The 114,679-nt window shown below is 63.3% G+C and carries 98 protein-coding genes and 1 pseudogene; 72 read left to right on the top strand and 27 right to left on the bottom strand.

The genetic code is table 11. From position 1 onward, the window contains the following. Nucleotides 1-21: 21 nt before the first annotated feature. Nucleotides 22-468, bottom strand: a complete 447-nt coding sequence (locus PQQ51_RS09635) for a hypothetical protein (protein ID WP_408496555.1) — start codon at nucleotides 466-468, stop codon at nucleotides 22-24. A 245-nt stretch (nucleotides 469-713) separates the two neighbouring features. Between PQQ51_RS09635 and PQQ51_RS09630 the strand changes: the two genes are divergently transcribed. The 6 genes from PQQ51_RS09630 to ggt all read left to right on the top strand — a co-directional run bounded on the left by PQQ51_RS09630 (nucleotide 714) and on the right by ggt (nucleotide 7,697). Then, complete coding sequence (locus PQQ51_RS09630; RefSeq protein ID WP_408496554.1) at nucleotides 714-1,424, top strand: CDP-alcohol phosphatidyltransferase family protein; 711 nt, start codon at nucleotides 714-716, stop codon at nucleotides 1,422-1,424. Continuing rightward, nucleotides 1,421-2,260, top strand: coding sequence for a HalD/BesD family halogenase (locus tag PQQ51_RS09625; RefSeq protein ID WP_408496540.1), 840 nt, complete (start codon nucleotides 1,421-1,423; stop codon nucleotides 2,258-2,260). Before PQQ51_RS09630 ends, PQQ51_RS09625 begins: the two co-directional genes overlap by 4 nt. After that, nucleotides 2,257-3,276 (top strand): flippase-like domain-containing protein, encoded by a 1,020-nt coding sequence (locus PQQ51_RS09620; RefSeq protein WP_408496539.1) that lies wholly within the window; start codon nucleotides 2,257-2,259, stop codon nucleotides 3,274-3,276. The genes PQQ51_RS09625 and PQQ51_RS09620 overlap by 4 nt, the downstream gene beginning before the upstream one ends. 24 nt (nucleotides 3,277-3,300) lie before the next feature. Then, a complete protein-coding gene (locus PQQ51_RS09615; protein ID WP_408496538.1) occupies nucleotides 3,301-4,065 on the top strand; it encodes a phosphocholine cytidylyltransferase family protein in 765 nt (254 codons plus the stop codon). Between the two features lie 262 nt (nucleotides 4,066-4,327). After that, nucleotides 4,328-5,731: an MFS transporter gene (locus PQQ51_RS09610; protein WP_408496537.1), complete on the top strand. Its 1,404-nt coding sequence runs from the start codon at nucleotides 4,328-4,330 to the stop codon at nucleotides 5,729-5,731. A 232-nt stretch (nucleotides 5,732-5,963) separates the two neighbouring features. After that, the gene (gene ggt / locus PQQ51_RS09605) at nucleotides 5,964-7,697 is read left to right on the top strand and encodes a gamma-glutamyltransferase (protein ID WP_408496536.1); all 1,734 of its coding nucleotides are present in this window, start codon (nucleotides 5,964-5,966) and stop codon (nucleotides 7,695-7,697) included. 147 nt (nucleotides 7,698-7,844) lie between these two features. On the opposite strand, the gene PQQ51_RS09600 is transcribed toward ggt, so the two are convergent. Continuing rightward, on the bottom strand, nucleotides 7,845-8,888 hold the full coding sequence (locus PQQ51_RS09600; protein WP_408496535.1) for a S1C family serine protease: 1,044 nt from the start codon (nucleotides 8,886-8,888) through the stop codon (nucleotides 7,845-7,847). A gap of 180 nt (nucleotides 8,889-9,068) precedes the next feature. Here PQQ51_RS09600 and PQQ51_RS09595 point away from each other — a divergent pair, with 180 nt between their 5' ends. Both PQQ51_RS09595 and ppk2 read left to right on the top strand, forming a co-directional pair. Then, nucleotides 9,069-9,509 (top strand): VOC family protein, encoded by a 441-nt coding sequence (locus PQQ51_RS09595; protein WP_408496534.1) that lies wholly within the window; start codon nucleotides 9,069-9,071, stop codon nucleotides 9,507-9,509. 145 nt (nucleotides 9,510-9,654) lie between these two features. Next, on the top strand, nucleotides 9,655-10,581 hold the full coding sequence (ppk2, locus tag PQQ51_RS09590; RefSeq protein ID WP_408496533.1) for a polyphosphate kinase 2: 927 nt from the start codon (nucleotides 9,655-9,657) through the stop codon (nucleotides 10,579-10,581). 88 nt (nucleotides 10,582-10,669) lie between these two features. On the opposite strand, the gene PQQ51_RS09585 is transcribed toward ppk2, so the two are convergent. Further along, entirely contained in the window at nucleotides 10,670-12,256 is a 1,587-nt protein-coding gene (locus tag PQQ51_RS09585; RefSeq protein WP_408496532.1) for an inorganic phosphate transporter, read from the bottom strand. A gap of 334 nt (nucleotides 12,257-12,590) precedes the next feature. Here PQQ51_RS09585 and PQQ51_RS09580 point away from each other — a divergent pair, with 334 nt between their 5' ends. After that, on the top strand, nucleotides 12,591-13,457 hold the full coding sequence (locus PQQ51_RS09580) for a CHAD domain-containing protein (RefSeq protein ID WP_408496531.1): 867 nt from the start codon (nucleotides 12,591-12,593) through the stop codon (nucleotides 13,455-13,457). 51 nt (nucleotides 13,458-13,508) lie between these two features. Further along, complete coding sequence (locus PQQ51_RS09575; RefSeq protein ID WP_408496530.1) at nucleotides 13,509-15,083, top strand: GGDEF domain-containing protein; 1,575 nt, start codon at nucleotides 13,509-13,511, stop codon at nucleotides 15,081-15,083. Between the two features lie 49 nt (nucleotides 15,084-15,132). Here the strand turns inward: PQQ51_RS09575 and PQQ51_RS09570 are convergent, their stop codons facing one another. The 3 genes from PQQ51_RS09570 to PQQ51_RS09560 form a co-directional block, all read right to left on the bottom strand. Next, nucleotides 15,133-16,194: a VTT domain-containing protein gene (locus tag PQQ51_RS09570; RefSeq protein ID WP_408496529.1), complete on the bottom strand. Its 1,062-nt coding sequence runs from the start codon at nucleotides 16,192-16,194 to the stop codon at nucleotides 15,133-15,135. Nucleotides 16,195-16,531: 337 nt separating this feature from the next. Beyond that, the gene (gene folE / locus PQQ51_RS09565) at nucleotides 16,532-17,182 is read right to left on the bottom strand and encodes a GTP cyclohydrolase I FolE (protein WP_408496528.1); all 651 of its coding nucleotides are present in this window, start codon (nucleotides 17,180-17,182) and stop codon (nucleotides 16,532-16,534) included. A 160-nt stretch (nucleotides 17,183-17,342) separates the two neighbouring features. Further along, complete coding sequence (locus PQQ51_RS09560) at nucleotides 17,343-18,272, bottom strand: LysR family transcriptional regulator (RefSeq protein WP_408496527.1); 930 nt, start codon at nucleotides 18,270-18,272, stop codon at nucleotides 17,343-17,345. Between the two features lie 355 nt (nucleotides 18,273-18,627). On the opposite strand from PQQ51_RS09560, the gene PQQ51_RS09555 reads away from it, so the two are divergent. From PQQ51_RS09555 to pcaC, 5 genes are all read left to right on the top strand, one after another. After that, on the top strand, nucleotides 18,628-19,332 hold the full coding sequence (locus tag PQQ51_RS09555; protein WP_408496526.1) for a 3-oxoacid CoA-transferase subunit A: 705 nt from the start codon (nucleotides 18,628-18,630) through the stop codon (nucleotides 19,330-19,332). A 10-nt stretch (nucleotides 19,333-19,342) separates the two neighbouring features. Continuing rightward, complete coding sequence (locus tag PQQ51_RS09550; RefSeq protein WP_408496525.1) at nucleotides 19,343-19,990, top strand: 3-oxoacid CoA-transferase subunit B; 648 nt, start codon at nucleotides 19,343-19,345, stop codon at nucleotides 19,988-19,990. Between the two features lie 219 nt (nucleotides 19,991-20,209). Further along, nucleotides 20,210-21,589, top strand: coding sequence for a 3-carboxy-cis,cis-muconate cycloisomerase (locus tag PQQ51_RS09545; RefSeq protein WP_408496524.1), 1,380 nt, complete (start codon nucleotides 20,210-20,212; stop codon nucleotides 21,587-21,589). Between the two features lie 5 nt (nucleotides 21,590-21,594). Further along, the gene (gene pcaD / locus PQQ51_RS09540; RefSeq protein ID WP_408496523.1) at nucleotides 21,595-22,386 is read left to right on the top strand and encodes a 3-oxoadipate enol-lactonase; all 792 of its coding nucleotides are present in this window, start codon (nucleotides 21,595-21,597) and stop codon (nucleotides 22,384-22,386) included. Continuing rightward, on the top strand, nucleotides 22,383-22,781 hold the full coding sequence (gene pcaC / locus PQQ51_RS09535; RefSeq protein ID WP_408496522.1) for a 4-carboxymuconolactone decarboxylase: 399 nt from the start codon (nucleotides 22,383-22,385) through the stop codon (nucleotides 22,779-22,781). Before pcaD ends, pcaC begins: the two co-directional genes overlap by 4 nt. Nucleotides 22,782-22,841: 60 nt before the next feature. Here the strand turns inward: pcaC and PQQ51_RS09530 are convergent, their stop codons facing one another. Next, complete coding sequence (locus tag PQQ51_RS09530; protein ID WP_408496521.1) at nucleotides 22,842-23,555, bottom strand: TetR/AcrR family transcriptional regulator; 714 nt, start codon at nucleotides 23,553-23,555, stop codon at nucleotides 22,842-22,844. 306 nt (nucleotides 23,556-23,861) lie between these two features. Between PQQ51_RS09530 and PQQ51_RS09525 the strand changes: the two genes are divergently transcribed. The 11 genes from PQQ51_RS09525 (at nucleotide 23,862) to PQQ51_RS09475 (ending at nucleotide 37,886) form a co-directional block, all read left to right on the top strand. Then, nucleotides 23,862-25,469: a 6-hydroxynicotinate reductase gene (locus PQQ51_RS09525; protein WP_408496520.1), complete on the top strand. Its 1,608-nt coding sequence runs from the start codon at nucleotides 23,862-23,864 to the stop codon at nucleotides 25,467-25,469. Between the two features lie 55 nt (nucleotides 25,470-25,524). After that, nucleotides 25,525-26,463 (top strand): UPF0280 family protein, encoded by a 939-nt coding sequence (locus PQQ51_RS09520; RefSeq protein WP_408496519.1) that lies wholly within the window; start codon nucleotides 25,525-25,527, stop codon nucleotides 26,461-26,463. Then, entirely contained in the window at nucleotides 26,439-27,029 is a 591-nt protein-coding gene (locus PQQ51_RS09515) for an amino acid synthesis family protein (protein ID WP_408496518.1), read from the top strand. Before PQQ51_RS09520 ends, PQQ51_RS09515 begins: the two co-directional genes overlap by 25 nt. 40 nt (nucleotides 27,030-27,069) lie before the next feature. Further along, a complete protein-coding gene (locus tag PQQ51_RS09510; protein ID WP_408496517.1) occupies nucleotides 27,070-27,654 on the top strand; it encodes an amino acid synthesis family protein in 585 nt (194 codons plus the stop codon). 17 nt (nucleotides 27,655-27,671) lie between these two features. Then, on the top strand, nucleotides 27,672-29,615 hold the full coding sequence (locus PQQ51_RS09505) for an ABC transporter permease (protein WP_408496516.1): 1,944 nt from the start codon (nucleotides 27,672-27,674) through the stop codon (nucleotides 29,613-29,615). Continuing rightward, complete coding sequence (locus tag PQQ51_RS09500; RefSeq protein ID WP_408496515.1) at nucleotides 29,612-30,409, top strand: ABC transporter ATP-binding protein; 798 nt, start codon at nucleotides 29,612-29,614, stop codon at nucleotides 30,407-30,409. The genes PQQ51_RS09505 and PQQ51_RS09500 overlap by 4 nt, the downstream gene beginning before the upstream one ends. Then, the gene (locus PQQ51_RS09495) at nucleotides 30,406-31,119 is read left to right on the top strand and encodes an ABC transporter ATP-binding protein (protein ID WP_408496514.1); all 714 of its coding nucleotides are present in this window, start codon (nucleotides 30,406-30,408) and stop codon (nucleotides 31,117-31,119) included. Before PQQ51_RS09500 ends, PQQ51_RS09495 begins: the two co-directional genes overlap by 4 nt. Nucleotides 31,120-31,195: 76 nt before the next feature. Next, entirely contained in the window at nucleotides 31,196-32,395 is a 1,200-nt protein-coding gene (locus PQQ51_RS09490) for an amidohydrolase family protein (protein WP_408496513.1), read from the top strand. Between the two features lie 37 nt (nucleotides 32,396-32,432). After that, the gene (locus PQQ51_RS09485; protein WP_408496512.1) at nucleotides 32,433-32,939 is read left to right on the top strand and encodes a (2Fe-2S)-binding protein; all 507 of its coding nucleotides are present in this window, start codon (nucleotides 32,433-32,435) and stop codon (nucleotides 32,937-32,939) included. Continuing rightward, nucleotides 32,936-36,580: a molybdopterin cofactor-binding domain-containing protein gene (locus tag PQQ51_RS09480; protein WP_408496511.1), complete on the top strand. Its 3,645-nt coding sequence runs from the start codon at nucleotides 32,936-32,938 to the stop codon at nucleotides 36,578-36,580. The genes PQQ51_RS09485 and PQQ51_RS09480 overlap by 4 nt, the downstream gene beginning before the upstream one ends. A 97-nt stretch (nucleotides 36,581-36,677) precedes the next feature. Next, nucleotides 36,678-37,886 carry an ABC transporter substrate-binding protein gene (locus PQQ51_RS09475; RefSeq protein ID WP_408496510.1) on the top strand — a complete coding sequence of 403 codons (1,209 nt, stop codon included), beginning with the start codon at nucleotides 36,678-36,680 and terminating at the stop codon, nucleotides 37,884-37,886. A 678-nt stretch (nucleotides 37,887-38,564) separates the two neighbouring features. On the opposite strand, the gene PQQ51_RS09470 is transcribed toward PQQ51_RS09475, so the two are convergent. Further along, nucleotides 38,565-38,816, bottom strand: coding sequence for a hypothetical protein (locus PQQ51_RS09470; RefSeq protein WP_408496509.1), 252 nt, complete (start codon nucleotides 38,814-38,816; stop codon nucleotides 38,565-38,567). Nucleotides 38,817-38,979: 163 nt separating this feature from the next. On the opposite strand from PQQ51_RS09470, the gene PQQ51_RS09465 reads away from it, so the two are divergent. Next, nucleotides 38,980-39,498, top strand: coding sequence for a DUF6496 domain-containing protein (locus PQQ51_RS09465; protein ID WP_408496508.1), 519 nt, complete (start codon nucleotides 38,980-38,982; stop codon nucleotides 39,496-39,498). Between the two features lie 134 nt (nucleotides 39,499-39,632). Here PQQ51_RS09465 and aptA read toward each other — a convergent pair whose 3' ends face one another. After that, entirely contained in the window at nucleotides 39,633-40,961 is a 1,329-nt protein-coding gene (gene aptA / locus PQQ51_RS09460; protein ID WP_408496507.1) for an omega-aminotransferase AptA, read from the bottom strand. 194 nt (nucleotides 40,962-41,155) lie between these two features. On the opposite strand from aptA, the gene PQQ51_RS09455 reads away from it, so the two are divergent. Next, the gene (locus PQQ51_RS09455) at nucleotides 41,156-42,571 is read left to right on the top strand and encodes an aminotransferase-like domain-containing protein (protein ID WP_408496506.1); all 1,416 of its coding nucleotides are present in this window, start codon (nucleotides 41,156-41,158) and stop codon (nucleotides 42,569-42,571) included. Between the two features lie 31 nt (nucleotides 42,572-42,602). Here PQQ51_RS09455 and PQQ51_RS09450 read toward each other — a convergent pair whose 3' ends face one another. Next, nucleotides 42,603-43,223, bottom strand: coding sequence for a LysE family translocator (locus PQQ51_RS09450; RefSeq protein ID WP_408496505.1), 621 nt, complete (start codon nucleotides 43,221-43,223; stop codon nucleotides 42,603-42,605). A gap of 366 nt (nucleotides 43,224-43,589) precedes the next feature. On the opposite strand from PQQ51_RS09450, the gene PQQ51_RS09445 reads away from it, so the two are divergent. Then, on the top strand, nucleotides 43,590-43,814 hold the full coding sequence (locus PQQ51_RS09445; RefSeq protein WP_408496504.1) for a hypothetical protein: 225 nt from the start codon (nucleotides 43,590-43,592) through the stop codon (nucleotides 43,812-43,814). A gap of 62 nt (nucleotides 43,815-43,876) precedes the next feature. Here PQQ51_RS09445 and PQQ51_RS09440 read toward each other — a convergent pair whose 3' ends face one another. Together PQQ51_RS09440 and PQQ51_RS09435 are read right to left on the bottom strand one after the other, a co-directional pair. Continuing rightward, nucleotides 43,877-45,229, bottom strand: coding sequence for an ATP-binding protein (locus PQQ51_RS09440; protein WP_408496503.1), 1,353 nt, complete (start codon nucleotides 45,227-45,229; stop codon nucleotides 43,877-43,879). A 73-nt stretch (nucleotides 45,230-45,302) separates the two neighbouring features. Then, nucleotides 45,303-46,019, bottom strand: a complete 717-nt coding sequence (locus tag PQQ51_RS09435) for a response regulator (protein WP_408496502.1) — start codon at nucleotides 46,017-46,019, stop codon at nucleotides 45,303-45,305. A 227-nt stretch (nucleotides 46,020-46,246) separates the two neighbouring features. Here PQQ51_RS09435 and PQQ51_RS09430 point away from each other — a divergent pair, with 227 nt between their 5' ends. The 7 genes from PQQ51_RS09430 to PQQ51_RS09400 all read left to right on the top strand — a co-directional run bounded on the left by PQQ51_RS09430 (nucleotide 46,247) and on the right by PQQ51_RS09400 (nucleotide 53,159). Continuing rightward, nucleotides 46,247-47,488, top strand: a complete 1,242-nt coding sequence (locus PQQ51_RS09430; protein WP_408496501.1) for an ABC transporter substrate-binding protein — start codon at nucleotides 46,247-46,249, stop codon at nucleotides 47,486-47,488. A gap of 10 nt (nucleotides 47,489-47,498) precedes the next feature. Continuing rightward, on the top strand, nucleotides 47,499-48,569 hold the full coding sequence (locus PQQ51_RS09425) for a FecCD family ABC transporter permease (protein WP_408496500.1): 1,071 nt from the start codon (nucleotides 47,499-47,501) through the stop codon (nucleotides 48,567-48,569). Continuing rightward, entirely contained in the window at nucleotides 48,566-49,438 is an 873-nt protein-coding gene (locus tag PQQ51_RS09420; RefSeq protein WP_408496499.1) for an ABC transporter ATP-binding protein, read from the top strand. Before PQQ51_RS09425 ends, PQQ51_RS09420 begins: the two co-directional genes overlap by 4 nt. 122 nt (nucleotides 49,439-49,560) lie before the next feature. Further along, on the top strand, nucleotides 49,561-50,712 hold the full coding sequence (locus PQQ51_RS09415; RefSeq protein ID WP_408496498.1) for a porin: 1,152 nt from the start codon (nucleotides 49,561-49,563) through the stop codon (nucleotides 50,710-50,712). 82 nt (nucleotides 50,713-50,794) lie between these two features. Continuing rightward, the gene (locus tag PQQ51_RS09410) at nucleotides 50,795-51,091 is read left to right on the top strand and encodes a hypothetical protein (protein WP_408496497.1); all 297 of its coding nucleotides are present in this window, start codon (nucleotides 50,795-50,797) and stop codon (nucleotides 51,089-51,091) included. Then, nucleotides 51,088-51,402: a hypothetical protein gene (locus tag PQQ51_RS09405; protein WP_408496496.1), complete on the top strand. Its 315-nt coding sequence runs from the start codon at nucleotides 51,088-51,090 to the stop codon at nucleotides 51,400-51,402. Before PQQ51_RS09410 ends, PQQ51_RS09405 begins: the two co-directional genes overlap by 4 nt. 71 nt (nucleotides 51,403-51,473) lie before the next feature. After that, entirely contained in the window at nucleotides 51,474-53,159 is a 1,686-nt protein-coding gene (locus PQQ51_RS09400) for a PepSY-associated TM helix domain-containing protein (RefSeq protein WP_408496495.1), read from the top strand. Nucleotides 53,160-53,279: 120 nt separating this feature from the next. Here the strand turns inward: PQQ51_RS09400 and PQQ51_RS09395 are convergent, their stop codons facing one another. Next, entirely contained in the window at nucleotides 53,280-55,493 is a 2,214-nt protein-coding gene (locus PQQ51_RS09395) for a TonB-dependent receptor (protein ID WP_408496494.1), read from the bottom strand. Between the two features lie 342 nt (nucleotides 55,494-55,835). Here PQQ51_RS09395 and PQQ51_RS09390 point away from each other — a divergent pair, with 342 nt between their 5' ends. The 5 genes from PQQ51_RS09390 (at nucleotide 55,836) to PQQ51_RS09370 (ending at nucleotide 60,290) form a co-directional block, all read left to right on the top strand. Further along, a complete protein-coding gene (locus PQQ51_RS09390; protein WP_408496493.1) occupies nucleotides 55,836-57,098 on the top strand; it encodes an MFS transporter in 1,263 nt (420 codons plus the stop codon). A 68-nt stretch (nucleotides 57,099-57,166) separates the two neighbouring features. Then, a complete protein-coding gene (locus tag PQQ51_RS09385) occupies nucleotides 57,167-57,598 on the top strand; it encodes a response regulator (protein WP_408496492.1) in 432 nt (143 codons plus the stop codon). A gap of 215 nt (nucleotides 57,599-57,813) precedes the next feature. Then, entirely contained in the window at nucleotides 57,814-58,857 is a 1,044-nt protein-coding gene (locus tag PQQ51_RS09380; RefSeq protein WP_408496491.1) for a MerR family transcriptional regulator, read from the top strand. 30 nt (nucleotides 58,858-58,887) lie between these two features. After that, nucleotides 58,888-59,544: an RNA polymerase sigma factor gene (locus PQQ51_RS09375; protein ID WP_408496490.1), complete on the top strand. Its 657-nt coding sequence runs from the start codon at nucleotides 58,888-58,890 to the stop codon at nucleotides 59,542-59,544. 134 nt (nucleotides 59,545-59,678) lie between these two features. Next, complete coding sequence (locus PQQ51_RS09370) at nucleotides 59,679-60,290, top strand: DUF2878 domain-containing protein (protein WP_408496489.1); 612 nt, start codon at nucleotides 59,679-59,681, stop codon at nucleotides 60,288-60,290. A 593-nt stretch (nucleotides 60,291-60,883) separates the two neighbouring features. Here PQQ51_RS09370 and PQQ51_RS09365 read toward each other — a convergent pair. Then, entirely contained in the window at nucleotides 60,884-61,327 is a 444-nt protein-coding gene (locus PQQ51_RS09365) for a hypothetical protein (protein WP_408496488.1), read from the bottom strand. Between the two features lie 351 nt (nucleotides 61,328-61,678). Between PQQ51_RS09365 and phaP the strand changes: the two genes are divergently transcribed. The 3 genes from phaP to PQQ51_RS09350 all read left to right on the top strand — a co-directional run bounded on the left by phaP (nucleotide 61,679) and on the right by PQQ51_RS09350 (nucleotide 64,423). Continuing rightward, a complete protein-coding gene (gene phaP, locus PQQ51_RS09360; protein ID WP_408496487.1) occupies nucleotides 61,679-62,104 on the top strand; it encodes a TIGR01841 family phasin in 426 nt (141 codons plus the stop codon). Nucleotides 62,105-62,716: 612 nt separating this feature from the next. Then, complete coding sequence (locus PQQ51_RS09355; protein ID WP_408496553.1) at nucleotides 62,717-63,166, top strand: DUF2844 domain-containing protein; 450 nt, start codon at nucleotides 62,717-62,719, stop codon at nucleotides 63,164-63,166. A 12-nt stretch (nucleotides 63,167-63,178) separates the two neighbouring features. After that, on the top strand, nucleotides 63,179-64,423 hold the full coding sequence (locus tag PQQ51_RS09350; protein WP_408496486.1) for a DUF3443 domain-containing protein: 1,245 nt from the start codon (nucleotides 63,179-63,181) through the stop codon (nucleotides 64,421-64,423). Nucleotides 64,424-64,480: 57 nt separating this feature from the next. Here PQQ51_RS09350 and PQQ51_RS09345 read toward each other — a convergent pair whose 3' ends face one another. Then, nucleotides 64,481-65,692: a zinc-binding metallopeptidase family protein gene (locus tag PQQ51_RS09345; RefSeq protein ID WP_408496485.1), complete on the bottom strand. Its 1,212-nt coding sequence runs from the start codon at nucleotides 65,690-65,692 to the stop codon at nucleotides 64,481-64,483. Between the two features lie 310 nt (nucleotides 65,693-66,002). Between PQQ51_RS09345 and PQQ51_RS09340 the strand changes: the two genes are divergently transcribed. From PQQ51_RS09340 to PQQ51_RS09330, 3 genes are read left to right on the top strand one after another with little or no spacing between them, the layout of a single operon-like run. Next, nucleotides 66,003-69,476, top strand: a complete 3,474-nt coding sequence (locus PQQ51_RS09340; RefSeq protein ID WP_408496484.1) for a transglutaminase family protein — start codon at nucleotides 66,003-66,005, stop codon at nucleotides 69,474-69,476. A 29-nt stretch (nucleotides 69,477-69,505) separates the two neighbouring features. Beyond that, nucleotides 69,506-72,166 (top strand): circularly permuted type 2 ATP-grasp protein, encoded by a 2,661-nt coding sequence (locus PQQ51_RS09335; protein ID WP_408496483.1) that lies wholly within the window; start codon nucleotides 69,506-69,508, stop codon nucleotides 72,164-72,166. Further along, nucleotides 72,163-73,053, top strand: coding sequence for a transglutaminase family protein (locus tag PQQ51_RS09330; RefSeq protein WP_408496482.1), 891 nt, complete (start codon nucleotides 72,163-72,165; stop codon nucleotides 73,051-73,053). The genes PQQ51_RS09335 and PQQ51_RS09330 overlap by 4 nt, the downstream gene beginning before the upstream one ends. A gap of 65 nt (nucleotides 73,054-73,118) precedes the next feature. Here PQQ51_RS09330 and PQQ51_RS09325 read toward each other — a convergent pair. The 5 genes and pseudogenes from PQQ51_RS09325 to PQQ51_RS09305 all read right to left on the bottom strand — a co-directional run bounded on the left by PQQ51_RS09325 (nucleotide 73,119) and on the right by PQQ51_RS09305 (nucleotide 80,754). After that, nucleotides 73,119-74,545, bottom strand: a pseudogene (locus tag PQQ51_RS09325) (TolC family protein). 88 nt (nucleotides 74,546-74,633) lie between these two features. Next, nucleotides 74,634-76,067, bottom strand: a complete 1,434-nt coding sequence (locus tag PQQ51_RS09320) for an HlyD family type I secretion periplasmic adaptor subunit (RefSeq protein ID WP_408496481.1) — start codon at nucleotides 76,065-76,067, stop codon at nucleotides 74,634-74,636. After that, nucleotides 76,067-78,193, bottom strand: a complete 2,127-nt coding sequence (locus PQQ51_RS09315) for a type I secretion system permease/ATPase (protein ID WP_408496480.1) — start codon at nucleotides 78,191-78,193, stop codon at nucleotides 76,067-76,069. The genes PQQ51_RS09320 and PQQ51_RS09315 overlap by 1 nt, the downstream gene beginning before the upstream one ends. Before the next feature lie 91 nt (nucleotides 78,194-78,284). Beyond that, nucleotides 78,285-80,081, bottom strand: a complete 1,797-nt coding sequence (locus tag PQQ51_RS09310; protein WP_408496479.1) for a DUF3060 domain-containing protein — start codon at nucleotides 80,079-80,081, stop codon at nucleotides 78,285-78,287. An 88-nt stretch (nucleotides 80,082-80,169) separates the two neighbouring features. Then, the gene (locus PQQ51_RS09305) at nucleotides 80,170-80,754 is read right to left on the bottom strand and encodes a hypothetical protein (protein WP_408496478.1); all 585 of its coding nucleotides are present in this window, start codon (nucleotides 80,752-80,754) and stop codon (nucleotides 80,170-80,172) included. Between the two features lie 472 nt (nucleotides 80,755-81,226). On the opposite strand from PQQ51_RS09305, the gene PQQ51_RS09300 reads away from it, so the two are divergent. The 16 genes from PQQ51_RS09300 to PQQ51_RS09225 all read left to right on the top strand — a co-directional run bounded on the left by PQQ51_RS09300 (nucleotide 81,227) and on the right by PQQ51_RS09225 (nucleotide 96,131). Then, entirely contained in the window at nucleotides 81,227-81,976 is a 750-nt protein-coding gene (locus tag PQQ51_RS09300; RefSeq protein ID WP_408496477.1) for an IclR family transcriptional regulator, read from the top strand. A gap of 71 nt (nucleotides 81,977-82,047) precedes the next feature. Further along, nucleotides 82,048-82,800 (top strand): transporter substrate-binding domain-containing protein, encoded by a 753-nt coding sequence (locus PQQ51_RS09295; protein ID WP_408496476.1) that lies wholly within the window; start codon nucleotides 82,048-82,050, stop codon nucleotides 82,798-82,800. Nucleotides 82,801-82,816: 16 nt separating this feature from the next. Next, complete coding sequence (locus PQQ51_RS09290) at nucleotides 82,817-83,485, top strand: amino acid ABC transporter permease (RefSeq protein ID WP_408496475.1); 669 nt, start codon at nucleotides 82,817-82,819, stop codon at nucleotides 83,483-83,485. After that, the gene (locus tag PQQ51_RS09285; protein ID WP_408496474.1) at nucleotides 83,482-84,258 is read left to right on the top strand and encodes an amino acid ABC transporter ATP-binding protein; all 777 of its coding nucleotides are present in this window, start codon (nucleotides 83,482-83,484) and stop codon (nucleotides 84,256-84,258) included. The genes PQQ51_RS09290 and PQQ51_RS09285 overlap by 4 nt, the downstream gene beginning before the upstream one ends. After that, nucleotides 84,255-85,211, top strand: a complete 957-nt coding sequence (hutG, locus tag PQQ51_RS09280; RefSeq protein ID WP_408496473.1) for a formimidoylglutamase — start codon at nucleotides 84,255-84,257, stop codon at nucleotides 85,209-85,211. Before PQQ51_RS09285 ends, hutG begins: the two co-directional genes overlap by 4 nt. A gap of 220 nt (nucleotides 85,212-85,431) precedes the next feature. Continuing rightward, nucleotides 85,432-85,854: a MarR family winged helix-turn-helix transcriptional regulator gene (locus PQQ51_RS09275; RefSeq protein WP_408496472.1), complete on the top strand. Its 423-nt coding sequence runs from the start codon at nucleotides 85,432-85,434 to the stop codon at nucleotides 85,852-85,854. Nucleotides 85,855-85,934: 80 nt separating this feature from the next. Beyond that, nucleotides 85,935-86,357, top strand: coding sequence for a MarR family winged helix-turn-helix transcriptional regulator (locus PQQ51_RS09270; RefSeq protein WP_408496471.1), 423 nt, complete (start codon nucleotides 85,935-85,937; stop codon nucleotides 86,355-86,357). A gap of 88 nt (nucleotides 86,358-86,445) precedes the next feature. After that, the gene (locus PQQ51_RS09265) at nucleotides 86,446-87,570 is read left to right on the top strand and encodes an HlyD family secretion protein (protein ID WP_408496470.1); all 1,125 of its coding nucleotides are present in this window, start codon (nucleotides 86,446-86,448) and stop codon (nucleotides 87,568-87,570) included. A gap of 12 nt (nucleotides 87,571-87,582) precedes the next feature. Continuing rightward, nucleotides 87,583-89,154 carry a DHA2 family efflux MFS transporter permease subunit gene (locus PQQ51_RS09260; RefSeq protein ID WP_408496469.1) on the top strand — a complete coding sequence of 524 codons (1,572 nt, stop codon included), beginning with the start codon at nucleotides 87,583-87,585 and terminating at the stop codon, nucleotides 89,152-89,154. 10 nt (nucleotides 89,155-89,164) lie between these two features. Beyond that, complete coding sequence (locus tag PQQ51_RS09255; RefSeq protein WP_408496468.1) at nucleotides 89,165-90,595, top strand: efflux transporter outer membrane subunit; 1,431 nt, start codon at nucleotides 89,165-89,167, stop codon at nucleotides 90,593-90,595. 49 nt (nucleotides 90,596-90,644) lie between these two features. Next, nucleotides 90,645-91,829, top strand: a complete 1,185-nt coding sequence (locus PQQ51_RS09250; RefSeq protein ID WP_408496467.1) for a thiolase family protein — start codon at nucleotides 90,645-90,647, stop codon at nucleotides 91,827-91,829. 179 nt (nucleotides 91,830-92,008) lie between these two features. After that, complete coding sequence (locus tag PQQ51_RS09245; protein WP_408496466.1) at nucleotides 92,009-93,286, top strand: NupC/NupG family nucleoside CNT transporter; 1,278 nt, start codon at nucleotides 92,009-92,011, stop codon at nucleotides 93,284-93,286. A 13-nt stretch (nucleotides 93,287-93,299) separates the two neighbouring features. Further along, complete coding sequence (locus tag PQQ51_RS09240) at nucleotides 93,300-93,689, top strand: cytidine deaminase (RefSeq protein ID WP_408496465.1); 390 nt, start codon at nucleotides 93,300-93,302, stop codon at nucleotides 93,687-93,689. Next, nucleotides 93,686-94,657, top strand: coding sequence for a nucleoside hydrolase (locus tag PQQ51_RS09235; RefSeq protein WP_408496464.1), 972 nt, complete (start codon nucleotides 93,686-93,688; stop codon nucleotides 94,655-94,657). Before PQQ51_RS09240 ends, PQQ51_RS09235 begins: the two co-directional genes overlap by 4 nt. Nucleotides 94,658-94,812: 155 nt before the next feature. Continuing rightward, entirely contained in the window at nucleotides 94,813-95,748 is a 936-nt protein-coding gene (panE, locus tag PQQ51_RS09230) for a 2-dehydropantoate 2-reductase (protein WP_408496463.1), read from the top strand. Between the two features lie 83 nt (nucleotides 95,749-95,831). Next, nucleotides 95,832-96,131: a hypothetical protein gene (locus tag PQQ51_RS09225; RefSeq protein ID WP_408496462.1), complete on the top strand. Its 300-nt coding sequence runs from the start codon at nucleotides 95,832-95,834 to the stop codon at nucleotides 96,129-96,131. Nucleotides 96,132-96,167: 36 nt separating this feature from the next. Here PQQ51_RS09225 and PQQ51_RS09220 read toward each other — a convergent pair whose 3' ends face one another. The 7 genes from PQQ51_RS09220 to PQQ51_RS09190 all read right to left on the bottom strand — a co-directional run bounded on the left by PQQ51_RS09220 (nucleotide 96,168) and on the right by PQQ51_RS09190 (nucleotide 103,014). After that, on the bottom strand, nucleotides 96,168-97,214 hold the full coding sequence (locus PQQ51_RS09220) for an ABC transporter substrate-binding protein (RefSeq protein ID WP_408496461.1): 1,047 nt from the start codon (nucleotides 97,212-97,214) through the stop codon (nucleotides 96,168-96,170). A gap of 80 nt (nucleotides 97,215-97,294) precedes the next feature. Beyond that, nucleotides 97,295-98,422 carry an NAD(P)/FAD-dependent oxidoreductase gene (locus PQQ51_RS09215; RefSeq protein WP_408496460.1) on the bottom strand — a complete coding sequence of 376 codons (1,128 nt, stop codon included), beginning with the start codon at nucleotides 98,420-98,422 and terminating at the stop codon, nucleotides 97,295-97,297. Beyond that, nucleotides 98,415-99,854, bottom strand: a complete 1,440-nt coding sequence (locus PQQ51_RS09210; protein WP_408496459.1) for an FAD/NAD(P)-dependent oxidoreductase — start codon at nucleotides 99,852-99,854, stop codon at nucleotides 98,415-98,417. Before PQQ51_RS09210 ends, PQQ51_RS09215 begins: the two co-directional genes overlap by 8 nt. Beyond that, nucleotides 99,851-100,180, bottom strand: coding sequence for a (2Fe-2S)-binding protein (locus PQQ51_RS09205; RefSeq protein ID WP_408496458.1), 330 nt, complete (start codon nucleotides 100,178-100,180; stop codon nucleotides 99,851-99,853). The genes PQQ51_RS09210 and PQQ51_RS09205 overlap by 4 nt, the downstream gene beginning before the upstream one ends. A 23-nt stretch (nucleotides 100,181-100,203) precedes the next feature. Continuing rightward, nucleotides 100,204-100,998, bottom strand: a complete 795-nt coding sequence (locus tag PQQ51_RS09200) for an ABC transporter permease (protein ID WP_408496457.1) — start codon at nucleotides 100,996-100,998, stop codon at nucleotides 100,204-100,206. A 17-nt stretch (nucleotides 100,999-101,015) separates the two neighbouring features. Then, nucleotides 101,016-101,930 carry an ABC transporter permease gene (locus PQQ51_RS09195; protein ID WP_408496456.1) on the bottom strand — a complete coding sequence of 305 codons (915 nt, stop codon included), beginning with the start codon at nucleotides 101,928-101,930 and terminating at the stop codon, nucleotides 101,016-101,018. Continuing rightward, nucleotides 101,923-103,014: an ABC transporter ATP-binding protein gene (locus PQQ51_RS09190; protein WP_408496455.1), complete on the bottom strand. Its 1,092-nt coding sequence runs from the start codon at nucleotides 103,012-103,014 to the stop codon at nucleotides 101,923-101,925. Before PQQ51_RS09190 ends, PQQ51_RS09195 begins: the two co-directional genes overlap by 8 nt. 304 nt (nucleotides 103,015-103,318) lie before the next feature. Here PQQ51_RS09190 and PQQ51_RS09185 point away from each other — a divergent pair, with 304 nt between their 5' ends. The 9 genes from PQQ51_RS09185 to PQQ51_RS09145 all read left to right on the top strand — a co-directional run bounded on the left by PQQ51_RS09185 (nucleotide 103,319) and on the right by PQQ51_RS09145 (nucleotide 114,536). Then, nucleotides 103,319-104,200, top strand: coding sequence for an IclR family transcriptional regulator (locus PQQ51_RS09185; RefSeq protein ID WP_408496454.1), 882 nt, complete (start codon nucleotides 103,319-103,321; stop codon nucleotides 104,198-104,200). A gap of 162 nt (nucleotides 104,201-104,362) precedes the next feature. Continuing rightward, on the top strand, nucleotides 104,363-105,433 hold the full coding sequence (locus PQQ51_RS09180; protein ID WP_408496453.1) for an SGNH/GDSL hydrolase family protein: 1,071 nt from the start codon (nucleotides 104,363-104,365) through the stop codon (nucleotides 105,431-105,433). A gap of 95 nt (nucleotides 105,434-105,528) precedes the next feature. Then, complete coding sequence (gene pdxR, locus PQQ51_RS09175; protein ID WP_408496452.1) at nucleotides 105,529-107,001, top strand: MocR-like pyridoxine biosynthesis transcription factor PdxR; 1,473 nt, start codon at nucleotides 105,529-105,531, stop codon at nucleotides 106,999-107,001. Between the two features lie 181 nt (nucleotides 107,002-107,182). After that, a complete protein-coding gene (locus tag PQQ51_RS09170) occupies nucleotides 107,183-109,255 on the top strand; it encodes a bifunctional 2',3'-cyclic-nucleotide 2'-phosphodiesterase/3'-nucleotidase (RefSeq protein WP_408496451.1) in 2,073 nt (690 codons plus the stop codon). Further along, nucleotides 109,252-109,989, top strand: a complete 738-nt coding sequence (locus PQQ51_RS09165; protein ID WP_408496450.1) for a tetratricopeptide repeat protein — start codon at nucleotides 109,252-109,254, stop codon at nucleotides 109,987-109,989. Before PQQ51_RS09170 ends, PQQ51_RS09165 begins: the two co-directional genes overlap by 4 nt. Nucleotides 109,990-110,418: 429 nt before the next feature. Further along, entirely contained in the window at nucleotides 110,419-110,871 is a 453-nt protein-coding gene (locus tag PQQ51_RS09160; RefSeq protein ID WP_035559188.1) for an HU family DNA-binding protein, read from the top strand. Between the two features lie 328 nt (nucleotides 110,872-111,199). Then, on the top strand, nucleotides 111,200-112,609 hold the full coding sequence (locus tag PQQ51_RS09155) for a circularly permuted type 2 ATP-grasp protein (RefSeq protein ID WP_408496449.1): 1,410 nt from the start codon (nucleotides 111,200-111,202) through the stop codon (nucleotides 112,607-112,609). Between the two features lie 163 nt (nucleotides 112,610-112,772). Then, a complete protein-coding gene (locus PQQ51_RS09150; RefSeq protein ID WP_408496448.1) occupies nucleotides 112,773-113,723 on the top strand; it encodes an alpha-E domain-containing protein in 951 nt (316 codons plus the stop codon). 12 nt (nucleotides 113,724-113,735) lie between these two features. Then, nucleotides 113,736-114,536 carry a transglutaminase family protein gene (locus PQQ51_RS09145; RefSeq protein WP_408496447.1) on the top strand — a complete coding sequence of 267 codons (801 nt, stop codon included), beginning with the start codon at nucleotides 113,736-113,738 and terminating at the stop codon, nucleotides 114,534-114,536. The last annotated feature ends 143 nt before the right edge of the window (nucleotides 114,537-114,679 follow it).

Below are 114,679 nucleotides of genomic sequence, written 5' to 3'. Positions count from 1 at the left end.
CGCCGCGCCGGCAACCGGCGCTCAACTCCGTTTGCAGAAAATCGCCGTGACGAGCGGCGCCACGCGATGCACGATCGCCGTGCTGCCGGCGTCTACGATCGCGTTGCGCACTTTGGTCTCGCCGCCGAACACCACCACCCCGTAGGCCGAACTGGCGACCGGTTCGCCGTCGCCGACGCGAAACATCGGGTCGTCCTTCTCATAGCCGACCACCGCGAACACGTGGAAGCCGTAAGCGGTCAACCCGGCGCCCTGGGTCGGCGAAAAAGCGTTGACCGAATTGCTTTCGACCCGCATCGGTTTGGGGTCGATCAACTGTTGCTGCACGAGGTCGGCAATGAACTGATGGCCACTCTGATTGCAGACGAGCGGCGCGTCGAGCGAAACAGCGTGGCTGGAGAGCGGTAAGCCCATGAAGACAAGGCCGGCCAATACCAACGAAAAATCCAACGAAAAGAAGCGTTTCATATGCATGAACGGCGACCGGTATCCGATCGCTGTAGTGTGTTCGCAACGGCAGGCGGCGCGAGACGCGGGCGGGAAAGCCGTTGCGCGGCAAAGCGAGCCCGGCGTGGCAGGCGCAACTGGCTTTGTACTTTATCCTGATTCGGCAAATCTTGCTTCGCTGCTTCTACGGAAAAGTGAGTATCGAGCGTGACGGAAACGTACAGGAAGAAAGCAATATTTTTCGATCCCGTATATATTTCCGGGTTATGAATTCGCGACCGCAAACTCCAATCAACGTTCCGCCGCCCAGAACATGGGACGCGCGGCTCGCCCGCCGACTCGTTACTCCGCTTGTCAACACGTGGGTGTCACCGAATCACCTGACCACCCTGCGTCTGTTGATCGGGCTCGCAGGCGCTTTGTGTCTGGCTCACGGCGGATTCGCGTGGGTCAACGCCGGCGCTTTTCTGATCGTGCTATCCAATTTCGTCGACCACACGGACGGCGAACTCGCGCGTATCGGCGGCAAGTCGAGTCGTATCGGTCATTTTTACGATCTCGCGTGCGATGCACTCGTGACCGTGATGTTGTTCATCGGCATGGGAATGGGCGCCGGCACGGCACACCTGGGCGAACTCACGGTCGCGCCGGGTTGGCTCGGCGCGCTGGCCGGCATCGCGGTCGCGCTGATTTTCTTCCTGCGCATGCGCATCGAAGAGATGGCGGGCAAAGCGGGTACGAAGCAGGCGTCGGTCGGCGGCTTCGAAACCGAAGACGTGCTGTACCTGCTACCTATTGTCACGCTGACCGGCGTCGTGCTGCCGTTCGTGGTGGTCGCGTCGATCGGCGCGCCGCTGTTCGCCCTCTGGGTCGTGGTCGATTACTGGCGCGCCGCGCGCCGCGCCGCGCGCCGCGCCGCGCGTCCAGTGGTTGCCGCCAGCACTTCCGAAACCAGTCAAATGTGGGCAAGTGAATGAGTACACACGCCGATAACGACGTGATCTCGCCCGTTTCCACCACGCATTCGCCGGCCGCGTCGGCGTCCGGCACGGCTTCCGGCTCGGGCGTCGCGCCGAACGCCGATCAGGCGGTTGCAAGCCGCACCCGTGCGTTCGACACGCCGCGTCTGCGCAAGGATTTCGCGTCGCAAGATGCCTTCCTCTACATGGAAGATTTCCTCGCGCCCGAGGTCACCGCACAACTCGTGCAGAGCGCCCGCGGGCTGCTCGACGAAGTGAACCGCAACTATTTGCCGGGTCACAAGCAGGGTGGCAGCGTGAGCCGTCATACGATCGACCGTCTCGCGCCGTTCATCGCCGAGTTGTATCGCTCGAAGGAACTGATCGGCTGGCTCGAACAACTGAGCGGCGACAAGCTGCAGGTGTCGCCGGCCGACGATCCGCATGCGTACGCGCTGTATTACTACACGCGGCCGGGCGATCACATCGGCTGGCACTACGATACTTCGTACTATGACGGCCGCCGCTACACGCTGCTGCTCGGCGTGATCGACGAATCGTCGTGCCGGCTCGATTACGAACTCCATACGCGCAACCCGGACGTACCCGATCAGCCGGGTTCGGTGCAGATCCCGCCGGGCGGCCTCGTGTTTTTCGACGGCGACAAGCTGCGCCATCGCATCAGCGCGGCCGGCGAGAACGAAATGCGCGTATCGCTCACGTTCGAATACGTGACCGATCCGAACATGCGTCCGTGGCGCCGCTTTATCTCGAACATGAAAGACGCGATCGCGTACTTCGGTTTCCGCCAGGTGTTCCGTCAGATGACGAAGCGCGGCAAGGACCACGCATGAGTCGCGCTGCCCTGATTCTGCTGTCGATCGGGACGGCGCTGTTTGTCGGCCTGCTCGCGTGGCAGGGTTTCGGTTCGGTCGCCTCGACGCTGCTCGCGGCCGGCTGGGGGCTCGTGATCGTCGCAGCGTTTCACGTCGTGCCGCTCGTGCTGGATGCGGGCGCGATCTCCGTGCTGTTCGAGCGTAAGCGCGACGGCGCATATCACACGCTGTCGTGGCGCGACGCGCTGTTTGCACGCTGGATCGGCGAATCGGTGAATAGTCTGTTGCCGGCCGGCCAGATCGGTGGACCGGTCGTGATGGTGCGGCAACTGTCGCAGCGCGGCATGCGCATGCGCGATGCGGCCGCGGCGATCACCGTGAGCACCACCGCACAGGCGCTCGCGCAAATCATCTTCGCGCTGACCGGGCTGCTGCTGTTCGGCGCGTATGCGGCGCACGGCGCGCTGCAGGATCTGCAAACCGCGACCTTCATCGCCACCGGCGTGCTGGGCGCGATGATCGTCGGTTTCTACTATGCGCAGCGGCGTGGCCTGTTCGGCAAGCTGCTCGGCGTGGTCTCGAAGGTTTTCGGCAAGCGCGACTGGTCGTCGCTGATGACCCGCGCGGAAGCCGTCGATGCGGCCGTGCAGGCGATGTATCGCGAACGCGGCCGTGTTGCGGTGAGCTTCCTGTTGAGTCTGCTGGGCTGGATCGTCGGCACGGTCGAGGTGTGGCTCGCGCTGCGCTTTCTCGGTCATCCGGTCGACTGGGTCGACGCGCTGCTGCTCGAGAGTCTCGGCCAGGCGATTCGCGGCGCGGCGTTTATGATTCCGGGTTCGCTCGGCGTGCAGGAGGGCGGTTATCTATTGCTCGCACCGCTCGTCGGATTGCCGCCGGACGCGGCGCTGGCGCTGTCGCTCGCCAAGCGCGCCCGCGAAATCCTGCTAGGCTTGCCGGGTCTGCTGGTTTTGCACTTCAGCGAACGAAGCTGGCAACGGCGGCGCGCCACCGCGCCCGTGTCGGTTGCCGATTAACCTGTTTCTTTTAAAGGACCGCGCATGCGTGCCATCATCCTCGCAGCGGGCCTCGGCCTGCGTCTCCAGCAACCGCCGCAGGCACAGTTCCCGAAGTGTCTGTTGCAGTTCGACGGCATGAGCCTGCTCGAACGGCATCTGCAGATGCTCGAAACGGCCGGCGTGACGGATGTCGTGCTGGCGCTGGGCTTTCAACCGGAATCGGTGCAAGCTGAGCTCGAACGGATCAACTGGCCGCACAAGGTGGAGACGGTGATCAACACGCGCTTCGATCTGGGCAGCGTGTTGACGGTGCACACGGTGGCCGACGCGTTGACGCGTGGCGGCGACGTGCTGCTGATGGACGCCGACGTGCTCTACGACGAGCGCATTCTGAACGCGCTGGTGGCGGGCGAAACGGTCAACCGTCTGTTGATCGACCGTGATTTCGAAGCGGGCGACGAGCCCGTCAAACTGTGCCTGAAAGACGGCGTGCCGGTCGAACTGCGTAAGCAACTCGCGGTGAATCTCGAGTACGACACCATCGGCGAATCGGTCGGCTTCTTCCGCTTCCGTCAGGAAACCGCGCAGCGTTTTGCGGAGATCGTGGCGGGCTATGTCGACAGCGGCCGGGCCAACATGCCGCACGAAGAAGCGGTGCGCGACCTGCTGCTGGAGCGCAGCCAGGTGTTCGATACCGCCGACGTGACCGGTGCGCCGTGGATCGAAATCGACTTCCCGAACGACGTGGCGCGCGCCGCTACCGAAATCCTGCCGCAACTGCAACCGCTCGTCAGCGCGTCGCGTTAAACGTTTTGCTGTATTGCTGAAGGAAAGCCGGGCTCACGCCCGGCTTTCCCTTTTGTGCCTCCCGCTTTTCTGTTCCCGTTTCCCGTCGTGCGATCCGCATCGTTGCGCGCTCAACCATCGCGCGCCGACGCACGAACGCGCGTGCACGCACACGCACATCGCATAACTGTGCAAAAAGCCCCGCACGCCGCAACATCTGTTGCCGCTGCGATGCGATAATTGCCGCTTTACGCCGACGGTATTCCCAACCGTCGCCATGCCAATGCCTCTCGCTTTAGGCGCTTTCATTGTTCCGCTGATCGTCGCGTGCGCGATGTTCATGGAAAACGTGGACGGCACAGTCATCGTGACGTCGCTGCCCGTTCTGGCGCGCGATCTCGGCCAGGATCCCATCACCCTCAAGCTTGCCGTCACGTCGTATGTGATCGGCCTCGGCGTGTTCATTCCGATCTGCGGCTGGGTTGCCGACCGCTTCGGCTCGCGCACCGTGTTCCGCACGGCCATCGGCATTTTCATGGCGGGCTCGCTGATGTGCGCGGCCTCCACGTCGCTCGGCACGTTCGTGGTTGCCCGCTTTGTCCAGGGGATCGGCGGCGCGATGATGGTGCCGGTGGGGCGCATCATCATCTTCCGCTCGGTGCCGAAGTCGGACTTCATTCGCGCGGTCAACTATCTGACCGTGCCCGCATTGCTGGGTCCGGTGGTCGGGCCGCCGCTCGGCGGCTTCATCACCACGTATCTGCACTGGCGGCTGATCTTCTTCATCAACATTCCGATCGGACTGCTGGGTATCTGGCTCGCGAACAAACACATCGCGAACGTGCGCGAAGCGCATCCGGGCCGGCTCGACTGGACCGGCTTCGTGTTGTCGGCGAGCGGCGCGTCGCTGTTCATGCTGGGGCTCTCGCTGGTCGGCGGCGAACTGGTGTCGAATGCGGTGTCGGTCAGCATGTGCGCGATCGGCGTGGTGCTGCTGGTGGTCTACGTGCTCTATGCGAATCGCGTCGAGTTGCCGGTGCTCGATCTGCGCTTGCTGCGTATTCCGAGTTTTCATGCGAGCGTGGTCGGCGGTTCGCTGTTCCGTATCGGTCTCGGCGCGGTGCCTTTTCTGCTGCCACTCGCGTTGCAGGAGGGCTTGGGGATGACCGCGTTCAAGTCCGGCTCGATCACCTGCGCGTCGGCATTCGGATCGATCTTCATGAAGGCGGCAGCGTCGCGCATTCTCGGCCGTTTCGGATTCCGCACGGTGCTGATGTTCAACGCCGGTTGCGCGGGTCTCGCGATTGCTGTCTACGGTCTGTTCTTTCCGGGCACGCCGCATTGGCTGATCTGGTGTGTCGTGCTGTTCGGCGGCTTTTTCCCGTCGCTGCAATTCACCTCGCTGAACACGCTCGCGTACGCGGATATTCCGAGCCGCGACGTGGGGCGCGCAACCAGCGTGGCCAGCGTGATCCAGCAGATCTCGTTGGGCCTCGGCGTGACGATCGCGGGCATCGTGCTGCAGATTTCGCATAACGTGCAAGGTCATTCGAGCATCGTGTTCTCCGATTTCTGGCCCGCGTTCCTCGTGGTCGGACTGTTCTCGTTCCTGTCGATTCCGGTCACCGCGCGCTTGCCGCAGGGCGCCGGCGACGAGATCGCGCGAGGCAGCCGCGGCCGCGCGTGAAGCGGTTTTTGTGACGCACTGCACTGCGCGGCACTACGCATGATTCGCGACATACCGGCGGCGGTTTGGAGCAGTTGCGTGCGGTATTCGAGCTGCCGGATATCAGCGAATTGGTGTGCCGCAACATGCTCCGCATGCGTGCAACGGCTTCGCAAATAAAAGGAGTGCATGTTATAAGCGCAACACCGCGGTTGTTCTCGTCGGATAAAAAAATCGTCTTGGAGGATGTTCAATGAAGTTGTTTCCGAACGCCAAAACATCGGTCAGCGGGCTCGCGCTCGTCGCACTCGTATCGGTCTCGACCGGCTTTCTCGAAGCCACTCCGGCTTTCGCCAAACCGCCCGCGAAGGCTCAACCCGCGGTGCTGTCCGCGTCCGCCATCGCGGTCGCCGACAAATACAGCGCCGACGCGGCCGAGCAGATCTTCAAGGAAGGCGGCAATGCCGTGGACGCAGCGGTCGCCATCGCCTTCACGCTTGCCGTGACGTATCCGGAAGCAGGCAACATCGGCGGCGGCGGTTTCATGACGCTGTACGTGGACGGCAAGCCGTACTTCCTCGACTATCGCGAGCGCGCGCCGCTCGCCGCGACCCGCAACATGTATCTCGACGACAAGGGCGAGGTCATCAAGGGGATGAGTCTGTTCGGCTATCGCGCGGTCGGCGTGCCGGGCACCGTCGACGGAATGTGGCAGGCGCAACGCCGCTTCGGCAAGCTGAAGTGGAAGCAGGTGCTGGCGCCGGCGGTCCACTATGCGCGTGACGGCTTTATCGTCGATGCGCAATTGCAGAAGCGCCGCGACGACGCGGCAAAAGACTTCGACGGCAAGACCAACTTCGACACCTACTTCGGCAACCTGAAGGAAGGCGTGAACTTCAAGCAGCCCGATCTCGCCGCAGTGCTGCAACGCATTTCGGATCAGGGCGCGAAAGACTTCTATCAGGGCAAGACGGCGGACCTGATCGCGGCATCCATGCGCGGCCACGGTCTGATCACGAAGGCCGATCTGCAACAGTACAAAGCCGTGTGGCGCGATCCGATCCAGGCCGACTGGAACGGCTATCACGTGATTACCGCACCGCCGCCGAGCTCGGGCGGTATCGGTCTCGTGCAATTGCTGAAGATGAAGGCCGACATCGCGCCCGACTTCAAGGACGTCACGCTTAATTCCGCGCAATATGTGCATCTGATCGCGGAAATCGAGAAACGCGTGTTCGCCGATCGCGCGCAGTATCTCGGCGACCCGGACTTCTACAAGGTGCCGATCGCACAACTGACCGACGACGCGTATATCGCCAAACGCGCGGCCGAAGTCAATCCGAATACGCCTTCGGATACGAAGAGCGTGGTGCCGGGACTCGGCACGTCGATGCCGGAAAAGGCGGAGACCACGCACTTCTCGGTGATCGACAAGTGGGGTAACGCGGTGTCGAACACTTATACGATCAACGGCTATTTCGGCTCGGGCGTGGTGGCGGATCGCACCGGCATCGTGCTGAACGACGAGATGGACGACTTCTCCGCGAAGCCGGGCGTCGCGAACATGTTCGGCGTGGTGGGCAGCGATGCGAACGCAATCGAACCGAAGAAGCGTCCGTTGTCGTCGATGAGTCCGACCATTCTCACGAAGGACGGCAAGGTGTCGCTGGTGATCGGCACGCCGGGCGGCTCGCGCATCTTCACGTCGATCTTCCAGGTGATCAACAACATCTACGACTTCAACATGCCGTTGGCGGATGCGGTCGGCGCAATGCGCTTCCATCATCAATTGTTGCCGCCGAACACGATTTTCTGGGAGCCGTACAAGCCGATCGACGGCGAGCTCGCGAAGCAGATCGAGGCCAAGGGTTACACGCTGAAGGGGCAGGATTTCAGCGGCGACATTCAGGCGATCAAGGTCAACGGCGACACGCCGGAAGCGGCAGCCGATCCGCGTGGCCGGGGCGTGACGCGGGTGATCCAGTAAGCGTTTTCGTTTGAGCCGCGATGTTTGGAGTGATGCGGGGCGGCGCGTGTTTCGACGCGCCGCATACATCGCACGCGGATGAAGCACGGCAAAAAGCCTCGTGCGTGAGTCAGGCGACTCACGCACGAGGCTTTTTTACGCCCGTACTCAACTCGTCTGCTCGACCGGCGTCAGCGTCAGTTCGAGCCGTTGCGTGCCGCGCAGCACCGTCACGTTGACGGGTGTGTCGATACGCGACGCATCGAGCGTGCGTTGCAGGCTGTCAACATCGTGCACCGCGAGCGTATCGATCGCGATGATCGTGTCGTCGGTGCGCAAACCGCCGAGCGCGGCCGGGCTGCCTTTGACGATTTCCATCACATGTACGCCGCTTTCCGAACTCAAGCCGAAGTAGCGCTGCACGCGGCGCGACAACGGCGTCGTGGTGCCGGCCACGCCGATATATGCGCGCCGCACGCGACCATGCGCGAAGATCTGCATGATCACCCACTTCGCGGTATCGATCGCGGTGGCGAAACAGATTGCCTGTGCGCCCGGAATGATCGCGGTATTCACGCCGATCACCTGACCCGCCGAATTGATCAGCGGACCGCCTGAATTGCCGGGATTCAACGCGGCGTCGGTCTGGATCACGTCGTAGATCATGCGGCCCGAATTCGAGCGCAGCGAACGGCCGAGCGCCGAGACCACGCCGGTCGTGACGGTTTGCGCGAGGCCGAGCGGATTGCCGACCGCGATCGCGATCTGCCCGACCTGCAGCTTCGACGATTCGCCGAGTTCGACATGCGGCAGCGGCTCGGGCGAGCCGATACGCAGCACGGCCAGATCGCTGCCGGGATCGTCGCCGACCAGATCGGCGTCGAATTTCGCGCCGTCGGCGAGCGTCACCTGAATGTGCGTGGCGCCATGCACGACGTGGCTGTTGGTGAGCAGATAGCCGTCGGGCGTGAACAGGAAGCCGGAGCCGGTGCCGCCGCGCGCGCGGCCGTCTCGGCCAGGCGGACTGCCGGGCAGGCGGCGCTCGACGGAAATGAAGGCGACCGCCTGCTGGACGCGTTCGAGCGCGCCGATCACGGTGCGGGAATAGGCGTCGAGTAGCGCGTCGTCGGATGAGGCGGTGAGTAGATCGGGCCCGGGGGCGTCGGATGCGGCGCGCGACAGGTCATCGATGAAGCGTGGGCGGCTTCCCATGGCGATGCTCCGGATAAGCGGAACCGCAGATGCAGGGCGTCGCAGGGGTTTTCAAGAGCCGCAGGCCGGGCTGGCGAGGTGCTTGCTGCTGCTGTAGATGAGACACTTCCCAATGATGACCTGCGTGGGCGCCGCCGCTGCGGCGCTCGAGCGGTTCGCCATACCAAGGAGCCAGCCATCATGAATTCGCCCGCCACTCCGGCATCCTCAGTCACCTCGGACGCGCCGGCCGAGCCGCGCATCGAATCGCTCAGTGCGATCACGCTCGCCACCCGCGACATGCCGCGCGCCGTGCTGTTTTACGAAACACTTGGTTTTGCGCGTCAGTTCGGCGGTCCGCAGGAAGCGTTTACCTCGTACGCGTTCGGCGGCTCGTTTCTGAACCTGATCGTCGACGCGCGCGCACCGGTCGCCTGGTGGGGCCGCGTGATCGTCTACGTGTCCGACGTCGACGCGTTGTACCGCAAGGCGCTGACGGCCGGTTTAAAGCCGTCCAGCGAGCCCGCCGATGCACCGTGGGGCGAGCGCTATTTCCACATCTCCGATCCGGACGGTCACGAACTCAGCTTTGCGAAGCCGCTTCGTCAGCAAAGGAAGGACGGTTCGCAAAACTCGTTATGATGATCGTCACCCACGCATGCAGGCGTCGCGTGAACACGCGGTGGCCGCGCCGGTAACATGGCTGACATTTCGCGCTTCGATAATCGAATGCGATCGCGGCGCGTGCGTCGCGTGCCTATCTATTTCCGTTGCCAGGAGAACCGCAATGAAAGAGCAGGATCCGAGACCTGAAGCCGAATCTCTGGCCGAACGGCAACGCCGCTTCGAGGAAGACCTCATCGACGCCTATGACGAGGAACTCGAAATGGAGGTCGACGACCGCATCATCGACGGCGCCGAAGGCTTCACGCCCGAGCATCGCGAGGCGCGCAAGATGTATTTCCGCGAACTGTTCCGTTTGCAGGGCGAACTCGTCAAACTGCAGGACTGGATCGTGCAGACCGGTCACCGGCTCGTGGTGATTTTCGAGGGACGCGACGCGGCGGGTAAGGGCGGTGCGATCAAACGCATCACGCAGCGTCTCAATCCGCGCGTGTGCCGCGTGGCGGCGCTGCCGGCGCCGAACAATCGCGAACGCACGCAATGGTATTTCCAGCGCTACGTATCGCATTTGCCGGCCGGCGGTGAAATGGTGCTGTTCGACCGTAGCTGGTACAACCGCGCGGGCGTCGAACGCGTGATGAATTTCTGCAGCGACCAGGAATACGAAGAGTTTTTCCGCTCGGTGCCGGAGTTCGAAAAGATGCTCGCGCGTAGCGGCGTGCAGATTCTCAAGTACTGGTTTTCGATCACCGACGAAGAGCAGGAAATCCGCTTCCAGAACCGCATCCACGATCCGCTGAAGCAATGGAAGCTGAGTCCGATGGACCTGGAAAGCCGCCGCCGTTGGGAGGCTTATACGCAGGCGAAGGAAGTCATGTTGCAGCGCTCGCATATTCCCGAGGCGCCGTGGTGGGTCGTGCAGGCAGTCGACAAGAAGCGCGCGCGCCTGAACTGCATTCATCATCTGCTGAGCCAGGTGCCGTATCACGAGATCCAGCATTCGCAGATCGAATTGCCGGCGCGCGTTTATCACGACGAATACAGCCGTCAGCCGGTGCCGGCGTCGATGATCGTGCCCGAAGTGTATTGAACGACCTGTCCGCTCGAAACGGAGCGGCGATAAAAAAAGCGCGAGCCAAAAACTCGCGCTTTTTTGTTTCCTCAGAAGTAGGCGTTGCTCAGAACACCATCCGGAACAGCCAGTACAGGCCCGCAGCGAGCGCGATCGAGACCGGCAGCGTCAGCACCCACGCGAGGATCAGGCTGCGCACCGTGCCCCATTGCAGGCCCGAGCCGTTGGCCGCCATCGTGCCGGCCACGCCGGAGGACAGCACGTGCGTCGTCGAAACCGGCAAGCCGTACGCATCGGCGGCGCCGATCGTCAGCATCGCCACCAGTTCCGCCGAAGCACCCTGCCCGTAGGTCAGATGCTGCTTGCCGATCTTCTCGCCGACTGTCACGACGATGCGCTTCCAGCCCACCATCGTGCCCAGACCGAGCGCGATCGCGACGGCCACCTTCACCCAGGTCGGAATGAACTTGGTGGCGTGATCGGTTTGCGCCTTGAAGTTGTCGATGATCTTGCGGTCTTCCGCGGAGAAGGCCGGTTGCTTTGCCTTATCCATCAGACGGATCGCTTCGGACGTCACGTACATGTTGTTACGCACGTTGTCGACGATGCTTTGCGGCACGTTGGCGAGCGAGCCCGACGCGGACACCTGCTTGCCGATCACGTCGGTGAGTTGCTGCAACGCCGGCAGCGTGGCGGGCGTCAACTGACGCGTGCGTACGTAGGCTTCGACGTCGGCGCGCGGATTGACCGACGGCGCGGCGCCCTGGGTGTACTTCGCGAGCGTCGCCGACGTTTGTTGCGCGACCGCGAGGAAGGTTTGCGTTTCGGTCGGCGTGACCGCCTTGTTCAATGCATACGCGGTCGGCACCGTGCCGATCAGGATCAGCATGATCAGGCCCATGCCTTTCTGTCCGTCGTTCGAACCGTGCGCGAACGAAACGCCGGTACACGTCAGAATCAGCAGGCAGCGAATCCAGAACGGCGGCGGCTCTTTGCCCTTCGGCTCGGCATACAGCGCCGGCACGCGCACCACGGCTTTCAGGATCAGCAGCAGCAGGCCGGCGAGCAGAAAGCCGACCAGCGGCGAAAACAGCAGCGACTTGCCGACGCCGAGCGCCTGCGTCCAGTCGACCCCGCTCGTGCCGTTCGAGCCGTGCAGCAGTTGATTCATCAGACCTACGCCGATGATCGAGCCGATCAGCGTATGCGAGCTCGACGACGGCAATCCGAAATACCAGGTGCCGAGATTCCAGATGATCGCGGCGATCAGCAGCGCGAAGACCATCGCGAAGCCGGCGCTGCTGCCGACCTGAAGAATCAGTTCGACGGGCAGCAATTGCAGAATGCCGAACGCGACCGCGCCGCTCGAAGTCAGCACGCCGAGAAAATTCCAGCCGCCTGACCACACCACCGCGATATTCGGCGCAAGCGAATGCGTATAGATCACGGTGGCGACCGCATTGGCCGTGTCGTGAAAGCCGTTGACAAACTCGAAGCCGAGCGCGATCAGGAGCGCGACGCCGAGCAGAAGATAGGGGAGAACTGAACCTTCGCGGACCGGTTGTAAGTCGTCCATAAGATGCATGGCGCAGTACACCGCGCCAATTACGATCACAACCAGAAAAACGATCAGGCCGATATTGCGGCCCTTTCCATTTGTGGAGCTTGATTGCGGGTACGAAAGTTCCGGCATGACGGGCCCCAAAAGTTGGTCGCGGAACTATCGATCCTGCTGGCGCCGTGTGTCGTAATGATGACAGCGGTATGACGCATCGGCGGGAAGGCCGCTGGCAAGGGGCGTGCACTATGCATCGCGATTTTTTTGTGCGTCGCAGTAAGGTGCGATGGCGATTTCAGATCATTGTTTGGCCGATAGAAACTGGACTACTTTGTTCTTCATACGGATCGTATTGTTCAGTTGTTTTAATTCACGCGCGTTCTCTCCGTGTTACAGCGGTGATGGAATGCGGATATTCGCCAGGTCCTTTTTTTGCTACGCTGGCAGAAGGTATCGGCGAGGACCTTCGATGAAACGAAACACCCATGGGACCGAGCGGCACGCGGCGGATGGCGGGCCTGTCGACGTACAAATGGCGGAACCGGCCTTCGCGTCGTACGCTGCGCCGCTTGTCGACGAAGCGATCGAACAGGCCGCCGCGGTGCGCGAAGATGCGTCGCCCGAGGCGCTGCACAAGCTGCGGGTCTCGCTGCGGCGCTTGCGCTCGCTGTGGTGGGCGTTTTCACCGCTGCTCGAGAAGGGCGAGAACACTCGCCAGCGTGCGCTCTACAAATATCTGGCAAGCGCAGCAGGGAAAACGCGAGATTGGGACATTCTGATCGAGCTGATCACGCGGGAAGACGAAAGCGCGCCCGAGATGCGCGCGAAGCTCGAAGAGGTGCGCGGCGGCGCGCTCGCGACGAGCCGCGAAACGCTGTCGAATGCGGACGTCAAACATCTGTTGCGCGACGCGTTGACGAGCGCAACGAAAGAACTCAACACGGCGCACGAGCGCGTACCGCTGCGCAAATTCGCGGACAAACGCGTGGCCGCTTCCGAACGGTCGCTGAAAAAGCGCATGAAACGTGCGTCTCATGCGAAACGCGCGAACTATGCGGCATTCCACGACGTCAGGAAGGCGGGTAAGAAATTGCGCTATCTGCTGGAGTTTTTCGGCCCTGTTTTGCAGGGCGGCCACAAGCGCACGTTGAAGCGTTTGAAGCAGATTCAGAAACGTTTCGGAAAGCTGAACGATATCGTCGCCAGCGAAATGCTGTTGCGTGACAACGCGAGCCTGCTGGCCGGCGCAGGCGATACCGGCGGCGCGCAGGATTGGCTCGCGAAGGAGCGCAAGCGGCGGATGCGTTCGGCAGCGGGCTTGTTGCGCAAGGGCTAAGCGAACTCAGTGCGAGGCACGCGAACGATCGGCAAAGGAGGCGGTGCGCACGTGGCACATCGATCGCTCACATGGCGTTGGCGGTGGCGCAAGCGCTCGCGCGCGTGGACCAACGCCGTGTCGCGTTACGTCGGCAACCATCCTTTTTTCGCGGGTCTTGTGGGCACGCTGATCGCGGTGTCGATGGCGGGGCTGACGTTGTTGACTGTCGACAGCGGGCGCGCGGACGCGCTCGATCATTCGCGCGAAACCGCGCAAAATCTTGTGTCGATCATCTCCAGCGACCTCGAGCGCAACGTCGAAATCTACGACCTGTCGTTGCAGGCAATGGTCGACGGCGCGCGTCACCCGGTCACGTGGACGCTGCCGCCGAACGTGCGGCAGGCCGTGCTGTTCGATCGCGCGATCGCGGCGGCTTATGTGGGCGGCGCATACGTGATCGGGCCGGATGCGCAGGTGATCGCGACGCAGCAAGGCGAAGTCAATACGTCGGTGCGCTTTGCGGACCGCGATTATTTTCTCGTGCATCAGCACAGCCCGAATGTCGGACTGTATTTCTCGCATCCGTTCCGCTCGCGCCTGCGCGACGGCAAATTGTCGATCGGTCTCACACGCCGTATCGACACGCCCGATCACGCATTCGCGGGCGTCGCGCTGCTGGCGATCCGCATCGAGTACTTCCAGCATCTGCTGGACCGCGTCAATACCGGCGATAAGGGCTCGGTGTCCATCCTGATGGACGACGGCACCGTGCTCGCGCGCAAACCTTTTATCACCCGCGATATCGGTACGACTATCGCCAGGTCGCCGACCTTCCAGACGATGGTGACGCATGCTTCGGGTTCTTACGTCGGGGTATCGCCCGTGGACGGCGTGCGCCGGATCTTCACCTATGCGCATGTGCCGGGCACGCCGCTGATCACGGTGGTCGCGCCGAGCGTGGACGATGTGCTCGCGCCGTGGCGGCATCGCAGCCTGATTGTCGGCATGCTCACGGTCACGTTCGGCGCGGTTTTCATCATAGTGTCGTGGCTGCTGGCGTTCGCGTTGCGCGACAAGCTCAGTGCACAAGCCGCGCTGGTGCGTCTCGCTGCGACGGACCCGCTAACGGGACTCAGCAATCGCCGTGTGCTCGACAACCGGCTCGACGAGGAATGGCGGCGCGCGCGGCGCAACGGCACGCCGCTCACCGCGCTGTTCATCGATATCGACCACTTCAAGCAATTCAACGACACGTATGGTCACGCGAGCGGCGATGAGGCGCTGGTCGCCGTAGCGGAATGCATTTCGGCGACGGTGCGACGCTCGATCGATCTGGTTGCGCGTTACGGCGGCGAGGAGTTTGCCGTGTTGTTGCCGGACACGAGCGCCGAAGGCGCGCTCGTCGTCGCGGAAAAGATTCGGCGCAACGTGCAGGGTCTCGCGATCATTCGCAGCGACGGCGAAACGAGCCGGGTTACGGTAAGCGTAGGCTGTGCGACCTTCGTGCCGGCGGACGGAACGACTGCATTGGATCTGCTCGCCGCGGCTGACCGGCAGCTTTATGCAGCGAAAGCGGCGGGCCGCAACCGTGTGCAGGCGTCGACGCAAACTGCGAGTTCGATGGCCGCGCAGAACCCGCCGTGACTGACCACGGCAGTCGTCGCGCAGCGCGGTCGAGCGCGATTTGTGCCGCTCACACGCGTTGACCGCGCCTCGGCGCGAGACCGCGTAGTGTGATCGCGTCGCGCGCATCGCTTGAAGACGCCCACGCGCGCTGGCCTGCCGCGAGTTCATCCGCGGGCGACAGCGATGCCACCGGAAAGCCGCGTCTTTGCCACGCGTCGAGGCCGCCTCGCAGCGCGCGAATCCGCGTGTAGCCGTTGCGGCGCATTCGCTGCGTGATCTCGACGGCCGTCGCGCTGTCCGGACAGATGCAATAAATCACCCTGTCATACGCGAGCAACGCGCCGTCGATCTGTTCGGGCGAGTGCGGATCGAGCGCCAGCGCGCCCGGTATGCCGCGGCGCGCTGCGTGTTCGTTCGATGCCGGCGGCCGCGCGTCGAGTACTCGCGGCGTTGCGAGGCGGCGCCATCCACCGGCCGCCTGAGCGTCGGCGTCGACGTCGGTCGGGGCCTTCGCATTGGCGGCGAAGCGCTGCCGTTCGCGGCGCCGCTGCAGCATACGAAACACGAAATACAGTAGCGCCACGCCCAGCAAAATATCGATGACGGTGCCCCCGCGCGCCCTGACGAACGCGAGCAGCATATGCAGTTCCCGTTCGGCCGCCGCGCCGCCGAGCAGCCAGAAGGTCGCCCATGCAAGCGCGCCGGCGAAGTCCCAGGCTGCGTAGATGCGTACGTCGACGGCGGTCGTGCCCATCAGCGGCGGAGTGATCAGACCGAGTCCGGGGACGAACTTCGAGATCGCGACGAGCGGCACGCCGAAGCGCTCGAACAGCGAACGCGCTTTGTCGAGTTTCGCATCGGCTGCGGGAGAGAATCGCGCGAGCGCGGCCATCAGCTTGCGGCCGTAGATGCGGCCGGCGGCGAACCAGGCGCCGTCGCCGAGCAGTGCGCCGAGCACGGCCGCGCACAACACCGGCCAGAACGACAGTGTGCCGGCCGCGATCGCCGAACCGGCGAACAGCAACACGGGGACGGCGGGCACCGGTACGCCGAGGCGGGTCAGCAGAACGTTGAGAAAGACCACTGCGCCGCCCCAGGTGGTGATCGCCGATGGCGGGAGCTCTAGCACGTGGATCTCCTGGAAGCGTGGTTATGCCGGCCGGCAGTGGATGCCCGTTGCGCTGAGACGCAAGGTTTGTTCCCGCTGCCGGACCGTTCTATGCCACTGAGGATACCCGATCGATTCGCGGGCGAAATCCATCCCGCAGGCCATGAGTATTTTCTTTGCGCTGCAAGTTCGTTCAAGACCTCACGGGAGTGCCGGTCCTAATCTGCGTGCTCGTCATCAATCGCAAGCTGTGCACGCCTGTTGCACAGCTGCCGCTGTCGGCGGCGATGTGCGGGATCGGCTTTGTCGTGGCGATCGTGCCGGCCTGCTTCGAAGCGCGCCCCCTGCTTTCCACCGCTTACGTATTGGCAATCGCGACCACGCCGGGGTTGCCCACGATCGACAGAAACTCGCGCCGCGTCGACGGATCGGTGCGGAACGTGCCGAGCATCCGCGACGTGACCATCGTGACGCCGGCCTTGTGCACGCCGCGCGTCGACATGCATTGATGCGCGGCTTCGAGAATCACGCCGACGCCCGCCGGTTGCAGCACGTCGTTCAACGTGTCGGCGATCTGCACGGTCATCTTCTCCTGGATCTGCAGACGCTTCGCGAATGCATCGACGAGACGCGCCAGTTTCGAAATGCCGACCACCCGATGCTGCGGCAGATAGGCGACGTGCGCGCGGCCGATGATCGGCACCATGTGATGCTCGCAATAGCTTTCGAAGCGGATATCTTTCAGCACGATCATTTCGTCGTAGCCGTCCACTTCGGAGAAGGTGCGCGACAGGATCTCGCTCGGGTCGACCTGATAGCCCGCGAAGAACTCTTCATAGGAGCGCACCACGCGCGCTGGCGTATCGAGCAGGCCTTCGCGCTGCGGATCGTCGCCGGCCCAACGCAATAGCACGCGGACTGCTGCTTCAGCTTCGTCGCGGCTCGGACGCTGCGCGTCGCTCGTGGTCGTAGCCCTGGATCGGGTTTTTTTCTCTTTGCTGCTGGCCATCCGTCGCTCCTCTGGGATCGCGCGTCGACGCTTGACGGAGCGCGCGGGTTCAATGAGTGCGGCCATTGTTCCATGTTTTGCGGTGGCTCGTATCGATGCCGCTTTGCCGTCGGGCCTTTTTGCGGCGGCCGCGCGTATTCTTCTGCGACCGCGCGTGGCCTTATTTCGGCCACTCGTCCTTGTCGTCGTTGAAGAGTTCGGCGACCACGCCGCGCAGCCAGCTACCCCGCGGATCGTTATGGAACTTGCGATGCCAGTGCTGCCGCAGATCGAAGCGCGGCAACGGCAGCGGCGGCTCGACCAGCGTGATCGACGCATGCTCGGACACGTACGCGAAGCCGATCGCGTGCGGCACGGTGGCGAGCAGATCGGTGCGCGCGAGGATGAAGGGCAGGCTCATGAAGTGCGGCGTTTCGAGCACGGCGCGCCGCTTGATGCGCTTCTTCTCAAGGTAGTGTTCGAGGACTTCCTGGCTGCGTCCTTCGGCACGCACCACGGCGTGCCCCGACGCGACGTATTGAGGCAGCGTGAGCGGCGCCTTCGAAAGCGGGTGGCCGGTGCGCATCAGGCAAATGAAGCGGTGCGTGAAGAGCCGTTGCTGAAAGAAGTTGTTGCCGCCGAGATCGGGAAAGTAGCCGACCGCGAGATCGACGTCGCCCGATTCGAGACCGCGTTCCACATGCGACGGTTTCAGCGACACCGAGCGCAGATTCGCATGCGGTGCGAGTTCGGCGAAACGTTGCAGCAGGCGCGGCAGAAACACGATTTCGCCGACATCCGACAGCGCGATGGAGAACGTGTGCGTGCTCGTGTTCGGATCGAAGTCTTGTGCTTCGAGCATGCCCTTCTCGATGCGCAGCAGCGCGTCGCGTGCGGCGGGCAGGATCGCGAGCGCGCGCGGCGTCGGCTCCATGCCTTTCGACGTGCGCACGAACAGTGGATCGTCGAAATAGTCGCGCAGGCGGCCCAGCGCGGTACTGACGCGGGGTTGGCTGACGCCGAGCTGTTCGGCCGCGCGGCTGACGTTGCGGGTGTCTTCCATCGCGACCAGATAGGGGATCAGGTTGAGATCCAGGCTTGTCTCGGACATGGTTTTCTAGTGGCGGTGCTTAAGGACGGTCTATGTGGTTTATATATAAAGGGTAGCCGAATAATCTGCTTTCCGGATAGCGGTTCATCCGTGGAAACGACCGTAAGGGTCGGCGTTAAGGGAAATCCCTTGCCTTGACAAGGTAGCCTCAGCACAACCATAATCTGCCGGAACGTTCGCTAAACGAATCACTGTTCACATAACGAACAAATTTAACGCGAGCAAACCGAAGGCGCCAGCTTGCATCTTTGACCCGGCGAGCCGCCGCCCGCATCAGGCCCGGAGACCGTTCGTCAGGCGCCTGTCCGCACGGCAGGCAAGCGGCGGCACGCAGCGCCCCAAAAGGAAATTCGACATGATCAACAAGATTTTCGAGTCACTTCAATCGGCGGTGGCCGACGTGCACGACGGCGCGACCGTCATGATCGGCGGCTTCGGTACGGCCGGCATGCCGTCCGAATTGATCGACGCGCTGATCGAACAGGGCGCGCGCGAGCTCACCATCGTCAACAACAATGCCGGTAACGGCGACATCGGCCTCGCGGCGCTGCTCAAAGCCAAACGCGTGCGCAAGATCATCTGTTCATTCCCGCGCCAGAGCGATTCGTATGTGTTCGACGCGCTCTATCGCGCCGGCGAAATCGAACTGGAACTGGTGCCGCAAGGCAATCTCGCGGAGCGGATCCGCGCGGCAGGTGCGGGCATCGGCGGTTTCTTCACGCCCACCGCGTATGGCACGCTGCTCGCCGAAGGCAAGGAAACCCGTCTGATCGACGGCCGGCATTACGTGCTGGAAGCGCCGTTGCATGCGGACTTCGCGCTGATCAAGGCGTACAAGGGCGACCGCTGGGGCAATCTCGTGTATCGCAAGACCGCGCGCAACTTCGGTCCGATCATGGCGAGTGCGGCGAAAACCGCAGTCGTGCAGGTATCGAAAGTGGTGGAGCTCGGCGAGCTCGATCCGGAGAACATCGTCACGCCGGGCATCTTCGTGCAACGCGTGATCGAAGTGCCGCAAGCGACGCATCAAGCCGAACTGGCATCCGCGACCGCAGCCTGAGGAGACCGACATGAAAAAACTGACCCGAGACGAAATGGCCAAGCGCGTTGCCCAGGACATTCCTGAAGGCGCTTTTGTGAACCTCGGTATCGGCGTGCCCACGCTGGTGGCGAACCACCTCGCCGCCGACAAGGAAATCTTCCTGCACAGCGAAAACGGTTTGCTGGGCATGGGCCCGGCGCCCGCGAAAGGCGAGGAAGACGACGAGCTGATCAACGCCGGCAAACAGCACGTCACGTTGCTGACGGGCGGCGCGTTTTTCCATCACGCCGACTCGTTCGCGATGATGCGCGGCGGCCATCTGGACTTCTGCGTGCTCGGCGCGTTTCAGGTGTCGGCGAAGGGCGATCTGGCGAACTGGCATACCGGCGCGCCCGACGCGATTCCGGCGGTGGGCGGCGCGATGGATCTCGCGATCGGCGCGAAGCAGGTGTACGTGATGATGGAACACCTGACCAAACAGGGTGAAAGCAAGATCGCCGCCGAATGCACATACCCGGTGACGGGCGTGGGGTGTGTCGATCGCATCTATACGGACCTCGCGATGATCGACGTCACGGAGCAGGGGCTCGTGGTGCGTGAGATCTTCTCGGACATCGGCTTCGACGCGCTGCACGAGTTGACCGGCGTGCCGTTGATCGACGGGACTCAGGCTTGATTAGCGCGGGGCCTTGCGCTGGCGCGCTGCCTGCGTTGAGCGTAGCGGCGGCGCGCGTTGGCGCGGCACGAAAGACCCGAAAGACCCTTCGCGCAAGTCGGATGCCGCCGGCGTCAACGACGCCACGCCGCGTTTAGCGCACAATACGCCGCAACGCCTGCTGCGATCGCGGTAGGCGGCGAACTCTTCCTTTCGATTCTCCCGATCATCGAAGCCATCATGCTCGACTCCAGCGCACGTTTGACCGGCCTTCTTTGCGGCACGCAGCCGATGAACGACATCTGGGCGCCGCGCGCCACGCTGCAACGGATGCTCGACGTGGAGGCGGCGCTCGCGCGCGCTTCGGCCGCGCATCAGGTAATTCCGCAGTCCGCCGTGTCCGCGATCGAAGCTGCGTGTCAGGCGGACCAACTCGACGCCGATGCACTCGCGCGTGACGCCGCGCTTGGCGGCAATCTCGCGATCCCGCTCGTCAAGCAACTCACCGCGCGCGTGAAGTCGGCCGACGCCGAAGCGTCGAAGTACGTGCACTGGGGCGCGACGAGCCAGGACATCATCGATACCGCGACGGTGCTGCAATTGCGCGACAGCTTCGATCTGCTCGACAGCGGTCTGCAAGCCACCTGCGCCGCACTCGCGAAGCTCGCGGAAGCTCACCGCGCGACGCCGATGATCGGCCGCACCTGGTTGCAACAGGCGTTGCCGATCACGCTCGGTCTGAAATTCGCGCAATGGCTCGATACGTTGCTGCGTCATCGCGACCGGCTCGATGCATTGCGCGAGCGCGTGCTGGTGCTGCAGTTCGGCGGCGCGGCCGGTACGCTCGCAAGTTTGCGCGACGCGGCGCCACAAGTCACGCAATCGCTTGCTGAAGAACTCGCGCTCGCTGTGCCTGCTTTGCCGTGGCACACGCAGCGCGATCGCATCGCCGAAACGGCGGCGTGGTTCGGCATGCTGATCGGCACGCTCGGCAAAATCGCGCGCGACATCTCGCTGCAAATGCAAACCGAGATCGACGAACTCGCCGAACCCGCGGTTGCGGGCAAAGGCGGTTCGTCAACGATGCCGCACAAGCGCAACCCGGTGGGCTGCGCCGCGGTGCTGACCGCGGCGACACGCGCGCCGGGTCTCGTCGCTACCGTTTTCGCCGGCATGGTGCAGGAGCACGAGCGCGCGCTCGGCGGCTGGCAGGCCGAATGGGACGCGCTGCCGGATCTCGCGCGACTCGCGGGCGGCGCGCTCGCCAATATCGAACAGATCGCCGCGGGCCTGAACGTCAACGTGCCGCGGCTCGCGAAAAATCTCGACATCACGCACGGTTTGATTCTCGGCGAAGCCGTGATGCTCGCGCTCGGCGACAGCATCGGCCGGCTCGATGCGCATCATCTGGTCGAGCGCGCATCGAAAGCGGCGATTGCCGGCGGCAAGACGCTGTTCGATGTGTTGTCCGCCGATGCCGCCGTCACCGAACATCTTCCGCTCGAGCGCTTGCGACAACTGCTCGATCCCGCACAATACGTCGGCCAGGCGCACGCTTACGTGGACGCCGCGCTGGCCCTTCATCACGCGCGCGTGACTCGCGCGACCTCAAAGGAGTAACCGGTATGCCCTACGCCGCAGTTAACGGCACCGAGCTTCATTATCGAATCGACGGCGACCGTCACGGCAACGCACCGTGGATCGTGTTGTCGAATTCGCTCGGCAGCGATCTGTCGATGTGGACGCCGCAAGTCGCGGCGCTGTCGAAGCAGTTTCGCGTGCTGCGATACGACACACGCGGCCACGGCCATTCGGAAGCGCCGAAAGGGCCGTATTCGATCGAGCAATTGAGCGGCGACGTGATCGGCTTGATGGACACGCTGAAGATAGCGCGCGCGAATTTCTGTGGGCTGTCGATGGGCGGTTTGACGGGCGCCGCGCTGGCGGCGCGTCACGGCAATCGTTTCGATCGCGTGGTGCTGTGCAACACGGCGGCGCGGATCGGTTCGCCTGAAGTGTGGGTGCCGCGCGCCGCGAAGGCCCGCACCGAAGGCATGAGCGCATTGGCCGACGCAGTGTTGCCGCGCTGGTTCACGGCCGAGTACATCGAACGCGAGCCGGTCGTGCTGGCGCTGATCCGCGATGTGTTCGTCCACACCGACAAGGAAGGCTACGCGTTGAATTGCGAAGCGATCGACGCAACCGATCTGCGTCCCGAAGCGCCCGGCATCAAGTTGCCGACGCTGGTGATCAGCGGCACGCACGATCTGGCCGCGACGCCCGCGCAAGGCCGCGAACTGGCGCAGTCGATTCCGGGCGCGCGTTATGTGGAACTGGACTCATCGCATATCTCCAACATCGAGCAGGCGGACGCGTTCACGAAGACCGTGCTCGACTTCCTGACGGAGCAGCCATGAACGACGAAGATCGCTACGAAGCCGGACTCGGCGTACGTCGTGCTGTGCTGGGCGAAGCACATGTGGAGCGCTCGCTCGCAAACCGCACCGAGTTGACCGAAGAATTCCAGAACCTGATCACCCGCTACGCGTGGGGCGAAATCTGGACGCGCGAAGGTTTGCCGCGTCATACGCGCAGTTTGATCACCATCGCGATGATGGTTGCTTTGAACCGGAGCGAAGAACTGGCGTTGCATTTGCGCGCCGCGAAGAACAACGGCGTGACGCGCGAGCAGATCAAGGAAGTGCTGATGCAAACCGCGATCTATTGCGGCGTGCCGGCGGCGAATTCGGCGTTTCATCTGGCCGACAAGCTGTTTCGTGAAGATGACGCTGCGTCCGCCGGGAAACCTTGATGTAAGCGATCCGCAGGCTTCTGTTGAAAAGCGCGCGCTGATAAAACAGCGCGCGTTTTTTTATGCGGCTCCACGTTCGCGCGGACGTTCAGTCGACACAGCCGCATCAGCCGGCAATTGCAAACGCACCGCGCGCAACACAGTGTCTTTGATGACCTCGCGCCAATGCGCGAGTGCGGCCTTGTCCATCAGCGGTTCGCCGAGAAACGCGCCCAACGTGTACTGGTTGGCATTATAAAAATAGCCGAGCGACGCGATCATCAAATACACGTCGCGCGCTTTGACGTCGGCACGAAATACGCGCTGCGCGTGGCCCGCATCCAATAACTGCTGCACGACGGAAATCGCGTAGCCGGAAATCTCCTTCAGCTTCGACGATTTCTTCGCATGCTTGCCCTGATGCAAGTTCTCGCTCGACAGCAGCGTGACGAACTCGGGATGATCGAGGTAGTACTGCCACACGAACTCGACCATCTGTTCGAGCCCGTGAATGGGATCGTCGAGATCGAGATTCAGCTTGCTTTCGGCTTCGTTGAATTGCGTGTAGATGGTTTCCAGTACTTCGACGAACAACTGTTCCTTGCTGCCGAAGTAGTAGTAGATCATGCGGTCGTGCGAATGCGCCGCTTTGGAAATGCTCTCGACCCGGCCGCTTGCGTAGCCTTGCTTCGCGAATACCTTGATCGCGGCTTTCAGAATTTTGGCGCGGGTGTCCTGCGCCTGTTTCGCACGGATGCCGGTAGCGCCCGGCTTGCGGGCCGCAGTGGGACTCATGGCGGTCTCGGATCTCTTCGTTAGAGTCAGGTTAGCGACTGTACCGCGACATGCACCGCGCGTGATGATGCCGCGCCGCACCATTCGTCTACTCGCATCGACCCGTCGGAAAACTCGTTGCGCAGTCTATTTTGATCGAGTAGATTTCATTCAGGTTTGGTGTGGCAGATACTACACGAACGGTGAGTGACCGCAACATGGAAAATAGACGGATCGCGAGAAAGTACCTGTAAACAAGGGTTATTCGTGAGCCGGGCAGCACCGCTTGTCATGTCGTGCTTGTAATGTCGTATGGGAACCCCAACCATGACAGAACATACGAAGGTCGATTTCGGTGCGGAGCGTGTCGACGGCGAAACCGCGTCGACGCCGGGACCGACCGTGCTCGAAAAAGCGGCGCCGCGCAGCGAGCGCATGGCGTCGAACAAGATCGAGTGCAATGCGTGTCCGGTGTTGTGTCAGATATCCGCAGGCCGCACGGGCGCCTGCGATCGCTATGCGAATGCGGACGGCCGGTTGATTCGCGTCGATCCGGTGTTGTTTCTGTCGCGGACGGCTTCGTCTTCCGAAGTGGACGCAAGCACGGCGAATGCCACGGTCACATTTGGTGCATCTTCCGAAGCGCATGATCCCGCAGCCGAACAGGCGTTGTTTGTGACTGGAGTGGGCGCTTCGTCCACGTATCCCGACTACAAGCCCGCGCCCTTTATCGTGGCGTCGAAGCGCGACGACGTCGACATGATCACCGTCGTCACCGAGGGCATTTTCAGCTATTGCAGTTTCAAGGTGAAAATCGATACCGACCGCTTTCTCGGGCCGGAGCAATCGAACGTGCGCTGTCAGGGCGAAATCGTCGGCCACGTGACCACCGCGGAATACGGCTCGCAGATGCTGAGCGTGGGCGGCGTCCATCATCTGACCGGCGGCAGCAAGAAAGAAGGTCGCGTAACCTGCGACATGATGCTCGCGCTCGGCAATAAGGAGGCGGTTGAACTGAGCATCGACGGCGGCGCGAGCCTCGTGATTCGCGCGGGCGCGGCGCCGGTCGTCGACGGCGTGGAAGAGCAGCGCATGCGCGTGGGCTGCGGCTCGGCGACCATCGGCATCTTCGCGAAGCAATGGTTCGGTCACGTGGACGAAGTCGTGGTGGTCGACGATCACATTACCGGCGTGCTCACCGAACATCAGGCCGGCCGCTGTCTCGGCATGACGCGTTCAGGTCTGAAGATTCGCGGCAGGAAGTCGACGCCGGGGCGTTATTTTCAGGTGGCGAATCCGGGCACCGGTTGGGGCGGCACGGATATTCAGGACCCGCTCGCGATCGTCGAAGGTTTCGATCCGGCGCTTGCGAAACCCGGCATGCGCGTGCTGATGGTGTCGACGACCGGCGAACACGCGCAGTGGTACGAACTCGATCAGCACCTCGTGCCGCGCATGGCGGCGATGCCCGAGACCGTACGCCGCACGGTCGAGCGGATCGGCGAGAACTGCGAGCCGTCGCTGGCTACGGTGCTGTTTCTCGGCGGTGCGGGCGGCAGTTTGCGCGCGGGCGCTACCGAAAACCCGGTATTGCTGACGCGCGCGATCAAACGGAAACTGGTGAACGTGACATGCGGCGGCGCGCCGGCTTATGTGTGGCCGGGTGGCGGCATCACGGTGATGGTGGACGTGTCGCGCATGCCGGATCGTTCGTTCGGCACGGTGCCTACGCCGGCGATCGTCGCGCCGATCGAATTCACGATGACGTACGACGCGTATCGCGATCTGGGCGGTCATCTCGATGCGGTGCGTTCGCTGCAAAGCGTGCTGGCCGACGGGCCGGAGCATACGGAAGGCGCGCCGCTCGCGCGGCGCACGCTGGCGCGCAATGCTGAGAATCCGTGGCCGCTTGTCGTACCGTCTTTGTCTGGTTAACAACCGCCACGAGCGAACCGCCACGAGCCGTCACCCAAAATCTCCGTCACACACGATGAACGCAACCCGCAACCGGCTCGACGCGACACGCTGGCACTGGCAGCATGGTCCGATCGATCTGATCCTCAGCGCCGATGGCGAAACCGCAGCAGTGGACGCCGCGTATCACGCGTGCTGGTCGCGTTTCGTCGATGTGCTGCCGGAACTGGTGAGTGAATTGAAGCTGCTGCGGCAGGCCGTTTCTGAAGATGCGGCATTGAGCGATTGCCCGCTGAAAGGCGCGGTCGCTCGACGGATGTGGAACGCGAGCCACGCGCACCGTGCGCGCTTCATCACACCGATGGCCGCGGTGGCCGGCAGCGTCGCCGATGAACTGATCGCGGTGTTCGCGCGGCAAGGCGTCGCGCGCGCGTTCATCAACAACGGTGGCGACATCGCGCTGTATTTGTCGGAAGGACAGCGGTATCGGATCGGCGTGTTCGCCGATCTCGCGCAATACTCGGCTCGTACAGCAGCGGAAGAGCAGCCGCTCGATGCGAACCTGACGCTCGACGCAAGCACGCCGGTGCGCGGCATCGCGACGAGCGGCTGGCGTGGCCGCAGTTTCAGTCTCGGCATCGCCGATAGCGTGACCGTGCTTGCCCGCGACGCAGCAACCGCCGACGCAGCCGCGACAATGATCGCGAACGCGGTCGATCTGGATCATGCGGGCATCGTGCGCCGGCCGGCTTCGTCGTTGAAAGACGATAGCGATCTGGGCGAATTGCGAGTGACGGTCGACGTCCCGGTTTTGCCGCTACCGCTGATCGATTTCGCGCTGGCCCGTGGCGTGGAAATCGCGTGGCGCCTGGTCGAACAAGGTGTGATCGAAGGCGCTGCGCTGTTTCTGCAAGGGCGCACGCGCGTGGTCGGTATTCATCGGACCCGCGGGCTGCTCGCACCGCGCGCCGCAACAACAACGGAGGCTCCGTGTTCGACATACGCCGCGTGCTGACGCACGTAGAAGACATCTTCCACGAATTCGGTCCTGCGCCCGCGCAACCATTGCGGCGCGGTGCAATCGCGGCCGTCATGACGAACCCGTTCGCCGGCCGCTACGAAGCGAAAATCGAGCACGCGATGGAAGCGCTGAAACCAATCGGCTTCGATATGGCGCAGCGGTTGCTCGCGGCGATGGCCGTGCCGCACGCGTCGATCGAAAGCTACGGCAAGGGCGCGATCATCGGCTCGCGCGGCGAACTCGAACACGGCGCGTTGTGGCATGTGCCTGGCGGCTATGCGATGCGCGAACTGCTCGAGAAAAACGGCGTGCCGACCAACGCGATCGTGCCGTCGACGAAAAAAGTCGGCGCGCCGTCCACCGCGCTCGACGTGCCGCTCACGCATGTCAACGCGAGCTATGTGCGCAGCCACTTCGACGCGATCGAAGTACGCGTGCCCGCCGCGCCCGCCGCCGACGAACTGGTCTATATCCTCGTGATGAGCACCGGGCAGCGTGTGCATGCGCGAGTCGGCGGACTCGCGAAAGACGCGATCGTCGGCAAGGACGGCTTGCGCTGAGCGCAGCGCGGTTTTACCCCATCGAAACTCGGAGAGCGAAATGGCAATCAGGCTTCGCAAGCTGATCGTGCAGGTAGATGAAGTGCGGATCGAAATGGGCCAGACCGTCGAGCCGCCCGCGCGCCGTGCGGTGGCGATCGCGGTGATCGACAATCCATACGCGGGCCGCTACGAAGCGAAGCTCGACGCGCTGATCGAAGCCGGCGAGGAACTGGGCGGCCTGCTCGGCGCGCGCTGCGTCGAAGCACTCGGCATCGAACCCGGCGACGCGCAAAGTTACGGCAAGGCGGCGATCGTCGGCGAGGCAGGCGAACTGGAACACGCGGCGGCGATCCTGCATCCGAAGCTTGGCGCGCCGTTGCGGGCAGCGGTCGAAAAAGGCGCGGCGCTCGTGCCGTCGGCGAAAAAAATGGGTACGCTTGGCACCGCAATCGACGTGCCGCTCGGCCACAAAGACGCCGCTTTCGTGCGCAGTCACTTCGACGCGATCGAAGCGCGCGTGTCGGACGCGCCGCGCGCGAATGAAATCGTCGTGGCGGTGGCGGTTACCGCGTCGGGCCGGCCGCTGCCGCGCATCGGCGGCTTGCAGGTGAGCGAGATCAAAGGCGAAGACGGTTTGCGCTAAGTCATTCAAGGGTTGCGATGCTTTCGAATTTGCTGGTACAGCTAGTCAACGGACTCGCCGACGCGTCGACGCTGTTTCTCGTCGCCGCCGGGCTGTCGTTGATTTTCGGCGTGACGCGCATCGTCAACTTTGCGCACGGCTCGTTCTATATGTTCGGCATCTACGTCGCGTATAGCGTCGCGAGCCGTTTCGGGCATACGTCCGGCGGTTTCTGGTTGTCCGTGCTGGCCGCCGCGCTGGTGGTGGCAGTGCTCGGCGCGCTGGTCGAGATGATCGTGTTGCGTCGTATCTACCAGGCGCCTGAGTTGTTCCACTTGTTGGCTACGTTCGCACTGGTACTGATCTTTCGCGATGCCGCGCTGTGGCTGTGGGGACCGGAAGACCTGTTCGGGCCACGCGCGCCGCACCTGGCCGGCGCGGTCGATTTTCTCGGCCATCCGTTGCCGACCTACGATATCGCGTTGATCGTGATCGGGCCGGTGGTGTTGCTGCTGCTCTGGTATGCGTTGACGCGCACGCGCTGGGGCACGCTGGTGCGCGCGGCCACACAGGACCGCGAGATGCTCGGCGCGCTCGGCATCAATCAGGCATGGTTGTTTACCGGCGTGTTCTTTGTCGGCGCGTTTCTCGCGGGACTCGGCGGTGCGCTGCAAGGGCCGCGCATGTCGGCGAATCTGTCGCTCGATCTGGAGACGATCGGCAATGCGTTCGTTGTCGTGGTGGTCGGCGGCATGGGCTCGATTCCCGGCGCGTTCGTCGCCGCGCTGATCATCGCGGAGATCAAGGCGCTGTGCATCGGCATCGGGCATGTGACGATCTTCGGCATCGGCTTGTCGCTGTCGCGCTTCACGCTGGTTGCCGAATTCGTCGTGATGGCGGTGGTGCTGGTCGTACGGCCGTGGGGTCTGCTCGGCAAGGCGAGCGCCGCGGTGCGCGGCATGGCCGCGCCCGAAACGCCGTTGCGTCCCGCGGGCCAGCGGCTCAAATGGCTGGCCGCGATCGCGTTGCTCGTGCTGCTGCTCGCGCCGCTCGCGGCCAACGTGTTTCCGTATATGCCGGTGTTGCTCGTCGAAATTCTGATCGCGGTGCTGTTCGCGACGAGTCTGCATTTCATCATGGGCCCCGGCGGCATGCATTCGTTCGGACACGCCGCTTACTTCGGCCTCGGCGCGTATGGTGCCGCGCTGTTCCTGAAGGTGCTGAACCTGCCGATGGAAGCCGCGTTGCTGCTCGGCCCGCTGCTCGCGGTAGCCGGCGCGCTGCTGTTCGGCTGGTTCTGCGTGCGGCTCTCCGGCGTCTACCTCGCGATGCTGACGCTCGCGTTCGCGCAGATCGTCTGGTCGGTCGTATTCCAGTGGGACGACGTGACCGGCGGCAGCAACGGCATTCTCGGACTGTGGCCGTCGAACTGGCTGTCTTCGCCGGTGGCTTTCTACTATGTGACGCTGGTGTGCGCGGTAATCGGCGTGGTGCTGCTGCGCAAGATGCTGTTCTCGCCGCTCGGCTATGCGATGCGGGCGTCGCGCGATTCGGTGCTGCGCGCGGAGGCAATCGGTATCGACGTAAAGCGCGTGCAATGGGCCGCGTTTGTGATCGCGTCGCTGTTTTGCGGGCTCGCCGGATCGCTGTATGCGTTCTCCAAGGGCACGATTTCGCCGGAAGTGATTAGCGTGAGCCGTTCCGTCGACGGCCTCGTGATGGTGTTGCTCGGCGGTTTGCAGACATTGACCGGGCCGATTGTCGGTGCGGCGGTTTTCACGTGGCTGCAGGACACCGTCGCGCGGCAGACCGATTACTGGCAGGCGTTGCTCGGATTCGCGATCCTGCTGCTGGTGATCGCGTTTCCGCAGGGTATTGTCGGTTTCATTCGCGAGCGTTTCGGCGACGAAACGGCTGCCGACAACATCGCGAAGAATACGGCGTCGCCCTCTCAAACCGCCGCGATCGAGGAGGGGCTATGAGCTTGCTGCGCGTGGCCGGCCTCTCCAAATCGTTCGGCGGCCTGAAGGCTGTCGACGATGTGTCGTTCGATCTCGAAGCCGGACAACTCCTCGCATTGCTCGGCCCGAACGGCGCGGGCAAGTCCACCTGCTTCAACATGGTCAACGGCCAGTTGCAGCCTTCGGCCGGTTCGATCCGGCTCGACGGACAGGAGCTCGTCGGCATGCGTCCGCGGGATATCTGGCGTCTGGGAGTCGGCCGCACGTTTCAGATCGCCGCGACCTTCAACTCGATGACCGTGCTCGAAAACGTGCAGATGGCTTTGGTCTCTCGCGAGCGCAAGACTTTCGGCCTGTGGAAATCGGCGGGCTCGCGTTACGCGGACGAAGCGCTCGCGCTTCTCGACCAGGTGGGCATGGCGGCCGACGCACAGCGAGCATGCGGCGTGCTCGCGTATGGCGACGTCAAACGCGTGGAGCTCGCTATCGCGCTCGCCAACCGTCCGAAGCTGCTGCTGATGGACGAACCGACCGCCGGCATGGCGCCGAAGGAGCGCAACGAATTGATGGCGCTGACCAAACGTCTCGTCACCGGGCACCAGATCGGCGTGCTCTTCACCGAACACAGCATGGATGTCGTGTTCGCGTACGCCGACCGGATGATCGTGCTCGCGCGCGGCAAGCTGATTGCCGAAGGCGATGCCGACACGATCCGCAACGACGTGCGCGTGCAGGAGGTGTACTTCGGCACCGGCAAGACGTTTCAGCCGCGTGCGCCGTTGCATGGCGATGCGAGCGGGGGAGCGTTGCAATGAGCGAGCCGATGCTGAAAGTCTCCGGCCTCAACGCGTTCTATGGCCGCGCGCATATCCTGTTCGACGTCGGTCTCGAAGTCGGCCGCGGCGAAGTGGTGGCGCTGATGGGCCGCAACGGCGCCGGCAAATCGACGACGATGAAAGCCGTGATGGGCTTGCTGCCGCGCAAGCACGGCGAAGTGCGTTTTCGCGGCGAGAACATCGCGGCGCTGCCGCCGTACAAGATCGCGCGGATGGGCATGGGCTTCGTGCCCGAAGACCGTCGTGTGTTCGCCGATCTGACCGTGATGGAAAACCTCGACACCGGACGTCAGCCGCCGCGCGAAGGTGCGCCGCAATGGACGCCCGAGAAACTGTTTCGTCTGTTCCCCAATCTCGGCGAAATGCCGAAGCGTCCCGGCGCGCAAATGAGCGGCGGCGAGCAGCAGATGCTGACCGTGTCGCGCACGCTGATGGGCAATCCGTATCTGGTATTGCTCGACGAACCGTCCGAGGGCGTCGCGCCCGTGATCGTCGAGCAGATGGCCGACATGATTCTCGAACTCAAGCGCGAAGGGCTGTCTATTCTGTTATCCGAACAGAATCTGCACTTCGCCGAGCTGGTCAGCGACCGCGCGTATGTGCTCGAAAAAGGGCAGATCCGCTTTAGCGGCACGATCGGCGAACTCGCCAGGAACGAAACCGTCAGACGCGCTTATCTGAGCGTGTGATTCCATCGGTGCGTCACGTGTGCGGCGTTGTCGACACGCGCGCGGCGCCGGGCAGTCGTTGCGAAAGGAGAGGCAGATGGCAGCAGAGACGTTGACAGGCTTGTCGGGCAAGGTCGCGGTAACTCACATCGGGCTTCTGTTATCTGGCGACATCGATCAGCCGATTCTCGACGCGAACACGCTGGTGATCGACGACGGCGTGATCGTTGCCGTCGGTCGCGAGAAAGACTGCGACCTCGAAGGCGCGCGCACCACGATCGATTGCAAAGGCACCGCGGTCGCGCCGGGCCTGATCGACTCGCATGTGCATCCGGTGTTCGGCGACTGGACGCCACGTCAGAATCAGATGGGCTGGATCGAATCGAATCTGAACGGCGGTGTGACCACGATGATCTCCGCAGGCGAAGTGCATCTGCCGGGGCGCCCGAAAGACGTGCTCGGTGTGAAGGCGCTCGCGATCACCGCGCAACGCTCGTTCGAAGGGATGCGCGGCGCCGGCGTGGGCGGCGGCGTGAAGGTGATGGCCGGTGCGCCGGTGATCGAGAAGGGGATGGTCGAGCAGGATTTCAAGGAGTTGTCCGAAGCCGGCGTGAAGCTGCTCGGCGAAGTCGGCCTCGGCAGCGTGAAAGGCGGCGAAGAAGCGGCGCAGATGGTCGCGTGGGCGCGCAAGTACGGGATTCAAAGCACGATCCACACGGGCGGTCCGTCGATTCCGGGCTCCGGTCTGATCGACCGCGACGTGGTGCTCGCCGCCGACGCGGACGTGATCGGCCACATCAACGGCGGCCATACGTCGCTGTCGTACAGGCATGTGTGCGATCTGTGCGAGCAATCGAGCCGCGCGCTCGAGATCGTGCACAACGGCAACGAGCGGATCGCGTTGCTGACCGCGCGTCATGCGATCGAACTCAAGTGTCCGCATCGGATCATTCTCGGCACCGATAGTCCGGCGGGTTCCGGCGTGCAACCGCTCGGCATTCTGCGGATGATCGCGTTGATTTCGAGCCTTGCCGACGTCCCCGCTGAAATCGCGTTCTGTTTCGCGACCGGCAATACCGCGCGGCAACGCAACTTGCGGCAAGGGCTGATCGAAGTGGGCCGTCCCGCCGATCTCGTGTTCATGGACCGCGCGCAGCACACGGCGGCCGACACGTTGCTGGAGAGCGTGCAACTCGGCGATATTCCCGGCGTCGGCATGGTGATGATCGATGGCCTGATCCGTTGCCGGCGCAGCCGCAATACGCCGCCGGCTACTGAAGTGCCGGTGGTGCTGTGAATCCGCGCGGCGGCAGCGACATAGGGCGAGCGCTTCGATGAGCCGCGTGCAGACCCTCACGCTCAACGTGAACGGCGCGACGCATAAGGTCAGCGCCGACGCCGACGCGCCGCTGCTTTATCTGCTGCGTAACGACCTCGCGCTGAACGGTCCGAAATTCGGCTGTGGTCTCGGCGAATGCGGCGCCTGCACGGTATTGCTCGACGGGATGCCGACGCGCTCCTGCGTGACCACCGCGAAGGTCGCGTTGGGCCGCGAGATCACCACGCTCGAAGGACTCGGCTCGCGTGCCGCGCTGCATCCGGTGCAGCAGGCGTTTATCGAAGAACAGGCCGCGCAGTGCGGCTATTGTCTGAACGGCATGATCATGACCGCCAAGGCGTTGCTCGATCGCGATCCGCATCCGGGTGACGAGACGATCCGGCGCGAACTGTCGCGCAATCTGTGCCGCTGCGGCACGCATGTCGAGATCGTGCGGGCGGTGCAGCGCGCCGCGCAATTGCTCGCCGAGCAAGCGTCGCGGGAGCGGGGAGCGCGCGTATGACCGGGCCGGATCTCAGCGTCGATCGCCGGGCCGCGCCGCCGTCGCGGCAGCAACTCTACGACGCGCGCAACGTGCTGATCGTCACGCGGCCGCCGCAGGCGCCGGTGCGCGCCGCGATTGGTCAGCCGGGTTCGCGCTCTTCGTTCGTGCCGACCGAAGCGGACATGTTTCTCGTCGTGCGCGACGACGGCAGTGTGGTTGCGTTCAACGGACACGTCGATCTCGGCACGGGCATCGGCACCGCGCTCGCGCAGATCGTCGCGGAAGAACTCGACGTGCCGTTGACGCGCGTGTCGCTCGTGCTGGGACACACGAACGAAGCGCCGAATCAGGGGCCGACGATCGCGAGCGCAACCATCCAGATTTCGGCCGTGCCGTTGCGGCAGGCGGCGGCGCAGGCGCGGCAGTTTCTGCTGGCGGAGGCGGCGCGTCGTCTCGAGGTGAGTGCCGACGAACTCGACGTGCGCGACGGTGTGGTGTTTCGGCGCGGTGCGGATTCTGGTTCTGCGTCTGCTTTTGCTGCCGCTTTGGCAAACGGCATCGGCATCGGCTACGGCGAACTGGTGAGCGGACGACGCATCGAATTACAACTCACTACCGATGCGCCGCTCAAGTCACCGGACCAATACAGGATCGTCGGCAAAAGTTCGCCGCGCGTCGATATCCCCGCGAAGGCCACCGGCGAATTGAGTTTCGTGCACGACTTGCGCCTGCCGGGCATGCTGCATGGGCGCGTGGTGCGTCCGCCGTATGCGGGTGTCGCGCAGGGCGAGTTCATCGGCCATAGTTTGCTGCACGTCGACGAGACATCGATCGGCGATCTTCCCGGCATCGTCAAGGTGGTGGTGATCCGCGATTTCGTCGGCATCGTGGCCGAGCGCGAGGAGATCGCGCAGCAGGCGGTCAAGCGGCTCGACGCGCGCTGGAAGACAGTGGAAGGTTTGCCGTCGCTCGAAACCAGCGAGGAAGTGGAGGCCGCGCTCAGGGCGAATCCGGCGCAACGGCGCGATCTGCTGATCGAAGGCGATGTCGACGCCGCGCTGAAACAGCAAGGTGCTCGCGTGCTCGAACGCACCTACGTATGGCCGTTTCAGATGCACGCATCGATCGGACCTTCGTGCGCGGTTGCCGATTATCGCGACGGCACACTGAAGGTCTGGTCCGGCACGCAGAATCCGCATTCGTTGCGCGCCGACCTGGCTTTGCTGCTGGCACTAGACGAAGCGCACATCGAGATCGTGCGGATGGAAGCTGCGGGCTGCTACGGCCGCAATTGCGCGGACGACGTCGCCGCCGACGCCGCGTTGCTGTCGCGCGAGTGCGGCGCGCCGGTGCGCGTGCAGTTGTCTCGCGAAGACGAACACGCGTGGGAGCCGAAGGGCGCCGCGCAATTGATGGACGTGCGCGGTGCGCTGAACGCCGACGGTGAACTCGCGGCGTACGACTTCGCGACGCGTTATCCATCGAACGACGCACCCACGCTCGCGCTGCTGCTGACCGGCACGATTGCCGCGCAGCCGCAGGTGTTCGAAATGGGCGACCGCACGGCAGTGCCGCCCTACGACTACCGCACGATGCGCATCGTGTGCGACGACACGCCGCCGATCGTGCGGGCGTCCTGGTTGCGGGGCGTATCCGCGTTGCCGAATACCTTCGCGCACGAATCGTTTGTCGACGAACTCGCGGCCGAGGCCGGCGTCGATCCCGTCGAGTTCCGGCTGCGGCATCTGACCGATCCTCGTGCGATCGATCTGGTGAAGGCGGTCGCGGACAAGGCCGGCTGGGCACCGCGTGAGGTTGCATCCAAAGCGGAAGACGAGGGCGACATCGCGCGCGGCAGAGGCTTCGCTTACGCGCGTTATGTGCACAGCAAGTTTCCAGGCTTCGGCGCGGCGTGGTCCGCGTGGGTCGCCGATGTCGAGGTCAATCGCAAGAGCGGCGAACTGGCGGTGACGCGCGTGGTGGTCGGACAGGACACCGGCACGATGGTGAATCCGGACGGCGTGCGTCATCAGATACACGGCAACGTGATTCAGGCGACGAGCCGCGCGTTGAAAGAGCGCGTGACGTTCGGCAAGCATGCGGTGACGAGCCAGGAGTGGGGCGCGTATCCGATCCTGACGTTTCGCGAAGTGCCGGTGATCGACGTCGTGATGATGCCGCGTCACGGCGAGCCGCCGATGGGCGCGGGCGAATCCGCTTCGTTGCCGGGCGCCGCGGCGATTGCGAATGCGCTGTTTGACGCGACAGGTGTGCGTTTTCGTCGGCCGCCGTTCACGCCGGAGACGATTCGTGCAGCACTAGCCGACGCGCAGGCCGAAGAAGCGGCGGCGCGCAAAAAGAAACGCTGGCGTTGGGGCGTGCTGGGCGCGTTTGCCGCGGGCGCGGCGGGCTGGCTCGGTGCGCTCGCGCTGACGCCTCACAGCATCGCGCCGATCACGCCGCCGCTCGCGAGTGCTTTTGCGCCCGAGTTGATCGAGCGCGGCAGGCTGCTCGCTTCGCTCGGCAACTGCGCCGTGTGCCATACGGCGCACAACGGTGTGCCGAACGCGGGCGGCAAAGCGCTCGATACGCCGTTCGGCACGGTCTATAGCACGAACCTCACACCGGACGGGCTGACGGGAATCGGCACGTGGTCGCTCGATGCTTTCGTGCGGGCGATGCGGCAAGGCATCAGCCGAGACGGTCATCGTCTGTATCCCGCGTTTCCGTACACGTCGTTCAAGAACACGTCCGACGACGATCTGGAAGCGCTCTACGCGTACTTGATGGCGCAAACGCCGGTGCGTTCGCGTCCGCCGGAAACGCAACTCAGATTTCCGTTCAGCGTGCGTCCGTTGATGGCCGCGTGGAACGGCCTCTTTTTGGGCCGTAACACGTTCACGGCCGACGCCATGCAGAGCGCGCAATGGAATCGCGGCGCGTATCTGGTGAACGGCCTTGGCCATTGCAGCGCATGCCACACGCCGCGCAACGCGTTCGGCGCGGAGAAAACCGGCGCGGCGTTCATGGGCGGCGGCTTCGCGGACGGCTGGGAGGCGCCCGCGCTGTCGACGCTTTCGAACGCGCCGGTGCCGTGGAGCGAGGACGAACTGTTCAGCTATTTGCGTCATGGTCATGCGCCGCTGCACGGCGTGGCGGCGGGGCCGATGGCGCCGGTGGTCGGCGATCTGGCCGCGTTGCCCGACAGCGACATTCGCGCGATGGCGACGTATCTCGCTTCGTTGAATCCGCTCGAGCCCAACGCGGATCCCGGGAAGATGGCGCGCGAGTATGAACAGGCCAGCACGATTACCGGAACGGCGACGGGCCTCGGCGCGCGGCTGTTCGACGGCGCGTGCGCCGCGTGTCATCACACCGGCAACGGACCGCAACTGTTCGGCGCGCATCCTTCGCTGGCGCTCAATACGAATCTGCACAGCGCCACGCCGGATAATCTGATTCGTGTGATTCTGGACGGGATCGGCTCGCCTGCTCGACCCGAACTCGGTACGATGCCCGCTTACCGCGACAGTTTCAACGACGCCCAGGTGGCCGAACTCGTGTCGTACCTGCGTGGGCAGTTCGCGGGCGGCAAGCCCGCATGGCGGGATGTCACGGCGAGCGTTGCGCGGATTCGCGCGACGGCGCCTGCTGAGTAAACCGTCATCCGTTGCTGCTGTTGAGTTTCTGGGTCGCTCGATCGCTTGATAAAAACTACCGGCAATTCCGCAATCCTTTTTGATATCGGAGAAACGCATGACCACGCGCGCAGGATGGATCTCTCGCCTTACGGTTGCCACTGTCTTCTCGTTCGCGGCTTGGGGGGCGAGCGCCCAGCAGACGATCAAGATCGGCGAAATCAACAGCTACAAGGCGCAGCCCGCCTTTCTCGGGCCTTACAAAAACGGTTGGAATCTGGCGCTCGAACAGGTGAACGCGTCGGGCGGCGTGCTTGGCAAGCAGCTTGAAGTCGTATCGCGCGACGACAACGGCAATCCGGGCGACACGATCCGCGTCGCGCAGGAGTTGATTGCACGCGAGCAGGTGCAGTTGCTGTTCGGCGGCTTTCTGTCGAACACCGGTCTCGCGTTGACTGACTTTGCGAAGCAGAAGAAGATTTTCTTCCTTGCCGCCGAGCCGCTGACCGACAAGATCGTTTGGGCTGACGGCAACAAATACACGTACCGTTTGCGTCCGTCGACGTATATGCAGGTCGCGATGCTGGTGCCGGAAGCGCTGAAGCTGAAGAAGAAGCGTTGGGCGCTGGTGTATCCGAATTACGAGTATGGGCAGTCCGCGATTGCGACGTTCAAGAAGCTGATGACGGCCGCGCAGCCGGACGTGCAGTTCGTGGCCGAGCAGGCGACGCCGCTGGGTAACGTGGATGCGGGTGCGGTGTCGCAAGCGATCGCCGATGCGAAGCCGGACGCGATTTTCAATGTGCTGTTTGGTGCGGATCTTGGCAAGTTCGTGCGGGAGGGGAATACGCGGGGGCTGTTCAAGGATCGTAGCGTGGTGTCGTTGTTGACTGGCGAGCCTGATTATCTCGACCCGTTGGGGGCGGAGGCGCCTACCGGGTGGATTGTGACGGGTTATCCGTGGTATTCGATCGATACGGCGGCGAATAAGAAGTTTGTCGATGTGTATCAGGCGAAGTATCACGATTACCCGCGGTTGGGGTCGGTGGTTGGATATTCGGCTTTGATGTCGATTGCCGATGGATTGAAGAAGGCCGGCTCCGCCGATCCGGATAAGTTGGCTGCTGCTTTTAAAGGGTTGAGTGTTGATACGCCGTTTGGGCCTATTAATTATCGGTCGCAGGATAATCAGTCGACTATGGGGGCTTATGTTGGAGTGACTGGCCTTAAAGATGGGAAGGGGGTGATGACTTCTTATCGGTATGTGGATGGGGCTAGTGTGCAACCTTCGGATGCGGAGGTTAAGAGGTTGCGGGTTGGTGAGTGAGATTTTTTGGTTATTTCATTTGTTTGTTGTCTGGTTTTTTATTTCTGTTTGGTTTTCATTTCTTTGTGGTTTATTAGTGTTGCCCCTGTGCGGGGCGGCACTTACTTTCTTTGCCGCGGCAAAGAAAGATAAGCAAAGAAAGCCGCTCACACCGCTAGTGCTATGCGTTATCAGCGGCAGGTCACCGGTAGTGGCCCCGGAGCATCCGGGGCGTCGCACACTCCGCGTGAGTGACAAGGCGCTCATCAGTTCCGGCGGCGCTGCGCGCGCCGGAGCGGTACTTCATCAACCACTCTCTTCGTTTCGCGTTAGCGGGGGCCGTCGCTTCGCTCGGCGCGACGCCCCATGCAAACCTTCGGTTTGCGCGGACCGTTCCGGCGAGCACGCAGTGCGAGACGGGATGTGACATGGCCTTGTCACTCACGCGGAATGCGCGACGACCCGGATGCTCCGGGGCCACCGTGGGTAACCAGACGCTGATAACTCATAGCACTGGCGGTGTGAGCGGCTTTCTTTGCTTATCTTTCTTTGCCGCGGCAAAGAAAGTAAGTGCCGCCCCGCACAGGGGCAACACTAATAAACCAATAAGAAATGAAAAGCAGAAAAAATAAAACCAGACAGAAAATAAAAACCAGAAAAAATGAAAAACCCCCAACGCCGTAGGCAAAAAATAAAACCCTACTCCTCCGCATCATGCTCATTAACAAACCGCCTCAAATAAGCCAACACCGCTGCCTCCGCCCCCCGATGATCCGCCGTGCTTTTCGACCCGGCATTTTCTTCATCGCCAAATAACGCGGACGGTGCATCATGCACATCCACCTCCTGGCCCTCACGGAATATCCGGATCTCGTGAACGTCTTCAGCGTACTCGGCAACCCAATGCACGCCTTCAATATGCGCGCCTGCACGAACGGTCGGTATCTTCATGAGCATCTCCCGGCAGGTCGGTCCACGGCGCCGACCGTCGCCATTACCATACGCCGTCCACGTGAGCCGCGCGAGCATCGTCGGTAATTTCAGAACGCACAGCAAAACCGTTGGCACATCCGTTGCTGCGTGAACAGGGTCAACAGTCAACCGGAGGACCGTCATGCCCGAACAGAAAACCATCAAGCGTGCCCAAGCCGACAAACGCGCCGGCAAAGCATCGAGCACCCAGGCCGGTGAGTTCGTCAAGGAGCAGGTCGATAAGGTCCGTGCAGGCAAGCACGGCGTCAGATCGGCGAAACAGGCGATCGCAATCGGCCTGTCGGAAGCGCGCCGCGCAGGCGTCGCCGTGAAGTCGCCAAAGAAAGGAACCGCGAGCGAAGCGACCCGCAAGAAAGCAGACAAGGACAATGCCGCCGGCAGCCACAAATCCGCCGCGAAAAAGAGCAGTGAATCGACCGCGAAGCGTTCACGCGCGTCCACGAATGCATTGAAGCGTGAAAGCACAGCCGGCGCATCGCGCACGGCCCTGTCGAAGCAGACGAAGTCGGCAGCTGCCAAACGTCCGGCAGCCAGCCGTTCCGCAGCGGCAAAGAAAGCCGCCGCGACTAAAGGCGCGGCAGGCCGCTCGGCAGCCGCCAAAAAGGCCGCGCAGACGAGAGCGTCACGCACGCATCATTGAGTGTTCGCGCGCAGTTTGGAGGCGGGTAACGCGGGACCTTACCCGTTCTCCGCAAAACAGCGAGCGCGTCGCTCACCTATGTCGCCGGCAAACACTCGCTCGTGCCGTCAGGTCGCCGTACTGCCCGCCTGACTTTACTGCACCGTATTCAGCACGTCCCCGACGGTCTTGAAGATGTGCGCGATCTGCTCTTCATTGATGATCAACGGCGGCGAGAACGCGAGGATGTCGCCGGTAAACCGCACCAGTACACCCGCCTCGAAGCATTTCACGAACGCTTCGTAAGCCCGCGCGCCCGGCGCGCCGTCGCGCGGCTCGAGTTCGACGCCGGCAATCATGCCGAGGTTGCGAACGTCCTTCACGTGCTTCGTGCCGCGCAGCGAGTGCGCGGCGGCTTCGAACGTCGGCGCGAGCGTTGCAGCGCGCTCGAACAAGCTCTCGCGACGATACAGATCCAGTGTCGCCACCGCCGCGGCTGCGGCGGCCGGGTGCGCCGAGTACGTGTAGCCGTGGAACAGTTCGATCGCGCCTTGCGCGCCGGCATTGACGATCGTGTCGTGAATCGTGCGGCTCGCGGCCACCGCGCCCATCGGGATCGCGGCGTTGTTGATCGCCTTCGCCATCGTGATCAGGTCCGGCGTGACGCCGAAGTATTCGCTCGCCGTCGCCTTGCCGACGCGCCCGAAACCGGTAATCACTTCGTCGAAAATCAGCAGGATGCCGTGCTTCGTGCAGATCTCGCGCAGCTTCTGCAGGTAGCCTTGCGGCGGAATCAGCACGCCGGTCGAACCCGCGACCGGTTCGACGATCACCGCGGCAATCGTCGACGCATCGTGCAGCGTGACGATGCGTTCGAGTTCTTCGGCGAGATGCGCGCCCCAGGCCGGCTGGCCCTTCGAGAACGCGTTGTGTTCGAGGTTGTGCGTGTGCGGCAGGTGATCGATGGCGGGCAGCAGCGCGCCCGAGAAAGTCTTGCGGTTCGGCGCGATCCCGCCGACCGAAATGCCGCCGAAGCCCACACCGTGATAGCCGCGTTCACGGCCGATCAGACGCGTGCGCTGCCCTTCGCCGCGCGCACGGTGATACGCGAGCGCGATCTTCAGCGCGGTGTCGACGGATTCCGAACCGGAGTTCGTGAAGAAAATCCGGTCGAGCCCTTCCGGCATCAACTCGGCGACCCGGGTGGCGGCTTCGAACGCGAGCGGGTGGCCCATCTGGAAAGTCGGCGCGAAATCGAGCGTGGAAAGCTGCTGCGTGATCGCGGCGACGATTTCGTCGCGGCTGTGACCGGCATTCACGCACCACAGGCCCGCGCAGCCGTCGAGCACTTCACGCCCGTCGCTGCTGCGGTAGTACATGCCCTTGGCCGATTCCAGCAGGCGCGGCGCAGCCTTGAACTGGCGGTTGGCGGTGAAAGGCATCCAGAAAGACGACAGGTCGTCGATGACGGGGCGCGAAGTCATGGTGTTCTCCTCGAAGTGTTCCCCCAAGGAGACTTCCTTCGGGGCGTAGCCAAAACTGTAGCGTTCGCGGTTTAATGGCGGCATAAACAGTTGACGCGGTGTGGCGCTAACTGTGTTGGTGAAAGCGCGCTAACTGTGCCGATCGCTTCGGTTCGAGCCGCACGACATCCGAAAGATCCTACTCCGTCCCGACCATGATCGAACTACAACTCGAGCGCGACCGGCGCGCCGCGCCCACGCTCGTGGAGCAGGTGGTGCAAGGCTTCGCGAGCGCCATCGAAGCGCAATCGCTGCGCGCCGGCGCGCTGCTGCCGTCGGTGCGTCAACTGGCGCAAAGCCACGAATTGAGCACGTTTACGGTGACCGAAGCCTACAACCGTCTTGTTTCGATGGGGCTGGTCGTCGCGCGGCGCGGCTCCGGCTACCGCGTGGCCGCGCGCTCGCAATCCGTGCGCGTGGCCGCCACCGACTGGCAGCCGCCGAGCTTGACGGCCACGTGGCTGCTGTCGGACGTATTCGCCGATCATTCGGTGCCGATCAAGGCCGGCGGCGGCTGGCTGCCGAACGAATGGATCAACGAAAGCGGTTTGCAGCACGCGCTGCGCGCAGTGAGCCGGGTGCCGGCCGCGCGCCTCGGCGACTACGGTCATCCGTACGGTTTTGCGCCGTTGCGCGAGCGGATCGCCGAGCAGCTGGACCGGCGCGGCTTGCCGGTCGACGTGTCGAACGTGCTGCTGACCCAGGGCGCGACGCAAGGGCTCGACCTGATCGTGCGCACGTTGCTGCGCGCGGGCGATGCGGTGATCGTCGAAGATCCGGGTTATTGCAATCTGCTGCAGATTCTCAAGCTCGCCGGGCTCGTCGTGCACGGCGTGCCGCGCACGCCGGCCGGTGTGGATACGGACGTGCTGGAGGCACTCGTCGCCGAGCACAAGCCGAAGGCGATTTTCGTCAACACGACGCTGCAGAATCCGACCGGCGCGACCTTCGGCATGTCGGCGGCGTTCCGGCTGTTGCAGATCGCCGAGCGTCAGCGCATGTGGGTGATCGAGGACGACGTGAGCCGTGAACTCGCGCCGACCGGCGCGCCGCTGTTCGCCGCGATGGAGGGCTTGCAGCGCGTGCTCTACGTGGGCGGCTTTTCGAAGACGGTCACGCCAGGGCTGCGCTGCGGCTACGTGGTCGCCGAGCGCGCGGTGCTGCGCGAACTGGCGCGCACGAAAATGGCGGTGGGTCTCACGTCGTCGGAGGCGATCGAGCGGATCGTCGACAAGGTGTTGCTGGAAGGGCGCTATGCGCGCCATGTGGAAGCGGTGAACGAGCGGCTCAAGGCCGCGCACACGACGGTCGAGGAGCGCATCGATTCGCTGGGCCTCGAGCTGTTTCACCGGCCGCGCGCGGGGCTGTTCCTGTGGGCGCGCTTGCCTATCGAAGCGGAGCGAGCTGGCGAAGTAGCGACGGCCGCGCTCGCGCACGGCATCTGGCTCGCGCCCGGCTCTTACTTCCGTCCAGACGACGCGCCGAGCGCCTGGTTCCGCTTCAACGCGCCGTACTCGACCGACGACGCATTGTGGCGTTTCATCGAACGGGTCGGGCAGGGCTCAATCTAGCGGCGCAGCCGGCGTGGCGACGGTTCGCCCTTCAGCTAACCAGCTTCAGCGCGATCGGATACAGCGAGGCCACCAGCAACAACGCCATCGCGATATTGAAGACGCGCAGCCGCTTCGGGTCGGACAGCACGCGCCGCATCGCAGTGCCGAAACCGGCCCACAGGCAGATGCACGGAAAGCCGATCACGTAGAACACCGCCGCCATCGCCAGTGCGTTGATGCTGTAGCTCTCGCTGAGGTGAATCGTGGTAGCAGCGGTCAGCACCATCATCCACGCCTTCGGGTTCACCCATTGAAACGCGAGGGCCTCGTAGAATTTCATCGGCCGGCTGTCGCCGGTTTTGACCTTGAGCTGGCCGGAGGTGCCGATTTTCCACGCCAGATAAAGCAGATAGGCGATGCTCGCGATTTCGAGCACGGTGTACAGCACCGGAAAATGCACGAAGGCTTCACCCAGCCCGATCCCGACCGACAGCATCAACAGCACGACACCGGCGCTGATACCCGACAGATGCGGCAGTGTGCGGCGAAAGCCGAAGTTGACGCCCGAGGCCAGCAGCATCGTGTTGTTCGGGCCGGGCGTAACCGAGGTGACGAGCGCGAACAGAATGCCCGCGGGCAGCGCGCTGAAACTGAGGCTGAGGAAAGACATGGAAGGCTCCGGGATCGGTAGAACTTGGAGGACATTCTATCGATGCGGTCCAGTACAGTACCGGTACGATTTTGAGGATGCTGTCCGGTACGGACGTTTGATGTGCAGCAAAGGTGCAGCAAAGATGCGACGACGCGATGCGACGACGGCACGGCATCGCCCGGGTACTATGCGAGGTTGGCGGCGGTCGTCGACCGGAGGAGACAGAAATTCGAAGGCCTGAGACAGCGAGCGCAGGAAGTGCGCGGCGAACCAGGCCTGTCTGCTCGCCGCGCACCGTCGGCGAATCGGAACGCTACAAGAACAGTATGCCCACCTGGCGAGTCGCGGGCCGTTTTGAGCACTCGTCACAACTTAAGAACACGCATGGACCTGTGGATTCAACCTTGCGCCGCTTGCGCCGACCTCTACGGAAAGTCGGCCGACGAGCCGCCGCACAAAGACCTCACCCTGAACGGCGTCGGTACCGTGAAAGACGCGCGGGTGGAGCAGCACTTCACCTGTGTTCGATGCCGCGGCGTATTTGCGCGGATTCAGGCGGGACCGCCGACGCAGCGCATCTGGATGCTGCTCAACGCTGGGCAGCATTGAGTCGGGCGTAGCGGGTCGACGATTTCAGCCGCGCATTCCCGCTTTGCGGGCCGCAGCCGAACTCAAGCATCCCGCTGCAACACCAGCACCGCGTCCAGCCCCTTATCCGCGCGATTGCGCAGCGTCAGCGTGCCGCCGTGCGCGGCCGCGATGCTGCGCGCGATCGTCAGTCCGAGGCCGGTGCCGCGCGTCTTCGGCGAGCCCGGCGCGTCGATCCGGAAATACGGTTCGAACACGCGCTCGAGCAACGCTGGATCGGCGATCCCCGGCCCGCGATCGCCGACGACGATCTCCATCGCGTGCCCCATTTCGCGGACCCGGATATCGGCCTCGCCGCCGTAGCGGATCGCGTTGTCGACGAGATTCTGCAAACAGCGTTTCAGATTGCGCGGATAACCTGGCATCGGCCGTGTCGCGCGGCCTTCGATCGCCACCCGATGGCCCGCGTCGCGCGCATCTTCGGCGATCCCTTCGAGCATCGAATCGAGATCGATGTCGTGCCGCGCCTCGGTGATTTCCACGCCCTGCACGGCATCGAGCGTCGTGCGCACCATCGCTTCCATGTCGTCGAGATCGCCGCGCAGGCGCTCGCGCCAGGTCGCGTCGGGCAGCATCTCGGCGCGCAGCCGCAAGCGCGTGAGCGGCGAGCGCAGATCGTGCGAAACCGCGGTGAGAAAGCGCGTGCGCGCGGCGATGCTGTCGGCCAATTGCTTCTGCATCGTATTGAACGATTGCGCGGCGCTGCGCACTTCACGCGGACCGCGCACCGGCAATGGCGGGCGGTACATGTTGCGGCCGAGCGCTTCGGCGGCGCTCGCGAGTTCCTTCAACGGCCGCACCGCGAAGCGCACGGCGATCAGCGCGAGCAACAGCACCGCGGTGAAACGCACCAGATAGATCCGCACCAGATAATCGACGACCAGTTCGCGCGGCTCTGTTTGCATGCCCGCCTGGCCTTCGTTCGCCTGCACGTCGAGCCACGCGCCGTCGGCGACTTGCAACTGCACGTGGAAATCGCCCGACGGCATGCGCGAGTTGAACAGGCTCAGCACGCCGTGACGGCCGGTATCGTCGCGTAACTCGGCGTCGAGCAGATGCACGTCGACGGGTTCGTGCAGCCGTCGCGCGATCACCCCGGACAACAGATCGCCGACGCTTTTCTTCGCGACCGAAAGCGGCGGCAGCGCGGCGGGCGCCGCGACCCATTGCAGCCGGTAACGCGCGTCGCCGAGCGTGGCGACGATCGCCTCGCGCGCCTCGCGGTCGGGCGCGCGTTGCAGCAGGCGCACCGTATCGGCGAGGCGGCTCGCGAATAAACGCGCGGGAATTTCGAGTGTGCGATTGTCGTGCGTCTCGAACCAGATCGTGCTGGTGAACAACTGCCCCGCGAACATGCCGACCACCAGAATCAGCACGAGCCGTCCGTACAGGGAGTCGGGCCAAAGGCGGGGCCAAAAGCGCACGGCCCACGCGCGGCGCGCGCTTGCGTCAGGCTTCGTAGGCGACATCGGCGACCAGCATATAACCCTCGTTGCGCACGGTGCGAATCAGCGCGCTGCCGCGCCGCGCCTCGTCTTTCAGATGCTGGCGCAGACGGCTGACGCAGACATCGATCGAGCGGTCGAGCGGCGTGCGTTCCTTGCCGAACACGCGGTCGAGCAGAAACTCCCGTGACAGCGGCCGGTTCGGATGGTCGAGCAGCGTGCGCAGCGTGCGGAAATCGGAGCCGCCGAGCGACACGACCACGCCGTCGGGCGACAGCATCTGCTTCATCCGCGTATCGAGCCGCCAGCCGGCGAAGCTGACGAACGCGGACGCATCGGCGCGCGGTGCTTCCGGCATCGCGCGCGTGCGCCTCAGCACGACCTTGATCTTGGCGACCAGTTCGCGCGGATCGAAGGGCTTGGGCAGGTAGTCGTCGGCGCCCATTTCGAGGCCGAGGATACGGTCGAGCAGCCCGCCGCGCGCGCTCAGGATGATGATCGGCACGCTGTGGCCGCGGCGCAGTTCGCGCGTGATGTCGAGACCGTCCTCGCCGTCGAGCATCAGATCCAGCACGACGAGATCCACCTGCGAGGTCTTGATGATCCGCTCCATCTGCGCGCTGTTTTCGGCGGTGCTCGCGTCGTAGCCCATCTCGCGCAGATAGTCGCGCAACAGCGTGCGGATGTTGGGATCGTCGTCGACGATCAGTATGTGGTCCATCGTCAAATTCTTCTTTTTGCCGGATTGCCCGGTGCGGATGGTAGCCGCTTCACGCGCGCTCAGGTGGGTTCCGGGCGCGTTCCTAAGTGGATTCGACGCACGCCGGATGCGTGCGACGCCGCGCCAACACATTCCATTACAAAACAGCCTGTTTCCAACACATCGCCATTACATTGCGTCGCTAAAGTGACGCCAAATCGCAATCATTCTCATTCACCAACTATATCATGTCGATTTTCGGAATCACTTCAGGCACTCGTGGCCTGGCGCCGGTCGCGCGTGCGATGGCGGCGTGCACGCTGTTCGCATGCGGCGCGCTGGCTGTGGCGGCGGATGCGGTGCCGACGTCGGCTGCGGCCTCAACCGCGGCAACCGTTGCAACCGCAGTCGCCCAGGCACAAACCGTCACCGACCTCGCCGGCCGCACGGTCCGGATTCCGGCCGAGCCGCACCGCATTCTGCTCGGCGAAAGCCGTCTGCTGATGGCGGTTGCGCTGCTCGAAGGGCAGCATCCGCTGGCGCGCGTGGTCGGCTGGCAAGGCGATCTGCCGACGATGGACCCGCAAACCTTCGACGCATACGCGGAAAAATTCCCCGCGATCCGCCAGGTGCCGCTGATCGGCAAGGCGACCGAAGACAGCATCAGCGACGAAAAAGCGCTGAGCCTGAAGCCCGATCTGGCGATCTTCAGCATTGCCGGTCACGGTCCGAGCCGCTACAACGCGCTCGTCAAACAACTGGAAGCGACCGGCACGACGGTCGTGTTCGTCGACTTCCGTCTTCATCCGATGCAGAACACGTTGCCGAGCATCAAACTGCTCGGCGCGGTGATGCATCGCGAGAAGGAAGCCGACGCGTACGCGCAGTTCTATCAGCAGCATCTGGCACGCGTGCAAAACGTGGTGAACCGGATTCCACAGGCGCAACGGCCAAAAGTATTCGTCGATCTGCTCGCGGGCGTGTGGGATGCGGGCTGCTGCCACACGGCCGGCAACGGCAACTTCGGCGAGTTCGTGACGGCGGCGGGTGGCCGCAACATCGCGGCCGGCCTCGTGCCCGGCGTGCTCGGCGACATCAGCATGGAACAGGTGATCGCGGCGCGCCCCGACGTGTACGTCGCGACCGGCAGTCGCACCAAGCCGGGTCTCGCGTCGTTGCGGGTCGGCGCGCTGACGAGCGACGCGGACGCGCGCGCGAGCCTCGCGGCACTGGTCGCGCGGCCGGGCTTCGAGACGATCAAGGCGATTCACGACGGCCGCGTGCACGGCATCTCGCACAACTACTACGACTCGCCGTACAACATCGTCGCGATCGAGGCGTTCGCGAAGTGGTTCTATCCGCAGCAATTCAAGGATCTCGACGTGCGCGCGACCCAGGCGGAGTTGTATCGCCGTTTCCTCGCGGTGCCGCCCGATGGCGCGTACTGGGTCGATGCGCCCGCTACCGCCGCGCCGCTTGCTGCGCACTGAGATTCGTCCGATGTCCACGCTTCAGACTCCCGCGGCCGTGCCGCGCGCCAGCGTGCAACGCTACCGGCGTCTCACGCAGCGGCGCATGCTGTGGCTCGTCGCGGTCGGCTTGCTGATCGTCGGCTCGTTGCTGTTCGATCTGCGCTCGGGGCCGTCGGGCCTGCCGATCTCGACGCTGCTGCGCACGGTGTTCGACCGCGCGTCGGCGGACCCGGCGACCAGCGTGATCGTCTGGCAGATCCGCTTGCCGTACGCGGTGATGGCGCTGATCGTCGGCGCTTCGCTTGGGCTTTCCGGCGCGGAGATGCAGACCATCCTCAACAATCCGCTCGCGAGCCCGTACACGCTCGGCGTCTCGGCGGCTGCGGCGTTCGGCGCGTCGCTCGCGATCGTGCTCGACCTCGCGATCCCCGGCGTCTCGCAGACCTGGATCGTGTCGGCCAACGCGTTCGTGTTCGCGCTGCTGTCGGCGCTGGTGCTCGACGGCGTCGCGCGCTGGCGCGGCATGAGTACGGCGGGCGTGGTGCTGATGGGCATCGCGCTGGTGTTCGCGTTCCACGCGCTGGTTTCGCTGATGCAGTTCATCGCGTCCGCGGACGCGCTACAAGGTCTCGTGTTCTGGACACTCGGTTCGCTTGCGCGCGCCGACTGGACCAAGATCGGCGTGCTGTGCGTCGCGCTCGCAATCGCGTTGCCGCTCTCGATGCGCAACGCGTGGACGCTCACCGCGCTGCGTCTCGGCGAAGACCGCGCGGCGAGCTTCGGTATCGACGTGCGGCGGCTGCGGCTCGGCACGCTGCTACGTGTGTCGGTGCTGTCGGCGCTGGCGGTGTCGTTCGTCGGCACGATCGGCTTTGTCGGGCTGATCGCGCCGCATATCGCGCGCACGCTGTTCGGCGAGGATCATCGGTTCTATCTGCCGGGCAGCACGCTGATCGGTGCGCTGATGCTGTCGCTGGCGTCGATTGCGTCGAAGCTGATCATTCCGGGCGTGCTGATTCCGGTGGGCATCGTCACCGCGCTGGTCGGCATTCCGCTGTTTCTCGGCATCGTGGTGCGCTCGCAGGGAGAGCTCGGATGAGCGGGCTCCATATTCACGATCTGAGCGTCAGTTATGCGAAGCGTCGGGTGCTCGTGTCGCTCGAAGCGGGACCGTTGCCGCGCGGACAGATCACCGCGCTGCTCGGGCCGAACGGCAGCGGCAAGTCGACGCTGCTGCGCACGCTCGCCGGCCTCACGCACGCGCAACACGGCGCGTTGTCGCTCGACGGCGAAACGCTCGCGTTATCCGCGGCGAACGCGCGCTCGCATAGCGTCGTCTATTTGCCGCAGGCGCTGCCGGCAGGCGTGCGCTTGCAGGTGCTCGAATCGGTGCTGGTCGCGTGCCGCGCGACGCGGCGGGCGTCGTTGCGGCCGCGCCATATGAACGATGTGAGCCATGTCAGCCACGCGAGCCCCACGAGCCCCACGAGCCCCGCGCGCCATCCGAACGATGTCGAGCAGGCGCACGCGGTCTTGCAGCGTCTCGGCATCGACACGCTCGCGTCCCGTTCGCTCGACGAATTGTCGGGCGGCCAGCGTCAACTGGTCGGCATTGCGCAGGCGCTGGTGCGCGACCCGCAAGTGCTGCTGCTCGACGAGCCGCTGTCGGCGCTCGATCTGAACCACCAGTTTCACGTGATGCAGGTGCTGCGCGACGTCACGCGCGAGCGCGGCATCGTGACGGTCGTCGTGATGCACGACATCAACACGGCGATGCGCACCTGCGAGCGCGCGATGCTGTTGCACGGCGGCCGCATCGTGCATTTCGGTGCGCCGGAGCAGGTCGTCACACCGGCGAGTCTTGCGGAAGTTTTCGGGGTCGTCGCGCGCATCGAGCCGTGCTCGCGCGGCCAGCATCAGGTGCTGATCGACGGTCTCGCCGATCGCACGGGCATCGCCAGCCACTAGACGTACGGCCCAGCCAGCCCTCCAACATCTATTCGACGTGCTGCGAACGGCGCCCTCGCGGAGGGCGCCGTGTCGTCGCGCGCGACAGCGCGGTTTCGTTCAACAACATGGTCGGGGAAAAAATGAAGAAGACTCTTGCGATTGCCGCGTGCGCGGCGGGGTACGTGGTGGGTTATGCGCCGCTCGCGCACGCGCAGTCGAGCGTGGCGCTGTCGGGCATCATCGACGCGGGTTTGTCGTACACGAACAATCAGAACGGCCATAGCAACGTGCAGGCCGGCAGCGGCAATGTGACCGGCAGCCATTGGAGCATTCGCGGCTACGAAGATCTCGGCGCGGGCACCGCGGCGCTGTTTCAACTGGAGAGCGGCTTCAGCGTGATGAACGGCTCGTTGCGGCAGGGCGGTCGCGAGTTCGGTTATCAGGCGTTCACGGGCCTGACCAATAACCGCCTCGGCACCGTGACGCTCGGGCGTCAATACGACTCGGTGGTGGATTACCTCGCGCCGCTCAGCTTCACCGGCCACCATCCCGGCGGCAACAATCTGTCGGCACACCCGTACGACAACGACAACCTGAACAACTCGTTTCGCGTGAACAACGCGGTGAAGTTCGCGAGCGTCGATTATGCGGGTCTGAAATTCGGCACGCTGTACGGCTTCTCGAATGAGGCAGGCGGCTTCGACGACAACCGCCTGTACAGCTTCGGCGCTTCGTACGACAACGGTCCGCTGAGTCTCGGTGCGGGCTATCTGCAGGCGAACAATGGCGGCAGCGCGAACACGAACGGCGCGCTTACGCTCACCGATCGCACCTTCATCGCGGCGCTTCAACGCACCTACGGCGCGGGCGCGAACTACGCGATCGGCGCGGCGAAGCTCGGTTTCGTGTGGACCCGCACGCAACTCGGCGGCCTCGCGACGATCAACGGCGCGAACAGCCTTGGTCTGGTGCAGAACGGGCAGGGCGCGAGCTTCAGCAACTATGAAGTCAACGCGAGCTACGCGTTGACGCCCGCGTTGAGCCTGAATGGCGAGTACACCTATACAGCCGGCGCGACGTCGAACGCGACGGGCTCGCATCATCCGAAGTGGCAGGAGGTGTCGGTGCAGGCCGACTATGCGCTGTCCAAACGCACCGACGTCTATCTGCAAAGCAGCTATCAACACCTCGCCGCCGACGGTTCGGGCTTGACCGCGGACGTGAGCGGACAGACGGCTTCGTCGACGAATCAGCAGATCGTGGTGGCCGCGGGCTTGCGCCACAAGTTCTGATCCGGGCGAAATCGTGGCGAGCCGTGTATGATAATGATTCTCATTAAAGAATCATCGACTTCGTACGGCGTCTCGTCACACCATGGGGAATGTTTTGATCGTCGCGCCGGCTTTTGCCGGCGCTTTGCTGTTCTATCTCGCTAGCGACGGCCAGCGCTGGTTGCGCCGCCCGTGGCCCGCCCGGCCGGCGCGCGTCGCGGCGGCCGTTTGTATCGCGCTGTCGCTCGTGTGCGCGGCGCGGACCTTGCATCCGGCCGCGTCGGTTTCCGTGGTCGTCACCGTGCTGATGGCGAGCCTGAGCGTGTTGCCGTTTGTCGGCGCGCTCGTCGAGCGCTCCCGCATGAAACGCGCGAACCACGCGGCGCGCGGCGCATCATGACGCGCAAGTCCAGCGGCCCACGCGCGGGCGCTTCGATCGAGCGCGGTCTCTTTTTGAAATTCGTCGCAGGCGTGAGCGGCGGCTTCGGTCTTGCACTGGCGGCGAGCGCATTGTTCGTGCGGCTGTCGCCGGGCGGGCTCGAGGCCGCGAGCAAGTTCCATGTCGCGATGTGGCTCGTGCCGCCGGTCTGGATCACGGTTGCTTCGGCATCCTTCATGTTTCGCAGCACCGCTCGCGCTTTTGCCGGACTCGCGGTGGCCAACGCGGCCGCGTTCGCGCTGGTGCTTTTCTGTCAGCGTATGCCGTTCTGAGCGGGCGCGTCAGCTCATTGATTCCGCGAGCGGCGTGCCGCCTGTTCCGCTCGCTTTCCTTCGTATCCAGCATGCGCAGCGATATTCTTCGCGTCTACAAAACCGTTCATACGTGGACCGGCATTGTCGCCGGCCTGCTGCTTTTCATCGCCTTCTACGCGGGCGCGGTCACGATGTTCAAGGACTCGCTGTCCGAATGGACCACGCCGCCGACGGTGAAGGCGATGCCGTCCGTGCCGATCGGACAGGCCGACGTGCTGGTCGAGCGCACGCTCGGCACGTATCCGGCGGCGCGCAAGTTCCTTCGTCTCGCGCTGGTCGACGAAGACCGCGTGCGGCTCTCGTGGCAAGCCGCGCCGGGCCAGCGCTGGTATGCGTGGCTCGACGGCACCGGCCGCCTGCACACGGCGCACAGCCAGCCGTCGGACGCGGCGCGCCTGATCGACGGGTTGCATATGACGGGCGGCGTGCCGGGCGGTTATGACGTCGGCGTGGGTGTGATGGGCGTGGTGTCGTTCCTGTATGGGCTCGCGCTGGTGTCCGGCGTGATCGTGCTGCTGCCGACGCTGGTGAAGGATCTGTTCGCGTTGCGCATCGGCAAGAATCTGAAACGGATGTGGCTCGACGCGCACAACGTGGTCGGCCTGTTGAGCCTGCCGTTTCATCTGGTGATGGCGCTGTCGGTGGTCGCGTTCGGTCTGGGCGATTACATCTTCGACGTGCAGGACAAGCTGATTTACGAAGGCACGCTCAAGCCGATGATGAGCGCGCAGAATCCGTACTTCGCGAAGGCGCCTCACGCCTTGGGCAAGCTCAATGGCGAGGGCGACGGCAACCGCGCGGCACCGGTTCCCGCGATGCTGCCGCCGGCCGCGCTGCTCGCGAAAGTGCGCGAGCGCGCGCCGCATTTCGTGCCGACGGCGCTGCTATACCGCGGCGCGGGCGAGCCGGGCGCGACCGTGTTCGTCGCCGGCGACGACGAGCGTTACCTCGCGCGCGACGGCGGCTTCGCGTTGCTGGACCCGGCAACCGGCGCGTTTCTGAACACGCAGTTCCTGCCGGACGGCGGCAACGGCAGCAACTGGTCTGCGTCGACGAGCGCGTTTTACGCGCTGCACTTCGGCAGCTATGGCGGCGCGCCGGTGCGGTGGGGCTACTTCGTGCTCGGTCTCGCCGGCGCGTTCCTGTTCTACTCGGGCAATCTGCTGTGGATCGAAAGCCGGCGCAAGGCGATGCGGCGCGATGGCGCATCGGTCACGCAGCGCCGTTCGACCTTCGTGATGGCGTCGTTGACGGTCGGCGTGACGCTCGGCTGCATCTGCGGCGTTTCGCTGACGCTCGCGGCGGGCAAGCTGCTGGCCGGGCGCGTCGGCGATCTGCATACGTGGCATATCGCGATCTACTACACGGTGTTCGTCGCTTCGATTGCGTGGGCGATGCTGCGCGGCGCCGCGCGGGCTGCGGTCGACTTGCTGATGCTCGCGACCTGCTCGACCGCGGCGCTGCCGTTGGCGAGTCTGGCCGGTTGGCTCGTGCCGGCGAGCGGCTTGTGGTTTTCCGCCGATGCCGGGCCGCTCGGCGTCGATATCGGTGCGGCGCTCGGCGCGGCGTGCTTTGCGTGGATGTGGCGCAAGACGCGGCAGCGAGTTGCGTCGGAGGAGCGGACCGATAGCGTGTGGTCGTTGCGAGCCCGGTCGGCGCAGCGGGAGACGACGACCCACGCGATGGATGAGGTGGACGCGCAGCCCAAGCACTAATCCACGCGCTAACGGCTGCACAAACAAAACCGCCGCCGGGCATCACACCCGGCGGCGGTTTTTTCTATCCGGCGCGATAAGCGTACACAACGGGCCGCGCCCCAGCACGACGTCAGGCGATCAGAAGTCCGTCGTCATCGAAAGCAGGAACGTGCGCGGCGCGCCCTGGAACAGATAACCGCCGTTCGTCGACGCCCAGTACGACTTGTTGGCGACGTTCAGCACGCTGGCGCGGAACGTGGTCTGTCTGCCGAACAGTACAGTCGCGTAACGCGCGCCGAGATCGACGGTGTCCCACGCATGGATGGCCAGCGTGTTGGTCGCGTTCAGATACTGCGGACCGGTATGCGTCCAGCGCGCGGTCAGCGTCAGGCCGTTGAGCAGCGGCACGTCGTACTCGCCGCCCACGTTGAAGATGAAGCTCGGCACGCCGATCGGGCGCAGGCCGTCGGTTGCGCCGCTGGCCGTGTCGAGCTGCCGCGCGTCGATGTAGGTCGCGCCGGCGATCAGGCGCACGCCCTTCAGCGGCTCGCCGGTGATCGACGCTTCGACGCCGCGGTGACGCTCGTTGCCGTCCGCGACGAAGACGTTGGCACTGTTCGTATACGTGGACGGCTTCTCGATCTGGAACGCCGCCAGCGACGCGCCGTACTGCCCGTTGTCGTACTTCACGCCCACTTCATACTGTTTCGAGCGCTCGGGCGGCAACAACTGGCCGAAGTTGCTCGCGGTGCTCGGCGCCTGCTGGCCGATGGTCAACGCCTCGCTATGATTCGCGAAGAACGCGACGTTCTGCCAGGGCTTCACGACGAGGCCGAACAGCGGCGTGGTGACCGAGTCGTTATAGGCTTCGTTCTGCACGCCGGTGTAGCTGAAGCCGTTCGAATTGATCTCCTGATGACGCGCGCCGATCGTGAACAGCACGCGGTCGTTCAGGAATCCCAGGGTATCGGAGATCGCGACGCTGCGCATCAACGTGAGGGCGACGGTTTGCGGATCGGCGAGATTGCCGCCCGTATAAGGCATGGCTGGCAACGCGACTTGCGGCGTGTTGTAAATATCGGTATTGAACGACTTGCTCAGCGAATAGGCCGATTGCGAATCCACCCGCACGATCGACGCGCCCGCCGTCACGAAATGCGTGACCGGTCCGGTCCTGAAGTTGCCGCGCACCCCGACTTCTGCGGACGTGCCGTCTTCCTTGTGCGGCACGTACATGGCCGAAGCCGTCGTACCGGCATTCCCGACGGACGGATTCGAATAGATCCCGTGCTCGTCGGTGTGACGCGCGCCGCCGGCGATGTAGGCCGTCCAGCCCGGCAGGAAGTCGTATTCGGCGCGCAGAATGCCGACCGTGTCTTCGATCGACGAATAGCTAAACGTCTGCGCATAGTTGTAGCTCGCCGACGGCGTGGCCGGCACGAAATTGCCGGTGGCGAACACGTCGGGCCGGCCGTCGTTGACCCGCTGGCGCTGATACAGGAAATCGGCGTACAGGCGCAGCTTCTCGCCGCGCCAGTCGAGCGCAACGGCCGTGGTGTTGTCGCGCCGATGTTCGCCGTCGACCGACGTTTCGCCGTCGCTATTCGCCTGATTCACGCGGATGCCGAACTGGTCCTGGCTGCCGAAACGGCGGCCCACGTCGATATGTTCGCCGAACCCGCCCGAGCCTGTGCCTTCCAGTGTGACGCGCGTGAGCGGTTTGTCGTCGGCGCGCTTCAGTTGCAGGTTGATGCCGCCGCCCACCGCCGAGCCGGCCGGCGACGCGCCGCTCAGAAACGCGTTCGCGCCTTTGAAGACATCCACGCGTTCGAGCGCGTCCGTCGCCACCAGTTGACGCGGTGTGATCCCATACAGGCCGTTCAGCGAGATGTCGTCGCCTGCCAGCAGAAAGCCGCGGATCACGAACGCCTGCGCGAAGTTGGCGTAGCCGGAGGTCGAGCGGACCGCCGGGTCGTTGGCCAGCACGTCCGCGAGCGTGCGGGCCTGCTGGTCCTCCATCAGTTTCGACGTGTAGGTGGTCATGCTGAACGGCACGTCGATGTTCTTTTTCTGGCCCAGCACGCCGAAATCGGTGCCGCGGGCGACCTGGCCGCCGCCGAAGGTCGGCGCGAGATCGCCGGGCAGCGCGTCTTTGTTAGCCTGAACCTTGACGGCCGGCAGTGTCGTGTCGCTGGTGGATGGCGGCTCGGCGGATTGGATTGCCTGGGCCGCCTGGGCCGACGCGATGGCGGGGAGACTGAAGGCCACCGCGATGGCGGCGAGGATGGCTGCGCGATGGACCGGAGTCTTGGCAGGCCGTGCCTGCGGGAACTGGCGAAGTGAAACGGACATGGGATAGGTTGAAAGCGTGGTCGTTGATTTCCGTCCCGAGGCGCGTTTGGAATCCGGGCGGCATTTTTCTGTACATCCCGGCGTGACGTGCGACCGGGGTGGTTACCCATCGCGCGATCTATCCGGCATATGTGTTGTGTTCGCGGATTCTACAGTAAATGCGAATCGTTATCATTTCATAAAAACAAAGACAGGCACGGTTGTGCGTATGGCACAACGGTTGCGGGGGAGTGGCTCCATCCCTGGCGTTTTTGTTAGCGAGGTCATGATGGTCGAGCCGATTCGTCCGGGCCGTTTGCGAAGTTGCGTGCGTCGACGCGGCAACGCGCGTGGACGGGTGTCGTGAAGCCGGGTCGGGCGCTCGAAGCGCTGAGTTTCTTCGTCGCCGATGTGCAGGCGGGGATCGGCCCGTTCCTCGGCGTGTTCCTGCAGGCGCGCGGTTGGGGCGCCGACCAGATCGGCACGGTGATGACCATCGGCGGAATTGCCGGGATGCTCGCGACCTCGCCGGCCGGCGCGCTGGTCGACGCGACCCGTCACAAGCGCGCGCTGGTCGTGATTGCGGGCGTCATGACCGTGCTGGCTTCCGGCTTGCTCTGGATTTCGCACGCCTACTGGACGGTCGCCGCGTCGCAGGTGGTCACCGCGATCACCGGCGCGGCGCTCGGGCCCGCGCTAGCTGGCATCACGCTGGGCATGGTGCGGCGCGACGGTTTCGACCGGCAGTTCGGACGCAATCAGGTGGCCAATCATGCGGGCAATGTGGTCGCGGCGGCGCTGTCGGGCTGGTTGGGCTGGCGCTACGGCTTCGGTGCGGTGTTCGCGTTGAGCGCGGTGTTCGGCCTGCTGTCGCTTGTCGCGGTGTCGCTGATACCGGCCGGCGCGATCGATCACGATGCCGCGCGCGGCGCGGGAACGGATGCGGGCGCTGACGCTTGCGCCGATTCCGCTGCCCCGACGACCGGTTTTCGTGTCCTGCTGCAATGCCGTCCATTGCTGCTGCTGGCCGCCGCGTTGGGCTTGTTCCACCTCGGCAACGCGGCGATGCTGCCGCTCTACGGCCTCGCGATCGTGGCCGCGCATCAGGGCGAGCCGAGCGCGTTCACCGCGGAAACGATCGTGATCGCGCAACTGGTGATGGTCGTCGCGGCGATGTCGGCGAACCGGCTGATCCGTTGGCGCGGCTACTGGTGGGTGATCCTGCTGACCTTTCTTGCGCTGCCGGCGCGCGGCCTGATCGCGGCGTCGGTGATTCATGCGTGGGGCGTATGGCCGGTGCAGGCGCTGGACGGCATCGGCGCGGGTTTGCAAAGCGTCGCGGTGCCGGCGCTGGTGGTCCGGCTGCTGGAAGGCACCGGCCGCGTGAATGTCGGGCAAGGCGTGGTGATGACCGTGCAGGGCGCCGGCGCGGCGCTGAGCCCTGCGTTGGGCGGGATTCTCGCGCAGCGCTTCGGCTATCCGGTCGCTTTTATCGCGCTCGGCGCGGTGTCGACGGGGTCATTGATTGTGTGGCTGGGTTTCGGCGCGTCGCTGCGCCATGCGTGCACGAGCACCGCAAATGTGCCCCGCGAACCGGTGGACGAGGCCGCGCCGTCGGCGTCCTGACGCACGCCACGCCGAACCGTGGTACGCGGTTTGCTGACTGCTGACGGTTTTTATTGCCCGTGTCCTACATGTCTCGAACACCATCGACCTGCCAAAGATGGAGCGCTCGCGAAGTCCGCGTGCTGCACGAACTGCCGCGCGTACTCGTCGTCGACGACAACGCCGGCGCCGCCGAAGCGCTCGCCACCTATCTGTCCTACGAGGGCGTGGAAGCCAGAACCGCGAGCGGCTGCGCCGACGCGCTGCGCTGTGTGAAAGACTGGGTGCCGGACGTGGTCGTGCTCGACATCATGATGCCGGAGCGCGACGGCTACGAAACCGCGAGCGCGCTGCGCAACTATCTGCCGACACATAGTTTGGGGATCGTCGCGTTCACGTCGCTCGATCAGGATCACGTGAAGGAAACCGGTAAAGCGCGCCACAATTTCGACGGGTATTGTCAGAAAGGCACGGCGCCCGGCGTGTTGCTCGAGCTGATGAGGAAGCTTTGGCGGGGGTGAGATCGTGGGCTAACGCGCGTTCTGGATGCTGCTCCGGGCACCAGGATCAATGGAAACAACAGCGTTAATCCAAAGCCATATGGGCATCGCGATATGCCGGTCGTGGTGCGTCAATGCTAGCGTTTCGCTATGCACGGCGAGTCGTAAAATCGTTTCATATGGTCGCTGCATCAGTTATGATTGAAACGAAATAACTCATTCTTGAGCGTTTCATCATGACTCCGGAAAACGATCAAATCACTCCTCGTCAAGGCTACAAAAGCGGTGAGGCAGCACGTCTTGCCAAAATGCCGGTCACGACGCTGCGCATCTGGGAGCGCCGTTACGGCGTCGTCGCGCCGCCGAAAACCGCGTCAGGCCAGCGCTTGTATTCGGAGGACGACGTCCGCCGACTCACTTTGATCAAGATCCTCGTCAGTCGCGGTCATGCGATCGGCGCGATCGCGCGGATGGACCGCGAACAGTTGCAGTTTCTCGCCTCCCGCACCGGGCGCGACAGCAGCGCAGCGGCGGAGTTTGGCGCGAGTGAAGCGGCGCATCTCCGGCTGGCGCTGGTCGGCGGCAATCTGGCGCAGCGTCTCGAAGCGTCCGGTGTCGATTGGCGGCCTTATGGCGTGGCGGCGCTGGTCCACTTCGCCAACCTGGACGAAGCGGCCGGGCGTGCGGCAACGGAGCGCTTCGACGCGTTGCTGGTGAGCGTCGATTCGTTGCAGGAAGATTCGGCCGCACACGTCATCGAGCTTGGCGAGGCGATGCGCGCGAACGCGATTGCCGTCGTCTACAGCTTCGGCACCGGGCCTGCTGCGGAAATCTTGCGCGTGGCCGGCGTGCGGCTGTATCGCGAGCCCGACAGCAGAACGGAAATCCGCCAGATGCTCGGCGATCTGTGCGAGCACGCGCGGCTCCAGGAGCGCATCGGCGACGACGCGGTGTGGTCGCGCGCGCGCCGCCGCTACGAAGACAGCGAACTGGAAGCGATCGCGAACCGCTCGTCGACGATTGCCTGCGAGTGTCCGCGGCATCTCGCCGAACTGATCATGAAGTTGTCTTCGTTCGAGCGTTATAGCGACGCGTGCATGTCGCGCTCCGCGCAGGACGCCGCGTTGCATCGCTATCTGGGCGACGTCAGCAATCGGGCCTGCGCGATGATCGAGGCCGCGCTCGAACGGGTCGCGCGGGAAGAGGGCTGGTTTGCTGCCTCGTCCGCGCCCACGTCACCGACGCCACCCACGCCATCTGCACCGCTGGCCGCCGAGTAATACAACGCCCACTGTCGCGGAGAGTGCCGGATGCAACACGATGCTTCGACCGATGCGACCGATGCGACCGATGCTGCGGCTGCTCATGTGAGCGTCCGTGCGCCCGTGCTGGATGAGCGGGGCCTGCATCTCGCGGAACTCATCGAGCGCATTGCGAACCACGACGCGGCCGCCTTCGAGACGCTGTATCGCGGTACGGCGCCCGCGCTGTTCGCGCTGGCGCTGCGTGTGACTCGCACCAGCGAGGCCGCTGAAGACGTGGTACAGGACGGCTTCATCAAGATCTGGCGTTTTGCGGGCTCGTATGAGCGGGCGCGGTCGTCGCCGTTCACGTGGATGTCGTCGATCGTGAAGAATCAGGCGCTCGATTATCTGCGGCGCAATGCGTCCGCCGGTGTCTACGTCGAAGAACTGGACGAGCGTTTTGCAAGCGGCGACGGCGGCAGCGAATTCTCCCAGCCGACGGCGCTCGATGCTGAGCGCTTGTCGATCTATCTCGGCCGGCTGACGCCGGTTCAGCGGCAGGCTATAGCGCTCGCGTATTTCAGGGGCCAGTCGCAGTCGGAAATCGCCCGCACGCTCGACGCGCCGCTCGGCACGGTGAAAAGCTGGATCGGCCGCGGAATGGAATCGTTGCGCGCGATGGTCGACGGTCGGCATGCGCCGCCTCACGGCGGTGTGTACTGACACGCCGGTTGGCGGCGCGCATCCAGTCGGGTTTATCTCGCGTAAGCGTTTGATGAGACCTGGCGCGTGGCGCTTCACGGCCAGGTGCGTTAGCGCGGACACCGCGTGCGTCAATCCATCGCGGGACGAATCGAATGCGGACCACCCAACACTCTTTCGCCGGACGCCCCGCGCGCCACGATAAGCGCGCGCCGCCAGCCTGGCTTTACTTTGCCGTTTGCCAGCTCGGCTGGTTCGTCTGCGTGTTGAGCGCGGCACGCGGCGCGGGATGGCTCGGCATGCTGTTCGCGGTCGCTGCCGTGCTATGGCATCTGTGGCGGGTTGCCGGGCCGATTCGCGAAGCGCGCCTGCTGGCGTTGACCGTAGCCGTCGGCATGATGTGGGAAAGTGCGCTGGTTTATTCAGGATTGCTTTCTTATCCGAGTGGAACGTTTATCGTGGGGCTCGCACCGTACTGGTTGAGCGCGCTATGGGCGCTCTTCGCGATCCAGTTCAACACGGTGTATGTGTGGTTGCGCGAAAAGACCTGGCTGGCCGCGTTGCTCGGCGCATTGGCGGGGCCGCTTTCCTTTCGAGCCGGCGCGGCGCTCGGCGCCGTGCATTTCGACCGGCCGCTCGCGGCGTGGGTCGTGTTGTCGTTTGGTTGGGCCGTGCTGTTGCCCGCGCTGCTGAAACTCGCGCGACGTTGGGATGGCGTGCATTACGCTGGTCAGGCTGAAACGGCTACGCGGAACGGCACTTGCTGAGGTCGGGTTATCGCTCTCGAACCCTTCGACCCTACACGGAGTGCTTTCGCATGAAACCTTTCGTCGTCGCTCACATGATGTGGAGGGCGGCTCGCACGTGAGCATCCTTCGTCGTTTGAAGTCGCGATGGAGAAGTGGTATGCGCCCGCGTATCTGAAAGTGTCGTCCGTTGAAAAAACGGAGCATGACGCGGTGTGGCTGCGATACAGGAAGAAATGAGCCGCGGGTAAACAGCCCGCGTGGCGTCGGCCGTCAGTTGAGCGCGAGCTTGATGATGCAGCATATGACGAAGACGAGCAGCACGGCGGCAATCGCCAGATTGAGCGGGTAGCGCATTCTGCACCGGACACAGTCGTTGAGTGGTTCTTATCCTAATCATCTGACGGACGATGAAAAGTGGGCAGTGACGTGGCAGTGTGGGAAAGCTAACGTTTTGCGAAGAATGGCGGAGGCGAGTTGCGCAGGGAGCGCTTCCAGTGGTTCGCTTAGGGTATGCATTGCTGCATCCTCGTTTCGCGGACGGGAATGGCCGGTTGACGAGAGACATGAAATGCGCGCGCGCGACAGCACGCGCGCATACGTCGATGTGCGCTTTACTGCGGCGGTTGCATGCCCGCCGGCGCACCGTGCGGCTTGCTCGCGGCGACGAGATCTTCCGCGAGACTGGTGCGCAGGGTGGCGATCGCCTGGTCGGGGTTGGCCGGTTTCAATTGCTCGCGCGCCAACGCGTCGTACACGAAATGACGCAGCATCGGATCCTGGGTTTTGGTCAGCACGTCGTGATAGACGGCGATGATCGCCTCTTCGTGGCCGCTCATCGCATAGAGGCGGCGCAACTGTTCCAGATCGTTGATGACGGCAAAACCCGGACCCATTGGACCTCTCGCGTCATGCGGCGGCCGGCCTTCGCCGTGCCGCGGCTCGCCGTGCGCATCGGCCGCGCCGGGCGGCGGAGGCGGCGCTTCCTGCGCGTGCGCGGCGGCGGCTGCGATGGTCAGAACGGCGGCGGCTGCCGCACTCCACAATTTTTTATTCATGAGCTCGCTCCCTGGAAGACCGCGCCGACGCGACAGTACGCCGGCACAGACACAAACGATAGACGAGACAGCGGTTCTCAGAGTTACCGCAGCCGCGCGGTAACTTACCAAGTCTTGCGCGTCGCGCTTACAGTACAGGCCGCGCGAAAGCCGCGCCTTCGACGCCAGGGTGCGCCCGCTGGCGCAATAGAGCGGGATAGCGCATGATTGATCGATGTGCCGTCCGACCCCAGAACCAGCCGGTCTTTGCGGGCCGCGTCGCGCACAGGACGCCAACGGTGGCGAGCGTCGCAAAACTGGGCGGCGAGCAAGGCACACCAGGCGAGTACCTAAACGTTAAGGAGATTGCGCATGAACCGACCCGACGCCGCCAATCCGTTTGGCGATTTCACCAGAATGCTCGAGCAGTTCAAGCTCCCAGGCTTCGACGTACCCGCCATCATGGAAGCGCGACGCAAGGACGTCGAGGCGCTGGTCCAGGCCAATCAGACCGCATTCCAGGGCATGCAGTCGCTCGCGCAGAAGCAGGCGGACATGCTGCGCGCGACGCTCGGCGAATTGCAGTCGCTGACCGGGCAATTGTCGGCGGGCGGCGCCGCGCCGCCGGCAAAGGCCGCCGAGCTGATCCAGCAGAGTCTCCACAAGTCGCTTGCCGACATGCAGCAACTCGCGCAAGCCGCGTATCAGACGCAGGCCGAGTCGTATGCGGTGATCGCGAAGCGCGTCGAAGAGAACGTGCAGGAGCTCAAGGCGCTTCTGGAGCAGCAGAAGAAGTAAGTCGGAGTAACGGGCCGGCAGACTCGCGCATCGCAACGGCCCGCAAGGGGCCGCCGCAAGTCTGTCGCAAGTCTGCCGGAGTCGCCATGCCGCGAATGACGCCAGGTCATCCGCGGTATTTTTTTGCGCCTTCAAACAACGCGTTTTCTCCTCATACGGATGGCGGCTCGCCGCGCCCTCTATCTTCCGATGAAAACGCGTGTTTACCGCAGTTTATTCAGCGCACGCTTACAAGTGCAACGCGATGCAACACGCATCGCCATTTTTCTGTTGCGTCTTCGCCCGTCCACGTAATTGTTCGCTTTAAACGCAGGGTTTCGCGGAAAACCTGGGCTGACCGCCGTCCCTTGGCGATCCGTCACTAGCAGGTCAAACAGATTCGTACGGCGGCTCAAATTGATAATGTTTAAATCGTCCCGCAAACGATTGCCACGCTCCGCCGTCCTGCCTAAAGTTTCGCTTAGTCACTCCGTAGACGCATTCACGCAGCCTCACTGACGTCGATGCAGCACCGGTAACACGGGTCAGGAGTGCACCTCCAGTTTTCCGTTCGTGATCGGCTCTCCCGCAGACCACGAACGTTTTCACCTCGAAGGATTTCACTTGAAACCGATGCTTTCTACAGGCATTGCTCGCGCAATGCTCGGGGCGGGCTGCGCGCTGTCGTTTGCCGCGCACGCCACGCTCGGCCAGAACGTCAGCACCATCGACGCCGATCAGACCCGGATGCACGCCGTGGCGTACACGGCCACCACGCAACGCGCGTATTCGGTGCACCTGATTACGATGCCGTCCGGCACGCTGGTGCGTGAATACGTGGCGCCCAACGGCGTCGTGTTCGGCGTCGCGTGGGAAGGCCCGACACTGCCCGATCTGAAGACGACACTGGGTGCTGCATTCGACCAGTATGTGGCCGCGACCAGCACACGCTCGGGCACGCCGCTCGCGGTTTCCAGCAGCGACCTCGTGGTCTATTCCGGCGGTCATCTGCGCTCGTTTGCCGGTCACGCGTATTTGCCGCAAGCGGTGCCCGCGGGCGTCGATGTCGGCGTCATTCAATAAGCGGAGCGAATCATGCGATATACGTCTTCGTTCGTTACCTTGCTCGGCGCGGTGCTGCTCGCGTTGCTGGTCAGCGCTTGCGGTGGTGGCGGCGGCGGTTCGTCGGCCGGCTCGAATGGCGGATCGACCGTCACCAATACCTCGCCTTCGCCGCAAGTGCTGGCGGCCAATGCTGTGCAGGTGAGTGTCGATGCCGGCGTGAGCGGCGTGCCCAACATGCCGTTCGTCAGCGTGACGATTTGCGCGCCGGGTACGAGCCAATGCCAGACCATCGATCACGTGCTGGTGGATACCGGTTCGTGGGGCTTGCGGGTGTTCGCTTCGCAATTGCCCGCTTCGATGAACCTGCCGCAGCAGAAGGACGGCTCGGGCAACCAGATCGCCGAATGCATGCAGTTTTTCGACGGCTATACGTGGGGTCCGGTGAAACTTGCCGATCTGCAGATCGCCGCTGAAAAAGCGCCTTCGCTGCCGATCCAGGTGATCGACCCCGGTTACGCGTCGCTGCCGTCCGATTGCGCGGCCGTGGGTGCTTCGCGCAATACGCCGGCCGCGTTGCAGGCCAACGGCGTGCTGGGGATCGGCGTGTTCAAGCACGACTGCGGCGCGAACTGCGTGCAGACAGCGGTGCCGGCCACGTATTACGGCTGCACCGGCACCTCGTGTAAGTCGATTCCGCTGGCCGAGCAGTACCAGGTCGCCAATCCGATTCCGTACTTCGCCACCGACAACAACGGCTCTATCCTCAATCTGCCGATGGTCTCCGGCGGCGCGCAATCGGTGACCGGGCAACTGGTGTTCGGCATCGGTACGCAGAGCAACAATGGCCTCGGTTCGGCGCAGGTGATCGGCGTGAGTCCGCAGAACGGGACCTTCACGACCGTGCAGAACGGCACCACGTATTCGCGCAGTATTCTCGATAGCGGCTCGACCGGATTGTTCTTCCAGAGCAGCGCATTGCCGGTTTGTGCGAGCCCGAATAGTTCGTATTACTGCCCATCGTCGACGCAATCGTTGAGCGCGATGATTCAGGGCGTGAACGGCACGACAAGCGCGGTGAACTTCAGCGTCGGCAATGCGGCTGCGATCGCGCAGACTTACTCCGGCAGCTCGGCGCTTCCGCTACTGGCGGGGCCGGCGTTCGTGACGTCGTCGATTTTCGATTGGGGGCTCCCGTTCTTCTACGGACGCAGCGTGTACGCCGCCGTCGAGCAGCAGGCGACGCCGGGCGGGATCGGGCCGTACGTCGCGTATTGAGTTGGGAGGTTTGCCGCGCGGCGTAGCGATCAACGGGATTAACGGGATCAACCGGGATTAACGGCGCCGCGCGGCGCGTTTGCGTGCCGCCGGTTGGGCCTCGGCGGGCGCTGGCGGCGTGGTCAGTGCTAGCGGCATCGCCGCAGGCTCAGCCGACACGTCCACCCCCGTTCCACCAGGCTGCGTCGCCGCCGCACGCGGTTGCGACTTATCGCCAGCCGCCGCAATCACCCGATGCACAAAACGCAGTTTGTCCACCACCGGCCCGGCCAGTGTGAACGGATACCCATCCGCCATCCCAAGACTGCGGTTCAAGCTGTTCAACGCATACGTGAGCGGAAACCAGCGCTTCATCAGATTATCGAAGCTCGCGTCTTCCACCGGCGTGCGGTCGGTCAGCGTCGGCTCGCTGGGGTCGTCCGGCAGCAGCGCGACGCCGTACGAGGTCGACGTATCCAGCACGTCGACGATCAGCATGTAGTGCGCCCACGTCTCCGCCCAGTCTTCCCAAGGATGCGTGGTCGCATACGCGCTGATATACGACGCCTGCCAGTCGGCCGGCGCGCCGTCGCGATAGTGAGCGGCGAGCGCTTCGCCGTAGTCCGCGCGTTCGTCGCCGAACAGCTTGCGGAACGGCTCGATCCAGCGCGGATTGTTGTCGACCAACTGGCTGAAATAGTAATGCCCGGTTTCGTGACGGAAGTGGCCGAGCAGCGTGCGGTATGGCTCGCCCATCGCGGTGCGGACTTTTTCGCGGTAGGCATCGTCGGCTTCGGCGATGTTCAGCGTGATCAGCCCGTTGTCGTGGCCTGTCATCACGCGCGAGCCGTCGCCGCCGTCTTCGAGAAATTCGAATGCGAGGCCGTGTTCGGTGTCGGTCTGGCGCGACGGCACGTCGAGCCCCAGCGCCGCCAGCGTATACAGCAGGCGCCGTTTCGCCATCTCCAAGCGGTACCAGTAGAGGCGGTTGTCCTGCGCGCCCAGATTCGGGATCGTGCGGGTCAACTGGCACGCGCGGCACAGCGTATCGGGCGACTCGGCCGGAATCATCCAGTTGCAGACGTTTTCCACCGCGTAGTTGTGGCACTGACGGAATAGCGCGCCTTCGGCGCCGGGATGGAGGCTGCGCCACTGGCCGTCGCCGGCGTCCTCGAACGCGCTGATCTCGGACAGTTCAGGCACGTAGCCGAGCAACGCGTCGCAACGTTCGCAACGAACGTTTTCGTAAAACACGAGGTGCGAGCAGCGATTGCAGTGGAAGGTTTTCATCGATCGGGCCCGGATGGTGGAGTGCAACAGTGGACCGGATGCCGCAAGCTTCATGCCGCATTTGCCAGAAGTCACCGGTTTAACGCACATTACGTGCATGATCGTGCACTGGCTCTGCGCCGCTTTGGTGCGCGGGGCGGGAAAAGCCGATGCAAAGGCGCGCCGGGCGCTCGACCGGACGGTCCACCGACGCCGCGAACTTCGCATCAGGCAGTATTGCGGGCAGTACAGGCAGTTCACGCGGTTTTTCACTCAACGGCATGAAGCTTGCTTTTTGGGCGGGCTGCCATCCCTTGTCCAGGAGTCCGGTGTGTCCATTCGCGTCGCGTTGAATCATGTCACACATTACCGTTACGACAGGCTGGTTTCGCTGTCGCCCCAGGTCGTGCGTCTGAGGCCTGCGCCGCATTGCCGGACCCCGATCCTCGCGTATTCGATGCGGATCGAGCCGGCCGAACACTTCATCAACTGGCAGCAGGACGCGTTCGCGAACTATCAGGCGCGTCTCGTATTCCCGCAGAAGACGCGCGAGTTCAAGGTGACGGTGGATCTCGTCGCCGAAATGGCCGTCTATAACCCGTTCGATTTTTTCCTCGAGCCTTCGGCGGAGAAGTTTCCGTTCGACTACGCGCCGGGGCTCGCCGAGGAACTCGCGCCGTACCGCGTCAAACGGCCGATGACGCCGCGCTTCGCCGAGTTCGTCGCGAGCATCGATACGACGCCGACGGCCACCGCCGACTTTCTGGTTGCGCTGAATCAGCGGTTGCAGCGCGAGATCCGCTATCTGATCCGGATGGAGCCCGGCGTGCAGACGCCGGAGGAAACGCTCGCAAGCGCGGCCGGCTCGTGCCGCGATTCGGGCTGGCTGCTGGTCGAGACGCTCAGGCAGCTTGGGCTCGCGGCGCGCTTCGTGTCCGGCTATCTATTGCAACTCGCGCCCGACACCCGATCGATCGACGGTCCGAGCGGCACCGAAGTCGACTTCACCGACCTGCACGCATGGTGCGAGGTGTATCTGCCGGGCGCGGGCTGGATCGGCCTTGATCCGACGTCCGGGCTGCTGGCCGGCGAAGGGCACATTCCGGTCGCCTGCACGCCGGAGCCGGGCAGCGCCGCGCCGATCTCCGGCGCGGTGGACGAATCGGAAGTCGAGTTCGAGCACACGATGTCGATCGAGCGGGTGCTGGAAACGCCGCGCGTCACGAGGCCGTTCACTGAGGAAGTGTGGCGCGACGTGCTGAAGATGGGCGAACAGGTCGACCGGCAACTCGCGGACATGGACGTGCGCCTGACGATGGGCGGCGAGCCGACCTTCGTGTCGGTGCGCGACCGCGACGCCGCCGAATGGAATACCGACGCGCTCGGCCCGACCAAACGCGGCTACGCGGTCGCGCTGATGGACAAGCTGCGCTCGCGTTACGGCGCGAACGGCTTCCTGCATATCGGCCAGGGCAAGTGGTATCCGGGCGAGCAGTTGCCGCGCTGGGCGATGTCGCTGTATTGGCGCGCGGACGGCGAGCCGTGCTGGCAAGACCCGACGCTGTTCGCCGACGAACGCGAGCCGGGCAACTACACGGCCGCCGACGCCGAGCGTTTCCTCGCCCATCTGGCGACCAGACTGTCGCTCGATAAAGACTGCATCCAGCCCGGTTTCGAAGACGTCTGGTACTACCTGTGGCGCGAGCGCCGTCTGCCGGTGAACGTCGATCCGCTCGACGCGCGCCTCGACGACGAACTCGAACGCGTGCGCTTGCGCCGCGTCTTCGATGCGGGCCTTGGCGGCGCGACCGGCTATGTGCTGCCGCTCGCGCGTGAACGCGACGTGCCGCATGAAGCGCCGAAATGGGTCAGCGGCCGCTGGTTTTTCCGCGACGAGCGAATGTTCCTGATCCCCGGCGATTCGCCGATGGGTTATCGCCTGCCGCTCGATTCGCTGCCGTGGGTGTCGAAGACCGACTATCCGTATCAGCACGCGCACGATCCGTTTGCGCCGCCGCTGCCGTTGCGCTCCGCCGCCCAACTGCGCATGCAGTACGACGGCGAATCGCGCACGATGAATGCGCTCGAAGCGCGGCGCGCGGCGGCGCTGTCGTCGTCCGCAACGGATCTGCTGAGCGGCGTGCCAGGCGGCGGCCCGCTCGCTTTCGCGCCGCAACCCGGGGCCGGGCAGCCGCCGCCGCGCGGACGTTCGTCGAGGGAAACCTTGCGCACGGCGATCTGCGTCGAAGCGCGCGACCCGAAACGCGCGGCCGGCCCGAAGGCCGAAACCGAAGCGTTCGGCAGCGGCCGCACGCTGCTGCATGTGTTCATGCCGCCGCTCACCGAACTCGACGACTATCTCGACCTGCTCGCCGCGCTCGAAGCGACCGCAGCGGAATTGCAGATGAAGATCGTGCTGGAAGGCTATCCGCCGCCGCGCGACGCGCGCCTGAAAATCTTGCAGGTCACGCCGGACCCCGGCGTGATCGAGGTGAACATCCACCCGGCTTCGAATTGGGAGCAACTGGTCGACAACACCGAGTACCTGTACAAGTCCGCGGCCGAGAGCTATCTGAGCAGCGAGAAGTTCATGACCGACGGCCGCCATACCGGAACCGGCGGCGGCAATCACTTCGTGCTCGGCGGCGCGACACCCGCCGACAGTCCGTTCCTGCGCCGGCCCGATCTGCTCGCCAGCCTGATCGCGTACTGGCACAACCATCCTTCGCTGTCATACCTGTTCTCCGGGCTGTTCATCGGACCGACCAGCCAGGCGCCGCGCGTCGACGAAGCGCGTAACGACCAGGTGTACGAGCTCGAAGTGGCGTTGCGCGAATTGCAGCGGCAGATCGACCTGCTCGGCGGACGCGACAGCGCGAACCTGCCCGCGTGGATGATCGACCGCTCGTTGCGCAACATCCTGATCGACGTGACCGGCAACACGCACCGCGCCGAGTTCTGCATCGACAAACTCTATTCGCCCGACGGCCCGACCGGCCGCCTCGGCCTGCTCGAATTGCGCGGTTTCGAAATGCCGCCGCACGCGCGCATGAGCCTCGTGCAGCAACTGCTGCTGCGCGCGCTGGTGGCGCGCTTCTGGCAGACGCCGTACACGCAGCGGCTTACGCGCTGGGGCACGGAACTGCACGACCGCTTCCTGCTCGGCACCTTCGTGAAGATGGATTTCGACGACGTGCTCGGCGAACTGAAACAGGCCGGCTTCGCGTTCGACAGCAGCTGGTTCGCGCCGCACTTCGAATTCCGCTTCCCGCTGGTCGGCGCGACGACGGTGGACGGCGTCTCGCTGACCATCCGTAACGGGCTCGAACCGTGGCATGTGATGGGCGAAGAGGGCTCGACGGGCGGCACGGTGCGTTACGTGGATTCGTCGGTGGAGCGGCTCGAAGTGCATGCGCTCGGTCTGAACGGCAATCGTCATGTGCTGACGGTCAACGGCGTGCCGGTGCCGCTTCAGCCGACCGGCCGCGTCAGCGAATATGTGGCCGGCGTGCGTTTTCGCGCGTGGTCGCAGCCGTCGGCGCTGCATCCGACGATCGGCGTGGACGCGCCGATCACTTTCGACCTGGTGGACACATGGACTGGCCGCTCGGTCGGCGGATGCCAGTATCATGTCGCACATCCGGGCGGGCGCAACTATGAGACCTTCCCGGTCAACGCCTACGAGGCGGAAAGCCGGCGGCGCGCGCGCTTCTTCGCGTCGGGTCATACGCCGGGGCCGCTCAAGGTGGACGCACCGCAGCGCAGCCTCGAGTTTCCGTTCACGCTCGATCTGCGCTACTGGTAAGCCTGGCACACTCTTAAAACGACACGATCTTGGCCTTTCAATCGACTTTTCCCTTCGAGACGTCCGCGGCGCGCGCGGACGCTTCGTCCTTGTTGCGGCTGTTGCCGGCGTATGAAGGACATTGGGACGAGTTACGCGACGCCACCGGTGCGTTGCGCGAACCGTGGCGGCAATTCTTCGAACGGCTCGGCGAAGACGGGATCGCGCGGCTCGAAGACAACCGTGCCTCGGTCGCGCAGCAGATCCGCGACAACGACATCAGCTACAACGTGTACGCGGATAACGGCGAGTCGCGGCCGTGGGCGCTCGATCTGCTGCCGTTCCTGATCAGCGAGAGCGAGTGGGCGCATATCGAGCGCGGCGTGACGCAGCGCGCGCATCTGCTGAACGCGATCGTCGCCGATATCTATGGGCCGCAGACCCTGCTCGAACGTGGGCAATTGCCGCCCGCGCTGGTGTTCGGGCATCCCGGCTATCTGCGTTCGGTGAAGGGCTTCACGCCGCCGGGCGGTCAGTATCTGCAGGTGGTGGCGGTCGATCTCGCCCGCGCGCCGAACGGCGACTGGACCGTGATGGCGCATCGCACCGAGGCGCCGTCCGGTCTTGGCTACGCGCTGGAAAACCGGCTGATCGTGTCGACGCTGTTCGCCGATCCGTTTCGCGCGCTGCGCGTGAGCCGTCTCGCGCCCACTTACTCGCAACTGATCGCGACGCTCGTGCAGGCCGCCCAGGCCACGATGCGGCACGACGGCGAGGGGGCCGACGGTTCGCCGCATATTGCGCTGCTCACGCCTGGGCCGTTCAGCGAAACTTACTTCGAGCATGTTTTTCTCGCGCGCTATCTCGGCGTCACGCTGGTCGAGGGCAAGGACCTGACCGTGCGCGACGACATGCTGTATCTGAAGACGCTCGCCGGTTTGGAGCGTGTGCACGTGGTGCTGCGCCGTCTGGACGATGCGTTCTGCGATCCGGTCGAACTGCGCGCGGATTCGAGCATCGGCGTGCCCGGCCTGCTGCAGGTGATGCGCGCGGGCAATGTGATCGTGTCGAACGTGCCGGGTTCGGGTTTTGTCGAGTCGCCCGCGATGCACGGTTTTCTGCCGGGCATCGCCGAAGTGCTGCTCGACGAAGACCTCGTGCTGCCGGGCGTGGCGACGTGGTGGTGCGGCGAAAAGGCGGCGCGCAATCACGTGTTCTCGCGTCTCGACGAAGCCTTCATTGTGCCGACATGGCCGGTTGCGCCACGCGATGCGCCGCCCGGCATCGAACAGGGCAAGCAACGGCTCGCTGCGTGGCGCGAGCGGATCGAGGCGATGCCCGACGCGTACACGATTCAACAATCGCAGCGCTTTTCCTGCACGCCGCGTTACGAAGACGGCACGATCGGCCGCCGTCCGTCGGTGCTGCGCGTGTATGCGATCGCCGACGTCAACGGCGGCTGGCACGTGATGCCCGGCGGCTTCACGCGGATGGCCGCCGAGCGTCAAACCACCGTGTCGATGCAATACGGCGGCAGCAGCGTCGATACGTGGGTGTTGTCGAGCCAGCCGACTTCGACCTTCACGCTGCTGCCCTCGCCGATGCAACCCGCCGATCTTGCGCGCAAGCATCGCACCGTGTCGAGCCGCGCAGCCGAGAATCTGTTCTGGGCCGGACGTTATGGCGAACGCGCCGAAAACAATGTGCGGCTGTTGCGGCTGATTCTCGGCTCGCTCGAAGGCAACGACGCCGACGCAATGTTTCCCACGCTGGTCGAACTCGCGTTGCATTGCGGTCTGGTGCAGTCCGGCGACATGTTCTCGCCGCATTCGCCGCAGGCGTTCGAACGCGCGCTGGTCGCGAATCTGAGCGAGAGTACCGGCGCGGCTAGCATCGGTCAGAACCTGCAGTGCCAGGCGCGTTCGAACGGCGAAGTGCGTGGGCGCTTGTCGAACGATCATTGGCGCACCATTCTTGCCGCGCGGAACGACTTTCGCGATGCGTTGCAGACGTTGATGCCTGTGAGCGCTTCGAATGGCGAGAGCGGTTCGTCGCCAAACGGTGCGAACGGCAGCGGGCGAGGTGAGCGCAACGAGCGCGGCGGACGCTACGACCGTTATGACCGCGTGACGCTGATGAACGCGCTCGAACGTCTGTCGGTGCAACTGTCGGCGATCAGCGGCGCACAGGGCGATCGGATGACGCGCGACGAAGCGTGGCGTCTGCTGTTCGTCGGACGGCACATCGAACGCGTTTCGGCGATGACCTCGTTTTTACGCGTAGTGGCCGACAAAGGCCAGCTCGCGAAGCCGGCCGGTTTCGATCTGCTGCTGCAACTGTTCGACAGCACGCTGACGTATCGATCGCTCTATCCGGGCCGCTTCGAAGTGCCGGCGTTGCTCGATCTGCTGGTGAGCGAGCCGCATAATCCGCGCGGCGTCTATGGTGTGTATGAGCGTCTGCGCAAGAAACTCGATGAGATTGCGGTGGCGGCGGGCAGCACGCGGCATCGTCCATTCGCGGAACTGATGCCGCCTGCTGCGTCGCTGCCGACGCTCGAAGCGTTGTGCGCAGTCGACGAAGACGGCAAGTACGCCGACCTGATCGCCGTGTGCGACCAGATCGGCGGCTTTGTCGGCGCGGCAGCGCATGAGATCAGCGCGCGCTATTTCAGTCATGCGAGTACGGTCGCTTCGCAGGTGTGGTCATGAAGGGCGCGCCGACTGTGTTGTCCGTTTCGCATCGCACGACGTACCACTACTCCACGTATGTCGAGACCGCGCAGCATCTCGCCACGATCCGGCCGATCGCCTGTGAGTGGCAGCGCGTGGTCTCGCACAGCGAGAAGATCGAGCCGCAGCCTTCGTATCAGACCAGCCGCCTCGACGCATTCGGCAACGACGTGTTGTACTTCGCGCTGGATATGCCGCACGAGCGCCTGCAACTCGTGAGCGAAACCACGGTGGCGCTCACACCGCGCTGGACCGACCTCGATCCTGAAGCGACGCCTGCATGGGAAGAGGTGGCTGGTGAGTTGCGTTTCTGGGTGGGTGGCGAGTTCCGGCCCGAAGTGGAGTTCTGCTTCGCGTCGCCGAATATCGTGCCGCGGCCCTCGCTGCGCGCGTATGCGTTGCCGAGTTTTCCTGCCGGCATGCCGATCGCGGCCGGCGCAATCGATCTGATGCACCGGATTCACCGTGACTTCGCCTACAAACCTTCGGCGACGATGTTCGATACGCCCGCCGAGCGCGCGTTCGAATTGAAAAGCGGCGTGTGCCAGGACTTCGCGCAGGTGATGATCGGCTGCTTGCGCTCGCTGGGTTTGCCCGCGCGCTATGTGAGCGGCTATCTGCGTAACGATCCGCCGCCGGGGCAACCGCGGCTGATCGGCGCGGATGCTTCGCATGCGTGGGTGTCGGTGCATTGTCCGGGCAGCGGGTGGATCGATCTCGATCCCACCAACGATGTGCTCGCCGATATGGATCATGTGACACTGGCTATCGGCCGCGATTACAGCGATGTGTCGTTGCTGCGCGGGATGATTCTGGGTGGCGGCGCGCATCGGGTGGAGGTGGGGGTGACGGTGTTGGCGCTATAAGATCTATGCCGTCTTTGTGCAAAAGCCCTTGTGGGTAGTTGTTGACGACCAACGATCCCCGATGCTCAACGGCCTTGTATCTGTATGTCCATGGCGTTCAGACGTCCCAATTGCGCGGCGAGGTCGAGTCTCGCCGCGCGCCAATCCGTCAAGGCCTCGATTCGTTGACGGTTGGCCTCCGACAACGACGACTGGGTGTTGAGCAGTTCAAGCATATCGCCGACGCCAGCGGCATACCGCCGGCTTGCCGCTTCGAAGGAACGCGTGGCGAACTGCAATAAAGTTGCTGCGTTCCGCACGTTCTCGACGTCGGTCTGCAACGCCTGGTAGCTTTTCCACACGTCGAGCCCGACCCTTCGTCGAGCGTGGATTGCCGAACCTCGACTTGGGCGTGCGCTTGCCGCACCTGATATGTCCTGCCGAAGCCCTCGAATAACGGGATCTGCACTTGCAAGCCGACGTACCATTCGTGTCCGGTCGCGGCAAATTGCGGCGAGCCCAGGCCGAGGCTGGCCGGCTGATTATTCCGGCTGTACTTCGCAACGAAACTGAAGTCAGGAAGACCTTCGGACCGGATTTGTTGCTCCTTTGCGATCGCAGCTTCCAACTCTGCTTTTGCAGCCTCGACGTCTGGGTGCGAGTGTTGGACATGGGCGATCATCTGCGAGACCGATTCGGCGAAATCGCGGTCGGGTGAGACACCATCGTCCACCGCGGGCATGACGATAGGTTGGGTAGGACTGAGGCCCATATCGGACGCGAGTGTGCCCAGCGCTATTTGCACGTCGCGCGAAGCCTTCGCCTTGTTGAAGGTTGCCTGAGCGTACGACGTCTGCGCCTGTAACTGGTCTGAGATTGCTGCGACGCCATGGCGTACGCGTGCAGACGCGGCAGCGAAACTATCGTGCGCAATCCGTTCCGTTTCCCGCGCTACTACCAGCTTGCCGGCGGCAGCCTGTGCGGAGTAGTACTCTGTCGCCGCCATGGAAAACGCGGTTTGCAGAGAGGCATCCTGACTAGCTCGGGCTGCGTTCAACAACGCTTGCGCATTGCGAAGTGCTGCTTTTCGACCGCCAAAATCGTATAACACCCAACTGAGTGAGACCGAACCTGTGTGAACAGTTGAGCGATTCGCTGAACTGAGGTGCGGGTAACCGGTGACATCGTCGACCGAGTCGTCGCGCACTTCTTGCCATGTGGCTGAAACGTCCGGCAAATACGCCGACTGCGCTGAGCCAACACCAGCAGCTTGCACTTTGACGTTGGCCCATGCCGCGCGCGTCCTGGGGTTGTTGCAGAGAGTCCGGTTCACGGCTTCGTCGAGGCGCAACGGTTCGCTCAACGCGTTGAACTCGCAGGGCAACACGGATTGGATCGCAAATGCTGTGACCGGTGTGTCGGGAACGAGGGCGTTCGTTCGGAACACATCGAACGCCAGCCCCGCTCGCGGTAATCCTGGCAACAGCGACAGGCATAACAACGTTGATGTCATCCGCTGGTGTCGGCGCGTAAAGTCGTTTCCGGAATGTCGTGGCATGCGTGACTGTTGGTACATTTGAGAAAGTTTGTAACCTGGGCGGTTAACGCTCACGCAAGCTCTCGCTTGCGGTCTGCACCAGTGGATCGAGAAAATAGCTGGCCACGCTACGTTGACCAGTCCGGATTTCGACCGTCACTTCCATGCCGGCCGTCAGGTTGATTGACTTATGGTTGATCTGCATCTGGTTAGTCGGCAACCGTATTCGGGTTGTGAAGGTCAGCGCCTGTTTCCGGTCCCTGGTTTGCACGGCATCGTTCGAAACCGCCGTGACTGTTCCCGTCAGATAGCCATAGCGTGTGTAGGGAAAGGCGTCGATCTTCACGACTGCGTCCTGTCCCACGTCGACGAAACCTGCGTCTTTGTTCTCGACATTGGCTTCAACTTCTACTGCATCGTCGGGTACCACCTCCATCAACGACTGCGCAGTCGTCACTACGCCTCCGAGTGTGTGCACGGATAACTGCTGGACTGTCCCGGTGACAGGCGCATAGAGTGTCAGTAGCCCCTCCCGTGTCAGCGCCTTGGTTTCATCCTCGCTGTTCTGCGTGAATTGCTGGCTTGCGTTGTCGAGTGCATCGAGTTGTTCGCGAGAGAATTGCGAAGTGACCAGCGATATCGTTGCCTGCTGCACGGCTATACCCGCCGCCAGTTCGCGAGCGTGGCTCTGCTGGGCGACGAGATCATGTTCCTGCTCGAGTGCTGTCTGCTCTTTGCCCAGATAGTCGTGTGTGGACACGTACCTCTCATGGGCAAGCGTCTTGTAATCGTCGGCTGCGCTACGCACGAGCGGCACCGTCGCGCGTAGCTTTGCCACTTCCTGTTGGATGGCGGCCAGTTCGGCTTCCCGTTTAATAAGTTCGGAACGGGCAGCGGCGAGTTTGTCGGTGTATTCGCGATAGAGTCCTTCGGCGAATCGCTGAGCTCCGTCCTGCTGCGTTTGGGACGCTCCCGCAACAGCGGGAAGCGTGGGCATGCGCCCGCTTTTTAGCGCGTCGAGTAGCGCTTGCGCGCGTGCGGTTGATAGTGCCGCGTCGACTCTGGCAGAACGTGCTTTGTGTGCATCGGCGGCGGCCTGCGTCGCGTCGAGAATCAGCAGTGCCTGCCCCGTCTTAACGCGCTCGCCGTCGCGGACCAGAATCTGCCGCACGACTCCGGTAACGGCCGGTTGAATGGTTTTCACGCGGGCACTCGGTATCAGCTTGCCTTTGGCGACTGCGACGATATCCAGCTTGCCGAATACGGTGGTTACTGTGATCAGAAATCCGAGCGCTACAACGATGCGCATCGTCCATCGCGGCGCGGGGTGCGGGGGTGTTTCGATCAACTCCAGGTTGGCGGGAAGGAATTGCAACTCGTGGGCCGAACGCGACTGTGCGTCCAGTTCCTCTCGCGTTCGCCACGCCGATAGGAATACTGCGCGGTAGCGTCTGCAAAGATCGGTGATTGCGCGGACCCGAAGGAAGTAGATGGCCATTAGCTGGTCTGCAGCGAGACGAGTTGAGCGTAGTAGCCGTTTTTCTCCAACAGTTGGCGATGACTGCCTTGTTCGATGATCTGCCCGTTGTCCATGGCGACTATCTTATGAGCGTCACGCACGGCGCTCAGTCGATGCGCAATGATGATGACGGTACGCCCATGACAAATCGCTCGCATGTTGTTTTGGATTACGCGTTCGGTTTCGAAGTCGAGCGCACTGGTGGCCTCGTCGAAAATCAGAATGCGGGGATTGGTCAGGAGTGCGCGCGCGATAGCGATACGTTGACGCTGGCCCCCTGAGAGTGATGAGCCATGCTCGCCCACCAGCGTGTCGTAGCCTTCAGGGAATTCAGAGATGAAATCATGTGCTCCAGAGAGCTTTGCAGCCTGAATGACCAGTTCCAGTGACGAGCCAGCGGCAGTTACCGCGATGTTCTCGCGAATAGAGCGGTTGAATAGCAGGTTTTCCTGCAGCACTACACCAATCTGTCGCCGAAGCCATGCCGGATCTGCCAATGCGAGATCGATTCCATCGACACGGACACGGCCGCTCTCCGGAACGTACAAGCGCTGCAATAGTTTGGTAAGCGTGCTCTTGCCGGATCCCGATCGCCCGACGATACCGACGATTTCTCCTGCGCGTATCTTGAGGTCGATTCCATTGAGACACGGCTGGCCGTCCTGGCGATAGCGAAAGCGCACGTTCTCGAAGCTGATTTCTCCTTTGAGAGTGGGTAATGACTGGCTGCTTTGCGGGAGTTCAGTGCGTGTGTTGAGAATGTCGCCGAGGCGCAGCATCGAAATGCCGACCTGTTGAAAATCTTGCCATAGTTGTGCGAGGCGCAGAACGGGCGTGCTTACACGCTGCGACATCATGTTGAACGCAATCAGTTGGCCGACGGTGATTTGCCCGTCTATGACGAGTTTTGCACCGAAAAACAGCGTCGCCAGCGTTACCAGTTTGCCGGTCAATTGAATGAGTTGCTGACCGATATTGCCTAACGAATTGACCTTAAAACTCGCACCGACATATGCGGCAAGCTGGTTATCCCAGCGGCGGGTGAACTGCGGCTCAATCGCCATCGCCTTTACTGTCTGAATGCCGGATACGGCTTCTACAAGAAACGACTGGTTGTCGGCCCCGCGCGCAAACTTGTGATTCAGGCGTTGCCGAAGGATTGGATTGAGCGTGATGGAGACGGCTGCATAGACGGGTAGCGAGATCGCTACGACCAGAGTCAGCCAGACGCTGTATAAGCACATCACGCCGAGGAAGATCACTGAAAAGAGTAAATCAATGATCGCTGTTACAGCCTGACCAGTGAGAAAACTGCGGATGCTTTCAAGCTCGCGAACACGTGCGACTGTGTCTCCTACGCGCCTTGCTTCGAAGTACGAGAGGGGCAGAGTCAGCAAATGGCGAAAGAGGCGAGAGCCAAGTTCGACATCGATACGATTTGTGGTGTGTGAGAACACATAGTTTCGTAAGCCTGTGAGTAGCACCTCGAATACCGAACTCACCAGTAGAGCCACGCTGACAACATTAAGCGTGCTGTAGGCTCGATTGACGAGAACCTTGTCCATTACTACCTGAAACATGAGGGGCGAGACGAGGCCGAATATTTGCAGCACCACGGACACCAGCAGTACTTCGAGCAGTAGCCAGCGGTATTTGACGACTGCGGGGATAAACCATGAGAAGTCGAAGCGAGCCAGTTCTCCTGCAAAGGAAGCGCGAGAGGCGAAAAGGATCATGCGGCCGGTTGACCGGTCCATTATCTCGCCGATCGGCTTTGCGCCTGGCGCCGGCATGTTGGGCTCCAACACCAGCACGGTCGTTCCGTCTGAGCCCGCCAGGATAAAGTGCCGACCGGTGCGATCCAGGGCGAGCGCTGGAAAGGGTGTTTGGGTCAGTCGGTCGGGGACAAGGGCTACAGCGCTCGCTTTCAGACCGATCTGGTGCGCGGATAGTACGATCTGCGACTCGGAGAACGCGCTTCCTTCCAGCGCCGCCCGGTGCCTTAGCTGGGAAGCATCAGCGGCTATACCGTGAAAACGCGCAATGACGATTAGCGCTGCCAGTCCGGCGTCTTCCTGTTGTGTGGGTTGTGTTCCAGGTTCCATCGTGTTTCTGAAGACCGTGCAGATTGACTTGCCGTGTGCGTCGCACATGCCTGCGGCACACGTGCCTTACGAGCGCCGATATATCGACGAGTTAGTGCACAGAGGCGGCTAGCATTAGCTGCGAGCTTTCGGACGGCGTGGCCTGGAGACTGGTCGACACCGATGAAGCCGGTGCGTAAGCGGCCATTGCTTGAATCAGTTGAACGGCCTGATGATCGGATTCCGAGTGAGCCGAAGCTGCCGTGAGGACGGCACCGTTACCCTGCGAATTCCATGTGACGGTATCCGTTCCCGGGTCGTAATCCAGGTGGGGTAGTGGTCCTCCGCTAATGGTATTGAAGGCGATGGTTTGCCCGGTGACCGGATCCTTGAGAAACTGGGAAGAGGGCCCGCTCACTCTGATGTAGTCCTGTTCAATCAACTGCTGGGCTGCATTGAACTTCATGACAAATCCCGAGCCGTCGGCGCTTGCGAATATTGCCTGCGTCTCCAGCCCGGTTGCGGCGTCATAGATCTGATCTCCGTATCCGCCATCCGGATTGATCACCAGTACTTCGGTTTGGACGCCAGCCGCGTTGTATGTGCGATGGTAGACGCGGTCGTCGCCGTCGTACCGAAGGGTGAGCGTCTTCGAGCCGTCTGCATTGATCGTGAGATGGTTGGTCGTGCCGAGGGTAACCTCCTCGCCACCGCAGCCGCCATTCAGCGCACCCGTAACGTTGATGGTTCCTCCTGCAACGGAGAGATGTTCGCCCGTGATGTCGTTGTAAATGATGTTGCCGTCGGCCGGGCCAAAGTCGATTGTGGTGCCGGCTCCTGCGTGGACAGCATTGTTGGCGCCGTCGAGGGTGATGTGGTTGTTGTCGGCCAGCGATATGCAGTTGCTGTCGCCGTGGATGGTGATCTGATCGTTGGTGCCGGCAACGTAGATAAACTGGTAATCCCCGCTCATTGGCGCCACTGTGTAGCTTGCAGATGATCCGGTGATGTAGATTTCCGTAACGCGATTTCCCGCCGAATCAGTGAATCTGTTTGTGTAGCTGCCGTCCTGATGGATGTCGAGCGTTTGAGTGTTGTTCGTGCTGGTCTCTGGAATGGTCCAGACGTCTTGGGTTGAACCGCCTGGTGAATCTGTCAACGGGTCGTCGTCCGTTACTGTGCCCGCGATATAAGTTACGCCAGACGCGAACGTGTATTCGGTTCCGTTGCCGTTCGGGTTGACACTGGTGGGCTTTTCGGCCGTGTATCCGGTGATCCAGCCTGCGTCGTTCACTTGCGGTACAAGCATGCCGCCGGATAGCGTGGATTGCATTGCGTCCGACATCGCCTCTGCGAATGCGGCCTGATCGGATGGGGCGAGTTGACTGTAGTAAGGCTGGATCAGGTTTTTTAGCTGGGCTAGCGCGTTCCCGATTGTATGGTCCGAGTTTGTGTCGAATATCGATGCCGCGATCATCAGCGAACCGGTGACTGTGAGAACCGCTGCTGCTTCCGGCAGTACCACTGCGCCTGCCAGCAAAGCCGCGCCGGAAAGTGCATCTAGCTCGCTTGACGTAATCTTCGCAACATTCCCACTGAATATCTTACTGACGATGGGAAGCCCGGATATGCTCAAACCCAATACCGACGATCTGGCCCCGGCTTCGCCTAATAATCGTGTGGCTTCCTCAGACGTCGCGGAAAACTGTTGCAAGGTTTGCTGCATTCCTCCCGTCACCACACCGAACAAGTCGTTCGCCGCTCCGGCCGTAGCGATGACTTTTTTAGACGTGGCTTGCTCGGCGACCGCTTGCTGAGTGGAATTAACCGCGTCCGCCGCGCCGACTGACACGCCGGTTGCAAAAGCCACGATGTCGCTGATCGCTTCAATAAAAGTCTGATTTGTCATTTAAACAGGTTTATCCAGTTTGTAAATAAGTACGGGTTGCGAAATTTAATATTGAGGCGAGTTTGTGAATTTTTTTGATAACCTCGACTTAAATCCCGCGAAATTTATTTCTCAATTTTATTGCATTTGAAAGCGAAATAAGCCATAAGGGAAGAACCAGGCCATATTCCCATAGCAGCTTTTTCATCGTGAAAGGGTCTCGATTTTCTGCCAGACTTCGATTCGAATCGTCCTGGTGAAGTAATGTTTTTCCATCTAATTCTTTTATAAGGGTGGGCCAGAAAAATCCGTGGCCGTCCATGAGAATGAAGCCTTCCACGTAAAGAATTGTTCCTGTATTGGGATTTCCAATTTTCTCAATATTCAAGTCGCCATCCATCAAATAGTATGTTTTCCCGTCCGCGGCATGGAAATTTATTGAATATCTCCTGTTCAGTGCGTATCGGTCATAGTTTCCGGTCGTAAAGTTTCCAATACTTCGGATGAGTGAGGCTTTGGGTGGTAAAGCGCCAGTGTAGAGTTGACTGAACGACAAATTGAAAAGAGGAAATGCTACGGAGAAAGCCACGGCGGTCCTGAAGACAGTTTTTTTCCATGTATAACCTTCGCCGATCTGGTAATCCGAGCCGTTGAGTAGAATCCAGAACGAATTAAGTAAACTCACTTTGGTCATATGCTATTGAAACAAGGAAGTAGGCAAACACGGTCAAGGCGTCTTAACCAAAGATAAGCAGAGGGAATCTTTGTCCTAAGAAGTATTTTTGCGACTGGCTAGCGCTTTGCAAGTATGTGTGTCAACGCTTGGTGTCTAAAAGCTATAGCTACTAAGCGAAGTAAAAAAGTGATCAGGTAAGCGAAATTAATTTACGGAGATGACTGCGTCAATAGCTTTGTCAAATTTTCACAAATACGAAACAAAAATAAGCATTTTTTATGGCGAATTGTTGTCCTGCAAGTGTGAGTGTGGGGCCGTGCCTCGCCCCTACACGGACTGGGATACATATCCGGTGTAACGTCTGCTGTTCATTTGCGCCCTTCCGGGGAAAACCCTCTCCCTTCATTCCCATTCCTTGGGAATCTGATTTTTGAAATCCGAGAACGTTCTGGCATCCTGATCCCGTTATTCATTGTGGGTAGTTTTCATCGTGAACGCGGAACAGGGTGTGACAGGTGCTGAACGGGTGTTGCTGGTGCTGGCCGCGCTTGCCAGTCACGGCAAGGCCATGTCCGTCAAGGATCTGCTCGCCGTCACCGGTCTCGCGCAAAGCACGTTGTACCGGCAAATCGCGTTGCTCAAACGCTGGGGCTTCGTTGCCGAGAACGCCGGTCACTACGCGCCGGGGCCGATCAGTCTGCAACTCGCGCTCGGTTTCGACGTGAACTCGCTGCTCGTCGAAGCAAGCCGCGCGGAGATGCAACAACTGGCGCGTGCGTCGCAGGAAAGCATCGGCCTGGTGGTCGCGGTCAAGCATCAGGTGATGTGCCTCGAAATGGTCGACAGTCAGCACTCGCTGCGCTGCTCGTTCGAGAAAGGCCGCGCTGTGCCGCTGAAATCGGGTGCCTCGGCGAAATCGCTGCTGGCTTTCATGGCGGACAAAGCGCGTGCGGACGTGCTGGACAGTGTGTTCGACAACGACCCTGCCGGCCGCGCCGCGATCGAAGCCGAACTCACGCAAATTCGTGCGCAGGGCTACGCCGTCAGCGACAGCGAAGTCGATCCGGGCGTGTGGGGCGTGAGCGCCCCGATCTTTCATCGCAGCGGACGCGGCGCGCTCAGCAGCGCGTCGATCACGTTGATGGCGCCGTCGACGCGCGCCATCGGCCGCGAAAGCCAATTCATCGACGGGACGCTACGCACGGCCCGTGCCATTTCCGGGCATATGCAAACCGATTGATCGTGCGCGAGCATTCGATCCGGATTCCAAACTATCTGAAAGCACCAACGAAACCACAAGGAGCCCTTCCCATGAAACTGAACAAACTGCTCTCCGCCGTCTGCGTTACCGTCGCGATGTTTGCGGGCTTTTCCGGCGCCGCATCCGCGCAAACCGCGGACGTGCTGAACGTCGCGACCGACGCGACGTTTCCACCGATGGAGTTCACCGAGAACGGCGCACGCACCGGTTTCGACGTCGACGTGATGAACGCACTTGCAAAAGAGATGGGCAAGCGCGTGCAGTGGACCGACATCGACTTCAAAGGGCTGATTCCCGGCCTGATCGCACATCGTTTCGACGCGGCAATTTCCGGCATCTACATCACCGACGAGCGTGCGAAAGTGGTCGACTTCACCGATTCCTACTATGCCGGCGGCCTCGTCGTGCTGGTGAAGAGCGATTCGCCGATCAAGTCCGTCACCGATCTGAATGGTAAGAAAGTCTCGGTGCAGGTCGGCACGAAATCGGTGAACTTCCTGCGCGACAACTTTCCGCAAATCAATCGCGTGGAAGTCGAGAAGAATCAGGAGATGTTCGATCTGGTGGGCATCGGCCGCGCCGACGCCGCTGTCACCGGCAAGCCTGCCGCCTATCAACTGGTGAAAACGCGCGGCGGTTTCCGCGTGCTGGACAAGCCGCTGACGACAGAAGCGTACGGGATTGCCGTGCGCAAGGACGAACCGCAACTGAAGACGGCCTTCAACGCGGCGCTTGCGAAGATCAAGGCCGACGGCACGTATGCGGCCATCGTGAAGAAGTGGTTCGGCGCCACCGCGCAATAACTAGCTGAGCCTATTCATGGACCTCGATTTCTCGCCGGTGATCGCCGGCTGGCCCGACATCCTGCACGGCGCGGTGACGACGGTCGAAGTGACCGCCGCATCGCTCGCGCTGAGCTGCGTGCTGGGCCTGTTGATCGGTATCGGCCGGCTCACGCCGCAGCGGCGCATCGTGTACGGCCTGTGCACCGCGTATCTGACGTTCTTCCGCGGCACGCCGCTGCTCGTGCAACTGTTCCTGCTGTTCTTCGGGCTGCCGCAGTTCGGCATTCTGTTGCCGGCGTTCGTGTGCGGCATGCTCGGGCTCGGCTTGTATTCGGCGGCCTATGTGTCGGAGATCGTGCGCGGCGCGATTCAGTCGGTGGATCGTGGGCAGATGGAAGCCGCGCGTTCGATCGGGATGTCGTCGGGGCAGGCGATGCGGGCGATCATTCTGCCGCAGGCGATCGTGCGGATGATCCCGCCGCTCGGCAACGAGTTCATCGCGTTGATCAAGAACTCGGCGCTGGTTTCGCTGCTGACCATCGACGATCTGATGCACGAGGGTCAGAAAATCATCAGCGTGTCGTACCGTTCGCTCGAAGTGTATCTGGCGATCGCGCTGGTCTATCTGGTGTTGACGCAGGCGACCAACTACGCGCTGCATCGTGTGGAGCGTCGTTTGCGTGCAGGAGGAATGGTGCAATGAATACGACAACGGCAATCAACGAGCCTATCGTCAGCATTCGCGGGCTGACCAAATCGTTCGGCGCGCATACCGTGCTGAACGGTATCGACTTCGACATTCAGCCGCAGCAGGTCGTCGTGGTGATCGGACCGAGCGGCTCGGGCAAGAGTACGTTTCTGCGTTGCTGCAATGGGCTTGAGCAGGCCGAGGGCGGCACGATCGACATCTGCGGGCATCGTCTGGTCGATCAGGGGACGATGCTCAAGGAGCGTTCGCTGAATGCGCTGCGCACGGAAGTCGGCATGGTGTTTCAGTCGTTCAACCTGTTTCCGCATCTGTCGGTGCTGCATAACATTACGGTCGGTCCGCGGATGTTGCGCGGCGCGAGCAAGGCGCAAGCCGAAGCGGCCGCGATCGCGTTGCTGGAAAAGGTCGGCCTCGCGCACAAAGCGCACGTGATGCCGGCGAGTCTGTCGGGCGGCCAGAAGCAACGCGTGGCGATTGCGCGGGCATTGGCGATGCAACCGCGCGTGATGCTGTTCGACGAGCCGACTTCGGCGCTCGATCCTGAACTGGTCGGCGAAGTGCTGCAAGTGATGAAGTTGCTGGCGAGCGAGGGGATGACGATGGTCGTCGTCACGCACGAAATGGGTTTTGCGAAAGAAGTGGCTGACGTGGTGGTGGTGATGGACGGCGGCGCGATCGTCGAAGCCGGGCCGCCCGCCGAGATATTCTCGGCGCCCTCGCAGCCGCGCACGCGGGCTTTTTTGCAGGCAGTGTTGTCGCGCGCATGAGAGTTCCATTCGACGACAAGGCATGGGCAGGCCGCTCGGACGACGGCGAGCCTGGCGACACACGGCGTGTTTTCAATCAGGTCGTGGCGTTTTGCGGTGCAACGTATTTAAATGCGGTGCCGGTGATCATCGGCTTCGGTTCCGACGAAGGTGTGCGGCGCAACCAGGGGCGCATCGGGGCAGCGCACGCGCCGAAGGAGTTGCGTCGCGCATTGGCGGGTTTGCCGGCGAAAGCTTCGATACCCGCGCTCGCCGACGCAGGCGATGTGGTGTGCGACGACGGCGATCTGGAAAGCGCACAAGCGGAACTCGCGAATGCGGTTTGTGAAGTGCTTGCGAGCGGCGGCCGGCCATTGGTGTTCGGTGGCGGACATGAGGTGGCGTGGGGGACGTATAGCGGTTTGCGCATGTACGAAGAGCGTGTGAGGTCAGCGCCGATTGCTTCGCGCAAACTGCTGATCGTCAACTTCGACGCCCACTTCGATCTTCGTCAGAAGCGCCCCGCGAATTCCGGCACACCCTTCGATCAGATTGCGAACGATTGCGCCGAATGCGGCCTGCCTTTTAATTATGCGTGCTTTGGGATCAGCGATCTGGGCAATACCGCATCGCTATTCGCGCACGCGGCCGAGCTCGGCGTGCATTATGTACTCGATGTCGATATGCAGGAGCCGCAATTAGCGCAGCGTTTGCAGGATCTGCAGCCATTGCTCGATACAGCGGACGATGTCTATCTGACTATCGATCTTGACGTGCTGCCGGCGGCTACCGCGCCCGGCGTATCTGCGCCTGCTGCGTTGGGTGTGCCGTTGTCGGTAGTCGAAGCGATGGTGCAGCGCATACGCGCATCCGGCAAATTGCGCGCGGCCGATATTGCCGAGTACAACCCCGCGCTCGATCAGGACAAGCGCACGGCGAGAGTAGCGGCGCGTCTCGCGTACCGGTTGCTTTGATGTGAGCGGAACGTTGCGCGAAAGCACGACGGCTCGCCGGATTGCTCCGGCGTGCCGTTTTCAAGGAGACAGCTTGGTTCGCGGTCACGTCGACGAGTCCAGGTTGCGTCTGCGTGAATTTGCGAGAACAGCAGTTGCAACACCCCCACGCCGAGGCGCCGTAACATGCCGAAGCGCGAAAAACTTGACTCTGTGCGTATGCACATATAGACTGCGCTTCATGAAGCGTCCCATTTCCCACGACGAATGCAACTGCTTTGCGCTGCGCCAGGCGGCGCGGCACGTCACGCAGATTTACGAGCGCCATCTCGGGCAGGTGGGGCTCACGGCCGCGCAGTTCACGATTCTGGCCAAGCTCGCCCGCAAGCCGAACCTACCCATGACCGACCTCGCCGACGCGATGGTGATGGAACGCACCACGCTGGTCCGCGCGTTGAAACCGTTGCAGCGCGACGGCCTCGTCGTTGCCGAATCGGCAGAGCACGACGGCCGCACCTATCTGTTCAGTCTCACGGAGCAGGGCGAGGCGACTTTCGATCAGGCGACCATTGCGTGGCGCGCCGCGCAGGACGAATTCGAAGCAAAGTTCGGTCAAGCGCGTGCGAAGGCGCTGCGTTCGGAACTGTTCAACATCACCGGTTAGCAACGGCGGACGGCTCGCTTTAGCGAGTTTTCGCGTGTCGGATTGTGTGCATACGCACTCTCGAAGAAGGAAGCGCAGCAATGGAAGCACTGATCGAAGACGACTGCTTTGCGATCCGTCAGGCGGCTCGTTACGTGTCGCAACTCTACGACCGTCATCTTGCCAATGCCGGTCTCACCATCACACAGTTTTCGTTGCTGGGGCGGTTGAAGCGCATGGGTCCGATGACGATGAAGCAACTGGCCGAAGTCATGCGTATGCAGCGCACCACGCTGGTTCGCACGATCCAGCCGCTGCGGCGCAACGGGCTCGTGTCGAGCGAAGCACTGGGAGCCGACGCTCGCGCGTTGTCGATTGCATTGACGGCGGCCGGTGAAGAGCGCTTGATGGCCGGACGCCAGCACTGGCACGCGGCGCAAGCAGAATTCGAGCACCGTTTCGGCGAACAGCGTGCGGCGGCATTGCGCAGCGAACTGTTCGATATGACGAAAGATCCCATTTGAATCGGACCCGCGCAGAGCGGATCATGGCCGGCGCATTCCACTGCGCTTTTTTTCCAGCTTAATGAGTGCATACGCACATTAAACCATCATGTCCACTACACCTTCGACTATCGCTCCGCCCAACGCGGCCAACGCCGCGCGGCCGGCACGGCGTATTCCGTGGATGCTGCTCGCGATCATCACGGTTATCGTCGTGCTCGCGCTGGCGGTGTCCTACTGGTTTTTTGTCGGCCGCTTCGTGGAGACGACTGACGACGCCTACGTCGGCGGCGACGTGACCGTGATGGCGCCGAAAGTGAACGGCTTCGTCACCGACGTGCTGGTGCGCGACAACCAGTTCGTCCACGCGAACCAGGTGCTGATCCGTCTCGATGCGCGCGACTATGACGCACGCCTCGCGCAGGCCAGCGCGGAAGTGCAGAGCGCGCAGGCTTCGGTCACGGAGTTGCAGGCGAAGAAATCCTTGCAACTCGCGACGATCAACGAGCAGGCCGCGGAGGTCCGCGCGTCGGGCGCCGAATTGACGCGCAGCGCCGCCGACCAGACGCGCTATCGCGAACTGGTGAAAGACGACGCGGTGTCGAACCAGGTGGTCGAGCGCGCGGATGCCGATCTGACCAAGGCGCACGCGGCCGTCGAGCGCAGCAACGCGGCGCTGATCGCCGCGCAGCGGCAGATCGCGGTGCTCGACGCGCAGATCGGCGACGCCGAGGCGCGCATCGCCACCGCGCAGGCCGCGCAACGCGTCGCGGCGCTGAACGTCGAGTACACGACGATCCGCTCGCCGATCGACGGTTATGTCGGCAACCGCACCGCGCGTGTCGGGTTGCTGGCGAACACGGGCGTGTCGCTGCTGACGGTCGTGCCGTCGAGCGGGCTGTGGGTCGATGCCAACTTCAAGGAAGACCAGTTGAAGAAGATGCACGTGGGCGATAGCGTCGACGTCGATCTCGATGCGTCGAGCAAAGGGCTGCACGGCGTGGTGGAAAGCGTTGCTCCGGCGACCGGCGCGACCTTCAGCGTGCTGCCGGCGGAGAACGCGACCGGCAACTTCACGAAGATCGTGCAGCGCGTGCCGGTACGCGTGCGCCTCGAAGTGCCGAAAGAGATGCAAGGCGTATTGCGCCCGGGCCTTTCCGCAACGGTGAAGGTGCATCTCGGCGCAGGCAATCCCGCTGCAAACCTCGCGGCCAACTCTGCAGCCAACGGCTAAACGGCGACGATCATGACCCAAGCATTCGCCAACCCCGCCGAGATGCCGATACGAACCCGAGTCCTCGCGTTCACGCTGATGTGCGTCGGGTTCTTCATGGCGACGCTCGATATCCAGATCGTCGCGTCGTCGCTGAGAGATATCGGCGGCGGCTTGTCCGCGAGCCAGGATGAACTCTCGTGGGTGCAAACCTCGTATCTGATCGCGGAGATTCTGGTGATTCCGATGTCGGGCTGGCTGACGCGCGTGTTTTCGACACGCTGGGTCTTCGCGTTCTCGGCACTCGGCTTCACGATCACCAGCATGTTGTGCGGCCTCGCGTGGGACATCAACTCGATGATCCTGTTTCGCGGCTTGCAGGGCGCACTCGGCGCCGCGATGATTCCGACCGTGTTTACGACGGCATTCGTGCTATTTCCCGGCAAGCAGCGGCTGATTGCGTCCACCACGATCAGCGCGCTCGCCACGCTCGCGCCGACCGTCGGCCCGGTGATCGGCGGCTGGATTACGTCGCAATGGTCGTGGCATTGGCTGTTCTATCTGAATCTGGTGCCGGGCGTGATCGTGACGGTGATGGTGCCGAAGTACGTGAATTTCGACAAGGTCGAGATGTCGCTGCTGAAAACCGGCGACTACTTCGGCATTCTTCTGATGTCGGGTTTTCTCGGTTGCCTCGAATATGTGCTGGAAGAAGGGCCGCGCAAGAACTGGTTCAGCGACGACGTGATCCTGACCTGCACGTGGGTATCGGCGATCTGCGGTTTCCTGTTCATCGTGCATGCGTTCACCGCGAAAGAGCCGATCGTCGATTTGCGCGCGCTCGCGATCCGCAACTTCGGGATCGGCAGTTTGCTGTCGTTCATCACCGGGATCGGGATTTTCTGCGCGGTGTTTCTGACGCCGCTGTTTCTCGCGCGTGTGCGGGGTTTCGATTCGTTGCAGATCGGTATGGCGTTGCTGTCGGTCGGCTGCTTCCAACTGGTCGCGATGGTCGCGTATTCGATTGTCGCGCGCTTCATCGATATGCGGATTTTGCTGGTGTTCGGGCTCGTGCTGTTCGGTGTCGGCTGTTATCTGTATGTGCCGTTGACCAATCAATGGGGCTGGCAGGAACTGTTGATTCCGCAGGCGTTGCGCGGCATCGGCCAACAGTTCTGCATTCCGCCCATCGTCACGATGGCGCTGGGTTCATTGCCGATGTCGAGGCTGCGCTCCGCGAGCGGTCTCTTCAATCTGATGCGTAATCTTGGCGGTGCAATCGGCATTGCGGTGAGCAGCACGATGCTGAATGATCGTCTGAATCTCCACTACGAGCGTCTGGACACACACCTGAACGTGGGACGTCCGGTAGTCGAATCGATTTTGCAGCAGCAGACCACGCACTTCGCGGCGGTGGGCGGCGACGTGCTCGACGCGGCCAACGCCGGGCTCGCGCAATTGCACGCGCTGGTATTGCGCGAAGCATTGGTGCTGACGTTCTCCGATACGTTCTTCGTCTTGTCGCTCTGTTTTCTGATCGGTTTGCTGAGCGTGCTGTTCTCGCGGCCGTTTGGCAATTCCGCGCCACCTCCGGATGCTCATTGAGGAATCCAGCATGAAATCCCTCGTTATCAAAACATTGGCCAGCGCCGCGTTATTGACGCTTGCAGCGTGCGCGGTTCAGCCCGCCACGCACGCCGATCTGCCGCATACGGTGCAGACCGTCGCGCCCGAAGCGTGGAGTGTCGACGCGCCGAAAGACGCGGTGAACGCCGAGGCATGGTGGTCGCAATTCGGCGACCCTGTCATGCATCAACTGGTCGAGTCGGTGCTGACAGGCAATCTCGATGTGCAGGCGGCCGTGGAGCGCGTGAAGCAGGCGCAGGATCTCGCGACGCAAAATCGCGCGGCGTTGTTGCCGGAACTGAATGCGAATGCGAGCGCTTCCGACGCACGCGAGAACACACCGCCGCCGCTCGGCTACGTGCGCCAGGCGGGTTTCGGCCTCGCGGCGAGCTGGACGCCCGATGTCTTCGGCGGACAACGGCTTGCGGTGCTGGCCGCCCAGGCGCAAGTGTCGGGGCGTCAGGCCGCGCTGAACCAGGTGCGGCTCGCGCTCGCGGCCAATACCGCGGCGGCGTATATCGATCTGCGCTGGGCGCAAGCGCAGCTGCAGATCCTCAACGACAACGAACAGATCCGCGCGCGCGCGTTGAAGCTCACGCAACAGCGTCTGCATTACGGGCTTTCGACGCAACTCGACGTCGCTCGCGCGCAGAACCAGTTGGAGGATTTGCAGGCGCAAATTCCGCGCATGCAGTCGACGGTGCAGCATCAGTTGAGTCTGATCGCGGTGTATTCGGGGCGCACGCCGGAAAGCGTGGACAGTCTGCTGCTCGCGAACGCACGCGAAATTCCGGTGCCCGCGCAAAGCGTGCCGCAGACGTTGCCGTCGGAAGCGCTGTTGCAGCGCCCGGACGTTCGCACCGCGTATGCAACCGTCGAACAACGCGCGGCCGAAGTGGGCGTGTCGAGAGCGCAGCGCTATCCGCAGTTCCGGCTCGATCTCGCGGATGGTCTGCTCGCTTCGTCGTATCTGGGTTTGCCGACGTTGACCGACAACCTGTTCAGCGCCGCGTTGAGCGCGACCAGCCCGATCTTCAACGCCGGGCGCATCACCGCGAATATCGACGCGAGCGAAAGCCGCATGCGCGAATCGCAACTCGGTCTGCAACAGACGATGCTGCAAGCGTTGAAGGAGATCGAGGACAACCGCAGCGATCTGGTAAATGGCGCGGTGCAGGTGCAGCGCCTCGGCGGCGCGCTCGATGCGTCGGACCATGCGTTGCGCCTGTCGAGCGAACTGTACAAGGGCGGTGCATCGAGTTTCCTCGACGTGCTCGCCGCGCAGGAAGCGTATTTGCGCGACGCGGAATCGTTGAATCAGGCGAAACGTGAACACGCGCTCTCGGCGGTGGCGTTGTACCGCTCGCTGGGCGGCGGCTGGGATGTGCCGGGCACGGTCACGGCGGCATCGGCGAATTGATGCGACTGCGTGCGGCGATGGGTGGTGTAATCCAACAGGAGAGTGAGCGATGAGTACGCGAGAAGTGGTGATCTGCAATCCGGTGAGAACGCCGATCGGTGCGTTCGGCGGTGCACTGAAGGACGTGCCCGCTACGGAGCTCGGCGCGACCGCCGTGCGTGAAACGCTGCGGCGCAGCGGTCTCGATCCGGCCGCGTTGGCCTCGGTGGTGCTGGGCAACGTGATTCAGGCCGGCAACAAGATGAACCCCGCGCGCCAGGCATCGATCGGCGGCGGCGTGCCGGTGGCGGTGCCGGCGTTGACGGTCAATCGCGTGTGCGGTTCCGGCGCGCAGGCCATTGCGTCCGCGGCACAGGAAATCTGGCTCGGCCTCGGCGATGCCGCGGTGGCCGGCGGGATGGAGAACATGGATCGCGCGCCGTATCTACTCGACGGTGGTCGCTGGGGCTACCGGATGGGCAACGCGCAAATCCACGACAGCCTGTTGCGCGACGGCCTGAACGACGCATTTTCTGGCGAGCATTCCGGCTGGCATACCGAAGACCTCGTCGCGCAATTCGATATCACGCGTGAAGCGCAGGACCGTTGGGCCGCGCGCTCGCAACAGCGTTTTGCAGAAGCGCAGGCGCGCGGCGATTTCGGCGCCGAACTGGTGGCCGTCGAAACCCAGGGGCGCAAGGGCCCGCAGCATTTCACGAGCGACGAGCAGCCGCGCCCCGACACCACGATCGAAACGCTCGCGAAACTGCGCCCGGCGTTCCGTCCGGACGGCACGATTACCGCGGGCAACGCGCCGGGCCTGAACAGCGGCGCGGCAGCGATGCTGGTCGCCGAACGCGGTTTTGCAGAAGCGCGCGGCATCGAGCCGTTTGCGCGGCTGGTGGCGTATGGCGTCGCGGCGGTCGAGCCGGGTCTGTTCGGACTCGGCCCGGTGCCGGCCGTGCAACTGGCGCTGGCCCGCGCGGGTTGGCGCCTCGAAGACGTCGAGCGCTTCGAGATCAATGAGGCCTTCGCCGCCGTGCCGATCGCGGTCGCGCGCAAACTCGGCATCGCGGATGAACTGATCAACGTGCAAGGCGGCGCGATCGCGCACGGCCATCCGATCGGCGCGACCGGTGCGGTGTTGACCACGCGACTCGTGCATTCGATGCGCCGCGACGGCTTGAAGCGCGGCATCGTTACGCTGTGCATCGGCGGCGGCCAAGGGATTGCACTCGCGCTTGAAGTGCTCTGAGCAGGGTTGCGGCGCGTGATGTATGGGCGGGACGCGCCGCCCTCACACTTGTTAAATGCAGCTCGCATCAACCTGCATACCGCGACTCAACAAACCCTCACTGCGCGTCATCAAAGTTTTTCTTCCCGCGCAAAGTTTCGTTTAGGATCACTGCCAACTTCACAATAACCTTGAGACACATGGCCCTGATCGCACGAAACCTTCTCGGTATCGCGGTACTCCTGCTCATCGCTTTCCTCTTCTCGACCAACCGTCGCGCGATCCGCTTACGAACCGTAAGCACCGCTTTGCTCGCGCAGATCGGCATCGGTGCATTCATTCTGTTCGTGCCGGTCGGCAAGACGATCCTGTCGGCGGCCGCGTCGGGCGTCAATCATGTGCTGGGCTACGGCAATGCGGGCATCGAGTTCCTGTTCGGCGGCCTCGTGCAGGCGAAGATGTTCCAGGTGTTCGGCGACGGCGGCTTCGTGTTCGCCGTGCGCGTGCTGCCGGCCATCATCTTCGTGACCGCGCTGATCTCGGTGCTGTACTACCTCGGCGTGATGCGCTGGGTCGTGCTCGTGCTCGGCACGTTGTTCCAGAAGCTGCTCGGCGTGTCGAAGCTCGAATCGTTCTCGGCGGTCACGACGATCTTCCTCGGTCAAAGCGAAATGCCCGCGGTGGTCAAGCCGTTCGTGCGCGACATGACCGGCGCCGAGCTGTTCGCGGTGATGTCGAGCGGGATGGCGGCGGTGGCCGGTTCCGTGCTGGCGGGTTATGCGGGTCTCGGCGTGCGCGTCGATTATCTGCTCGCGGCTTCGTTCATGGCGGTGCCCGGCGGCTTGCTGTTCGCGAAGATCATCCACCCGAGCACCGAGGCGAGCCGCGTGCATCCCGACAATCTCAGCTTCGACGAAAAGCGCCCCGCGAATGTGATCGAGGCCGCGAGTTCCGGCGCAACCGTCGGCCTGAAAATCGCGGTGATGGTCGGTGCGATGCTGATCGCGTTCGTGAGCCTGATCGCGTTGCTCAATGGGATCGTGGGCGGCATCGGCGGCTGGTTCGGTGAGCCGCAACTGTCGATGCAGTCGGTGCTCGGCACCGTGTTCGCGCCGCTCGCGTATCTGATCGGCGTGCCCTGGAACGAAGCGGCGCTGGCCGGCAACTTCCTCGGCCAGAAGATCATTCTCAACGAGTTCGTCGCGTACGCGTCGCTGTCGCCGTATCTGAAGGATGCCGCGAGCGTCACTGCCGCTGGCTTGCAGGCGCTCGATCCGCGTACCATTGCGATTCTGTCGTTTGCGTTGTGCGGCTTCGCGAACTTCGCGTCGATCGCGGTGCTGACGGGCGGCTTCAGCGCCGTCGCGCCGGAACGCCGCGCCGAAGTCGCGCGCTACGGCTTGCGTGTGGTGCTCGCCGCGACGCTGTCGAACCTGATGAGCGCGACGATTGCGGGCATGTTCATCACGCTCAACTGATGAGGACCGGTTCATGAATCTGGAACAACTGCTGGAGCGCGCGGGTGTCGCGCGAGAACGGGCCTACGCGCCTTATTCGAAGTTCAAGGTGGGCGCGGCGCTGCTCACGAAAGACGGCCGTGTTTTCGACGGCTGCAATGTCGAGAACGCTTCGTACGGCTTGTGCAATTGCGCGGAACGTACCGCGTTTTTCAGCGCGATCGCGGCGGGCTATCAACGCGACCAGTTCGCCGCGCTGGCCGTGATCGGCGATACGGACGGCCCGATTGCACCGTGCGGCGCGTGCCGCCAGGTGATCATCGAACTCGGCGGCCCCGAGTTGCAGATTCGCCTCGGCAATCTGCGGGGCGACACGCGCGACACGACCGCGCGCGAGCAATTGCCGGACGCATTCTATCTATGAGCAGGCACAAGGTTATTTACGACACCGATCCCGGCGTGGACGATGCAATGGCGCTGGTGTTTCAGGCGTTGCACCCGGATATCGAACTGCTCGGCTTGACGAGCGTGTTCGGCAACAACACGATCGAAACGACCACGCGCAACGCGCTATATCTGGCCGGGAAGTTCGCGCGGCACGCACCGGTTGCGCGAGGCGCGGCGGCGCCGCTCAGGCGCGCCGCGCCGGAACCGCTCGCGTGGATTCACGGCGACAACGGGCTCGGCAACATCGTGTTCGATGCCGCGGTGCAGGGCACGCTGGACGCTCGCCCGGCGCACCGTTTCATCATCGACACCGTGCGCGCGCATCCCGGCGAAGTGACGCTGATCGCGGTCGGCCCGCTCACGAATCTCGCGCTCGCGCTGGCCGACGATCCGCAGATCGCGATGCTGGTGAAGCAGGTGGTGATCATGGGCGGCGCATTCGGCACCGACGGCGTGCTCGGCAACGTGACGCCCGCTGCCGAAGCGAATATTCTCGGCGACCCCGATGCGGCCGACCTCGTGTTCGGCGCCGCATGGCCGGTGGCAATCGTCGGGCTCGACGTCACGCAGCGCTCGATCATGAGCCGCGACTATCTCGCGTCGCTGCGCGAGCGGGGCGGCGCAGCAGGGCAATTCGTGTGGGACGTGTCGCGGCATTACGAGGCCTTCCACGAAGCGAGCGCGCAACTCTCGGGTATTTACGTGCACGATTCGTCGGCGGTGGCCTATGTGCTGGCGCCGCATCTGTATTCGACCCGCAGCGGCGCGGTGCGCGTGCTGACGGACGGCATGGCGGTCGGCCAGACCATCCAGAAACCGTCGACGATGCCGGTGCCCGCGCCCGACTGGGACGGCCGTCCCGCATGCAAGGTCTGCATGGTCGCGGACGTGCCGGGCATGCTCGAACTCTACGAACGCACGATCTGCGGCACGCTATCACTGTGACTCGAAGCGTGCGGCGATTGATCTGACGTAACCCGTGCTGCATTGCGGCGTGCGCGGCGAAGCAATCGTGGCCGATGCGCTTCGCTATTCTTTGCTACATTCTGCACACGCACCGCAGCGCGACAAGCGTGACCCAATCTATCAAGAGGCAAACGATGCGAATTCTAGTAGTAGGGGCAGGGGCCGTGGGCGGCTACTTCGGTGGACGTCTCGCCGCGGCCGGCCAGGACGTGACCTTTCTGGTGCGCCCGGGCCGCGCGGAAAAACTCCAGCGCGACGGGCTCGTGATCCAGAGCGCGCGCGGCGATCTCACGCTGCATGACGTCAACACGATCCTCGCCGGCGTGAGCGCGGAACCGTTCGATGTGGTGCTGCTGAGCTGCAAGGCCTACAGTCTCGACGACGCGATCGATTCGTTCGCACCGCTGGTCGGCGAATCCACGGCGATCCTGCCGCTCCTCAACGGCATGCGCCACATCGACGTCCTCACGGAGAAGTTCGGCGCGGCGCGCGTGCTGGGCGGCCAATGCGTGATTGCCGCGACGCTGAACGCCGAACAGCACATCGTGCATCTGAACGACACGCACGCGATCACCTTCGGCGAATTGCAGGGCGGCGCGTCGGCCCGCGTGGAAGCGATCGCGGCGGCGATGGCCGGTGCCGGCTTCGACGGCGTGGTCAGCGACAACATCCTGCTGCGCATGTGGGAGAAGTGGGTGTTCCTGGCCACATTGGCGGCCAGTACGTGCTTGATGCGCGGTTCGGTCGGCGATATTCTGGCTGCGCCGGACGGCAAGCGGGTGATCGAGAATCTGCTGGGCGAGTGCCGCGCGGTTGCCGAAAGCAAGGGCTTTACGATGGGCCCGGACTTCGACGCGCGCGCCACGCAAACGCTGCTCACGCCGTCGCCGCTGACGGCCTCGATGCTGCGCGACGTCGAAAATCGCTCGCATACCGAGGCGGATCACATTCTCGGCGATCTGATCTCGCGCGGCGGCGACGCGCAGAAGGGCGAACACGGCTTGTCGTTGCTGCGGATCGCCTATAGTCATCTGAAGACGTATGAAGCGAGGCTGACCCGCACCTCCTGAACGCGCTGAGCGACTCGAACGATCCGGGTGCGCGGCGAGAGGCGCAAGGTTGACCGTTATAGGCCGATCGCCGGAGGTGAAGCATGCGGAGTCCAAGTGGATCAGTACCCGCCCTCAGTGCCGCGTCGGCGACGATCTTCTCGATCGGCATCGTCTTTCTCGGCTACTGGGGCTTGTATGACCCGACCAAATGGCGCGTTGCCGACATCATGGTCTTCATATTCGCGCTGCTCGGGTTCGCATGCCTCGGGATCGTGCCGTGGATGGCGACAAGTCCCGTCTCATCCGAAGACAACGATTCCCGCATACGCATTGCACGGCATCTGTTTCTCGCCGGCGTCGCGGGAATCTGGCTGGCGGTTGCGTTATCGGTGATCTTCTGAAGGGAACGCACCCGTTCCCTTCAGAGCACAACGATCTTACTGCTCGATCTGCCGGTTCCAGCGCGTATCCCACTGTGCGCGATGCGCGTTGATCGTGTCCCAATCCACTACCGTGACCTTGCGCACCAGATCGTCGAGATTGCCGAGGCTTTGCTGCATCGAAGCCGGCATCTTCGCGAGACGGTTGGTCGGAATCTGCCAGCCGGCATCGGCGGCTTTGGTCTGAGCCGGCGCGGACAGCAGGAACTGCGCCAGTTTTTGCGCGAGTTGCGGATCGGGGTTGTTGTTCACCACGCACAGATCGACCAGCAGCAACACCGGCCCTTCCTTCGGATTCACGTAACCGACCGGAATGCCTTTTTCCTGCAGATCGCCGACGGCGGTCGGCGTCAACGGGAACAGGCCCGCTTCGCCGGTCTGAACCATTTCGGAAATCTTCGCCGAGTTCGGCACGTATTCGACGACATTCGGCCCGACCGTGCTGGCCCATTTCGTGAAGCCCGGCTCGACGTTCTGCTCGCTGCCGCCCATCAGGCGATTGATGGCGAGAAAGCCGTGCAGGCCGAACGTGCTGCTCGACGCCGACTGGAACACCACCTTGCCCTTGTATTTCGGATCGGCGAAGTCCATCCATGAGGTCGGCGGCGCCCAGCCTTTATCGGCGAACAGCTTCTTGTTGTACGCAATGCCGGTCATGCCGAGTTGCACACCCGCGCCGATGTCGTCTTTCATTCGCGCGAACGGATAGAGTTCCTTGAGTACCGGCGAATCGTCGAGCTTTTTGCAGATGCCCATGCTGACCGCGCGCGCCATCACGCCGTCGTCGAGAAACACCACGTGGATCTGCGGGCTCGCCTTGTTGGCGAGAAGCTTGGCGAGAATGTCGGACGAGGTGCCCGGCACCACCACCACTTTCACGTTATTCGCTTTCTCGAAGTCGGGCAGCACCTGGCTCGTATAGGCCTTTTCCATCGGACCGCCGTTCATGCCGATGTAGATCGTCTTGCTTTGCGACCACGCGGGCGTGGCCGCGCCGAATGCACATACGGCGGCCAGCGCCGCGATCGTTCTGAATAGTTTCATTGTGGGCTCCAGGGTTTCAACTCAACGTGTCTAAATGCCGGTGAGGGTTCAAGCGTGGCGCGCGTTCATCGTGACGTGCTCTACACGGCGGACGCAGCGGGAATTGCCGCAAAGCGGCCGATCGAGAAAGCGTCGAGCGGGGTATCGGTCACGCCGTCGATCACGAGATCCGCGAGTAGGTCGCCGACGCCCGGCGCGAGCAGAAAGCCTCCGCCCGAAAAACCGAATGCATGCAGCAGACGCGGCACCGAACGGCTCGCGCCGATGATCGGATTGCTGTCGACGGTCTCGCCTTCCACGCCGCTCCACGTGCGAATCAGCAGCGCGTCGCGCAGGCCGGGCAGCAGCGCGCACGCGTCGCGCATCACCGCGCGCGTGGTGTCCGCTGACGGCTGGCCGTATTCGCCGTCGCCGTGTCCGCGGCCGCCGCCGATCACGCAATTGCCGCGCGCCACTTGCCGCGCGTAGACGCCGCCGCCGTACACGCCGAGGTTGTGCTCGATGAAAAGCGGCAGCGGCTCGGTGACCCACATGTTCGGATAGATCGGTTTCATCGGCACGGTTTCGCCGAAGTAGCCCGCCACTGTATTCGCCCATGCGCCGGCGGAGTTGATCAGCCAGTCGGCGGTGATATCGGTGTCGCCTGCGCGAAACTCGAAACGCCGGCCGTCGTGGCGGATGTCGGCGATCGCGGTTTGCTCGCGCACGTCCGCGCCCGCGGCGCGCGCCGCGCGGGCGAACGCGGGCGACACGAGGCGCGGATTCGCGTGGCCGTCGGTCGCGCACAAGGAGCCGCCGACGGCCGCCCGGCCGAGCCACGGATAACGCTGACGGAACGCGGCGCCGCTGATCAGCTGCGAGTGCAGTCCGTATTCGCGCGCCATGTCGGCCCACGCTTGCAGCGCGCCGAGATCGGCTTCGCTGCGCGCGAGGCGCAAATGTCCGGATATCGTGAATTCGCCGTCGATACCGATCAGCTCGGGCAAGCGGTCCCAGATGCGCCGCGCGCGCATCGCGAGCGGCATCTGTTCGACGGAGCGGCCCTGGCAGCGTACGCCGCCGTAGTTCACGCCGCTCGCCTGCGCGCCGCAATAGCGCCGCTCGAACAGACCCACGCGCATGCCGCGCCGCGCGAGCGCGAGCGCCGCCGATGAACCGACCAGACCGCCGCCGACGATCGCGACGTCGTAGTGCAGGGCATCACTCATCGCGCGCCTCCTCGGGAATCTCGGCGACACCGTCGGCGTACATCGCGGGCGACAGCGGAATCGGCTTCACCGGTGGCTGGCTGCGCAAACGTCCCACTGCGGCGAGCGGCCGGCCGGTTTCTTCGCTGAGAAGCGCGAGTGCCGCTTCGCCGCACATGCGTCCCTGGCAGCGGCCCATACCGACGCGCGTCAACGCCTTCAGGCGATTGATCTCGCTGGCTTCGCCGTTACGAATGCAGCGCCGCAACGTGCCCGCGTCGATTTCTTCGCAGCGGCATACGGTCATGCCGTCGGGCCATTGCGACGCGCAATTCGCGGGCGGAGCAAAAGCCGCTTCGATTCCCTGACGAAACACCGCGATGCGTTTGAGGTCACGCTCGAGCGACGCCGTGTCGCGCATGCCGGGGCCTCGCGGATGCGCGATGCCCAGATCGTCGAGCAGCGCCAACGCAGTGCGGCGCCCCGCGAGTTCGGCGGCGTCCGCGCCGGCGATGCCCGCGCCGTCGCCGGCCAGATAGATGCCGCGCACGGAGCTGCGGCCGGCGGCGTCGAGTTCGGGCAGCCAGCAGCGGTTATGCGCGTCGAAGCGGAAACGGCAGCCGGCCAGATCGGCGAGCTGGGTTTCGGGCTTGAGGCCGAAGCTGAGGCCGACCGCGTCGCACGCAAGGGTTTCGGCCGGCGAATTGGAATTCGCACCTGATCTGCGCCATTCGATCGCATTCACGCCTCTCGTGCCGTGAATACCGAGAAGGTCCACGTCGCGCTCGATACGCACGCCGTGCGTTTTCAGCCACGCGACGTAGTACACGCCTTTGGCAAACGTGGATGGCTGGCTCAGTAGTTTCGGTGTCGCGGCGATCTGCTGCGAAAGCGGGCTCGTGTCGAGCACGGCGAGCACGTGCGCGCCGGCCTTCACGTACTGATAGGCGACCAGATACAGCAACGGCCCGGTGCCGGCCAGCACCACGCGCTGTCCGATCGCACAGCCTTGCGACTTCAGCGCAACCTGCGCCGCGCCGAGCGTATAGACGCCCGGCAAGGTCCAGCCCGGCACCGGCAGCACGCGATCCGTCGCGCCGCTCGCGATGATCAGATGCGAGAACGGCACGCTGATTTCACGGCCCGCATGCAATGCGTCGAGACGGCCCGGCTCGCATGCCCACGCCAGCGTATCCGGGCAATAGTCGAGATGCGGCAGCAGCGCGGCCATCGTCGTATGCAGCGCGTCGGCCTTGCGGGCTTCGAAACCGTAGAGCGTTTTTTTCGAGCGCTGGAACGTGCCGTTCGTCGGCGGCTGCCGATAAATCTGGCCACCCCAGCGCGCGTTTTCGTCGAGTACGACCGGCTTCAGGCCGGCGGCCACCAGCGTTTCGGCGGCGCGCACGCCGGCCGGTCCCGCGCCGACGATCACCACGCGGCGTTCGTCGCTCATCGTGCGTCTCCGGCGGTGGCGATGCGCGTCACGATGCGCATGCCGGGCTCCACGAGCGTCGAGCACGCACGCAGACGCGTGCCGTCTTCGGTACGCATCCAGCAGTCCTGACATGCGCCGATCAGGCAGAAGCCGGCACGCGGCGCGCCGCTGAATTCGCTGTCGCGCACGCGCCGCTGCTGCGTCAGCACGGCGGTCAGCAGCGTATCGCCTTGCAGCGCAGTGGCTTCCCGGCCGTCGATAAAGAAGCTGAGCGGCGCGCGCTGCGTTTCGGCAACGCGAACGAATTGCGCGTCGCGTTCGTGCGCGGCAGTGAGGGAATGCATGGAAGAGAGGGCAGTAGAAGACATCAGTGCTGGCCGATCAGAATCCGGTTGAGCCCATACGTGCGATCGAGCAGGAGCATCGCGCCGCCCGTGATGAAGATCACGAGCGCGGAGACCGACGCCATCATCGGATCGATCGATTCCGTCGCGTACATGTACATGCGCACCGGCAGCGTGACGGTTTGCGGCGACGTGACGAAGATCGACATCGTCAGTTCGTCGAAGCTATTGATGAAGGCGAGCAGCCAGCCGCCGGTAATGCCCGGCAGAATCATCGGGAAGGTGACGCGGCGGAACGTAGTCCACGCATCCGCACCGAGCGATTGCGCCGCATGTTCGACGCTGCGGTCGAAGCCGCTGACCGACGCCAGCACGAGCCGCATCACGAACGGCGTGATGATGATCATGTGCGCGAGCACCAGCCACGCAAACGAACCGGTCGCGCCGATCAGCGCGAAGAAGCGCAGCAGCGCGATGCCGAGCACGAGGCCGGGAATCACCAGCGGCGACAACAGCAGGCCGTTCAGAAAGCCGCGGCCCGGAAAGCGCGCGCGACCGATCGCGAGCGCGGCGGGCAGCGCGACGATCAGCGACAACGTCGCCGATGCGAACGCCAGCTTCAGACTGTTGAAGAACGCGGAGATGAAGTCCGGGTAGTTGAGGATCGCGCGGAACCAGCGCAGCGACAGGCCGTGCGTAGGCAGCGTGAGCGTTTCGTCGGGCGTGAACGCGACCAGCACGACGATCACGAGCGGCGCGAGCACGAACGCGATCACGAGCGTGTGGAAGATCAGCGCAATAGGGCCGTTTTTTCTCATGGTTTTTCTCGCGCGGTTCAGCCGAGGCTTCTGGCGTACTTGCGTTCCAGAACCCGGTAATAAGTGAGCATCACGATCAGATTCGCGACCAGCAACAGCAGCGCGATCGTCGCGCCGAGCGGCCAGTTCAGCGAGCCGAGGAATTCGTCGTAGACCGCGGTGGCGGCCACCTTCAGACGGCGTCCGCCGAGCAGGCCGGGAATCGCGAACGCGCTCGCGGACAGGCCGAACACCATCAGGCTGCCCGACAGGATGCCGGGCGTGAGTTGCGGCAGCACGATGCGCCGCATCGTGGTGGCGGGCGATGCCATCAGCGAGAGTGCGGCGTTTTCCGTCTGCGGATCGAGCTTCTGCAACGCGGTCCACACCGGAATCACCATGAACGGCAGCATCACGTGAACGAGTGCGATCACGATTGCGAAGGTCGTGTACTCGAGCTTGTACGGGCCGAGCCCGACGAGGCCGAGCGCCTGATTCACGAGACCGTTCGAGTTGAGCAGCATGCTCCAGCCGAACGCGCGCACCACGACCGACACGAGCAGCGGCGCGAGAATGATCAGCAGGAACATCGAGCGGTACGGATCGCGCATGCGCGACAGCACGTACGCTTCGGGCGTGCCGATCACGATGCACAGCAGCGTGGTCAGAAACGCAATGCCGAAGGTGCGCAGAAAGATCGCGTGAAAGTACGACGAGCTGAGTACTTCCTTGTAGTTGCCGAACTGGAAGGCCGCGATCGGGCCGCTCGCCGGGTCGAAGCGGTAGACGGTCAGCACCAGCGTCATCAGCAGCGGCACCAGCACGAGCGCCACGAACAGCAGGAAGGCGGGCGCGCACATCAGCCAGAGCGGCAGGAACGCATGCCACGGGGCGCGGCGCGCGGCGGCGGATTTCATCGCGTGGTTGTCGGAGGCGGGGAGCGTGCTAGCCATGATGCGCATCCCGTTGGACGAAGCGGACCGCGTCGCTGTTCCAGTCCACGCCGACCGCTGCGCCTTCCGGCAGCGGCTCGGTGCCTTCGTTCTGGCAGCACACCAGCACTTCGCCGAGGCGGCTATCGAGCCGGTACAGCCACTGGCTGCCGAGGAAGAAACGGCTCGTCACCGTGGCCGGCACACGTCCCGCGTCCGGCGCGCACAGGCGCAACTTTTCCGGGCGGATGCACAGCGTGATCGCGTCGCCGACGCCGACCACGCGTTCGCGCAGCGGCAGTTGTGCGGTGTGGCCGGTCTCTTCGAGATCGTGGCCGAGGTCGATGCACATCGTGTCGCCGTTGCGCGCGACGATCGTGCCGCGCAGCATGTTGGCCTTGCCGATGAACTGCGAAACGAAGCGGTTTTCCGGGCGTTCGTATGCTTCATACGGCGTGTCGATTTGCGTGATGCGGCCCGCTTCCATCACCACCACGCGATCGCTGATCGACAGCGCTTCCGACTGGTCGTGCGTGACCATGATGGTGGTCGTGCCGATCTTGCGTTGAATCGTGCGCAGTTCGAACTGCATGTCCTCACGCAGCTTGGCGTCGAGATTCGACATCGGTTCGTCGAGCAGCAACACCGGCGGCGCGATCACGATGGCGCGAGCGATCGCCACGCGTTGCCGCTGACCGCCCGACAATTCGCGCGGAAAGCGGTGCGCGAGCGTGTCGAGCCGCACCAGCGCGAGTGCTTCGCGCACGCGCTCCTTGCGCTCGGCTTTGTCGATGTTGCGCATCTCCAGTCCGAACGCGACGTTGTCGGCCACGCTCATGTGCGGAAACAGCGCATAGCTCTGGAACACGATGCCGAGGCCGCGCTTGTTCGGCTTCATGTGCGTGATGTCGCGGCCGTCGAGCGTGATGCGCCCGCGCGTCGTTTCGACAAAGCCCGCGATCATTTGCAGCGTGGTGGTCTTGCCGCAGCCGGACGGCCCGAGCAGGGAAACGAACTCGCCTTTTTCCACCGACAAATTGATGTCGGAGACTGCGTGCAGATCGCCGAACGATTTCGCGACGTCCGTGAGTGTGAGGAACGACATGATCTGGCCTTTGAATGATTCGACACCGGTTCAGTCGACAACTGCGTCGATGAAGCGGACTCTAGCTAGCCAAATTACGTCGCGTCAATTTCAAATTCCGTTTAACGATATAAGTTTTCAAAAAATTCTGTTGAATGGAAGGTTATGGCTGGCGCGACAATGAACCATTCCGTTGAGCGGCGTACGGAATATCCCTGAGAATAAGCAGTAAAGGCCGTGACTGAAGGAACGCTCCCCGTGATTCCATTCAACCGTAAAACGATCTATAGTGTTCCGGTCAATGAAATAATATGGAACCGAAAAGATGAATGCTGCCGCTAAACGAGATGCCGCTTCCGCCGCGCCCGATTCCGGTGCGGCGCCTGGCCCCGGCATGCTGGAGCGCGCGTTCGCGGTGATTCGCGCAGTGGCCGAAGCGCAGCCGGACGGCGGGCGGGTCACGCGTCTCGCGAAAGCGGTCGGCCTCACGCAAGGCACGGTGCACCGCATTCTTCATGCGCTGATCGCGGAAGGCATCGTCGAACAGGACGAGGGCTCGAAGCTTTACCGGCTGAGCGTCGACTTCTTCGCGCTCGCGGCCCAGGCCGGCAATCCGAGCGGCATGCGCACGCTGTGCCGTCCCGCGTTGCTACGGCTCTGCGCGAGTCTCGGCGACACGATCTTTCTGCTCGTCAAAAGCAGTTTCGATGCGGTGTGTCTCGACATCTGCGAAGGGCCGTTTCCGATTCGCTCGTTTACCGGCGATATCGGCGGGCGTGTGGCGCTGGGTGTCGGGCAGGGTAGTCTCGCGATTCTTGCGTTCCTGCCGGAAGCGGAGCGCGAAGAGATCATTCGCTTCAACGTGCCGCGCATTCGCGGCTACGGCGTACTGGACGAAGTGTATTTGCGCACCGAGATCGAACGCGTGCGTCAACTGGGTTACGCGGGGCGAAACAGCGGCGTGCTCGACGGCATGGCCGGCGTGGCAGTGCCGATTCTCGACCGTACCGGCGTGGCGGTCGCGGCGTTGAGCGTCGGCACGCTGGCCGCGCGTCTCGGCGACGATCGTCTGCCGATGGTGGTCGAATTGCTGCGCCGCCAGGCCGAGGCGATCGGCCCGCAAACCAATCCGTTCGACGTCGCGTTGCGTCGGCCGATGCATGGTTTGTCGCGGGCGATGACGACCGAGCGCATTACTACGGGATGAGCAGGCGTTATGTCTTGCCGCGAGCGGATGATGCGCCGGCCGCGGTGAATTTAAAATTGTCAGGGAAATTGACCGCGCGCGCATGCGTAGGATAAAAAGCAGACACTTCGGATTGCTGGTCAATTTTGAAGCTTCCGGTTTTCTACCTTCGACGGTGATTCCATGCGCGCGAGATCTGTGTTGCCGCTTATTCTGACCTGTACCGCTTGCGTCGCGTTGTCGGCGTGCAGCGGAGGCATTTCCTCCAGTAACCTCAACAGTATCGATCAGGTCGTGTCGTTCGGCGATAGTCTGTCCGATGTGGGGACGTACGCGTATGCGGCTGGTTTCGGCGGGGGCGCCTATACGACCAATCCCGGCAAGATCGCGTCGCAACTCATCGCCGCGCATTACAACGTGAAACTGACGCCTGCATTGACCGGTGGTTTCGGTGAACCGAGCGTGAGTCATGCGGATGGTCTCGGCTACGCGCAAGGCGGCGCGCGCGTGGCGAATCCGCCGAATCCGGGCGACACGACCGGCGATACCGGAGAACTGCAAACGCCTTTGACCGCGCAGTTGGCGGCTTATCTCGACCAGCATCGGAGTTTCAATGCGCATCAGTTGGTGCTGGTGCAGGGGGGCGCGAACGATCTTCAGGACGTCTATGGCGCTTGGGCGTCGGCGGTTGCAAACGGAACCGATCCCGGCGTGGCATTGACAGCCGTGTTGCCGTCCGCGACGCAGGCCGCGACACAGCTGGCCGGCCTGGTCAAGACGATCCTCGCGAACGGTGCGACGCACGTCGTCGTGCAGAATGTACCTGACCTCAGCAAGATTCCTGCTGCCGCGGATGCCGAACAACAACTACCGGGTTCAGCGCAGGTTTTCCAGCAGCTCACGCAAACCTTCAATGCAACGTTGGCGGGCGCGTTGCCGTCGTCGGCGGCCGTGCTTCTGATCGATGCATACGCTTTCTTCAATCAGACCTCCGGCAATTTCCGCGGCTTGGGGTTCCAGTTCGACGGCAGCAGTTCGGCTCAGGTCGCATGCAAGCCGGCCGTCTTGCCCGCGGCCTACAGCGCGGATGCCGGCAGTGCGCTCTTTTGCAGCCCTGCTACTTACGTGACGCCGAACGCGGACCAGATTTATATGTTTGCGGACGCGTACCACCCGTCTACTCGCATGCAGCAACTGATCGCCGACTATGTCGTCGGTTTGGCCGATCCGTGGCTCGGAGCGCAAGCCCATTGACCTGTGGTGTGCCGCCGTTCCCGTCGGGTAAGCTAGCCGTTTCCGGCATCTCGCCGGATCTGTTCTCTGACGGCGTTTCCCCAGGTAGTCATCGGATGGACATCCATATCACAGTCGAAGGTCGTCATGATCTGTCCGGACAGATCTACCGGCAGTTGCGCGCCGGAATACTCGAAGGACGCCTCGCAGGCGGCACGCGTCTGCCGTCCACGCGCGACCTCGCCACGCAACTCGGCGTATCGCGCAAGACCACACTCGACGTGTTCGAGCGGCTGCTTTCCGAAGGCTATCTGAGCGCGCGCGCCGGCTCCGGCACCTTCGTTGCCGACGGTTTGGAACGCTTGCCGACGCAGCGTTCCTCGCACGCACGCGAAGCCGAGTCGGCGCGCGAGCGTCCGAATGCGAAGGCTGCGGCGCGTGCGCAGCCGCTATGGGAGCAGATGCCCGTTGCGTCGACGATGCCGCAGCCGATGGCGAGTTCGACGCGCGATTTTATCGGCGGCGTGACCGACAAGGCGCAGTTCCCGTTCGACGCGTGGCGCCGCTGCGTGAACCATGCGCTGCGTGTGCAATCGCGTGGCCGCGGCGTGTATCGCGACGCCGCCGGCGAGCAGGAATTGCGTCTTGCGATCTCGCGCTACCTCGCGTTCAATCGCGCGGTCACGAGCAACTGGGAAGACGTGATCGTCACGCAGGGCGCGCAGCACGCGCTCGACCTGATCGCACGCGTCACCTTGCGCGCCGGTGACATCGCGGTGGTCGAAGACCCCGGCTATCCGCCCGCTCATGCGTGCTTGACGGCCGCGGGCGCGCGTGTCGTACCGGTGCCGGTGGACAGCGAAGGCCTGATCGTGAGCAAGCTGCCGGGCAACGCGCGGCTTGTCTACGTCACGCCGTCGCATCAATTCCCGCTCGGCATGCCGATGAGTCTGGAGCGCCGCGTCGAGTTGCTCGAATGGGCGCAACAACGCGGCGCCGTGATCATCGAGGACGACTACGACTGCGAATACCGTTTCGAAGGCCGGCCGATGGAGCCGCTGAAAAGCCTCGACCGCGCCGGGATCGTCGCGTACGTGGGTACCTTTTCGAAGACGATCTTTCCGGAGTTGAGGGTTGGTTACGTGGTGCCGCCCGCATCGTTGTTCGGGCCGCTTTTCAAGGCGCGGCAGATCGGCGACTGGCACGGCTGCACGCTCACGCAAACCGCGCTCGCGGCCTTCATGCTCAATGGCGACTTCGCGAGGCATTTGCGGCGCATGCATAAGCTCTACGCGGCGCGTCGCGCGATGCTGCTGGACCATCTGCGTGGCGACCTCGCGCCGTGGTTCGAACCGATCGTGCCCACTGCCGGCATCCACATGGCCGCGCGGCTGAAAGCACCGTTGACCGAGGCGGCTGTTGTGAACGCCGCGCGTGAAGCATCGATCGGGCTGCACGGCCTCGCGCCGTTTCATCTTCGCGTGAAGGCGCGCCCGGCCCTGATGTTCGGCTACGGCTGCATCGCAATCGACGAGATCGACGCCGCGCTTACGCAACTCGCCGGCATCCTGCCTCAGCTCGCCCGATAGACAGCGCAAACAGCGGCTTACGCGAATGGTTTGGCGAATGACTTGATTACTTAAGCCTATCCAATTCCATACAAATAGATGTCACAAACGGGCAGTACGCTTGCACCTCTGTAATTGTTTGTAATGAAAAGCGGGCCGATCGGGCCGGCTGCACAACACAACGAACCTGAGGGCAGTAAGGATGCGAGTGACATTCAAGGCAGGACAGCGTGCGCGCACGCTGCGCAGAATCGGCGCAATGGGCGCTTTGGGCGCGGCGAGCGCCATCGGCATCACGGCCTGCGGCAGCAGCGATATCGAACCGGCGCAGCCGGCGGTGGCGAACGGTACGAGCGCGACGCTCGCGCTGCTGGAAACCACCGACATCCACACCAATCTGCTCAGCTACGACTACTACAAGCTGGCCGAAGACAAGTCGCTCGGTCTCGAGCGCACGGCGACGCTGATCGCGGCGGCGCGCAAGGAATTTCCGAACACGCTGTTGCTCGACGACGGCGACACGATCCAGGGCACCGCGCTCGCCGATTACGAGGCACAGGTCGCGCCGGTCGATTGCAAGACCACGCTCGGCGTCTACAAGGTGATGAACCTGCTGAAATACGACGCCGGCACGATCGGCAATCACGAATTCAACTACGGCCTGCCGTTCCTCGCGCAAGTGACGGGCAACACATTCGACGTGCCGAACATGAGCCCGGTTGCGTCGCAACCGACCTGCGCCGGTCCGAATTTTCCGCTGGTGCTGTCGAACGTGCTCGGCGCGAAATCGCAGCAGCCGATCTTCAAGCCGTACACGATCCTCGAACGCACGATCACTGCGACGACGCCCGACGGCAAGACCGTCAGCGCGCCGGTGAAGATCGGCGTGATCGGCTTCACGCCGCCCGCGATCATGTCGTGGGACAAGCGCTGGCTCGACGGCAACGTCTATACGCAGGGGCTCGTGGAAAGCGCGTCGAAGTACGTGCCGGAAATGAAGGCGAAGGGCGCGCAGATCATCGTCGCGATGTCGCACGGCGGGCTGGATAACTCGACCTATTCGCCTTCGATGGAAAACGGCAGCTACTACCTGTCCAAAGTGGCCGGCATCGACGCGATGCTGATCGGCCACTCGCATCAGGTGTTCCCCGACAAGAACAGCACGGTGTCGCAATTCAACCTGCCGGGCGTCGACAAGGTGAAGGGCACCGTGAACGGCGTGCCGACCGTGATGGCGAACTTCTGGGGCAAGCACCTCGGCGTGATCAAGCTCGCGTTGAACTACACGAATGGCACGTGGAAGGTGGATCGCAGTTCGAGCACGGCCGAGGCCCGTTCGATCCAGAACGCGGACAACAGCTACGTGGCGGTGGACCCTTCGGTCTCGCAGGCGATCGCCGCCGAACATAGCGCGACGATCAACTACGTGAAGACGCCGGTCGGCTCGACCGATTTCCGCATGACCACCTATTTCGCGGACGTGGGCGACGTGTCCGCGATCGAGATCGTCAACCAGGCGCAAGCTGCTTACGTGCAGGACTATATCGGCGCGAATCTGCCGCAATATGCGGGCATTCCGGTGTTGTCGGTGAGCGCGCCGTTCAAGAGCGGCTTCGGCGGCGGCAACGATTTCACCGACGTCGCGCAAGGCAACGTCGCGATCAACAACGCCGCCGACCTGTACCTTTACCCGAACACGATTTACGCGGTGAAGGTGACCGGCGCCGGCCTGAAAGCGTGGCTGGAAACCGCCGCGCAACGCTTCAACAAGATCGACCCGGCAAAAAGCGCGGCGCAGACGCTGGTCAGCAACTACCCCGGCTACAACTTCGACATGATCACGTCGAAGGACTTCAGCTACGAAATCGACGTCACGCAAGCGGTCGGCAGCCGGATCCGCAACCTGACCTATCAGGGCGCACCGATTTCGGATACGCAGTCGTTCATCGTCGCGACCAACAACTATCGCGCGAGCGGCGGCGGCAATTTCCCGGGTCTCGACGGCAGCAAGACGATTTATGCGTCGCCGGATGCGAGCCGTGACGTGCTGATCGCATACATCAAGAAGATCCAGTCGATCAAGGCCGCGAACAACGGCAGCGATCGTAGCTGGCGCTTCGCGAAAGTGGCGACGGCCGGCCCGGTCACGTTCAAGTCGGCGCCGAACCTGGTGTCGCTCGCGCAAACCGTGGGCCTCGCGAACGTCACGCAGATCCAGTCCGACGACGGCAGCGGCAAGGGTCTCGCGGTGTACGCGGTGGACCTCAATCAATGAGCGCGCGCTTCGGTTTCGCGCTGGCGGGCGCGGCACTCGTCGTCGCCGGCACGCTCGCGGCGGTTGCGGCCGCGCGCGTGTCCGACGTCCAGATCGGCGATTGGCAGATGCAGGGCGCGGCCACGCACGCAGTGCTGCCGGTGTGGCGGTTGCGTGTCGCTGCGGCGTTCGGCAACGCGGCCGCGCGTGAGGCGCTGGCCGACGTGCTGCTGAGTTCCGCGCAACTCGACGAGCGGCGCGAAGGTGTCGAGTTGTATCGTCGCTTGGCGAGCGAAGGCAGGGTGCGTGCGCAAGCCACGCTCGGTCATCTGCTGTTGCGTGGCGCGCCGGGCATCGAACTGGATTATGCGCAAAGCCGTCGTTGGTTGACCGCTAGCGCCGAGCGCGATCCGCAGGCCGCGCACGATCTGTCGACGCTGTATCGCAATGGCTATGGCGTTGCCCGCGATCCGCGCGTCGCGATTCATTGGCTCGAACGGGCCGCGCAGGCCGGCGTGCCGCTCGCGCAATTCCAGCTCGCCAACGAATATCGCTTCGGCACGACGCTGCCGCACGACGACGCGCTCGCGCTGCAATGGCTCACACGCGCGGCCAATGCGGAGTTACCCGAGGCGAATCTGGCGCTGGCGATCGCCTATCGCAACGGCGAGCTGGGCATCGCTCGCGACGAAGCGCAATACTGGGCTTACGTGAAGGAAAGCGAGCACGATCTGAAGCACGTCAGCCGTCAGTGAACGGACGCTGAAACAGCCGCGGAATTTTCCGCCGCAGACGAAGGAAAGCCGCCCCTTGCAGAGGTTTCCGCTGCTAGGGGCGTGTTTTTTCCGCCGCGTGCCGGTGTGTCGCGAAGGGCTTTTCAGGCTTCGAAGGAGAGACACTTAACGTTTCGACGCTATCGCGTTGTCCACAAAGTGCCTTTATCCATGCATCGAAACGACTTGTAACGCGATTTACGTGTTCGTCTTCGACACGCGTCGGCGCACGTTTACCCTTTAAAACAAGCATCAAAATGTGTCGGGCAGTCTGCGCCGCGCAACAAACCTTCGCTGTTATACACAAAAGAGTCGCGCAAATCGTATTAGCGCTTGTAGAATCCGGCGTTGAAGCGTGCACATACCGTGCGCGCTTCGTGCAATTCACTGACCACAACAGGTAGGAGAAACATGCCGACTTCCGCAAAAAAGGTGGCCAAGAAGGCTGCTGCCCCGGTACCCGCCAAGAAGGTTGCTGCAAAGAAAGTTCCTGCGAAGAAAGCCGTCGCAGCTAAGAAGGTCGCCGTGAAGGCGTCCAGCGCTCCGTCGCCGATCAAGGACACCTTCACGAAGGCCTCGCTGGCTGCACACGTCGCTGAACGCGCCGCTGTGGAACCGAAGACCGCCAAGGCCGTGCTGGCCGCGCTCGAAGACACGATCCTCGGCGCTGTGCACAAGAAGGGCGCTGGCGAATTCACGCTGTCGGGTCTTCTGAAGATCGTCGTGCAAGCTGTGCCGGCGAAGAAGAAGCGCTTCGGCAAAGACCCGTTCTCGGGCGAAGAGCGTTGGTTCCCGGCCAAGCCGGCTAGCGTGCGCATCAAGGCACGTCCGCTGAAGAAGCTGAAAGACGCTGCGGCAGGCTGATCGGTTCGGCGCGTCGACGTGGGTTGAGGCCATGCGCTTTTAACCTTCGTCAAAACGCTCGGGCAGGTCCGCAATCAACGTGGTGCGAATCCCCGTGGATGAAAATCCACGGGGATTTTTTTATGCGCATTTGCACCGTACTGGCGCATCGTGATCCGCCGCAGTACGATGGCGACGAAGCCTTGCCGGTCGGGATGCGGTATCCGCGTGCATAACCGCTGCCTACCACGCGAAAAAACGTAATGGCATAGCGCTTGCTTAAATGATTGTCGAACACCGAATGCGCAGCGCATTCGCCTTCTATCCGACAAAAAGAGCGGGGCGTGACATGCGATGCTATGACGAGATGCGTCATCATGACGATGCCGTGCGGCCACACTACGCACGCTTTGAGCGATGGCTGGTGAAGCAGGGTAATGAGGCCATCGCGCGCAAGCGCGCCGAAGCCGACCTGCTGTTTCGCCGGGTCGGCATTACCTTCGCAGTGAATGGCGATCTGTCCGGCACCGAGCGGCTGATTCCGTTCGATCTGATTCCACGCATCATTCCGCGCAGCGAATGGCAGACGCTCGAAGCCGGTTTGCGGCAGCGGGTCCAGGCACTCAATCTGTTTATCCACGACGTCTATCACGATCGCAATATCGTGCGTGCCGGCATCGTGCCGGCCGAGCAGGTCTACACCAACGCGCAATATCGGCCTGAGATGCAGGGCGTCAATGTGCCGCTCGGTGTTTACGCGCATATCGCCGGCGTCGACGTGGTGCGAGCGGGCGACGACGGCGAGTTCTACGTGCTCGAAGACAATCTGCGCGTGCCGTCGGGCGTCTCGTACATGCTCGAAAACCGCAAGATGATGATGCGGCTTTTCCCCGAACTGTTCGTGCAGAACCGCATTGCGCCGGTCGCGCATTATCCCGATCTGCTGCTCGATACGCTGCGCTCGGTCGCGCCCGAAGGTGTCGACGATCCGGTCGTGGTGGTGCTCACGCCGGGCATGTACAACTCCGCGTATTTCGAGCACACGTTCCTTGCGCAGCAGATGGGCGTTGAACTGGTGGAAGGCAAGGATCTGTTCGTCGACGACAACTACGTGTTCATGCGCACCACGCAGGGACCGAAGCGCGTCGACGTGATCTATCGCCGTGTCGACGACGACTTTCTCGATCCGCTCGCGTTCCGCAACGATTCGGCGCTGGGCGTGCCGGGCTTGCTCACCGCTTACCGTGCGGGTCGTGTCGCGCTGGCGAACGCAATGGGCACCGGCATCGCCGACGACAAATCGATCTACCCGTACGTGCCGGAAATGATCGAGTTCTATCTGGGCGAGAAGCCGATCCTCAACAACGTTCCCACGTTCCAGTGCCGCAAGCCGGACGACCTTGCTTACACGCTCGCGCATCTGCCCGAACTGGTCGTGAAGGAAGTGCATGGCGCGGGCGGCTACGGGATGCTGGTGGGACCGGCCTCGACGCAAGCCGAGATCGAATCGTTCCGCGAGAGGCTGATCGCGCGTCCCGCGGGATATATCGCGCAGCCCACGCTCGCGTTGTCCGCGTGTCCGACTTTCGTGGAGTCGGGCATCGCGCCGCGCCATATCGACTTGCGCCCGTTCGTGCTGTCCGGCAAGAGCGTGACGATGTGCGCGGGCGGGCTCACCCGGGTGGCGTTGCAGGAGGGGTCGCTGGTCGTCAATTCGTCGCAGGGAGGCGGCACCAAGGATACGTGGATGGTCGACTGACGCGGTTGCCGACGCGCCTCCAGCCTCCATACAGGCAGACGTCCGCAACCCAACAAGCCGGCGAACTTGCAAGTACTTCGCCGGCGCACACGGATAACCAGCGCGGGTCTTCACTCGACGAAGCTCAACGAAGACCTCGCGTCATCAGATACGGAACGCCGTCATGCTAAGCCGCACCGCCGATCACCTCTTCTGGATGGCACGCTACATGGAGCGCGCGGAAAATACCGCCCGCATGCTCGACATCAATCTGAAGGCGCTGTTGTTGCCGCAGACGTCTGACCAGGAGGCGCGCGCGCAACGTTCGGTGCTGCGCATCTCCGAACTGGAAACCGCGTTCGCGCAGCGCTACGACGAGCCGACGCGCGAAAACGTGCTCGATTTCATGGTCGCGGATTCGACCAATCCGTCGAGCATTCATTCGTGTCTGCAGGCCGCGCGCGAAAACGCCCGCGCGGTGCGCGGCACGTTGACGACCGAATGGTGGGAGACCATCAACGATACGTGGCTCGAGTTCAACGAACGGACCTCGTCGGGTCAGGCCGCGAGCAATCCGGGCGCGCTGTTCGAATGGGTGAAGTTCCGCTCGCATCTTTCGCGCGGCGTGACGATCGGCACCGCGTTGCAAGACGACGCGTTCTTCTTCACGCAACTCGGCACCTATCTGGAACGCGCCGACAACACCGCGCGCATTCTCGACGTGCGTTTCGCAGACGTCGAACCGAATTCACGCGACGCCGCGCGGCAACTCGAAGACTTCTACTACTGGACGTCGATTCTCAGTTCGGTGTCGGCGCTGGAAATCTATCGCAAGGTGTATCGCGACGTGGTGACGCCGGCGCGCGTGGTCGAACTGATGATCCTGAACCAGCAGATGCCGAGATCGCTGCTCGCGTCGCTCGAAGGCGTGTGCGCGAATCTGGCGATGCTGCGCACTTCGGGTTCGAACCAGTGCGAGCGGTTCGCCGGCAAGCTGCGCGCCGAGTTGCTGTACTCCGACATCCGGCAGATTTTCGAAGCCGGCCTGCACGCCTATCTGACCCAGTTCCTCGCTCGCGTGTTCGAGCTCGGCAATCTGGTGGCGCGTACCTATCTGATGTTGCCAGTCGCCTGACGGAGTTTTTATATGTATCTGACGATCCGCCACGACACGTCCTATCGCTATGAAGCGACTGTCCATTATTCGATCCAGCAATTGCGCCTGACGCCGTCGAGCGGCGCGTCGCAGGTGGTGCGGCGCTGGAGCATCGACGCGCCGGGCAAGCTCGATTCCACTTTCGACGCGTACGGCAACGTGTTGCATACGCTCGTGATCAACAAGCCGCATAGCGAGATCCGTCTGCATGTGGGTGGGGAAGTGGACACGATTCCGCTCGTCGACGGCCAGTTGGCCGATGCGGTCGGCCCGATTCCGCTCGAGCATTTCACCTGCGCGACGCGTCTCACCGAAGTCGATCCGGCCGTTCGCGAGCTGGCCGAATCGGTGCCGGTGCTGACTACGTCGGGCGGTCTGATCGCGCTGTCCGAGCAGATCGTGCAGCGCGTGAAGTACAACCCGGGCGTCACCGAAGTCACGAGCACGGCCGCAGAGGCGCTCGCGCTCGGCAACGGCGTCTGCCAGGACCATGCGCATCTGATGCTGGCGTGCTGCCGCGCACGGGGGATTCCGGCGCGTTATGTGAGCGGCTATATCGAACCGGGCGACGTGCCGCACGCGGCGAGCCACGCGTGGGTCGATGTGTGGCTCGAAGGCAAGGGCTGGATTTCCATCGACGTCACGCATGCGGCATTTGCCAGCGAGATCTATTGCCGGCTTGCCGTGGCGCGCGATTACGAAGCCGCCGCGCCGGTGCGTGGTCGGCGGATCGGCGGACTGGAAGAGCAGTTGAAGGTGTCGGTCACCGTGAGCACGCAGTTGTCGCAGTAGAACGGCGCGGCAGCGGAGCGTCATGGCCGGATAGTGCGAGCTGCGCGCGCCACCGCGCACAGCGATTCAATTTGCGCCCGCAGCGGCCGTAATATGCGGTAGGAGCACATGCGCGCCGCATTACAATAGCGCCGTCCAGTCGT

This window comes from Paraburkholderia xenovorans (genome assembly GCF_046030735.1).
Taxonomy (GTDB): domain Bacteria; phylum Pseudomonadota; class Gammaproteobacteria; order Burkholderiales; family Burkholderiaceae; genus Paraburkholderia; species Paraburkholderia xenovorans_A.
The sequence above is the reverse complement of the archived record's forward strand: the minus strand, read 5'-3'. Positions and strand labels throughout refer to the sequence as shown.

Coding starts and splice junctions, on each gene's coding strand:
- PQQ51_RS09635 (WP_408496555.1), bottom strand. CDS start 468: ATGAAACGCTTCTTTTCGTTGGATTTTTCGTTGGTATTGGCCGGCCTT.
- PQQ51_RS09630 (WP_408496554.1), top strand. CDS start 714: ATGAATTCGCGACCGCAAACTCCAATCAACGTTCCGCCGCCCAGAACA.
- PQQ51_RS09625 (WP_408496540.1), top strand. CDS start 1,421: ATGAGTACACACGCCGATAACGACGTGATCTCGCCCGTTTCCACCACG.
- PQQ51_RS09620 (WP_408496539.1), top strand. CDS start 2,257: ATGAGTCGCGCTGCCCTGATTCTGCTGTCGATCGGGACGGCGCTGTTT.
- PQQ51_RS09615 (WP_408496538.1), top strand. CDS start 3,301: ATGCGTGCCATCATCCTCGCAGCGGGCCTCGGCCTGCGTCTCCAGCAA.
- PQQ51_RS09610 (WP_408496537.1), top strand. CDS start 4,328: ATGCCTCTCGCTTTAGGCGCTTTCATTGTTCCGCTGATCGTCGCGTGC.
- ggt (WP_408496536.1), top strand. CDS start 5,964: ATGAAGTTGTTTCCGAACGCCAAAACATCGGTCAGCGGGCTCGCGCTC.
- PQQ51_RS09600 (WP_408496535.1), bottom strand. CDS start 8,888: ATGGGAAGCCGCCCACGCTTCATCGATGACCTGTCGCGCGCCGCATCC.
- PQQ51_RS09595 (WP_408496534.1), top strand. CDS start 9,069: ATGAATTCGCCCGCCACTCCGGCATCCTCAGTCACCTCGGACGCGCCG.
- ppk2 (WP_408496533.1), top strand. CDS start 9,655: ATGAAAGAGCAGGATCCGAGACCTGAAGCCGAATCTCTGGCCGAACGG.
- PQQ51_RS09585 (WP_408496532.1), bottom strand. CDS start 12,256: ATGCCGGAACTTTCGTACCCGCAATCAAGCTCCACAAATGGAAAGGGC.
- PQQ51_RS09580 (WP_408496531.1), top strand. CDS start 12,591: ATGAAACGAAACACCCATGGGACCGAGCGGCACGCGGCGGATGGCGGG.
- folE (WP_408496528.1), bottom strand. CDS start 17,182: ATGGCCAGCAGCAAAGAGAAAAAAACCCGATCCAGGGCTACGACCACG.
- PQQ51_RS09560 (WP_408496527.1), bottom strand. CDS start 18,272: ATGTCCGAGACAAGCCTGGATCTCAACCTGATCCCCTATCTGGTCGCG.
- PQQ51_RS09555 (WP_408496526.1), top strand. CDS start 18,628: ATGATCAACAAGATTTTCGAGTCACTTCAATCGGCGGTGGCCGACGTG.
- PQQ51_RS09550 (WP_408496525.1), top strand. CDS start 19,343: ATGAAAAAACTGACCCGAGACGAAATGGCCAAGCGCGTTGCCCAGGAC.
- PQQ51_RS09545 (WP_408496524.1), top strand. CDS start 20,210: ATGCTCGACTCCAGCGCACGTTTGACCGGCCTTCTTTGCGGCACGCAG.
- pcaD (WP_408496523.1), top strand. CDS start 21,595: ATGCCCTACGCCGCAGTTAACGGCACCGAGCTTCATTATCGAATCGAC.
- pcaC (WP_408496522.1), top strand. CDS start 22,383: ATGAACGACGAAGATCGCTACGAAGCCGGACTCGGCGTACGTCGTGCT.
- PQQ51_RS09530 (WP_408496521.1), bottom strand. CDS start 23,555: ATGAGTCCCACTGCGGCCCGCAAGCCGGGCGCTACCGGCATCCGTGCG.
- PQQ51_RS09525 (WP_408496520.1), top strand. CDS start 23,862: ATGACAGAACATACGAAGGTCGATTTCGGTGCGGAGCGTGTCGACGGC.
- PQQ51_RS09520 (WP_408496519.1), top strand. CDS start 25,525: ATGAACGCAACCCGCAACCGGCTCGACGCGACACGCTGGCACTGGCAG.
- PQQ51_RS09510 (WP_408496517.1), top strand. CDS start 27,070: ATGGCAATCAGGCTTCGCAAGCTGATCGTGCAGGTAGATGAAGTGCGG.
- PQQ51_RS09505 (WP_408496516.1), top strand. CDS start 27,672: ATGCTTTCGAATTTGCTGGTACAGCTAGTCAACGGACTCGCCGACGCG.
- PQQ51_RS09500 (WP_408496515.1), top strand. CDS start 29,612: ATGAGCTTGCTGCGCGTGGCCGGCCTCTCCAAATCGTTCGGCGGCCTG.
- PQQ51_RS09495 (WP_408496514.1), top strand. CDS start 30,406: ATGAGCGAGCCGATGCTGAAAGTCTCCGGCCTCAACGCGTTCTATGGC.
- PQQ51_RS09490 (WP_408496513.1), top strand. CDS start 31,196: ATGGCAGCAGAGACGTTGACAGGCTTGTCGGGCAAGGTCGCGGTAACT.
- PQQ51_RS09485 (WP_408496512.1), top strand. CDS start 32,433: ATGAGCCGCGTGCAGACCCTCACGCTCAACGTGAACGGCGCGACGCAT.
- PQQ51_RS09480 (WP_408496511.1), top strand. CDS start 32,936: ATGACCGGGCCGGATCTCAGCGTCGATCGCCGGGCCGCGCCGCCGTCG.
- PQQ51_RS09475 (WP_408496510.1), top strand. CDS start 36,678: ATGACCACGCGCGCAGGATGGATCTCTCGCCTTACGGTTGCCACTGTC.
- PQQ51_RS09470 (WP_408496509.1), bottom strand. CDS start 38,816: ATGAAGATACCGACCGTTCGTGCAGGCGCGCATATTGAAGGCGTGCAT.
- PQQ51_RS09465 (WP_408496508.1), top strand. CDS start 38,980: ATGCCCGAACAGAAAACCATCAAGCGTGCCCAAGCCGACAAACGCGCC.
- aptA (WP_408496507.1), bottom strand. CDS start 40,961: ATGACTTCGCGCCCCGTCATCGACGACCTGTCGTCTTTCTGGATGCCT.
- PQQ51_RS09455 (WP_408496506.1), top strand. CDS start 41,156: ATGATCGAACTACAACTCGAGCGCGACCGGCGCGCCGCGCCCACGCTC.
- PQQ51_RS09450 (WP_408496505.1), bottom strand. CDS start 43,223: ATGTCTTTCCTCAGCCTCAGTTTCAGCGCGCTGCCCGCGGGCATTCTG.
- PQQ51_RS09445 (WP_408496504.1), top strand. CDS start 43,590: ATGGACCTGTGGATTCAACCTTGCGCCGCTTGCGCCGACCTCTACGGA.
- PQQ51_RS09435 (WP_408496502.1), bottom strand. CDS start 46,019: ATGGACCACATACTGATCGTCGACGACGATCCCAACATCCGCACGCTG.
- PQQ51_RS09430 (WP_408496501.1), top strand. CDS start 46,247: ATGTCGATTTTCGGAATCACTTCAGGCACTCGTGGCCTGGCGCCGGTC.
- PQQ51_RS09425 (WP_408496500.1), top strand. CDS start 47,499: ATGTCCACGCTTCAGACTCCCGCGGCCGTGCCGCGCGCCAGCGTGCAA.
- PQQ51_RS09420 (WP_408496499.1), top strand. CDS start 48,566: ATGAGCGGGCTCCATATTCACGATCTGAGCGTCAGTTATGCGAAGCGT.
- PQQ51_RS09415 (WP_408496498.1), top strand. CDS start 49,561: ATGAAGAAGACTCTTGCGATTGCCGCGTGCGCGGCGGGGTACGTGGTG.
- PQQ51_RS09410 (WP_408496497.1), top strand. CDS start 50,795: ATGGGGAATGTTTTGATCGTCGCGCCGGCTTTTGCCGGCGCTTTGCTG.
- PQQ51_RS09405 (WP_408496496.1), top strand. CDS start 51,088: ATGACGCGCAAGTCCAGCGGCCCACGCGCGGGCGCTTCGATCGAGCGC.
- PQQ51_RS09400 (WP_408496495.1), top strand. CDS start 51,474: ATGCGCAGCGATATTCTTCGCGTCTACAAAACCGTTCATACGTGGACC.
- PQQ51_RS09395 (WP_408496494.1), bottom strand. CDS start 55,493: ATGTCCGTTTCACTTCGCCAGTTCCCGCAGGCACGGCCTGCCAAGACT.
- PQQ51_RS09385 (WP_408496492.1), top strand. CDS start 57,167: ATGTCTCGAACACCATCGACCTGCCAAAGATGGAGCGCTCGCGAAGTC.
- PQQ51_RS09380 (WP_408496491.1), top strand. CDS start 57,814: ATGACTCCGGAAAACGATCAAATCACTCCTCGTCAAGGCTACAAAAGC.
- PQQ51_RS09375 (WP_408496490.1), top strand. CDS start 58,888: ATGCAACACGATGCTTCGACCGATGCGACCGATGCGACCGATGCTGCG.
- PQQ51_RS09370 (WP_408496489.1), top strand. CDS start 59,679: ATGCGGACCACCCAACACTCTTTCGCCGGACGCCCCGCGCGCCACGAT.
- PQQ51_RS09365 (WP_408496488.1), bottom strand. CDS start 61,327: ATGAATAAAAAATTGTGGAGTGCGGCAGCCGCCGCCGTTCTGACCATC.
- phaP (WP_408496487.1), top strand. CDS start 61,679: ATGAACCGACCCGACGCCGCCAATCCGTTTGGCGATTTCACCAGAATG.
- PQQ51_RS09355 (WP_408496553.1), top strand. CDS start 62,717: ATGCTTTCTACAGGCATTGCTCGCGCAATGCTCGGGGCGGGCTGCGCG.
- PQQ51_RS09350 (WP_408496486.1), top strand. CDS start 63,179: ATGCGATATACGTCTTCGTTCGTTACCTTGCTCGGCGCGGTGCTGCTC.
- PQQ51_RS09345 (WP_408496485.1), bottom strand. CDS start 65,692: ATGAAAACCTTCCACTGCAATCGCTGCTCGCACCTCGTGTTTTACGAA.
- PQQ51_RS09330 (WP_408496482.1), top strand. CDS start 72,163: ATGAAGGGCGCGCCGACTGTGTTGTCCGTTTCGCATCGCACGACGTAC.
- PQQ51_RS09320 (WP_408496481.1), bottom strand. CDS start 76,067: ATGGCCATCTACTTCCTTCGGGTCCGCGCAATCACCGATCTTTGCAGA.
- PQQ51_RS09315 (WP_408496480.1), bottom strand. CDS start 78,193: ATGGAACCTGGAACACAACCCACACAACAGGAAGACGCCGGACTGGCA.
- PQQ51_RS09310 (WP_408496479.1), bottom strand. CDS start 80,081: ATGACAAATCAGACTTTTATTGAAGCGATCAGCGACATCGTGGCTTTT.
- PQQ51_RS09305 (WP_408496478.1), bottom strand. CDS start 80,754: ATGACCAAAGTGAGTTTACTTAATTCGTTCTGGATTCTACTCAACGGC.
- PQQ51_RS09295 (WP_408496476.1), top strand. CDS start 82,048: ATGAAACTGAACAAACTGCTCTCCGCCGTCTGCGTTACCGTCGCGATG.
- PQQ51_RS09290 (WP_408496475.1), top strand. CDS start 82,817: ATGGACCTCGATTTCTCGCCGGTGATCGCCGGCTGGCCCGACATCCTG.
- PQQ51_RS09285 (WP_408496474.1), top strand. CDS start 83,482: ATGAATACGACAACGGCAATCAACGAGCCTATCGTCAGCATTCGCGGG.
- hutG (WP_408496473.1), top strand. CDS start 84,255: ATGAGAGTTCCATTCGACGACAAGGCATGGGCAGGCCGCTCGGACGAC.
- PQQ51_RS09275 (WP_408496472.1), top strand. CDS start 85,432: ATGAAGCGTCCCATTTCCCACGACGAATGCAACTGCTTTGCGCTGCGC.
- PQQ51_RS09270 (WP_408496471.1), top strand. CDS start 85,935: ATGGAAGCACTGATCGAAGACGACTGCTTTGCGATCCGTCAGGCGGCT.
- PQQ51_RS09265 (WP_408496470.1), top strand. CDS start 86,446: ATGTCCACTACACCTTCGACTATCGCTCCGCCCAACGCGGCCAACGCC.
- PQQ51_RS09260 (WP_408496469.1), top strand. CDS start 87,583: ATGACCCAAGCATTCGCCAACCCCGCCGAGATGCCGATACGAACCCGA.
- PQQ51_RS09255 (WP_408496468.1), top strand. CDS start 89,165: ATGAAATCCCTCGTTATCAAAACATTGGCCAGCGCCGCGTTATTGACG.
- PQQ51_RS09250 (WP_408496467.1), top strand. CDS start 90,645: ATGAGTACGCGAGAAGTGGTGATCTGCAATCCGGTGAGAACGCCGATC.
- PQQ51_RS09245 (WP_408496466.1), top strand. CDS start 92,009: ATGGCCCTGATCGCACGAAACCTTCTCGGTATCGCGGTACTCCTGCTC.
- PQQ51_RS09240 (WP_408496465.1), top strand. CDS start 93,300: ATGAATCTGGAACAACTGCTGGAGCGCGCGGGTGTCGCGCGAGAACGG.
- PQQ51_RS09235 (WP_408496464.1), top strand. CDS start 93,686: ATGAGCAGGCACAAGGTTATTTACGACACCGATCCCGGCGTGGACGAT.
- panE (WP_408496463.1), top strand. CDS start 94,813: ATGCGAATTCTAGTAGTAGGGGCAGGGGCCGTGGGCGGCTACTTCGGT.
- PQQ51_RS09225 (WP_408496462.1), top strand. CDS start 95,832: ATGCGGAGTCCAAGTGGATCAGTACCCGCCCTCAGTGCCGCGTCGGCG.
- PQQ51_RS09220 (WP_408496461.1), bottom strand. CDS start 97,214: ATGAAACTATTCAGAACGATCGCGGCGCTGGCCGCCGTATGTGCATTC.
- PQQ51_RS09215 (WP_408496460.1), bottom strand. CDS start 98,422: ATGAGTGATGCCCTGCACTACGACGTCGCGATCGTCGGCGGCGGTCTG.
- PQQ51_RS09210 (WP_408496459.1), bottom strand. CDS start 99,854: ATGAGCGACGAACGCCGCGTGGTGATCGTCGGCGCGGGACCGGCCGGC.
- PQQ51_RS09205 (WP_408496458.1), bottom strand. CDS start 100,180: ATGCATTCCCTCACTGCCGCGCACGAACGCGACGCGCAATTCGTTCGC.
- PQQ51_RS09200 (WP_408496457.1), bottom strand. CDS start 100,998: ATGAGAAAAAACGGCCCTATTGCGCTGATCTTCCACACGCTCGTGATC.
- PQQ51_RS09195 (WP_408496456.1), bottom strand. CDS start 101,930: ATGGCTAGCACGCTCCCCGCCTCCGACAACCACGCGATGAAATCCGCC.
- PQQ51_RS09190 (WP_408496455.1), bottom strand. CDS start 103,014: ATGTCGTTCCTCACACTCACGGACGTCGCGAAATCGTTCGGCGATCTG.
- PQQ51_RS09185 (WP_408496454.1), top strand. CDS start 103,319: ATGAATGCTGCCGCTAAACGAGATGCCGCTTCCGCCGCGCCCGATTCC.
- PQQ51_RS09180 (WP_408496453.1), top strand. CDS start 104,363: ATGCGCGCGAGATCTGTGTTGCCGCTTATTCTGACCTGTACCGCTTGC.
- pdxR (WP_408496452.1), top strand. CDS start 105,529: ATGGACATCCATATCACAGTCGAAGGTCGTCATGATCTGTCCGGACAG.
- PQQ51_RS09170 (WP_408496451.1), top strand. CDS start 107,183: ATGCGAGTGACATTCAAGGCAGGACAGCGTGCGCGCACGCTGCGCAGA.
- PQQ51_RS09165 (WP_408496450.1), top strand. CDS start 109,252: ATGAGCGCGCGCTTCGGTTTCGCGCTGGCGGGCGCGGCACTCGTCGTC.
- PQQ51_RS09160 (WP_035559188.1), top strand. CDS start 110,419: ATGCCGACTTCCGCAAAAAAGGTGGCCAAGAAGGCTGCTGCCCCGGTA.
- PQQ51_RS09155 (WP_408496449.1), top strand. CDS start 111,200: ATGCGATGCTATGACGAGATGCGTCATCATGACGATGCCGTGCGGCCA.
- PQQ51_RS09150 (WP_408496448.1), top strand. CDS start 112,773: ATGCTAAGCCGCACCGCCGATCACCTCTTCTGGATGGCACGCTACATG.
- PQQ51_RS09145 (WP_408496447.1), top strand. CDS start 113,736: ATGTATCTGACGATCCGCCACGACACGTCCTATCGCTATGAAGCGACT.